At 61.8% G+C, this 95,423-nt stretch carries 80 protein-coding genes and 1 pseudogene; 21 read left to right on the top strand and 60 right to left on the bottom strand.

Annotated elements, in window-relative coordinates:
- The coding region (locus XH88_RS02160) for a sugar phosphate nucleotidyltransferase (protein ID WP_271613775.1) at positions 1–306 on the bottom strand (306 nt) is incomplete at its 3' end.
- Between the two features lie 303 nt (positions 307–609).
- On the opposite strand from XH88_RS02160, the gene XH88_RS02155 reads away from it, so the two are divergent.
- Together XH88_RS02155 and XH88_RS02150 are read left to right on the top strand one after the other, a co-directional pair.
- On the top strand, positions 610–1,569 hold the full coding sequence (locus XH88_RS02155) for a lysylphosphatidylglycerol synthase transmembrane domain-containing protein (RefSeq protein ID WP_271613774.1): 960 nt from the start codon (positions 610–612) through the stop codon (positions 1,567–1,569).
- On the top strand, positions 1,566–2,573 hold the full coding sequence (locus XH88_RS02150; RefSeq protein ID WP_271613773.1) for an MraY family glycosyltransferase: 1,008 nt from the start codon (positions 1,566–1,568) through the stop codon (positions 2,571–2,573). Before XH88_RS02155 ends, XH88_RS02150 begins: the two co-directional genes overlap by 4 nt.
- On the opposite strand, the gene XH88_RS02145 is transcribed toward XH88_RS02150, so the two are convergent.
- The 6 genes from XH88_RS02145 to rfaD all read right to left on the bottom strand — a co-directional run bounded on the left by XH88_RS02145 (position 2,561) and on the right by rfaD (position 10,525).
- Complete coding sequence (locus XH88_RS02145; protein ID WP_271613772.1) at positions 2,561–3,508, bottom strand: NAD-dependent epimerase/dehydratase family protein; 948 nt, start codon at positions 3,506–3,508, stop codon at positions 2,561–2,563. The genes XH88_RS02150 and XH88_RS02145 overlap by 13 nt on opposite strands.
- On the bottom strand, positions 3,505–4,737 hold the full coding sequence (locus tag XH88_RS02140) for a glycosyltransferase family 4 protein (protein ID WP_271613771.1): 1,233 nt from the start codon (positions 4,735–4,737) through the stop codon (positions 3,505–3,507). Before XH88_RS02140 ends, XH88_RS02145 begins: the two co-directional genes overlap by 4 nt.
- Before the next feature lie 2 nt (positions 4,738–4,739).
- A complete protein-coding gene (locus XH88_RS02135) occupies positions 4,740–6,653 on the bottom strand; it encodes an SDR family NAD(P)-dependent oxidoreductase (protein ID WP_271613770.1) in 1,914 nt (637 codons plus the stop codon).
- 114 nt (positions 6,654–6,767) lie between these two features.
- Positions 6,768–8,051 carry an O-antigen ligase family protein gene (locus XH88_RS02130; protein ID WP_271613769.1) on the bottom strand — a complete coding sequence of 428 codons (1,284 nt, stop codon included), beginning with the start codon at positions 8,049–8,051 and terminating at the stop codon, positions 6,768–6,770.
- The gene (gene rfaE1 / locus XH88_RS02125) at positions 8,048–9,532 is read right to left on the bottom strand and encodes a D-glycero-beta-D-manno-heptose-7-phosphate kinase (RefSeq protein WP_271613768.1); all 1,485 of its coding nucleotides are present in this window, start codon (positions 9,530–9,532) and stop codon (positions 8,048–8,050) included. Before rfaE1 ends, XH88_RS02130 begins: the two co-directional genes overlap by 4 nt.
- A 12-nt stretch (positions 9,533–9,544) precedes the next feature.
- On the bottom strand, positions 9,545–10,525 hold the full coding sequence (rfaD, locus tag XH88_RS02120; protein WP_271613767.1) for an ADP-glyceromanno-heptose 6-epimerase: 981 nt from the start codon (positions 10,523–10,525) through the stop codon (positions 9,545–9,547).
- A gap of 162 nt (positions 10,526–10,687) precedes the next feature.
- On the opposite strand from rfaD, the gene waaF reads away from it, so the two are divergent.
- Both waaF and XH88_RS02110 read left to right on the top strand, forming a co-directional pair.
- The gene (gene waaF, locus XH88_RS02115) at positions 10,688–11,752 is read left to right on the top strand and encodes a lipopolysaccharide heptosyltransferase II (RefSeq protein WP_271613766.1); all 1,065 of its coding nucleotides are present in this window, start codon (positions 10,688–10,690) and stop codon (positions 11,750–11,752) included.
- Positions 11,745–12,284, top strand: a complete 540-nt coding sequence (locus XH88_RS02110) for a D-glycero-alpha-D-manno-heptose-1,7-bisphosphate 7-phosphatase (RefSeq protein ID WP_271613765.1) — start codon at positions 11,745–11,747, stop codon at positions 12,282–12,284. The genes waaF and XH88_RS02110 overlap by 8 nt, the downstream gene beginning before the upstream one ends.
- A gap of 172 nt (positions 12,285–12,456) precedes the next feature.
- Here the strand turns inward: XH88_RS02110 and XH88_RS02105 are convergent, their stop codons facing one another.
- On the bottom strand, positions 12,457–13,494 hold the full coding sequence (locus tag XH88_RS02105; protein ID WP_271613764.1) for a glycosyltransferase family 4 protein: 1,038 nt from the start codon (positions 13,492–13,494) through the stop codon (positions 12,457–12,459).
- Positions 13,495–13,620: 126 nt separating this feature from the next.
- Here XH88_RS02105 and galE point away from each other — a divergent pair, with 126 nt between their 5' ends.
- The 3 genes from galE to XH88_RS02090 all read left to right on the top strand — a co-directional run bounded on the left by galE (position 13,621) and on the right by XH88_RS02090 (position 17,293).
- A complete protein-coding gene (galE, locus tag XH88_RS02100; protein ID WP_271613763.1) occupies positions 13,621–14,634 on the top strand; it encodes a UDP-glucose 4-epimerase GalE in 1,014 nt (337 codons plus the stop codon).
- A gap of 119 nt (positions 14,635–14,753) precedes the next feature.
- Positions 14,754–16,556 (top strand): ABC transporter ATP-binding protein, encoded by a 1,803-nt coding sequence (locus XH88_RS02095; RefSeq protein ID WP_271613762.1) that lies wholly within the window; start codon positions 14,754–14,756, stop codon positions 16,554–16,556.
- A gap of 35 nt (positions 16,557–16,591) precedes the next feature.
- Positions 16,592–17,293, top strand: a complete 702-nt coding sequence (locus XH88_RS02090) for a fumarylacetoacetate hydrolase family protein (protein ID WP_271613761.1) — start codon at positions 16,592–16,594, stop codon at positions 17,291–17,293.
- 63 nt (positions 17,294–17,356) lie between these two features.
- Here the strand turns inward: XH88_RS02090 and XH88_RS02085 are convergent, their stop codons facing one another.
- From XH88_RS02085 to XH88_RS02035, 12 genes are all read right to left on the bottom strand, one after another.
- The gene (locus XH88_RS02085; protein ID WP_271613760.1) at positions 17,357–18,697 is read right to left on the bottom strand and encodes an MFS transporter; all 1,341 of its coding nucleotides are present in this window, start codon (positions 18,695–18,697) and stop codon (positions 17,357–17,359) included.
- A 150-nt stretch (positions 18,698–18,847) separates the two neighbouring features.
- Positions 18,848–19,306, bottom strand: coding sequence for a YybH family protein (locus tag XH88_RS02080; protein ID WP_271613759.1), 459 nt, complete (start codon positions 19,304–19,306; stop codon positions 18,848–18,850).
- 31 nt (positions 19,307–19,337) lie between these two features.
- Positions 19,338–20,267 (bottom strand): aspartyl/asparaginyl beta-hydroxylase domain-containing protein, encoded by a 930-nt coding sequence (locus XH88_RS02075; protein ID WP_271613758.1) that lies wholly within the window; start codon positions 20,265–20,267, stop codon positions 19,338–19,340.
- 139 nt (positions 20,268–20,406) lie between these two features.
- Positions 20,407–20,562 (bottom strand): hypothetical protein, encoded by a 156-nt coding sequence (locus tag XH88_RS02070; protein WP_271613757.1) that lies wholly within the window; start codon positions 20,560–20,562, stop codon positions 20,407–20,409.
- Positions 20,563–20,713: 151 nt separating this feature from the next.
- Positions 20,714–20,860, bottom strand: a complete 147-nt coding sequence (locus XH88_RS39165; RefSeq protein ID WP_442868404.1) for a hypothetical protein — start codon at positions 20,858–20,860, stop codon at positions 20,714–20,716.
- On the bottom strand, positions 20,848–21,387 hold the full coding sequence (locus tag XH88_RS02065) for a hypothetical protein (RefSeq protein ID WP_271613756.1): 540 nt from the start codon (positions 21,385–21,387) through the stop codon (positions 20,848–20,850). The genes XH88_RS39165 and XH88_RS02065 overlap by 13 nt, the downstream gene beginning before the upstream one ends.
- On the bottom strand, positions 21,356–22,018 hold the full coding sequence (locus XH88_RS02060) for a ParA family protein (protein WP_271613755.1): 663 nt from the start codon (positions 22,016–22,018) through the stop codon (positions 21,356–21,358). Before XH88_RS02060 ends, XH88_RS02065 begins: the two co-directional genes overlap by 32 nt.
- Positions 22,019–22,153: 135 nt before the next feature.
- On the bottom strand, positions 22,154–23,626 hold the full coding sequence (locus tag XH88_RS02055; protein WP_271613754.1) for a flavin-containing monooxygenase: 1,473 nt from the start codon (positions 23,624–23,626) through the stop codon (positions 22,154–22,156).
- 45 nt (positions 23,627–23,671) lie between these two features.
- Positions 23,672–24,919, bottom strand: coding sequence for a glycosyltransferase family 87 protein (locus tag XH88_RS02050; protein WP_271613753.1), 1,248 nt, complete (start codon positions 24,917–24,919; stop codon positions 23,672–23,674).
- A 140-nt stretch (positions 24,920–25,059) separates the two neighbouring features.
- Positions 25,060–26,481, bottom strand: coding sequence for an adenosylhomocysteinase (ahcY, locus tag XH88_RS02045; RefSeq protein WP_271613752.1), 1,422 nt, complete (start codon positions 26,479–26,481; stop codon positions 25,060–25,062).
- Between the two features lie 120 nt (positions 26,482–26,601).
- A complete protein-coding gene (gene metK / locus XH88_RS02040; protein ID WP_271613777.1) occupies positions 26,602–27,798 on the bottom strand; it encodes a methionine adenosyltransferase in 1,197 nt (398 codons plus the stop codon).
- A gap of 59 nt (positions 27,799–27,857) precedes the next feature.
- Positions 27,858–29,213, bottom strand: a complete 1,356-nt coding sequence (locus tag XH88_RS02035; protein WP_271613751.1) for a hypothetical protein — start codon at positions 29,211–29,213, stop codon at positions 27,858–27,860.
- A gap of 162 nt (positions 29,214–29,375) precedes the next feature.
- On the opposite strand from XH88_RS02035, the gene XH88_RS02030 reads away from it, so the two are divergent.
- Positions 29,376–31,088: a caspase family protein gene (locus XH88_RS02030; RefSeq protein ID WP_271613750.1), complete on the top strand. Its 1,713-nt coding sequence runs from the start codon at positions 29,376–29,378 to the stop codon at positions 31,086–31,088.
- A gap of 104 nt (positions 31,089–31,192) precedes the next feature.
- Here XH88_RS02030 and XH88_RS02025 read toward each other — a convergent pair whose 3' ends face one another.
- The 6 genes from XH88_RS02025 to XH88_RS02000 all read right to left on the bottom strand — a co-directional run bounded on the left by XH88_RS02025 (position 31,193) and on the right by XH88_RS02000 (position 37,099).
- Complete coding sequence (locus XH88_RS02025; RefSeq protein ID WP_271613749.1) at positions 31,193–32,311, bottom strand: cobalamin-independent methionine synthase II family protein; 1,119 nt, start codon at positions 32,309–32,311, stop codon at positions 31,193–31,195.
- Positions 32,312–32,389: 78 nt separating this feature from the next.
- Complete coding sequence (locus XH88_RS02020) at positions 32,390–33,106, bottom strand: ABC transporter ATP-binding protein (protein ID WP_271613748.1); 717 nt, start codon at positions 33,104–33,106, stop codon at positions 32,390–32,392.
- Complete coding sequence (locus XH88_RS02015; protein WP_271613747.1) at positions 33,099–33,854, bottom strand: ABC transporter ATP-binding protein; 756 nt, start codon at positions 33,852–33,854, stop codon at positions 33,099–33,101. Before XH88_RS02015 ends, XH88_RS02020 begins: the two co-directional genes overlap by 8 nt.
- Positions 33,851–34,879 (bottom strand): branched-chain amino acid ABC transporter permease, encoded by a 1,029-nt coding sequence (locus XH88_RS02010; RefSeq protein WP_271613746.1) that lies wholly within the window; start codon positions 34,877–34,879, stop codon positions 33,851–33,853. The genes XH88_RS02015 and XH88_RS02010 overlap by 4 nt, the downstream gene beginning before the upstream one ends.
- Before the next feature lie 8 nt (positions 34,880–34,887).
- Positions 34,888–35,757 (bottom strand): branched-chain amino acid ABC transporter permease, encoded by an 870-nt coding sequence (locus XH88_RS02005; protein ID WP_271613745.1) that lies wholly within the window; start codon positions 35,755–35,757, stop codon positions 34,888–34,890.
- A gap of 163 nt (positions 35,758–35,920) precedes the next feature.
- On the bottom strand, positions 35,921–37,099 hold the full coding sequence (locus XH88_RS02000) for an ABC transporter substrate-binding protein (RefSeq protein ID WP_271613744.1): 1,179 nt from the start codon (positions 37,097–37,099) through the stop codon (positions 35,921–35,923).
- A 529-nt stretch (positions 37,100–37,628) separates the two neighbouring features.
- On the opposite strand from XH88_RS02000, the gene XH88_RS01995 reads away from it, so the two are divergent.
- Positions 37,629–37,913, top strand: a complete 285-nt coding sequence (locus XH88_RS01995) for a hypothetical protein (protein WP_271613743.1) — start codon at positions 37,629–37,631, stop codon at positions 37,911–37,913.
- Between the two features lie 115 nt (positions 37,914–38,028).
- Here the strand turns inward: XH88_RS01995 and purU are convergent, their stop codons facing one another.
- A complete protein-coding gene (gene purU, locus XH88_RS01990) occupies positions 38,029–38,892 on the bottom strand; it encodes a formyltetrahydrofolate deformylase (RefSeq protein WP_271613742.1) in 864 nt (287 codons plus the stop codon).
- Between the two features lie 161 nt (positions 38,893–39,053).
- On the opposite strand from purU, the gene XH88_RS01985 reads away from it, so the two are divergent.
- A complete protein-coding gene (locus XH88_RS01985; RefSeq protein ID WP_271613741.1) occupies positions 39,054–39,896 on the top strand; it encodes a uroporphyrinogen-III synthase in 843 nt (280 codons plus the stop codon).
- 124 nt (positions 39,897–40,020) lie between these two features.
- A complete protein-coding gene (locus XH88_RS01980; protein ID WP_271613740.1) occupies positions 40,021–41,277 on the top strand; it encodes an MFS transporter in 1,257 nt (418 codons plus the stop codon).
- A 100-nt stretch (positions 41,278–41,377) separates the two neighbouring features.
- Here XH88_RS01980 and XH88_RS01975 read toward each other — a convergent pair whose 3' ends face one another.
- On the bottom strand, positions 41,378–42,052 hold the full coding sequence (locus XH88_RS01975; protein WP_271613739.1) for a Crp/Fnr family transcriptional regulator: 675 nt from the start codon (positions 42,050–42,052) through the stop codon (positions 41,378–41,380).
- Positions 42,053–42,388: 336 nt separating this feature from the next.
- Between XH88_RS01975 and XH88_RS01970 the strand changes: the two genes are divergently transcribed.
- The 6 genes from XH88_RS01970 (at position 42,389) to XH88_RS01945 (ending at position 49,533) form a co-directional block, all read left to right on the top strand.
- On the top strand, positions 42,389–43,210 hold the full coding sequence (locus XH88_RS01970; RefSeq protein ID WP_271613738.1) for an ABC transporter ATP-binding protein: 822 nt from the start codon (positions 42,389–42,391) through the stop codon (positions 43,208–43,210).
- Entirely contained in the window at positions 43,207–45,138 is a 1,932-nt protein-coding gene (locus XH88_RS01965; protein WP_271613737.1) for a long-chain fatty acid--CoA ligase, read from the top strand. Before XH88_RS01970 ends, XH88_RS01965 begins: the two co-directional genes overlap by 4 nt.
- Positions 45,139–45,256: 118 nt before the next feature.
- Positions 45,257–46,150 (top strand): branched-chain amino acid ABC transporter permease, encoded by an 894-nt coding sequence (locus XH88_RS01960; RefSeq protein ID WP_271613736.1) that lies wholly within the window; start codon positions 45,257–45,259, stop codon positions 46,148–46,150.
- 3 nt (positions 46,151–46,153) lie between these two features.
- Positions 46,154–47,227, top strand: coding sequence for a branched-chain amino acid ABC transporter permease (locus tag XH88_RS01955; protein WP_271613735.1), 1,074 nt, complete (start codon positions 46,154–46,156; stop codon positions 47,225–47,227).
- Between the two features lie 43 nt (positions 47,228–47,270).
- Complete coding sequence (locus XH88_RS01950) at positions 47,271–48,554, top strand: ABC transporter substrate-binding protein (protein ID WP_271613734.1); 1,284 nt, start codon at positions 47,271–47,273, stop codon at positions 48,552–48,554.
- A gap of 139 nt (positions 48,555–48,693) precedes the next feature.
- Positions 48,694–49,533, top strand: a complete 840-nt coding sequence (locus XH88_RS01945; RefSeq protein ID WP_271613733.1) for an ABC transporter ATP-binding protein — start codon at positions 48,694–48,696, stop codon at positions 49,531–49,533.
- Positions 49,534–49,536: 3 nt separating this feature from the next.
- On the opposite strand, the gene XH88_RS01940 is transcribed toward XH88_RS01945, so the two are convergent.
- Positions 49,537–50,688, bottom strand: coding sequence for an AGE family epimerase/isomerase (locus XH88_RS01940; protein WP_271613732.1), 1,152 nt, complete (start codon positions 50,686–50,688; stop codon positions 49,537–49,539).
- A gap of 86 nt (positions 50,689–50,774) precedes the next feature.
- Here XH88_RS01940 and XH88_RS01935 point away from each other — a divergent pair, with 86 nt between their 5' ends.
- On the top strand, positions 50,775–51,998 hold the full coding sequence (locus XH88_RS01935; RefSeq protein ID WP_271613731.1) for a phenylacetate--CoA ligase family protein: 1,224 nt from the start codon (positions 50,775–50,777) through the stop codon (positions 51,996–51,998).
- A gap of 2 nt (positions 51,999–52,000) precedes the next feature.
- Here the strand turns inward: XH88_RS01935 and XH88_RS01930 are convergent, their stop codons facing one another.
- On the bottom strand, positions 52,001–53,638 hold the full coding sequence (locus tag XH88_RS01930) for a carbamoyltransferase family protein (protein ID WP_271613730.1): 1,638 nt from the start codon (positions 53,636–53,638) through the stop codon (positions 52,001–52,003).
- 408 nt (positions 53,639–54,046) lie between these two features.
- Here XH88_RS01930 and XH88_RS01925 point away from each other — a divergent pair, with 408 nt between their 5' ends.
- Positions 54,047–55,312 carry a hypothetical protein gene (locus XH88_RS01925; protein ID WP_271613729.1) on the top strand — a complete coding sequence of 422 codons (1,266 nt, stop codon included), beginning with the start codon at positions 54,047–54,049 and terminating at the stop codon, positions 55,310–55,312.
- Here XH88_RS01925 and XH88_RS01920 read toward each other — a convergent pair.
- The 29 genes from XH88_RS01920 to asnB (XH88_RS01780) form a co-directional block, all read right to left on the bottom strand.
- Complete coding sequence (locus XH88_RS01920; RefSeq protein WP_271613728.1) at positions 55,282–56,586, bottom strand: nucleotide sugar dehydrogenase; 1,305 nt, start codon at positions 56,584–56,586, stop codon at positions 55,282–55,284. The genes XH88_RS01925 and XH88_RS01920 overlap by 31 nt on opposite strands.
- A 179-nt stretch (positions 56,587–56,765) precedes the next feature.
- Positions 56,766–57,818, bottom strand: a complete 1,053-nt coding sequence (gene wecB, locus XH88_RS01915; RefSeq protein WP_271613727.1) for a non-hydrolyzing UDP-N-acetylglucosamine 2-epimerase — start codon at positions 57,816–57,818, stop codon at positions 56,766–56,768.
- A 21-nt stretch (positions 57,819–57,839) separates the two neighbouring features.
- Complete coding sequence (locus XH88_RS01910) at positions 57,840–58,724, bottom strand: NAD-dependent epimerase/dehydratase family protein (protein ID WP_271613726.1); 885 nt, start codon at positions 58,722–58,724, stop codon at positions 57,840–57,842.
- A gap of 7 nt (positions 58,725–58,731) precedes the next feature.
- The gene (locus XH88_RS01905; protein WP_271613725.1) at positions 58,732–59,805 is read right to left on the bottom strand and encodes a class I SAM-dependent methyltransferase; all 1,074 of its coding nucleotides are present in this window, start codon (positions 59,803–59,805) and stop codon (positions 58,732–58,734) included.
- A 75-nt stretch (positions 59,806–59,880) separates the two neighbouring features.
- Positions 59,881–61,743 carry an asparagine synthase (glutamine-hydrolyzing) gene (gene asnB, locus XH88_RS01900; protein ID WP_271613724.1) on the bottom strand — a complete coding sequence of 621 codons (1,863 nt, stop codon included), beginning with the start codon at positions 61,741–61,743 and terminating at the stop codon, positions 59,881–59,883.
- Between the two features lies 1 nt (position 61,744).
- Entirely contained in the window at positions 61,745–62,881 is a 1,137-nt protein-coding gene (locus XH88_RS01895) for a glycosyltransferase (RefSeq protein WP_271613723.1), read from the bottom strand.
- Positions 62,882–62,932: 51 nt separating this feature from the next.
- On the bottom strand, positions 62,933–64,528 hold the full coding sequence (locus XH88_RS01890; RefSeq protein ID WP_271613722.1) for a glycosyltransferase family 4 protein: 1,596 nt from the start codon (positions 64,526–64,528) through the stop codon (positions 62,933–62,935).
- Positions 64,525–65,727: a glycosyltransferase gene (locus XH88_RS01885; protein ID WP_271613721.1), complete on the bottom strand. Its 1,203-nt coding sequence runs from the start codon at positions 65,725–65,727 to the stop codon at positions 64,525–64,527. Before XH88_RS01885 ends, XH88_RS01890 begins: the two co-directional genes overlap by 4 nt.
- Positions 65,728–65,954: 227 nt before the next feature.
- A complete protein-coding gene (locus XH88_RS01880; protein WP_271613720.1) occupies positions 65,955–67,145 on the bottom strand; it encodes a glycosyltransferase in 1,191 nt (396 codons plus the stop codon).
- A gap of 255 nt (positions 67,146–67,400) precedes the next feature.
- Positions 67,401–69,593, bottom strand: a complete 2,193-nt coding sequence (locus XH88_RS01875; RefSeq protein ID WP_271613719.1) for a glycosyltransferase — start codon at positions 69,591–69,593, stop codon at positions 67,401–67,403.
- 20 nt (positions 69,594–69,613) lie between these two features.
- Positions 69,614–70,936 carry a glycosyltransferase gene (locus XH88_RS01870; protein WP_271613718.1) on the bottom strand — a complete coding sequence of 441 codons (1,323 nt, stop codon included), beginning with the start codon at positions 70,934–70,936 and terminating at the stop codon, positions 69,614–69,616.
- Between the two features lie 187 nt (positions 70,937–71,123).
- Positions 71,124–72,257, bottom strand: coding sequence for a DegT/DnrJ/EryC1/StrS family aminotransferase (locus XH88_RS01865; protein WP_271613717.1), 1,134 nt, complete (start codon positions 72,255–72,257; stop codon positions 71,124–71,126).
- A gap of 95 nt (positions 72,258–72,352) precedes the next feature.
- Positions 72,353–72,967: a hypothetical protein gene (locus XH88_RS01860; protein WP_271613716.1), complete on the bottom strand. Its 615-nt coding sequence runs from the start codon at positions 72,965–72,967 to the stop codon at positions 72,353–72,355.
- Positions 72,968–72,972: 5 nt separating this feature from the next.
- The gene (locus tag XH88_RS01855) at positions 72,973–74,379 is read right to left on the bottom strand and encodes a class I adenylate-forming enzyme family protein (protein ID WP_271613715.1); all 1,407 of its coding nucleotides are present in this window, start codon (positions 74,377–74,379) and stop codon (positions 72,973–72,975) included.
- Positions 74,364–74,804: a MaoC/PaaZ C-terminal domain-containing protein gene (locus XH88_RS01850; RefSeq protein ID WP_271613714.1), complete on the bottom strand. Its 441-nt coding sequence runs from the start codon at positions 74,802–74,804 to the stop codon at positions 74,364–74,366. The genes XH88_RS01855 and XH88_RS01850 overlap by 16 nt, the downstream gene beginning before the upstream one ends.
- A gap of 26 nt (positions 74,805–74,830) precedes the next feature.
- Positions 74,831–75,067 (bottom strand): acyl carrier protein, encoded by a 237-nt coding sequence (locus XH88_RS01845; protein ID WP_271613713.1) that lies wholly within the window; start codon positions 75,065–75,067, stop codon positions 74,831–74,833.
- A 103-nt stretch (positions 75,068–75,170) separates the two neighbouring features.
- The gene (locus XH88_RS01840) at positions 75,171–75,845 is read right to left on the bottom strand and encodes a hypothetical protein (protein WP_271613712.1); all 675 of its coding nucleotides are present in this window, start codon (positions 75,843–75,845) and stop codon (positions 75,171–75,173) included.
- Positions 75,846–75,949: 104 nt separating this feature from the next.
- The gene (locus XH88_RS01835; protein WP_271613711.1) at positions 75,950–78,550 is read right to left on the bottom strand and encodes a GNAT family N-acetyltransferase; all 2,601 of its coding nucleotides are present in this window, start codon (positions 78,548–78,550) and stop codon (positions 75,950–75,952) included.
- The gene (locus XH88_RS01830) at positions 78,547–79,386 is read right to left on the bottom strand and encodes a class I SAM-dependent methyltransferase (RefSeq protein ID WP_271613776.1); all 840 of its coding nucleotides are present in this window, start codon (positions 79,384–79,386) and stop codon (positions 78,547–78,549) included. Before XH88_RS01830 ends, XH88_RS01835 begins: the two co-directional genes overlap by 4 nt.
- A gap of 5 nt (positions 79,387–79,391) precedes the next feature.
- Complete coding sequence (locus XH88_RS01825; protein ID WP_271613710.1) at positions 79,392–80,714, bottom strand: ABC transporter ATP-binding protein; 1,323 nt, start codon at positions 80,712–80,714, stop codon at positions 79,392–79,394.
- On the bottom strand, positions 80,698–81,558 hold the full coding sequence (locus XH88_RS01820) for an ABC transporter permease (protein WP_271613709.1): 861 nt from the start codon (positions 81,556–81,558) through the stop codon (positions 80,698–80,700). The genes XH88_RS01825 and XH88_RS01820 overlap by 17 nt, the downstream gene beginning before the upstream one ends.
- 28 nt (positions 81,559–81,586) lie before the next feature.
- The gene (gene asnB, locus XH88_RS01815; RefSeq protein WP_271613708.1) at positions 81,587–83,458 is read right to left on the bottom strand and encodes an asparagine synthase (glutamine-hydrolyzing); all 1,872 of its coding nucleotides are present in this window, start codon (positions 83,456–83,458) and stop codon (positions 81,587–81,589) included.
- Between the two features lie 38 nt (positions 83,459–83,496).
- Complete coding sequence (locus tag XH88_RS01810; RefSeq protein WP_271613707.1) at positions 83,497–84,492, bottom strand: NAD-dependent epimerase/dehydratase family protein; 996 nt, start codon at positions 84,490–84,492, stop codon at positions 83,497–83,499.
- Positions 84,493–84,498: 6 nt separating this feature from the next.
- Positions 84,499–85,092 (bottom strand): acyltransferase, encoded by a 594-nt coding sequence (locus tag XH88_RS01805; protein ID WP_271613706.1) that lies wholly within the window; start codon positions 85,090–85,092, stop codon positions 84,499–84,501.
- On the bottom strand, positions 85,089–86,027 hold the full coding sequence (locus XH88_RS01800; protein WP_271613705.1) for a Gfo/Idh/MocA family oxidoreductase: 939 nt from the start codon (positions 86,025–86,027) through the stop codon (positions 85,089–85,091). Before XH88_RS01800 ends, XH88_RS01805 begins: the two co-directional genes overlap by 4 nt.
- A 112-nt stretch (positions 86,028–86,139) precedes the next feature.
- Entirely contained in the window at positions 86,140–86,652 is a 513-nt protein-coding gene (nusG, locus tag XH88_RS01795) for a transcription termination/antitermination protein NusG (RefSeq protein ID WP_271613704.1), read from the bottom strand.
- Positions 86,652–87,293 (bottom strand): winged helix-turn-helix transcriptional regulator, encoded by a 642-nt coding sequence (locus tag XH88_RS01790; protein ID WP_271613703.1) that lies wholly within the window; start codon positions 87,291–87,293, stop codon positions 86,652–86,654. The genes nusG and XH88_RS01790 overlap by 1 nt, the downstream gene beginning before the upstream one ends.
- Before the next feature lie 135 nt (positions 87,294–87,428).
- On the bottom strand, positions 87,429–88,646 hold the full coding sequence (locus XH88_RS01785; protein WP_271613702.1) for a glycosyltransferase family 4 protein: 1,218 nt from the start codon (positions 88,644–88,646) through the stop codon (positions 87,429–87,431).
- Between the two features lie 74 nt (positions 88,647–88,720).
- Positions 88,721–90,997, bottom strand: a complete 2,277-nt coding sequence (gene asnB / locus XH88_RS01780) for an asparagine synthase (glutamine-hydrolyzing) (RefSeq protein ID WP_271613701.1) — start codon at positions 90,995–90,997, stop codon at positions 88,721–88,723.
- A gap of 69 nt (positions 90,998–91,066) precedes the next feature.
- On the opposite strand from asnB (XH88_RS01780), the gene XH88_RS01775 reads away from it, so the two are divergent.
- Both XH88_RS01775 and XH88_RS01770 read left to right on the top strand, forming a co-directional pair.
- Positions 91,067–92,455, top strand: coding sequence for a glycosyltransferase (locus XH88_RS01775; RefSeq protein ID WP_271613700.1), 1,389 nt, complete (start codon positions 91,067–91,069; stop codon positions 92,453–92,455).
- Positions 92,452–93,570: a hypothetical protein gene (locus XH88_RS01770; RefSeq protein ID WP_271613699.1), complete on the top strand. Its 1,119-nt coding sequence runs from the start codon at positions 92,452–92,454 to the stop codon at positions 93,568–93,570. Before XH88_RS01775 ends, XH88_RS01770 begins: the two co-directional genes overlap by 4 nt.
- Positions 93,571–93,839: 269 nt before the next feature.
- Here the strand turns inward: XH88_RS01770 and XH88_RS01765 are convergent.
- A pseudogene (locus tag XH88_RS01765) lies at positions 93,840–95,423 on the bottom strand (hypothetical protein); the annotation flags it as partial.

The raw sequence follows: 95,423 nt of genomic DNA, 5'->3' as shown, positions 1-95,423 counted from the left end.
TTGCGCAAACGCCGCGCCGGCGGCGATCGCGGGGCCGGAGTCGCGCCGCATCGGCTCGAGGATCACGTCGGCCTCGATGCCGATCTCGGCGAGTTGCTCCAGCACCATGAAGCGGTAGGCCGCGTTGGTGATGACAACAGGGCGGTCGAACAGCGCAGCGTCGGAGACGCGCAGCAGCGTGTCCTGGAAGGTCGAGCGTGCGCCGAACAGCGGCAGGAATTGCTTCGGGCGCACCTCGCGCGAAGCCGGCCAAAGCCGTGTGCCGGCGCCGCCGCACATGATCAGGGGGATGATGCGCTTGTCCATCGTCATCTCAAACCTTGAAGTCGTCCCTATACCAGGTGACAAAATTGTGGACCCCGTGCGATCGGCTTGGATACTACACGGGCCGCGGCGTCAAGATGCGTGAAGTCGCCGGGCCTAAAGGCCTGTCTGCGGCCTCTCGGCCGGTATCGAGGGGCTTGCCATAGACCACGCCCCTTATGGCCCCTTCTGCCAACCCCTTCTGATAACCGCTATTGCAAGATCGGCGCCAAAACCATACCAAAGCGGCCGAATTCGGCGCCTCGCGTCGGGTCGCCTCCAATCTCAGCAAACCCCGCGGGCGAGATGCGCCGAATCCTGCTGTCGACAGCCAAAATCCTGATCTCCGCGGCGCTGCTCTATCTGGCGCTCCGCAAGGTCGATCTGACCGAGCTGTTGTCGCGCTTCACCGCGACCAGCCTGCTCTGGATCGGCATGGCGATCGCGGTCACGTTCCTGCAGATCTTTGTCGGCGTGCTGCGCTGGCGCGAGATCAGCGACGAATGCGGCGCGCCGCTCGAGCTCGGCCGCGCCATGCGCTACAACGTGATCGGCTCATTCTTCAACCAGACCCTGCCGTCCGCGATCGGCGGCGACGCGGTCCGGCTCTGGCTGGTCGCGCGCGCCGGCGCCGGATGGCGCGCGGCGACCTATTCCATCTTCGTCGACCGCGCCATCGGCCTTGTCGCGCTTGCGATCCTCATCGTCGCGAGCCTGCCCTGGAGCTATCGGCTGATCACCGATCCGAGCGGCCGCTCGGCGCTGCTGCTCGTCGACTTCGTAGCACTTGCCGGCGGCATCGGCTTTTTGATCTTCGGCGCGCTGAAATGGTCGTGGCTGAAGACGTGGTGGGCCACCCACCACATCCACGCCTGCGCCGTGATCGCCAACCGCGTCATCTTCAGCCGCCCGCGGGGACCGATCATTGCGGTCCTGTCGCTGCTGGTTCACGTCCTTGCCGTCGTCATCGCCTGGTGCGTGGTACAGTCGATCGCAGCCCCCGTCACGTTCGCCCAGGTCTTCCTGCTGGTGCCACCGGTGATGCTGATCACCTTGATGCCGATCTCGATTGCCGGCTGGGGCGTGCGCGAGGCGAGCATGGGGCTGGCCTTCGGCTTTGCCGGGCTCGCCGCCAATGAAGGCGTCAACATCTCGCTGCTGTTCGGTGCGGTCTTCTTCATCGTCGGCGCGTTCGGCGGCCTGGTCTGGATCCTCAGCGCGGAAAAAGCCGCGCAGGGCTCGGCGCAGCTCGGGGTCCCGGAGTGACCGCGCCTGTGATCGTGGCCGCGCTGCTTGCCGTTGCGATCGCCGCGCTGATCTCGGCGCTCGTCACCTGGACCAGCCGCCCCCTGCTCCAGCGCTACGCATTGGCTCGGCCGAATGCCCGCTCCTCGCATCGTGTCCCGACCCCGCAAGGCGCAGGCATCGCGGTGATATCGGCGACACTCGTCGTCGCGATGACATGGGCCGTCTGGACGAACGTTGCGATCCCGCCGGCGCTGGTGATTGCGACGGTCGTGATCGCGCTGGTCGGGTTCGCCGACGACATCGTCCCGCTGCCGGTGCTGGTGCGGCTCGTGCTGCAGGCCGGCTGCGTCGCTGCGGTCGTGTTCACCGCGCCCGATGATGCGCGTGTCCTACCGGCACTGCCGCTGGCGCTGGAGCGCGGCCTGATCGTGCTCGCCGGCATCTGGTTCGTGAACCTCGTCAACTTCATGGATGGGCTCGATCTGATGACGGTGGCCGAGATGGTGCCCGTCACCGCCGCGCTGCTGCTGTTCGGGCTGATCGGGGAATTGTCCTGGCCGGCGGTGTCGATCGCTACCGCCCTGTGCGGCGCGATGCTCGGCTTTGCGCCGTTCAACAAGCCGGTCGCAAAAGTCTTTCTGGGGGATGTCGGCAGCCTGCCGATCGGCCTTCTGCTCGGCTGGTGCCTGCTCGAGCTCGCCTGGCATGGACAGCCCGCCGCGGCGCTGCTGCTGCCGGCCTATTATCTTGCGGATGCCACCATCACGCTGTTCCGGCGCATCGCAAGGCGTGAACAGTTCTGGTCGGCGCACCGCTCGCATTTCTATCAGCGCGCCACAGACAACGGGTTTACGGTTCCGCGCGTCATCGGTGATGTGTTTGCACTCAACCTCGTGTTGGCCGCGCTTGCTATCCTCACCGTCCGTTCCGGCTCGATGACGGTCACGCCGCTCGCACTTGTCGCCGGCGCAGTCGCGGTCGGCTTCGTGCTGCGGCGGTTCTCCCGGCCTCAGGCGTCCTGAGCCGCCAGCGCCAGGCGCAGACCCTCGTCGAGCGACACTTTCGGCTGCCAGCCCGTCGCCATCGCCTTGGAGATGTCGAGCTCGAGCGAGCCGAGCAGGCTGTCACAAGTTTCTTGCCGGCCCGTGATGGTGAGAAAGGAGCGAAGCAATCCTGGCGGCATCCCAAAGAGCCTGGGACGCGTGCCGGATGCCCTGGCAAGCCGTGTGATGAATTCCGGGGTCGATATCTGCTCCTTGTCGGCGACCAGGAAAGTCTCGAAATTGCTGATGGGATCGGGGTGAGCCAGTCGATGAACAATGAACGAAGAAAGATTCTGTACGGCCACAAACGCACGTTGGTTATTGATCTCGGCTAACGGCAGTGGAAAGCCCAAGTTGACCGCACGTGTCAGCAGCGCAAAATTGCCTTTCGCTCCAGCGCCGTAGACCAGTGGCGGTCTGATCGTCGAGATCTTCATGTCGGTCTCGGAGGCCAATACCTTCAGGCCCGCCTCTGCCTCAGCCTTGGAGATGCCGTAAACGCCATGGGGCGTCAGGACGTCCTCCTCGCTGAACGGCGCGCGATCTCCATTGCTGCGGCCATGAACAAGAACTGTGCTGATGAAGATGAATTGGCGAACACCAGCCCTCGCCGCACTGCGGGCCAGCTGCAACGTGCCGGCACTATTTATCGTTCTATAAAGATCGGCCGCATGCTCCTCACGTTTGTGATGAACGCGTGCGGCAAGGTGGACGACGGCATCGACATCGGCAAGCGCCGTCCGCCAGTCCGTTTCAGGCCCGATCGATGGGATGACAAACTCCCCGTCGAGGCCGTCCGCCATGCGAACCGCACGGCGGACGGACCATCCCTCACGCGCCAGCATCGGAATGAGGTGGCGGCCGACGAAGCCGCTCGCTCCCGTCACCAGCACAACCGGCTTCCGCTCAATCATCGTTGCTCCGAAAGGTTAGGTTGGTGCAGCAATTCTCCGATCAGCGCCGCATAGGCATTCATCGCGGCGACGCGATCGAACCGTGACGCCACCGTCACTGCCCGCTTCGCGAGGTCGGCAGCGTCCGACCTGAAAGCGGTCCGGATGGCGCTTGCAAGCTGATCGGCGCGGCCGGGCGTTACAACCCAGCCGAGCCCGTGCTCCACCACGGTCAATGCGGCCTCGGCCTCGGACTCAGAGACCAGCACGACGGGCCGGCCGACCGCCAGCAGATTATAGAAGCGGCTCGGCACCGACACTCCCGCGACGTCCTTCCGGTACGGGATGATCCAGAGGTCGGCCGCGGTCAGCAGCGCCTCGAGCGCGGAATCCTCGACCCGCGCCACGAAGGAGATGTTGGCGAGATTCGCTTCGGCCTGCAACTTCTTCAGCCGCTCGAATCCGATGCCCCAGCCGGAGAGCAGGAAGTGGATCTCCGGCTCGTCCTTGAGCAGACGCGCCGCCTCGAACACGATCTCCGGATCATGGGTGAAACCGAGATTGCCTGACAGTCCGACGATGAAGCGTCCGGCGAGCCCCTTGCGGAATGGATTGTCTGGTGTCACCGGCCGCGCCGCAGGCACCAGCGTCGCCCAGTTCGGAATGAAACGGATCTTGTTCCGCGTCATGCCGGCATAGCTGAGCAGCGGCCGCTCGGCGTCGCGGCCGATGGTGATCACGGCATTGAGCGCGCGGAACATCAGGCTGTTGGCGGCGCGCATCGCGCCCGCCACGATCGAGCGCGGCTTCAGCAGGCCCGACATCACCAGCACGTCGGGGAAAAGGTCGTGCATGATCAGCGCCGAACGCGCACCCTTGACCCACGCGGCAGCCACGGCCGCGTAAGGCAGCACGAACGGCGCCGTGACGGTGAGCACGACGTCGCCGGGCCGCACGCGCCGCAACAGCGCGACGAAGATGCGCAGCGCGAACAGCAACTCGGAAAGGCCGCGCCGGACCAGCGCCGCCTTTCCCGCCAGCCGGTTCTTGACGGCGATCACGCGGGGCTTGTCCGCACCTGTCTGCGATGCCGGCAGCGCGCCTGGCGAGCCCGACAGCACCACAACCTCGTGCTCGGCAGCGAGACGGCAGGCGATCTCGGCCATGATCGCAGCGGTCGTGCTCGGATCAGGCGGATAATGCTGGCTCGCGACGACGATCTTGCCAGCGATCTTGTGTTGCGGCTGCATGGTCAGGCCGCGGTCGACCCGAATTCGGGGACCGCATCCTTCAGGATGCTCTTGATGGTCGCCCGATCGTCCCGCGCGATCGCCTGGTCGAGGGCGCTGATCCATTTGCGCAGGATCTGCATCGGCGGCTCGTTGGGCTGCGCCGCCATGATGCCGGCAAGACCGATCTCGCGGGTCGGCTCTTCGGAAGCGAACAGGATTTCATGCAGGCGCTCGCCTGGCCGCATCCCGGTGAACACGATCTCGATATCGTAGCCGGGCTGCAAGCCCGAGAGGCGGATCATGCGCTCGGCCAGATCGACGATCTTCACCGGCTGGCCCATGTTGAGCACGTAGACCGAAACGTCCGGACGCCTCGTTCCGAGCGCATGCGTCGCCGCCGTGATCACGAGGTCGCAGGCCTCGCGGATGGTCATGAAGTAGCGGACCATGTCCGGATGGGTCACCGTGACGGGGCCGCCGGCCTCGATCTGAGCCTTGAACTTCGGCACCACCGAGCCGTTCGAGGCCAGCACATTGCCGAACCGAACCGAGATCAGGCGCATCGGCGGCTTGGCGCCACCGCCGCCGGCCGCAAGATCATGGTCCAGCGCCTGGCAGTACATCTCGGCGAAACGCTTGGTCAGCCCGAGCATGGACACCGGCTCGATCGCCTTGTCGGTCGAGATCATCACCATGGCCTCGGCGCCGGCGGCGAGGGCCGCATCGGCGACGTTGATCGAGCCGAAGATGTTGGTCTTGACGCCTTCGCTCCAGTCGCGCTCCAGGATCGGCACGTGCTTGAGAGCGGCTGCGTGGAACACGATGTCAGGCTTGAACTCGGCCGTCAGGCGCATGATGCGCTCGCGGTCGCGGATGTCGGCGATCCGCCCCTCGATCGCGGCCCCCGTATCGTGCGCGGCCAGCGCCTCGGTGACGGCGTAGAGTGCCGGCTCGGAATTCTCGAGGATCAACAGCCGCGCGGCGCCGAAGGTGGCGACACGCTCGCAGATCTCCGAGCCGATCGAACCACCACCACCCGTGACGATCACCGCCTTGCCCCTAATCAAGGCCTCGAGGCGCGCATAGTCGATCTTTTCGCTCGGCCGCAGCAGCAGATCCTCGACTGCGACCGCGGTCAGGCGCGGCGTGTCGCCGCTCTCGAGCGAGGGCATGCGGTTGACGATCACGCCCAACCTGCGCGCGCGCATCAGGATCGATTCCGGATGCGCCTCCGGCTCGAACGCCGACGGCGTCATCACCACGCGAGCGATCGCCTTGTTGCGCCTGGCGAAGTCCGCAATGACGTCCTCGATGTCCTCGATGCCGCCCAGCACCGGCAGGTTGCGGATCAGCTGTCCATGATCCGAGCTCGACGGCGACAGCACGCCGACCGGCCAGATCCGCTTGATCGCCCCGCTCTCGATGCCGCGCAGCAGCACCTCGGCGTCCGCGGCGCGGCCAATCAGCAGCGTCGGCGCAGCGTCGTCGGTTCTCGCGTGACGCCGCACCCGCGTGTAGCGGAAATAGCGGTAGGCCATGCGCAAGGCGCTGAGGAAGGTAATCTCGAGGAACCAGTAGAGGACGATCGTCACCTTGCCGAGGAAGAAGGAGCCGCGGACGTTGGGGGCGACGAAGATATAGTCGAGCGCCAGCAGCGCCACCGTCAGCACGCTCGCGACGCGGATGATGTTCATCGCGTCCGGCAGCGAGATGAAGCGCCATTTCGCCGAAGACAGGTTGAAGACGAAGAACACCACCACGCTGAAGGCGAGGAAGTAGGGCAGAATCTGGAACAGCAGCGGCAGGCGGTCGTAGAAATAGTCGCCGCCCTCGAAGCGCAGATAGAAAGCCGCGAACAGCGCCGCCATGGTCGCCAGCAGATCGTGAAGCGCGATCAGAAAATTGCGCAAGGTGAGATGCGAAAGTCGCGTCATCCGCCGACCAATGAATATCCCAATAGGTACAACCTGACCGCGCTGATAGCCCATCTCGACAGGACTTACTAGCAACAAGACTTGCCAGTCAGATCTTGCCGGCCGCGTGACCGCTCAGGAACCGGCCTCCCCCAGCTTCGCCGCCTCCCGTTGCGCCCGGATCACCATGCCGCCGGCAACCCCGACGCCAAGGACATACATCCAGCCTTCGTGAAAATCGAACAGATGGGAGTTGAACAGCGAGGTAAAAATGTTCTGGACCACAACCAGGAGGCCAATCCAGTAGGCCAGCCCGTCGCCACGAAACAGCAGCAGATGCAGGCTCCAGATCGCGAAGAGAACGGCGATGCCGATGACGCCCCATTGCACGGCGATATTGAGCGTCTGGTTATGCGGATTGCCGATCACCTCGGCCGAGGCTTGATAGCCGCTTCCGGTCTTCGCCTGCTCGAACAGGCCGCGCGTCGAGCCGGTGCCGTGCCCCCTGATCGGCGCCTCCGCGAAGAACCCGAGCGACTTCCGCCAGAACTCGAGCCGCAACCCAAGCGAGGTCGGTTCGCCCTTCTCCTTGTAGCGGGTGTAATCGCTGACGAAGGAATCGGCGGTCTTGCGCAACTGCGGCGAGGCCTGCCAGGCAATCGCAGCGCCCGCGAGCAGGACGGCGGCGATGATCACGATGCTGCGCCATCTCAAGTGAAGCAGTGCGAACACGCCGAACATGATCGGAACCGTGACCAGCGCGGTGCGCGATACCACCACGAAGACCATGTTGACGAAGAAGCTCAGCGCCAGCACCGTCAACAGTCCGGCCAGCCAATAGCGCTTCTGGCGCAGCAGCAGCACGATCGGATAACCGAGCGCGACCGCGCAGAGCGCGAATTCCTGGCTCTGGTCGATGTAATTCTTGACGAAGATGCCGCGCTCGGCCTGATCGGGCTTGAGCGTCAGCTCGGGATGGAATGCGACCAGCCAGGACATCACCGACAGCAGCGCGCAGGACACCAGGAAGGCGATGAACATCCAGTGCCCCCGCGGCGAGCGCTCGAAATGGTAGAGCAGAACCGGCAGTACGAGCAGCTTGACAGTCGGACCGACGGCATAGAGGCGCGCGCCCCAGGCGGCATCCGACCACAGCGTTCCCACCAGTGCGAGCAGGAACAGCGCGATCGGTGCCGCACAGATCGGACGTGTCAGCGATTGCAGGAATGCCCTGGTGTCGAGGAACGGCACCATGCAGAGCAGGAAGGCGACGTTGAAGATCGCCGTGAGCGAGGTCGACCATGGCAGCGCAGCCACCGTGAGGATCGCGAACAGATCGACCGCCTCGGCCCAGGCCACCGGGCTGCGGAAACGCCGCCACAGCATCTGGGTGGTCGTCTCCTGCGCAAACGTCGTCACGTCGTTCCTCCGCGCGCGCGATGGACCAGCGCCGTGGTACTGAAGCCCTTGAGGATGTCGACCAGCACGACCACCCCGCCCGCGGCCTCGACGACCTCGTGGCCGACCACCTGCTCGCGGGTATAGTCGCCGCCCTTCACCAATACGCTCGGCGTGATGCGCGTGATCAGGTCGATCGGCGTATCCTCCTCGAAGATGACGACGAGATCGACGGCTTCGAGCGCCGCCAGCACTTCGGCGCGCGCGCGCTCGTCCTGCACCGGACGATCCGCGCCCTTCAACCGGCGTACCGAGGCATCGCTGTTGAGACCGACGATCAGGCGGTCGCAAGCGGCGCGCGCCGCGGTCAGCACCTTGACGTGGCCGGGATGCAGGATGTCGAAGCAGCCATTGGTGAAACCGACGCGCAGCCCCTCCTGTTTCCATTCGGCGAGCTTGGCATCGAGCACCTCGGGCGCGCTCACGACCTTCTCCTCGGCCGCGAGCGTCGCGTGCGGCAGGATCTTTCGGCGCAGCTCGGCGGCGCTCACGCTGGCGGTGCCCTGCTTGCCGACGGCGACAGCGGCCGCCGCGCTCGCGATGCGCAAGGCCGTGTCCCAGTCCGCGGCCGCGGCGCGCGACACTGCGAGCGCCGCAGCGACCGTGTCGCCGGCACCGGAGACGTCACGCACCTTCACCGGGAAAGCCGGCACATGGACGGCCTCGCCCTTGCGCGGCACCAGCGTCATGCCGTGCTCGCCCTGCGTGACCAGGATCGCCTCGCAATCGGCGAGCCGCATCACGTCCTCGCTGGCATCGACGATGCTTTGCGGCGTGTCGGCGCGGCTGCGCGTGGCTTCCGCAAATTCCTTGCGATTGGGCGTCAGCAGCGTCGCGCCGCGATAGATCGCCCAGTTCAGGCTCTTGGGATCGACGATCACGGGCTTGCGGGCCGCTCGTGCGGCATCGATGGTGTGGCGGATCACGCGCGCCGTCAGCACGCCCTTGGCATAGTCGGACAGCAGCACGATATCGGCGCGCGCGATCTGCGGCAGGATCGCCTCGATCAGCTTCGTCTCGACCTCCTCGGAGGCTGCGACCGCCTGCTCCCAATCCGCGCGCAGCATATGCGTGGAGAAATGCTCGGAGACGAAGCGTACCTTTCGCGTTGTGGGGCGCGACGGATCGCACACCAGCGCGCTCTCGATGCCGGCATATCCCGACAGCGCAGCCTTGAGCCGCGCTCCCGCATCGTCTTCGCCGACGAGACCGACAAAGATACAGCGTGCGCCCAGCGAGGCGATGTTGCGCGCGACGTTGCCCGCACCGCCGATATGGATCTCGCTGCGCTGGGCCGCGATAACAGGCGTCGGCGCTTCCGGCGAAATCCGCGACACCTCGCCATAGACGAACTCGTCCAGCATGATATCGCCGATGCAGAGCACCGTACGGTCGGATATCGTTTGCGCGAGGGCATCGAAATCGAGAATGGGCGTCGGCATTGGTGATGGGCCTCAGCGGAAACGGTCGGACCGGTCGAGATAATCCCCGACATAGGCCTTCACTGCGTCCTCGAGCGTCGTGAAGCCGCCGTTATAGCCGGCGCGGTGGAGACGATCGACCTTGCTCTCGGTGAAATATTGATAGCTGCCGCGGATCTGCTCGGGCATGTCGACATATTCGATGTTGGGGCGGGTGCCGAGCGCGGCATAGGCGGCCAGCATCAACTCGCGGAAGCTGCGCGCCTTGCCGGTGCCGACATTGAACAGGCCGGACACCGATGGAGTCGCCAGCAGCCACAGGATCACGCGCACGACGTCGTTGACATAGATGAAATCGCGCCGCTGGTCGCCGTCGGCGATGCCGTCGCGGTGCGACTTGAACAGCTGCACGACGCGGCCCGCCTTGACGTCGTCGAAGCGGCGCGCCAGCACGCTCATCATCGCGCCCTTGTGGTATTCGTTGGGCCCGAACACGTTGAAGAATTTCAGGCCGGCCCATTGCGGCGGGAGCGGGTCGCCGTTCGCGACGCGACCGGCGACGGCAAGATCGAACAGCTGCTTGCTCCAGCCGTAGAGATTCATCGGCCGCAGCCTCTTCAACGCCGGCAGCGAGGCGTCGTCGTCAAAACCTTCCGCGCCGTCGCCATAGGTCGCAGCCGAGGAGGCGTAGATCAGCGGCACGGCGCCCGCCGTGCACCAGTCGAGCAGGCGCATCGAGAAGCGGAAATTGGTCTCGATCACGAGGTCGCCATCGGTCGCCGTGGTCTCGGAGATCGCCCCGAGATGGATCACCGCATCGAGCTTGCGGCCCTTCAGCCAGTCCGTCAGCTCGGCCGGGGGCACGATATCCATAAGCTGCCGCTTGGCGACGTTGCGCCATTTGCCCTCGCTGCCGAGCGTGTCGCAGACCACGACATCGCTGCGGCCGGCCTCGTTGAGCGCGGCGACGACATTCGATCCGATAAAACCGGTCCCACCGGTCACCAGCAACATTCCAACGACCCTGCCTGAGTTTCTGTGGCCCGATCCCTGCCGTAGCGCATCGTCCGCCAAAGTGTAAGCATTTTGGGACCGCCGCCGCTGCCCGGCTTGTCCTGCCGCTCCGGAGCGGCTAACCGAACCGCCTCATCAGAGCGTTTGCGGCCCTATTAACGAATGAACCAAGATTCGCAATTTGGCGGGAGTGAGGACCGGAGCGACACACGCCCGATCCTGATCGTCCCCTATATGTGGATCGGGGATTTCGTCCGGAATCACACCGTCGTTCGGGTCCTGAAGCAGCGCTGGCCGAATCGGCCGGTCGATCTCCTGACCACGCCCCTCTGCGCCCCGCTGGTCGATTACATGCCCGGCGTGCGGGAGGGCATCGTCTGGGACCTGCCCCGCGGCCGCCTCGCCGTGGGCCGGCAGCTCGGCCTGGCGAAGCTGCTGCGGGAGCGGAACTACGGCACGGCCCTGGTGCTGCCTCGGACCTGGAAGGCGGCCATCGCGCCCGCGCTGGCCGGCATCCCTGAAAGGGTCGGCTTCGTCGGCGAGTTCCGGTTCGGCCTGCTCAATCGCTGGCGCTGGGGCGAGAAGAAACTGCCCCGTTTCATCGACAAGAACGCCGCCCTGGCCCAGCCTGACGGCGCCCCGCTGCCTCCGGAATGGCCTGTGCCGCAATTGCGCGTCCCCGCCGAGGAGATCGCCCGCTGGCGCGAGGCCAATGGCCTCGGCGCCCGCGCCGCCGTCGCGCTCGCGCCCGGATCCGTCGGGGTGTCGAAACGCTGGACCTATTACCCGGAGGCCGCTCGGCTGCTGGTCGAGCGCGGCCTCGATGTCTGGGTGGTCGGAGGGCCCGCCGAAAAGGGGCTCGCCCAGGAGATCGTTGCCGCCGGCGGCCCCGGAGTGCGGGATCTCACCGGCACCGACTTGCGCAACGGCGTCCTCGCCATGGCGGCGGCTGGCGTCGCCATCTCCAACGATTCAGGACTGATGCACATCGCAGCCGCGCTCGGCACCCCCACCATGGGCATCTTCGGCCCGACCAGCCCCTATCTCTGGGCGCCCCTCAACGGCCTCGCAGCGACCCTGGTCCAGACCAAGAGCGTGCTCGCCTGCCAGCCGTGCCAGAGCACGATCTGCAAGATCAACGACCATCGCTGCATGCGGGACATCGCGGCGCAGGACGTCGTCGAGATCGCAAGGGACGTGCTGACCAGGACGCAGGCCAATGTCTGACAGCCGCGCCGCCAAGCCCGCCGCCTTCCTCGATCGCGACGGCGTCATCAATCATGACGATGCCTATATCGGCACGAAAGACCGCATCCGCTGGATGCCCAACGTCGCCAAGGCCATTCGCCGTCTCAACGAGGCGGGCTATTGGGTGTTCGTATTCACCAACCAGTCCGGCGTGGCGCGCGGCTTGTTCACCGAAGACGATGTGAACAATCTGCACGGCTGGATGCGCGACGAGCTCGCCCGCGACGGCGCGCAGATCGACGACATCCGCTTCTGTCCGCATCATCCGCAAGGAACTGTCGCCGGCTACATCGGGGAGCACGATTGGCGCAAGCCTGCGCCCGGCATGCTGCGCGATCTCGTCCGGCACTGGCCGGTGCAACTCGACGGCAGCTTCGTGATCGGAGATCAGGCCCGCGACATCGAAGCGGGCAAGGCGCTCGGACTGCCGGGCTTTCTCTTTCCGGGCGGCGACCTCGATGCGTTCGTGAGCGGGGTGCTGGCGCAGATCAGGCCGAGGAATGTATCCTGATCGCATCTTCGGATGATGCCAATCTACCCCTGTTTTGCCCGACGAAGCAAACGAAATTCGCAAAATCAGCATCTGCATCGCACGCACCGGGCAATCCGTTGATTTTGTTGCGGCCGGCTACTGTGCATGGGGTTGTTTTCGGCTTTTTGTCTGTGGTCGTGACAAGGCCCGCTCAAAGTAGCGGCCGATAGACCTCGCCGATCCGGGCTGCTTCAGCATCGAGACTGAACTTCGCCAGCACCCGCGCCCGTCCCCGCTCGCCCATCGCCGTCGCGGCAGCCACATCGCGCATCAGCGGCTCGACGGCCGCCACCAGCGCATCGGCATTGTCGGTCGGGATCAGTACCCCGCTCACGCCGTCCTCGACCACGAGTTCGGCAGCTCCGGCGCGCGCGGCGACGAGCGCGCTGCCTGATGCCATCGCCTCGATCAGCGTGAGGCCAAAGCCTTCGTTGCGCGAGGTGAAGGCGTAGATCGTCAGCCGCTGATACCAGCGCTGCACCGCTTCGATCGGCAGCTCGCCGGTGATGACGATGCGCGATTGCAGGCCCGCTGCCTCGATGCGTTTCCTCAGCTCATTCGCAAAGGGCATCTGCTCGGCCGTGACCTGTCCGACGATCACGGCGGTGAAGTCAGGATAGCGCGGCAGCAGCCGGCACATCGCATCGACGAATATGTCGGTGCCCTTCTGCGCGCGCACGCGGCCGAAACAGCCGATGGCGTAGCGCCCCGGCAAGCCGCTCTCGGCGAACGCAGCGGCGCGATCGACCGGCGGCGCGTAGACGTCGGTGTCGACGCCGTGCGGGATCACCGTCGCTTTCACTTTCAGGAACGAGCCGGAAATCTCCGAGGTCGCGATGATCGCGTCCATCTGCCGGATCAGCCAGCGCGTGATCCAGCTGTGATGCCGCTGCGCCGCCGAGGTGAAGACCAGCTTGAGCGGCCAGTCGAGCGCGCGCAGCACGACACCCGCGATCATCTCGTTGTTGCGGCGCGCATGCCAGATCAGCGGCCGCTCGCGCCGCCATAGTTTCAAGAGGTCGGCGAGGCGGAGCCGTCCGATCCCCTCCGGCGCGTCCGAGCCGAGCCAGCCTGCGCGGTACAGCTTTGCCAGCCGCGGCGCCACCATCCGGTTGGTCGCGGTGACCCCGGAATAGCGCCTGTGCAGATTTGGCACGATCACTTGCAGATCGCCGGGGGAATCGACCACGTCATGCTCCGTTTGGTGTTCCCCCTATACGCAACATTAAGCATAGTGGCCAGTTCAGGACTGCCGATACCCCCTCTTCACCACGCAGACGCTAGCTTGGCGCGTTGATCGAAGACGGGTGAGATCATGACTGTGCTAGTCACCGGCGGCGCCGGCTATATCGGAAGTCACACGGTCCTCGCGCTGGCCGAAGCCGGCGAGGACGTCGTCGTGATCGACGATCTCTCCACCGGTTTCTCCGCCTATCTGCCCGAGGGCGTACCGCTGTTCATTGGCGATGCCGGCGACGAAAACCTGCTCGAAGGCGTGATCGCCCAGCACGACGTCGAGAGCATCATCCATTTCGCGGGCTCAGTGGTCGTGCCGGATTCGATGCGCGATCCGCTCGGCTACTACCGCAACAATTTCGGCACCGCGCGCAATTTGCTCAACGTCGCGGTGAAGCGTGGCATCGGCCGCTTCATCTTTTCCTCGACCGCCGCCGTCTACGGCAATCCGGACCAGGTGCCGGTGCCCGAGCATGCGCCGACGCGGCCGCTGTCGCCCTACGGCTCGTCGAAGCTGATGACCGAGATCATGCTGCACGACGTCGCCAGCGCCTACGGCATGCAGTACGTGACCTTGCGCTATTTCAACGTCGCCGGCGCCGATCCGCAGGCGCGCATCGGGCTTGCCACCGTCGGCGCCACCCATCTGCTCAAGATCGCGGTCGAGGCCGCGACCGGCCAGCGCGCCAAGATCGACGTGTTCGGCACCGACTATCCGACCCCGGACGGAAGCTGCATTCGCGACTTCATCCACGTCACCGACCTCTCGCAGGCGCATCGCTCCGCGCTTGCTTACCTGCGCAATGGCGGCGCCTCGACCACGCTGAACTGCGGCTATGGCCGCGGCTATTCGGTGCTCGAAACCATCGACGCGGTGCGCCGGGTTTCGGGCCGCAGCTTCGCCGTGCAATACGCCCCGCGCCGGCCCGGCGACATCATGACCATGGTCGCCGATACCAGCCGCATCCGCAGCCTGCTCGATTGGAGGCCCCAATACGAGGATCTCGAGACCATCGCGGCGCACGCCCTGGCCTGGGAGGACAAGCTGTTCCGCGAGCGCCACGGCGAGCTCCGCCACGCCGTCTCGGCCTAAAATCCGACCCGGCGCAAGCCCTTAATTGGGCTTGAAAAGCGCAGCTTTAGCGGGCACAGAGGCCCTTCGATCCCTGACGCGCGGGCAGGCTTTTCGCCTTGGCCGTCAATGGACACCGGATGGCCCAGTTTCCAAAGAAAATCACCGACGATCCCTATGCGGCGATGGTCCTCATTCGCCGCCTGGTCATGGAGCAGGGGGTCGTCTACTGGCGGCGCTACCTCGTTGCCTTTGCCCTGATGGCGGCTGCCGCGGGCGCCACCGCAGGCGCGACCTACGTGCTCGGCCAGGTCATCAACCAGGCCTATGTCGACAAGAACATCCCGGGCATCGCGATGTTCTCGGCCATCACGGTGGTCCTGCTCTTCATCAAGGGCGTGGCAACCTATGGCCACATGGTGATCCTGACCAAGATCAGTAACGCCATCCTCGCCACCAACCAGCGCCAGCTGTTCGCAAAACTGATGCGCGAGAGCGTCGGCTTCTTCTCCGAGCGGCATTCATCGGAATTCCTGGCGCGGCTCACAGCGGGCGCCAAATCGATCACCGACGTGCTCAACATGCTCGTCAACGCGATCGGGCGCGATCTGTTGATGCTGCTCGCCATGATCGGCGTAATGGTGTGGCAGGACCCGCTGATGTCATTCATCGGCCTCGTCGCGGTGCCGCCGGCGATGCTGGTGCTCCGCAAGCTAGTCAAGCGCATCAAGGGACTCGCCTACAACCAGTTCACCGGCACCGCCGACATCATGGAGACCATGCAGGAATCGCTGCAAGGCATCCGCACGGTCAAGGCGTTCACGCTCGAAGAGACCATGCAGAAGCGCATCGACGAGAACATCGCGATCGTCGAGCGCAACGCGAACAAGATGGCCCGCGTCGCAAACCGGTCCAATCCGCTGATGGAAATGCTCGGCGGCTTCGCCGTCGCCGGCTGCCTGATGTATGGCGGCTATGCCGTAGTCGCGCTCAACGCCACGCCGGGTGCGTTCTTCTCCTTCATGACCGCGTTCCTGATGGCGACCGAGCCTGCCAAGCGGCTGGCGCGGCTCAACATCGATTTGAACAGCCAGCTGGTCGGTGCCCGCATGCTGCTCGAGATCATCGACAGCCCGGCGAGCGAGCATTCCGATGATGACAAGCCGGCACTGAGGCTCACCGATGCCCGCATCGGGCTGCGCGATGTCAGCTTCTCCTATCGCGCCAATGAGACCGTGCTCAACCGGATGAGCTTCGTCGCCGAGCCCGGCAAGGTCACCGCGCTGGTCGGCCCCTCCGGCGGCGGCAAGTCGACCGTGCTGGCGCTCCTGCTGCGGTTCTACGAGGTGACGCAAGGCGACATCGTGATCGACGGCCAGTCGATCGGCGCGGTCTCGCGCAAGTCGCTGCGCGCGCAGACCGCCTATGTCGGCCAGGACGTCTATCTGTTCCGCGACACCATCCGCAACAACATCGCCTTCGGCAAGCCGGGCGCCAGCGAGAACGAGATCATCGAAGCCGCGAAGGCCGCCTGCGCGCATGATTTCATCATGGGCTTCCCGCTCGGCTACGACACGCCGGTCGGCGAACATGGTACCCAGCTCTCCGGCGGGCAGCGCCAGCGCATCGCGGTCGCCCGCGCGCTGATCAAGAACGCGCCGATCATCCTGTTGGACGAAGCCACCGCGGCGCTCGATTCCGAGTCCGAGCGGCAGGTGCAGGAGGCGATCGAGCATCTCTGCCAGAACCGCACCACCATCGTGATCGCGCATCGCTTGCACACTATCATGCACGCCGACAGCATCCTGGTGGTCGAGGGTGGCGAGATCGTCGAGCAGGGCCGCCACGACGAGCTGCTCCGCCGCGGTGGACGCTATGCCTCGTTCTTCCGTCTGCAACATCACGATGCCGGCGCTCTGGCGCCGATCAGCGCAACCGCATAGAGTTCGTTCCACCTCAAGAGCAGCGAGACCGCTTCATGAACGCCGCCTCCTACGTCATTCCGCTTCCGCCGCAGCCTTCGCTTCCAGTCGTCGGCGAGAACGGCCGCTATCCCGTGCGCCGCATCTGGTGCGTCGGCCGCAACTACCTCGAGCACATCCGCGAGATGGGCAATGACGAACGCGCTCCGCCGTTCTTCTTCGCCAAGCATGCCGACATGCTGGTGCCCGATGGCGCCACCATTCCCTATCCGCCCTTGACCAAGGATCTGCATCACGAGGTCGAACTGATCGTCGCGATGAAGAGCGGGGGGCTCAACATCCCCGCCGACAAGGCGCTCGATCATGTCTACGGCTACGCCGTCGGCATCGACCTCACCCGCCGCGACCTTCAGATCGCCTCGCGCAAGAAGGAGCGTCCCTGGGAGATCGGCAAGTCGTTCGACGGCTCCGCCCCCTGCTCCGCAATTCAGCCGGCTTCGAAGATCGGCCACCCCTCAAGGGGCAAGATCTGGCTCACGGTCAACGGCAAGGAAGCCCAGAAGGGTGACCTTGCCGAGCTGATCTGGAACGTGCCCGAGATCATCTGGCAGCTCTCGCAGCAGGTGAAGCTCGCCGCCGGCGACATCATCATGACCGGCACGCCGGCCGGCGTATCGCAACTCCAGGTGGGCGACAAGCTCGAATGCGGAGTCGACGGCGTCGGCACGCTGAAGGTGAGCATCGGCCAGCCGGAATAAGGCTGAACTCGAGTCACAGAAAAGCAAAGCCTCGGACGTCGCGTCCGGGGCTTTTTTGCGGTCTCAAACCCGCCGCGCGTGCGCACCCACCGCGTTGATGTCCTTGCCGGTGTAATCGGTCATCATGGCCGTCGCAACCAGCGTCATGACTGCGCAAATCGCGATGTAGAGCGCAATTGCGGTCGCAGAATGGAATGTGCCGAACAGCCAGGTGGCGATCAACGGCGCGGGACCGCCGGCAATCACGGATGCGAGCTGATATCCGAGCGAGGAGCCGCTGTAGCGCAGGCGTCCGGTGAAGCTCTCGGCGATCAAGGCCGCTTGTGGCCCATACTGCATGTCGTGCGGAATCAGCGACAGGATGATGGCCAGGAAGATGATGGTCGGCGATCCGGTATTGAGCATCGCGAAGTAGATAAAACCGAAGATGCCCGTCGCCGCAGCGCCAAGCATATACATGTTCTTGCGTCCGATCTGATCGGAGATGTGCCCGCACAATGGAATCGAGACAAACGACAGCACCGAGGCCGACAGCACCGCTGTGAGCAGGAAGTCGCGCGAAACGTGCAGAGTACCGATGCCATAGGAGAAGACGAAAGCGGTGAAGATGTAGAACGGCGCCTGCTCCGACATGCGCGCGAAGGCGGACAGCAGAATCTCCTTCGGATATTCCCGGATCACGGTCAGCATCGGCGTGCGGTCGACCTGACGCTCAGCCACAAGCTTCGAGAACACCGGCGTTTCAAGAATGCCGAGCCGGATATAGAGGCCGACAGCGACCAGGATGATGCTGAGCGCGAACGGAATGCGCCAGCCCCACGCCAGGAACTGATCGCCGGCCATCTGACTGAACGCCAGCACGGCAAGATTGGCGAGGAACAGGCCGCAAGGCACGCCGAATTGCGGCCAGGATGCGATCAGTCCTCGGGATTGGTCGTTGCGGGCCCACTCCATCGACATCAGAACCGAGCCGCCCCACTCGCCGCCGACGCCGACGCCCTGAACAAATCGCAGCACCGTGAGAATTACGGCGCCCCAGATTCCGATGCTCGCATAGGTCGGCACCACCGCCACCGCAGCGGTCGCCAACCCCATCAAGAGCAGCGTCGCGATCAGTGTGGATTTGCGTCCGATGCGGTCGCCAAAGTGGCCAAAGATCGCCGCGCCAATCGGGCGCGCGACAAAGCCGACCGCGTAGATCGCAAACGCCTCCAGCGTGCCGACCCAAGGATCGGAGTTCGGAAAGAACAGCTTCGCGAACACCAGACCCGTGACGGTGCTATAGAGAAAGAAGTCATACCATTCGATCGCTGTCCCGATCGTGGAGGCGATCACGGCGCGGCGAAGCTGCCGCTGGTGCTCGGATACAGTAAGTTGGGTGGAGTCGAGGCCAAGTGTTGCCATGGGAATACTCCCTCGGACAGGCCCCCCGCTCGCGGGTTTTCATCGGTTATCGTTGCGGAACAAACGGCGCTGGGTTCCAAGGGTTCCAGCTGGACCGGAACGAGACGCTAAAACTTTAGTCGGCTGACAAAGCCGGCCGTGGCTGGATTTCTACCAGGCCTTCACCGGCCGATTGGCATGGCTCGCCTGCGGCACACCGCGATTGAGCGACATGTGCGAATGCACGCAGAGCCAGCGATCGGCATTCCTGGCAAACACCATGGTCGCACGGCCCGGCCGTGAGAACGCGCTGCCATCAGGATGATAGCCCGTGCTCGTCCATGGCGCGATCACGGTCGCCATCGTGCCGTCAGACGATGCCAGGATCGAAGTCTGCTCAAGGACAAAGTGAAAATCAGTCGTCTTAGGCCAGACGTTGTCCCACTGGGTCGAGACCCATTGATCGAGGCCGGGAATGACGTCGTTGTGCGTACCGAAGGCGAGCACATCAGGATGAAAGAGCGGCCTTGCCGAAGCGTAATCGACCTCGCGGACATAGCCGGCAAAAGTCTCAAGCCACTGACGTAAAGATTGATCCGTCTCGCTATCAGCGGTCGGCAACGAGGTCATTGCCACTCCAGACACGTCGCAACTCCGCCAATCACTTCAGCGCCGAAAACACGATCAGACCGAGGATCAACGCCGTCAGCGAATATTTCAGCGTGTAGTAGACGTTGCGGTTCCACTCCTTGACCTTGCGGCTGCCGAGATGGACCTCGTAGAGCTTGCCGAACACCTTGTTGAGCACGCCGACATTCTCGCCATCGACGTTCTGGGTTGCCGACGCCTTGACGATGTGATGGCTGACCCAGCGGTTGATCGCGGTCATGAAGCCGAACTTCATCGGGCGCTCGACGTCGCAGAACAGGATGATGCGATTGACGTCGGTCGCATTCTCCGCGCTATGAATGAAGGTCTCGTCGAACATGAAAGCCTCGCCGTCGCGCCAGACGCATTCCACGCCGTCAACGAGGATGCGGCACTTGTTCGAATTCGGCGTGACCAGGCCGAGGTGGTAGCGCAGCGAGCCCGCGAAGGGATCGCGGTGGGCACCGAGCTTGCCGCCCGGCGGCAGCATTGCGAACATCGCGCCGTGCACTGACGGGATCGACTTGAGCAGCTCCACCGTCTTCGGGCAGAGCGTGTTCGCCGAGGGCAGGAAGTCGTCGTACCACTTCAGGTAAAAGCGCTTCCAGCCGCTCTTGAAGAACGAATAGAAGCCCCAGTCGTTGTTCTTGGCAGCCGCGCGGATAAAACCTTCGTCGAACAGGCGGACGGCCTCGTCGCGGATGGTTTCCCAGTTCTCGCTGAGCGGCTTCAGCTCCGGAAACTGCTCGACGGCGATGACCGGCTTATTCGGCACGGCCGAGCCCGCATACATCAGCACATTGTAGGGTGCGAGATAGGTCGAGTGGTCGCCGAGCTGGCGCGCGAAGCGCAGCCGCTGCTTGCCCCGAAAGTGAACGTAGATCGTCGATGCCGCAAGCACATACAAAATGACAAGTTGCGGCGCAAAAAGCTGTTTCAGCATTTCCCCAATCCCAAGTGACCCAGCCAGCTGTCGTGTAACCCGGCCTTAACCCAGCGGCAAGGTATTCACCGGCGGGTTGCAATCACGCTCGGGAGAGCCAACCAGGAATCGGGGGGCAAACTGGCCGAAACGAACCGGATTAGGTCCGCGACAGGACCTGAAGCCCCTTGAACGTCAGGCGCTTGGGATCGGTGACGCCAGCGAGATACAGCCGGCGGATAAAGGCCGTGACGGCGTCGCGGTCGCAATCGGTCAGCGCGACGACGGCGTCGACCGCAATCTTCTGGGCTTCCATTGGGCCACCTCGGCTTTGCGAGTAACCCCGGCCGTGACAGGCTAGGACCACGCAGTTAATTCGCCGTTAACTGTTCAGGCGACTTGGGCATGTGAGCACCGGCCTTGAACGGCTGAAGCGATATGAAGGTTCGGTGCTCCTGTCGCGCGAACTATTCGCGATGAGACCCGGCGATCTTCCGGGCAAGCGATGTCAGTACTTCGGTTTGCTTGACGACCAACTCGCTCTGCTTTCGCGCATGAGAGCCCGCCAGTTCGACGAATTCAGACAGGGTTTTCGCCTGGCCTACCTCCCGCACATAGGCAAGGGTTGCGCCCGCGTTGACCTCAGCTCGAGCACGACCGCGCGGCACTCGGCCGCAGATCCAAACGGATCCAGCTTGTCGCCGTCGGCCGCAGCTATGCCAGCCGCGCTCGCATCCTCGTCGGTTGGCCGCTGCATGCGCGCAAGGTTCTTCGCGTAATCCAAGGCGGCGTGCATGCCGATCTTCAGGTCTTCCAAAAGACGGGCCTGCATATCTTTGGCAATCTCTACCGACATGTCGACCGTGTTATCGAAATGTTGGAATTGCGCCGGCGGCGGCACCACTCTTTCAGCCTCCGCGCGCCCCTCCACCAATTCGGCTACGGCCGACACGCCGATCGAAGCCGGCGCCGCCGCTCGCTCGGCCTGCAGTCCATCGTTCCCGGGGCTCGCAACCGTGCTCACGGGCAGTCCCAGCAGGCGTTCCTCGGCACTCCGGCTTGCCGCCGCCGTCAGCTCCACGAGCGAACGCCGCTTGGCGCGCGCGTCGTTAACAGGCGATCTTGACGGCGGTTTGGTCATGATCCATCGGCTCCACGCCCAGATGCTGAGCGACCCAACTCCACAGGACGGCAATTTCGGCCGAAGCCTTTCCCGTCGGAGCGAACTCGCTCACGCCCAAGCCCGCCCCGAGCGCATCCTGATGATCATTGCGCTGCGCGATGAAGGGAAGCGCCAGCAGACCGAGCGAATTCAGCGAAGTTGCGGCCTCGCTCAATCGGCCACCACGCGGCGGCGTTTGATTGAGCACGAAAGCAAAACGACGATTCAGCTTGCGAATGGCAATCAGCGTCGGGATGGCAGCCTCGATATCCGCCGGGCTTGGACGCGCCGGGATCAGACATAGGTCGGCTCTAGCGATCGCCTGCATCGACAGGCTGTTGTTGGTGGCGGGGGTATCGATGATCGCAAGCCATGTCCCATCCGCTTCGAGGCGCGCGAGCACCGGCTCGATCCCGGTGGGATCGGCGACGCAATTGACGACCGGATAGCGACCTTCTCGCCGCTTTTTCCATTTCGAGACCGTTCCTTGCGCGTCCGCCTCGACGAGAGCGACCCGTTCGGCGTGCTTCATCGCGGCCACGGCAAGCCCCACGGCCAGCGTGCTCTTGCCGCTGCCACCCTTCTGCGTAACCAGAGCAAGGACGTACATGTCCTGCCCTCCCTCCATGCCAGCGAAGCGGAATTCGAATGCCGTCGGAATTAAGTTGCAAAGTGCGACAAAAGACTACCGCAAGTCGCGATTTGTCTCAAGGAAGCGGTAGGTTCCCCCGGCAAGACACGGAGATCAGGAATACCGCATCACGCCGTCGTCGATCCGGCCAAAGCGCAAGGAGACGATGTCGAGGGCATAGTTCTGGTAGAGTCGCCACGGCCGCTTCGAGCCCTGCTTCGGCATTTTTGCGACCGAGCGCTGCACATAGCCCGAGGTGAAATCGAGCGACGGCTGCGCGGTGATATCAGGGTCGTCATTGTGCGGCATGCACTGGCGGAAATTGTGCCGGTCCATGTAGTTGAGGAGCCGGCAGACATACTCGCATGTCAGGTCGCATTTGAGCGTCCAGGACGCGTTGGTGTAGCCGAAGGCCGACGCCATGTTCGGCACGTCGGCGTACATCATGCCCTTGTAGGTCAGTGTGTCGGCGAAATCGACGGCGCGGCCGTCGACGCTGACCTCGAGACCGCCGACGACCTGGAGCACCAAGCCCGTCGCCGTCACGATGATGTCAGCCGCAAGCTCGCTGCCGTCCTTCAAACGGATGCCGTCGTGGGTAAAGGTGTCGATCTCATTGGTGACGACGGCGGCCCGCTTTTCGCGGATGGCCCTAAACAGATCGCCGTCCGGCACGAGACAGAGCCGCTGGTCCCAGGGGTTGTAGCGTGGCGTGAAATGGGTGGCGATGTCGTAATCAGGCCCGAGTGCCATACGCACGCCGCCAAGGATGAGGTTCTTCACCTTGTCGGGCCGCCGCCGGCTCTGCTGGAAGAAGAACATCCCCCACATCACGTTGCGCCAGCGGATCAAATGATAGGCCAGCCGCGCCGGCAGATTGCGGCGCAATCTGTTGGCGACGGGATCCTGCGCCGGACGCGACACCACGTAGGTCGGCGAGCGTTGTAGCATGGTGACCTGCGCCGCTTTCCTGGCAAGCTCCGGCACCAGCGTCACCGCGGTCGCGCCCGAGCCGATCACGACGATGCGCTTGCCCGCGTAGTCGATGTCGTCGGTCCATTTCTGCGGATGCACGATCCGGCCGGAGAAATCCGCGACGCCCTTGAATTCCGGCGTGTAGCCCGCCTCGTATTTGTAATAGCCCGAGCACATGAACAGGAAATTGCAGGTGAAGCGCACGAGTTCCGTCATGCCCTCGCCGGTCGTGCGCTCGACCTCTACTGTCCAGCGCTCCTCAGGCGTCGACCACGCGGCGCGCTTGACGCGGTGGCGGAAGCGGATGTGCTTGTCGACGCCATTCTCGGCTGCCGTCTCGCGCACATAGTTCAGGATCTGCGGCCCGTCCGCGATCGCCTTCGGATCGGTCCACGGCTTGAAGGAATAGCCGAGCGTGAACATGTCGCTGTCGGAGCGGATACCGGGATAGCGGAACAGGTCCCAGGTGCCGCCGATACAGTCGCGCCCCTCCAGGATGACGTAGCTTTTGCCGCGGCACTTTGTCTGAAGATGATAGCCCGCGCCGATGCCTGATAGGCCGGCACCGACGATGAGCACGTCGAAATATTCCTCTTGAAGAACGCTCTTCATCGGATCTCCTCCCGAGCGGGATTGTCCGATCCTTGCAGCGGCCAGTCAACGGGCCACGCTGGAGGAATATGCTCGACGCTGCTCCATCGCCAGCGCGCCGAGCAATATGAACGGCGGGATGAAGAACAGCGGCCCGAAGGCCAACCCGCTCCATTTGGCAAGCGAGGCGGCCACTATGGGCAACAACAGAACCATTGCCGCGCCGGCATCGAACCAGTGGGCAGCGACCTGCGAGTGCGGCTGAGCGTTCTTGAGCCACACGACCGCAAATGCGCCAATCACGAGGTCGTAGTCCTGAAGATAGGGCGTGGCGAGACAGGTACCGACAACGACGAGAGCATTGCGAATGTGCACCGGATCATTACGCAACCAGCTCCAGCCAACGACCAATGCTGTCGCGAGCGCGAACAGCCCCTGCACTGCGTAGGACAATGCCACGCCTCCCCCCAGGCGCCGAACCGACACAAAGACCGAAACCATTCGGTGCCAGACGCCGGCGCCATCCTCGAGGATGACCGTGCGCAGCACCGAGACATTGTGCTGGTACTCGGCCCAGACGGCGGGACCGAAGACCACCACGCTGGCGGCGATGAGCAGGACCGCCGTGACGCCGGCTGCTATGACCACGCGCCAACGCCGGCCCGCGATCATCGCAACAGGAAGCATCAGTGCGAGGTGCGGCTTGTAGACCAGCAGCCCGAACAAAATTCCGGCAATCGTGGGCCGGCGATCGACCAGCAGCAGTCCCCCACCCATGACGGCCGCCGTCAGTGCACCATTTTGTCCGCCGATCGCATTGATGAACATTGCCGGCGCCGCGAGCGAGAGCAGCAACGCATTATCGGCGGCCGCCAGCTTCAAGGCACGATAGAAGCCATACCAGGTCGCCGCCAGCCAAGCGAAGAGCGCCGGGACATAAGGAACGAGCGCGAGCGGTGCCGTCAGCAGCAGAAGAACAGGTGGATAGGAATAGTGGTAAAAATCGATGTGCGGCCCGACCACCGAGGTCTCGAAGTCGTGAAAGGCGACGAAGTCGTAGACCTCGGCTGCACGGCCATGCAGGGCCAGATAAGCTCCTGACCAGTAGTTGATGAAGTCATCGCCAAACGGGCTGCGAATGCCATCCGTGAGATCGACGCGGGTTCGACCTAGCAGATTGATCACATAGCCGATCGCCGCGACCACGATCCAGCAACGCGCAACAAGACGCAGGCGGCTCGGATTGAACAGCTCCGTGCCAGTGGCCTGCGGCTGCGGCGCTCGAAATCTTTCCGGCTGATCTACAGATGTCATGGGATGGCGGGCCGCTCGCGGTGGTAACCGAGCATGCAACAAGGCCGTTAGGGCCTCGTTAACGACCGGCACCCCTTAAATGCCGGTCAAGGCCGTGCGACAGAAAGAAGGCCCCTGATCGCTCAGGGGCCTTTCCAATCTCAGTATCGATAGTGATCCGACTTGTACGGGCCTTCCTGTTTGACGCCGATATAGTCGGCCTGATCCTTGCGCAGCTCGGTGAGCTTGACGCCGATCTTGGCGAGGTGCAGGCGCGCAACCTTCTCGTCGAGCGTCTTCGGCAGCACGTAGACCTTCTTCTCGTACTTGCCGTCCTTGTTGTTGGCGAACAGCTCGATCTGCGCCAGCGTCTGGTTGGTGAAGGACGCCGACATCACGAAGGACGGATGACCCATCGCGTTGCCGAGGTTCACGAGACGGCCCTCCGACAGCATGATGATGCGGTGCTTGTCGGGGAATTCGATCTCGTCGACCTGCGGCTTGATGTTGGTCCACTTCAGATTGCGGAGCGCCGCGATCTGGATTTCGTTGTCAAAGTGGCCGATGTTGCAGACGATGGCGCGATCCTTCATCGCGCGCATGTGCTCGATCGTGATGATGTCCTTGTTGCCGGTCGCGGTGACGAAGATGTCGGCGCGGGGCGCGGCGTCTTCCATGGTCACGACCTCGTAGCCTTCCATCGCCGCCTGCAGCGCGCAGATCGGATCGACTTCCGACACCATCACGCGGCAGCCGGCCTGGCGCAGCGAGGCGGCCGAGCCCTTGCCGACGTCGCCGAAGCCCGCGACCATCGCCACCTTGCCCGAGAGCATGACGTCGGTGCCGCGACGGATGCCGTCGACCAGCGATTCACGGCAACCATAAAGGTTGTCGAACTTCGACTTGGTGACGCTGTCGTTGACGTTGATGGCAGGCCACAGCAGCGTGCCGGCCTTCTGCATGTCATAGAGACGATGCACGCCCGTGGTGGTCTCTTCGGAGACGCCCTTGATGCTCTCGGCGATCGCGGCGAAGTAGCCCTTCGGCTTCTCCTTGAGCTGCTTCTTCAGAAGCGCGAAGAAGACTTCCTCTTCTTCCGAGCCCGGCTTGTCCAGGAACGCGGTGTCGCCCTTCTCGGCGCGCAGTCCGAGATGGACGTACATGGTGGCATCACCACCGTCGTCGAGGATCATGTTCGGGTGACCGCCGCCGTGCCAGTCGAACAATTTGGCGGTGTAGTCCCAGTAATCCTTCAGCGTCTCGCCCTTGACGGCGAACACGGGAATGCCGGCGGCCGCGATCGCCGCGGCGGCGTGGTCCTGCGTCGAATAGATGTTGCAGGAGACCCAGCGGATGTCGGCGCCGAGTGCTGCCAGCGTCTCGATCAGCACGCCGGTCTGGATCGTCATGTGCAGGGAGCCGGCGATGCGCGCGCCCTTGAGCGGCTGCTTCGGGCCGAACTCCTCGCGGGTGGCCATCAGGCCGGGCATCTCGGTCTCGGCGAGCGAGAGCTCCTTGCGGCCGAAATCGGCGAGCGAAATGTCCTTGACGATGTAATCGGTGAAGCCGGGCTTCGCGTTCATTGGAGGTTCCTGTTTGTTTGGCTCGTCATTCCGGGGCGCTCTTGAAACGAGCGAGCCCGGAATCCGGAGGTTCGCGATTCCGGTGGGCCGCCGTCGGCGGCGCCCCGGAATGACGCAAGACTAGAGCGCGCGCTTGAGCGACTCGACGAGGTCGGTCTTCTCCCAGGAGAAACCGCCCTCATTGTCGGGCGTGCGGCCGAAATGGCCGTAGGCCGAGGTCCGCGCGTAGATCGGACGGTTGAGGTCGAGATGGCTGCGGATGCCGCGGGGCGTGAGGTCCATCGCCTGCGCCGCCGCCTTTTCGAGCTGATCCTCGGACACCTTACCGGTGCCATGGGTGTCGATGTAGATCGAGAGCGGCCGCGCCACGCCGATGGCGTAGGCGAGCTGCAAGGTGCAGCGATCGGCAAGACCGGCAGCCACGATGTTCTTGGCGACGTAGCGCGCAGCATAAGCCGCGGAGCGATCGACCTTGGTCGGATCCTTGCCGGAGAACGCGCCGCCGCCATGCGGAGCCGCTCCGCCGTAGGTATCGACGATGATCTTGCGGCCGGTCAGTCCAGTGTCGCCATCAGGACCGCCGATGAAGAACTTTCCGGTCGGATTGATGTGCCAGATCGTCTTCGGCGTGATCCAGTCCTTCGGCAGCGCCTCGCGGACGTAGGGCTCGACGATGTCGCGGATCTGCTTGGACGAGATATCCTCGACCAGATGTTGGTGCGACACCACGATCTCGCGCACGCCGACCGGCTTGCCGTTCTCGTACTGCACGGTGACCTGGCTCTTGGAGTCCGGACCCAGCACCTTCTCCTTGCCGGAGTGACGGGCCTCGGAGATGAGGCGAAGGATCTTGTGGGCGTAGAAGATCGGTGCCGGCATCAGGTCGGGCGTCTCGTTGGTGGCGTAGCCGAACATGATGCCCTGATCGCCCGCGCCTTCTTCCTTGACCTCGCCCGGCTGCAGCGCATCGACGCCCTGCGCGATGTCGGCCGACTGCGGGTGCAGGAGGATCTCGATGTCGGCCTTCTGCCAGTGGAAGCCTTCCTGCTCGTAGCCGATGTCCTTGATCGCTTCGCGCACGACGCTTTCGATCTGCTCGTTGGTCACCGATTTCGGACCGCGGGTCTCGCCGGCGATCACCACCTTGTTGGTGGTCGCCAGGGTCTCGCAGGCCGCGCGGATCTGCCACGGGTCGATGCCGGCTTTCGGCCCTTCGCGGTAGAACAGGTCGACGATTTCGTCGGAGATCCGGTCGCAGACCTTGTCCGGATGGCCTTCGGACACGGACTCGCTGGTGAAGAGATAGGACGCGCGCATCAAGAAACCCCTTTCCACCGCTACCGGCGGACGTTTGCGATGTTTACAGTTGGATTATGTCAATCACGCCGGCGCGAGATGACGTAGGATTCATCGAGAAACCAGAGCCCGTTGTACTTTCGCAGCACTTCCCTGGCGGCATCCAGAGTGCGGCCGTTTTGAGTCATATCTGTCAACCGGTCGTCCTCAATCTGAGCGACATACACCGCCGCATTCCACGCTGCAAAGGCTGTCGAGGTTCCGATCGTACCCGTCACCTCGTTGGGCAGCGCTTCCATATCATACCTGAAGATCGAACGGTTATCCGCGTAGGCATTAAAATTTAGGTCGCGGCCCAACGATCCGAGCTCGTACTTAACGGCTCGCAGTAGCTCATGACGGCTCACCGAGAAAGGATTTTCTCCGGGCCAGATCGCCTGGATCATTTCCATGCCGGGATCGTGACCATGGGAGTGAATACCGATCAGGCGACCGCCTGGCCGCAAAGCCCGCGCCAGGGGTGCAATGATCCGCTTGGCGCGGAAGTTGACCGAGGACAGGGCCCGGTATGGCTGGGAAGCGATAACGAGGTCGAAATTGGCCTCGGTCTGGCCCGGCCGCGGGATGGTCGAATCGAGCAGGAACCGGTGGTCCTCGCGGTAGAGCACCAGCACGACCGGCCGCTCGTACAGCGGCATGGCCGTACGCGGGCTGATCGCGGCACGCCAGTTCTGCTCCAGGAACGGCCGCAGCTCGGCGATCTGCTGCTCGAATTCACCCGATGAGGCGCCCCGCAGCGGGACCTCGTGCCAAACGGTGGCGGCGGCCGCGGCCGGCGATGCCGGCGTCAGCCACGGTGCCTCCGAGTAGAACATGTTGGTGAAGACGAAAACCGATGCCGGATGCTCGAAAATGCGGTCCGGCACCTTCTCCAGCGACAGGCGCAAGTCCTCAAGGCTGAGCTCCTTGCCGGCCACATAGAACGGCATGTGCGGATAGCGCTGATGCGTGGCGCGCAGCACACGCGCCAGCACCGTGCCGTCGCCGACGCCAGCGTCGAAAATGCGCAAAGCCGGAGGGCGCGGATGGATGGTGGAAAGCTCCAGCGCCACACGGTCGGCGATCACCCGCTTCTCGCTGCAGGTGTGGACGAACAGCAGATATTTCTGCCGGTTCTCGAAGAAGCGGAAATTGCCACGTGGGTCGCGCTTTTCTGGGGGCACCTGAAGCCCGCGCGGCGGCGGCAAGCCTCCACTCGTCGAGGCCGCGATATAGGCCTGGATCCGCTCCAGCGTATCGATGGTGATCCGCTTGCCCTCGCGCAGGCGGTGCACGAGCTTCCCATCATTCACCGCACGCCGGCCAAACGTCGATTCCGCCATGTCCGCCTTGCGGCAGAACTCCGTGATTTGGCTCAGGATTTCGTCGTTCTTCATATGTGGGACGGCGGTGGGCAGGAAAATTGGGACCTATCTCCTAACAAATTCTGCCCACCGATGGAATACCATTGCCTGCTTTACCCCACGCCTGATGCCGGGCGTGAACCCCAAGGTGCCACCAGGCAACCAACAAGCACTTCTCCTCAAGGAACCATCGCCATGCGCCGCCTGCTCGTCGCGCTCGCCCTGCTCGCCGCACCTCTGTGGTCGGCACCCGCATCAGCCCAATCGCGCAGTCAGCTCGGGCCGCTCTGCACGACCGAGACCACGCCGGCGGACCAGATGGTCGATGCCTGCACCAAGATCATCGCGTTGAAGGTGTTCAAGGGCGAGCAGCTCGCGACAGTCTATTTCTGGCGCGCGGTGGGCTGGAACAAGAAGGGCGATTACGCCAAGGTCATTACTGACGCTACCGAAGCGATCCGGTTGAAGCCGGGCCAGGCGGTCTACAATCTGAGGGGCTCGGCCTATTACGACAAGGGCGACTACGACATCGCGATCGCGGACTTCGACGATGCGCTGAAGCTCGGCGCGCCCAGCGGCATCATCTTCCACAACCGCGGCAACGCCTGGCGCAGCAAAGGCGACTACGCCAAGGCGATCGCCGACTACGACATGGCGATCAAGGCCGATCCGAGATCTGCGTTCTCGTTCCAGAACCGCGGCATCTCCAAGGAAGCGCTCGGCGATCTCGACGGCGCGCTCGCCGACCTCAACCAGGCGATCCGACTCGATCCGACACTGCCGCAGCCGCTGATCAACCGTACCGCGATCTGGCGCGCGAAGAACGATCTCGATCGCGCGATCGTCGACGGCAGCGAAGCGATCCGGCTCGCCAAGGACAAGCCGCCGGTCAACATCATGACGCCGCCGAACAGCGTGCTGATCTCCGCCTATACCCACCGCGCGCTGGCCTATGAGGCCAAGGGCGATTACGCGCATGCGCGCGACGACTATAAGGCGACGCTCGCGATCGTGGCGTCCGACGCCGGCAGCAAGGCCAATCAGGCCACCGCAAAGGTGCGGCTGTCACTGGTGACGGATGCGAATGCGCCAATCCCAGCCCCCTCGCCGACGGCGCAGCCCACAGCAGTTCCTGCCCCACCGCAGACGGGCACAGCATCCGTGCCTTCGCCTGCGCCGGCCGCTCGCAGCACCCGCATGGCGCTGGTGATCGGCAATGGCGCCTACCTGCATGTGAGGGCGCTGCCCAATCCGCCCAACGATGCGCGCGCTGTTGCCAAAAGCCTCCGCGACATCGGCTTCACGGTGTCGGAGGGCGTCGATCTCAACCGTGCCGCAATGCAGAAGATGACACGCGATTTTCTGCGCGAGGCAGCACGGGCGCAGGTGGCCCTGGTCTATTACGCCGGCCACGGCGTGCAGATCGACGGCCGCAACTATCTCATTCCCGTCGACGCCGAGCTGAAGGCAGGCAGCGGCATGACGGAAACGATGATCGACATGGACACCATCATGGCCGGCCTTGACGATCAGGTCCGTACCAATATTCTGATCTTCGATGCCTGCCGCAACAATCCGATGGCGCAGCAGGTCGCAAGCGCCGGCAGCAGCCGCGGCATCGAGGGTGCATCTGGCCTCGCCGCGCCGTCAAGCCTCGGATCCGGTGCAACGTTGGGAGCCGGCACGCTGATCGCCTTCGCGACAGCGCCAGGCCAGGTCGCGCTCGACGGCGAAGGCGCGAACTCGCCGTTCTCCGCCGCGCTGTCCCGCCACATCGGCACGCCGGGACTGGAAGTGCAGCAGATGCTGACGCGGGTGCGAGCCGAGGTGGTCTCAACCACGAAGAACAAGCAGGTGCCGTGGTCGAACTCGTCGCTGCTGGGCGAGGTCTATCTGGCGGAGAAGTGACGAAGCGCTTGCGCGTCGTCATCCCGGGATGGTGCGCAAGCACCAGACCCGGGATCTCGAGATTCCGGGTTCGCGCTAAGCGCACCCCGGAATGACACCCTATCTCAGTTGCCCCACACTTCCTTCGCGATCTCGACCGCAAGGCTGAGCTTGGCCCACTGCTCTTCCTCGGAGAGGATGTTGCCCTCTTCGGTCGAAGCAAAGCCGCATTGCGGCGACAGCGCGAGCTGCTCGAGCGGCGCGAACCTGGAGGCTTCCTCGAGACGACGCTTGATGTCGTCCTTTTTCTCGAGCTCGCCGAACTTCGAGGTGATGACGCCGACCACGACGACCTTGTTGCCCTTGGGCAGGAAGCGCAGTGGCTCGAACCCGCCGGCACGATCGCTGTCATACTCCAGGAAGTAGCCGTCGTAATTGGTCCCGGCGAGCATGGTCTCGGCCACGGGCTCGTAACCGCCCGAGGAAATCCAGGTCGAGCGGAAATTGCCGCGGCACACATGCGTCGTCACCACCATGTCGGCGGGCTTCTCGGCCAGCGCATAGTTGATGATGCGGGCGTAGATCTGTTGGAGACCGTCCGGATTATCCCCGCGCTCACGCGCCTTCTGTAATTCGTCCTGCGAGCAGAGATAGGCCCACACGGTGTCATCGAATTGGAGATAGCGGCAGCCGGCATCGTAGAACGCCTTCACCGCCTTGCGATAGGTCTTGCCGAGATCCTCGTAGAAGGCGTCGAGATCGGGGTAGACGTCCTTGGAGATCGACTTGCGGCCACCCCGGAAGTGCAGCACGGCCGGCGAGGGAATCGTCATCTTGGCGGTGACATGCGCCTGGTCGGCATACTTCTTCAGGAAGCGGAAGTGGTCCAGCATCGGATGGTTGTCGGGGAAGTCGAGCTTGTCGATCACCCGGACCGCGTCGTGGCGGGTCTGCACGCCAGCGAACTGGATGCCGGTGTCGGGATGGAACAGTTCGCAACCGGTAAGCTTGGCCAGGAAGTCGAAGTGCCACCAGGACCGGCGGAATTCGCCGTCGGTCGCGAGTTTCAGGCCGATCGAGGCCTGCTTGTGCACCACCTTTTCGATCTCCATGTCCTCGATCTTGCGCAGATCGTCGGCCGAGATCTCGCCCTTCTCGAGCTTTGCGCGGGCTTCCTTGATCTTGGCGGGACGCAGGAGGCTGCCGACTTCGTCGGCGCGGAAGGGGGCTCTGGTTCGCTGCATTCTTAACTCCCGTGTATTTTCTATAGCGTTGTCGAGCGAAGTAGGTACCGGCTCGTGTGAAGAAACGCGTTAGACAAGTCAGTGGGCCGCCGCCCCTGCGACCCCGAGATGTCGCTCCAGGACCGAGGGGTCGGCCTTCAGCGCTGCGCTCGGGGCATCGTGGACGATCGTTCCGCGCTCCAATATCACAACGCGGTCGGCGAGCCCCAGAATCTTTTGGGCATTCTGCTCGACGATGATCGAGCAGATGCCGCCGGCCCGGGTGATGGTGCCGATCGCCTTCAGCAGTTCCTCGACGATGATGGGGGCGAGGCCCTCGGTCGGCTCGTCCAGCAGCAAGACCTTCGGGTTGAGAGTGAGCGCGCGGCCGATCGCCAGCATCTGCTGCTCGCCGCCGGAGAGCTGGTTGCCGAAGTTGCTCCGCCGCTCCTTGAGCCGCGGGAACATCTCGTAGACTTTCCCGACCGTCCAGGGACCAGGCTGCGCCACCGCGGTCATATTCTCTTCCACCGTCAGCGAACGGAAGATGTTGCGCTCCTGCGGCACCCAGCCGATTCCGGCACGCGCCCGCTGGTCGGGTCGCATGGTCGTGACATCGGTGCCGGCAAGCCCGACAGTTCCGGAGAAGCGGCGGGTGACGCCGACGATGGAGTTGATCAGCGTGGTCTTGCCGGTGCCGTTGCGGCCCAGCAGCGCCAGCACCTGCCCTTCCGCCAGGCGCAGGGACATGTTGGGCAGGACCACCGCCTCGCCATAGCCGGCGCGCAGGGACTCGATCGCGAGCAGGTCAGACATTGACTGCCTCCTCGCCGAGATAGACTGCCTTCACTTGCGGATCGCGCGCGACTTGATCGGGGGGCCCCTCCGTGAGCAGCGCGCCGGAGACCAGCACCGAGATGCGGTCGGCGAACGAGAAAACGAGGTCCATGTCGTGCTCGATCAGCAGCACCGTGACGTCACGCGGCAGCGCGCCGACCACGGTGAGAATGTCGTGGCGCTCGCTCTCCGGCACGCCGGCGGCGGGCTCGTCGAGCAGCAGCACGCGCGGCTTGGCGGCGATCGCGACCGCAATCTCGAGCAGGCGTTGCTTGCCGTAAGGCAGCGTCACGGTCTGTTCGTTCATGACGTCGAGCAGATGGAAACGCGTCAGGAGATCGGCGATCTCGCCGTTCACGTCGCTCCGCGTGCCCATCCGCCGCCACCAGTCGCCGCCATGGCCGAGGCGTTCGGAGACGGCAAGGCCGATGGTTTCGAGCGGGGTCAGGTCGGGATAGAGCTGGTTGATCTGGAAGGTCCGCGACAGGCCGCGCAGCACGCGCTTGTGCACGGGCAGGTCGGTGATGTCCTGGCCTTCGAGTAAGATGCGGCCGGAGTTGGGCTTGAGCACGCCGGTAAGCTGGTTGATGACGGTGGTCTTGCCAGCGCCATTGGGCCCGATCAGCGCATGGCGGGCGCCCTGCTCGATTCTGAGCGACAGGTCGCGGGTGACGCGCAGGCCGCCGAACTGCTTTTCGAGGTTCTGGGTTTCGAGCGCGATGGTCATGCATCGCTCTCCGGCACGGCGACGACGGCTTTGCGTCCCATCACCTGCTTGATGATCAGGTTCGGCACGTAGAGCACCCAGCGATGCAGCCGCTGGCGGCCGACCAGCACGATGACGACCAGCACGAGGCCGATCCAGAACTGCCAGTACTGCGGGGTGATGGTCGAGAACACTTCCTGGAGCATCCGGAAGATCACAGCCCCGATCAGGCCGCCATAGAGATAGCCGGTGCCGCCGATGACGAGCACCAGCATCAGATCGGCGGATCGGTCGAAGGCGAACACGTCGAGCGAGGCGATCGCGGTGGTCTGGGTGAACAGCGCCCCCGCGATCCCGGCATAGAATGCGGCAATCGTGTAGATCGCGATAAGGCGGCGGTTCACGGGGATACCGATCGCTGCGGCACGCAGCGGATTGTTCTTGATCGCGCGCAGCGACAAGCCGAACGGCGAATGCACGATGCGGCGCGCAAGAAGGAACAGAATGAACAGCACGGCCAGCGAATAGAAGAAGCCGGCCTTGCCGAACATGTCGAACGTGATCGCGCCGAGGATCGGCTGCATCTCGATGCCTTGCAGGCCGTCGGTGCCGCCGGTGATGTTGGAGAAACGCTCGGCGAGCGCCTCCAGCAGCAGCGCGATACCGAGCGTCACCATCAACCTGGTCAAGTCGACGCCACGGATCACCAGGAAGCTGGTGGCGAAGCCGAGCACCATCGCGGCAAGCCCAGCGGCGATCAGCGCCAGCACCGGTTCGTTGATGATGCCGTGCAGAGCCAGCAAGCCCGCGGCATAGGCGCCGACGCCGAAGAAGGCGGCATGGCCGAGCGAGACGATGCCGGCGTAGCCGAGGATGAGGTCGAGCGACATCGCAAACAGGGCCAGCCGCAGGATGTCGGTCATGATCAGATAGCGCGACGGAAACAGAAAGCCGCAAGCAAGCACAACGAGCCAGAAGGCGGCCTCGCCATAGTGCCAGCGCGCCTGCCGCTGGGCGTGATAACCGACGTCGGACGAAGCGTTCATCGGCAGACTCAACGGGCGGCCGTCCGGCCGAACAGGCCGTTCGGGCGCCAGATCAGGATCACGATCATCATGGTGTAGATCACGAAGGGGCCCATCTTCGGCACGTAATACTTGCCGGCGACGTCGCCGATGCCGAGCAGGAGCGAGGCCAAAAATGGTCCTGTGATCGAGGACGAGCCGCCGACGGTGACCACGATCAAGAAGTAGATCATGAACTTCAGGGGAAAGTACGGATCGAGGCCAAGTATTTCGGCGCTCAGTGCACCGCCGAGGCCGGCGAGACCGCAACCAAAGGCAAAGGTGAAGGCGAACACCTGCGGCACATTGATGCCAAGGCCACTCGCAGCGCGGGGATCATCGACGGCAGCGCGCAACCGGCTCCCGAACCGCGTCTTGGCCAGCACCATCTGCAGACCGATGGTGAGCAGACCGCAGATCACGATGATCATGAGCCGGTAGCGGCCAATGCCGACGCCGAACAGGTCGAACTGGCCCTGCAGCGCGGCCGGCAGGTTGATGAACACCCGCGAGGAACCCTGAATGTAGTCGACCGCCGCGACCGACATAAAAGTCAGGCCGATGGTGAACAGCACCTGGTCGAGATGGCTGCGCGCATAGAGGTGTCGGTAGAGCACTCGCTCGAGCACAATGCCGATCACCGCGGACGAGACGAAGGCGAGCGGCAAGGCAGCGAAGAATGGCCAACCGTGCTGATTCACCAGCAGCATGCAGACATAGCCACCGGCCATGGCGAAGGCGCCATGGGCGAGGTTGACGAAGTTCATCAGGCCAAGCGTGACCGCAAGCCCGCAAGCGAGCACGAACAGCAGCATGCCATACGCAACGCCATCGAACAGGTTGGTGAGGATTGAGGTCATCGTCTCAGCTTGGAGTTGGTCGTCATGGCCGGCTCGTCCCGGCCATCCACGGTTTGTTTCGGCTCTCGCGTGGATGCCCGGGTCAAGCCGGGGCATGACGAGAGCGTTGGCGAGATCCCGGGTTCTCGCGAAGCGCGCCCCGGGGATGACGCGCTTTCGCGCGTCACTTCTTGGTCTTGCCGAGATCCTTGACGGCTTCGAAGGTCTGGAATTCGACGTTATAGAGTTCGCCGTCGACCTTCTCGACCTTGCGAATATAGACGTTCTGGATGATGTCGCGCGTCTCCGGATCGATCGAGATCGGACCGCGCGGGCTCTCCCACTTCTGACCCTTCATGGCTTCGACCAGCTTGGTCCCGTCGGTGTCGCCATTGGTCTTCTTGAGCGCCTCGTAGATCAGGTGAATGCCGTCATAGCCGCTCACGGCCATGAAGCCCGGACGGTTGCCGAAGGCTTTCTTGTAGGCCGCGACGAAGTCCTTGTTCATCTGCGAGGGATGCGCCGCCGAATAGATATGCGCGGTCACGGTGCCGAGCACGGCGTCGCCCATATTGTTGAGCAGGTCGTCGTCGGTGACGTCGCCGGGGCCGATTACCTTGATGCCGGCCTTGTCGAGGCCGCGCTCGGCATATTGCTTCATGAAGTTGCCACCCTGGCCCGCCGGCACGAACACGAAGATCGCGTCGGGCTTGGCATCCTTCATGCGCTGCAGAAACGGCGCGAAGTCAGGATTGGCAAGCGGCGTCTTGACCTCTTCGACCACCTGGCCACCACCGGCAGTGAAGTGCTCCTTGAAGAAGTTGAGCGCGTCATTGCCCGGCGCGTAGTCAGAGGTCAGCGTTGCCACCTTCTTGATGCCGTTCTTCACCGCCCAGTCACCGATGATGGTCGAGGACTGCGCGAGCGTGAAGCTGGTGCGCACGATGTAGGGCGAGCGCTCGGTGATGATGGAGGTGCCGGCTGCCATGACGACTTCCGGAATCTTCGCCTGCGTCGCCAGCGGCGCGGCCGCGAGCGCTGCCGGCGTGACGCCGAAGCCGCCGATGAAATTGACCTTGTCGTTGACGATCAGTTCCTGCGCGGCAGTCTTGGTCTTGTCCGGAATCGCCGCATCGTCCTTGACGATGATCTCGATCTTCTTGCCGGCGACGGTGTCGCCATTCTGCTGCATGTAGAGCTTGATCGCGTTCTCGATTTGCTTGCCGGTCGAAGCCTGGCCGCCGGTCATCGGCAGGATCATGCCTACCTTGACGGTGTCTTCCGCCTTGGCCGGTGCGAGGGCCGCAAGGCCGGCAATGGCGGCAAATGCGGCCGCCCGAGAAAACGTTTTGCGTTCGAACATCAGATGTCCCTCCCCTTCATTCCTAACCGCTTGTGCGCCAGACCGAGTGCCCGGTCCTTGCCTCACTTTAACCCACGCGCGAGCGATGTCGCACGTCACATGGCGTCTTTCGCGCCCTCATTGTCAATCGGACGTTTGGCGACCGTTCGGCACAAGCCGCACGTCCGATCACTAAGCGTGGAAAGCGATTGCGTGGTTACGTTAGGGTAACCCGACATCCACGATCTTGGGCCGCGTTCATTTGTACGAATGTACAAATAAAATGGACCTGTCAACGAAAAAGCCCGTTGCCGTGCAACTCGATGGCCGCGAGCCGAGGCTCGCAGTCTAGGAATCCGGCCGGTAGCGTGGATGGAGGATTTCGTCTTTCATTTGCATGATTCAGACATCGGTAGCCGGCGCGTGCGTAACGTTTGGTATTTTTATACCTATCTCGAATAAGCCAATTTTACCCTGTTGAAGGCTACCGTTCCGCTACGCCGATCGTTCGGCGTCCGGTCCCTCGTCCAGATTGCAGCGCGCCCGAAAAATGCCCAGACCTTTCCGCTCCATCGTGTCGCTGCTCGTACTCGCCGCAGGGCTGTCCGGCTGCGGCACGGTCAATGAAAAACTCTCGGCCGGCATGGGCGACTACCTTCCGCAATGGGCCGGCGGGCTGCCGGCAGACGCGCCGCCCCGGCCGGGCACCCCGCAATACGACGCCTACATGAAAGAGCGCGAGCGCAAGCGGCTTATGCCGGCGGCCGACCGCGAGAAGAATGAGCAGGCACAGAAGGGCGCGGCCGGATCGACCTCGGGCGAGGCGGTGCGTTGAAACGCAGGCTCTCATTCCGGGGCGCCTCGCAGAGGCGAACTATGGTGCGCAATTGCGCACCTGAGAATCTCGAGGTTCCGGATTCGCGCTTCGCGCGCTCCGGAACGACACGCCATCAGTCCACGAACACCACAGTCTTGCGTCCGTTGAGGATGACGCGGTCGTCGAGGTGATAGCGGATCGCACGTGCAAGCACGCGTCGCTCGATATCGCGACCCTTGCGGACGAGGTCCTCCGGCGTATCGCGATGGCTAATGCGCTCGACGTCCTGGTCGATGATCGGCCCCTCGTCGAGATCGCGCGTGACGTAGTGGGCGGTGGCGCCGATCAGCTTCACGCCACGCTCATGGGCCTGGTGATAGGGCTTTGCGCCCTTGAAACCCGGCAGGAACGAGTGATGGATGTTGATGCAGCGTCCCGACAGCTTTGCCGACAGATCGTCCGACAGGATCTGCATGTAGCGGGCGAGCACCACGAGATCGGTGCCGGTCGTGGCGACGAGATCAAGGATCTGCGCCTCCTGCTCGCTCTTGGTTTCCTTGGTGACGGGCAGATAGTGGAACGGGATCCCGCCGAAATCGAGCCCGGCATAGACCTCGCGCGGATGGTTGGAAACGATCGCGGCAAGGGTCATCGGCAATTCGCCCGTCCGCCAACGATAGAGGATGTCGACCAGGCAGTGATCGGACTTCGACACCAGCAGCATCACCTTGCGATGCGCGGCGCGGTCGCGCATCTGCCACTCCATGCCGAAGCGCTCCGCAATCGCGGCGAAGCTGGTCTGGAGCGCAGACAGTTCCACGGCGAGATCGGCCGCGGTGAACACCACGCGCATGAAGAATTTCCCGGTCTCGACGTCGTCGAACTGCTGGGCGTCGAGAATGTTCTGTCCGGAGTTCGCCAGGAAGGTCGACACCGCCGAAACGATGCCGGGACGATCAGGACAGGACAGGGTCAGAACATATTGATGATCGGGCATGACTGTTGAGGAAATGGCTCTTGATCAAGGTTTGTGCAGCGGTGCGCGGAACGACCCGCGATTTGCGCCCTGCTCTAGCACCGACGCGAGCCTTGCGCCAATCCCGACCACGGAGTCAGGATGAATGGACCATTGCGATCTTGACTGACCGGAGCACGCCCATGGCCGACCGTCTGAACGGCACTCGCATCCTGATCCTGGAAACCCGCGAGGAGGCGCAGTTCTCAAAGCTCCTCGCCGAGCAAGGCGCCGAAGTCGTGCAATGCCCGATGTTCACCATCGAGGATGCGCCGGATCCCGCCCCGGTCGAAGCCTGGATCCGCCGCGCCATCGACAAGCCGTTCGATGACCTCGTGCTGATGACCGGCGAAGGTCTGCGGCGGATCATGAAACTCGCGCGCGCTCGGGGGCTCGACCAGGCCCTGGTCACTGCGCTGGCCAAATCGCGAAAATTCACACGCGGACCGAAGCCCGGCAAGGCACTGCGCGAGATCGCTCTGGAGGCGCAGCAGACCACGGAGAAGCCGACCACCGAGGGCGTGATCGAGATGCTGGGCAAGCTCGATTTGAAGGGGCACCGCCTCGGCCTCCAGCTTTACCCGGACAAGGACCACAGCGCGCTCACTGGCGCGCTCACCGCGCAAGGCGCCGAGGTGGATTCGGTGCTGCCTTATGCCTATGACTCAAAGGCTGCGGATGCCAACATCGTTGCCGCCATCGACGACATGGCGGAAGGGAGAATCGATTCCATCGCGCTGACCAATCTCGGCCAGGTCCGCCGGCTGTTCGAGGCAGCCAAGGCGCATGGCAGCGAGGCAAAGCTGCGCGCGGGATTCGAACGGACACTGATCGCATCAGTTGGGCCGGCCGTTTCCGGCGAACTCGCCGCGCATGGCTTGCGTACCGACATCTCGCCTGCGGATGGGGCCTATTTCATGCGCCCGCTGATCTCGGCCATGGCCGCGACGCTCGCGGAACGGAAACGCGGAGCGGCGGTGAGATAGGAGCGGAGCGCAGGGGCGGCCCGCAACTGCTGCGATTGACACGCGGATCGTCAGAGCTACGTTGCCTGACGGTAAGAAGAAACAGCAAGGGCAAGGAAATCGCCGTGACACGCGTCATCGCGTCGTGAGCACAACCGCGCGGCGTTCGGCGCTCGCACCATTCCGCATCCGCAACTATCGTTTCCAGTGGCCGTCCGACCTGCTCACCTCCTGGGCGTTCGAGATCGAGACGCTGGTGCTCGGCTGGTACATCCTGGTCGAGACCGGCTCGGTGCTGCTGCTGACCATTCTGGCGTCGCTGCAATATCTGGGAACGCTGATTGCTCCAGTGCTCGGAATGGTCGGCGACCGCATCGGTCACCGCGACCTCCTGGTCATGCTGCGCCTCACTTACACGGTCCTCGCCTCGACCATCATGGTGCTGGCGCTGACCGGCCATCTGTCCCCGCTCAAGGTGATGATCATCGTGACGATCATGGGCCTGATCCGCTCCTCGGATCTCGGCCTTCGCAGCGCGCTTCTCGCCGACATCATGCCGGCCGAGCTGCTCGTGGGAGCGATCAGCCTGTCGCGCACGACCCAGGACAGCGCGCGCATCGCCGGAGCGCTGACGGGGGCCGGACTGTTTGCGATATTTGGCATCGGCAAGGTCTATATGGTGATTGCCTGCCTCTATGTCGTGGCCGCGATTCTCATGCTGAGCCTGACCCGACCGGCGAAGTCCGCCGAGCACCGCCCGGTGGAGAGCCATTCGGGCTCGCGGCTGCTGCGCGATCTCAAGGAAGGCATCGTGTATTCCTGGAACGGGCCGGCCATGCTGGCAGCGCTTTGCGTCGCATTCCTGACCAATCTCACCGCGTTTCCGCTGACGAATGGATTGCTGCCCTACATCGCGCGCGACATCTTTCATACCGACCAGACCGGCCTCGGTTACCTCTCGGCGAGTTTCGCCCTGGGCTCGCTGATCGGCTCCGTCACGCTCAGCCTGGTCAGCGGCCTGCGCATTGCCAGGCTCCTGATCGGCGCAACATTGGCCTGGTACACGCTGCTGCTGGTGTTCGTCGAGATCAGGACCATGCCGGTGGCCATGGCCTGCCTTGTGCTGGCCGGCACCGCCCAGAGCATGTCGATGATCTCAGCCGCCGTGATCCTGATGCGCACCGCCAGCGCGCACCTGCGCGGCCGCGTCATGGGGGTGCGCATGATGGTGATCTACGGCCTGCCGATCGGATTGCTCGCGGCCGGCAGCCTGATCGACATCATCGGCTATTCGGCAACGGGGTCGCTCTATGCCGCCGCGGGCTTCATCGCGATGCTGGCCATCGCCATCCGCTGGCGCGCCGACCTCTGGCCGGTGCATGCGCCCGCCAACGCGCACTAGAGCCTTTCCCGTTCCGATGAATCGGAAAGGGAAAAGCTCTAGATTGTTGTTTTAGACGCGTTTTCTTCGCGAACAGCTATCCACTTCGCTCGAAAACGCTCTAATCCCCGTATCCGCGCAGCCGCTCGACATCGAGGATGGTGACGCCGCCATACTCCAGCCGCAGCAGCCCCTCCTTCTCCAGCCGGTTCAAGGCGCGGTTGGCGTTCTGGCGCGACATGCCGGAGAGCGCTCCGATCTCCTCCTGGGTGATCTCCAGATGCGCGGTCGATTCCGGATAAAGGATGGGGTTGAAAAGCGAGGCAATGCTCCGGGCAAGGCGAGCGGTTGCATCGAGCGTACGGTTGACCTCGAGCATGCCGATGAACTGACCGAGCCGCTCGTTGAGCTGGCGTACCAGGAAGCGGTTGAAGCCGACGCTGTTCTCGAACAGCCACATGAAGGCCGAGCGCTCCATCAACGCGACGCGGCTGTCGCGCAGCGCGACCACATCGTAGCGGCGCAACTCGTTCTTGAGGACGCTGCCCTCTCCGAACCAGGCGCCGGCGGTGAGCCCGGCAAGGCTGGTCTCCTTGCCGTCGCGCGAGACCCCGCCCATCCGGGCGAGGCCACTCACCATGCCCGCCCAATAGTCGAATTTGTCGCCGCGCATGAACACGGTTTCGCCAGTGCCGTAGGACCGCTCGGTGATTCCCGTGCGGGCGACCTCGATCTCCGCTGGCGTGAGCTCGCGCGACCAGGCGGCGACGCGCCTCAGTTGATCCTCTGAAATCATGATCGAGAGGCCAGTCGCACCGTTTCGTCACTCCATCTTTCTGTTGCATTGCAACATGATCGCTCCAGCCACCATCCTACGAAAGAAGGAGACGCGGCCGCCGAAAAAACTTTGTCGCAGAATTGTCGGGCGGGAGACATTTTAAAATAGCGCTTTCCCCTATTGAGAACCACCTCGGGCGATGCGGCTTTTGATCCCCAGCAGGGACGAAAGATGAGCGGCTCCGGTCGGGACCATGTGCTGCATGGCCTCACCGGCACGACCGTACTAGGATCACCCGGGAGGAACCGACGAAGAGCGCCACTGAATGCGCCATCACCGGGAGGGATTTGTTTGGTGGCTACCAGTCTCGAAGTGCGCGGCGTGTCCTTGCGATTCGGCGGCGTTCGCGCGCTGACCGATGTCGGCTTCGCCATCAGGGAAGGCGAGCTGTTCTCGATCATCGGCCCCAACGGCGCCGGCAAGACCTCGATCGTGAACTGTATTTCCGGCCGCTATAAGCCGACCGAAGGCCAGCTGTTCTACCAGGGCCGCGACATCACGGGGCTGACGCCGAATGCACGGGCCTCGCTCGGCATCGGCCGCACCTTCCAGAACCTCGCCCTGTTTCACCATATGAGCGTGCTCGACAATATCATGGTCGGCCGTCATCACCTGCTGAAAAACAATTTCCTCACGGGCTCGCTGTACTGGCTCACCGGCGCGCGCAAGGAGGAACTCGATCACCGCCGCAAGGTGGAAGAGATCATCGATTTCCTCGACCTCCAATCGGTGCGGAAAGCGCAAGCCGGCACCCTCTCCTACGGCCTGCGCAAACGCGTCGAGCTCGCCCGCGCCATGGCGCTGGAGCCGCGTCTCATCCTCCTCGACGAACCGATGGCCGGCATGAACTTCGAGGAGAAGGAGGACATGGCCCGTTACATCGTCGACCTCAACGAGGAGTTCGGCATGACGGTGGTGATGATCGAGCACGACATGGGCGTGGTGATGGACATCTCCCACCGCGTCATGGTGCTGGATTTCGGCCGCAAGATCGCCGAGGGCGATCCTGCCGCCGTGCTCGCCGATCCCCACGTCAAACGCGCCTATCTCGGCGAGGAGGACGAGGTCCTGGTCGATCCCGATGATGCGCCGCCGGCTCAGGAGAGCGCGGCATGATGGATTACGCGGGGCGCGTCGCGCAGGCCGACACCTATCCGAAGATGCTCCGGCTCAACGCCAGGGAGCACGGCAACGAGATCGCGCTGCGCGAAAAGGATCTTGGCCTCTGGCGCCCGTTCACCTGGAGCGACTACCAGACCCGGGTGCGCGACTTCGCGCTCGGCCTGATCGAGCTCGGCCTTGGCCGCGGCGATGTCATCGGCATCATCGGCGACAACCGGCCGGACTGGGTTGCGGCGGAAGTCGCGACCCATGCGATCGGCGGATTAAGTCTGGGGCTCTATCGCGACGTGCTGGACGAAGAGGCTTCCTATCTCCTCAACTACGGCGAGGCCCAGCTCGTCTTCGCCGAGGACGAGGAGCAGGTCGACAAGCTGCTCACCCTTGCCGGGCGCGTGCCGAAGCTGAAGCACATCATCTATTCCGATCCGCGCGGCATGCGGAAATATGACGATCCACGCCTGATCTCGGCCGAGAAGTTCGCCGAGCTCGGCCGTGCCCGCGCCGTCCGCGAGCCGGAGCTCTATGACAAGCTGGTCGATGCGACCAAGGGGGAGGACGTCGCGATCCTCTGCACCACATCAGGCACGACCTCGCATCCGAAGCTCGCGATGCTCGCGGCCGGCCGCGTGCTCGGTCATTGCGCGACCTATCTCGCGTTCGATCCGAAAGGGCCGGACGACGAATACGTCTCGGTGCTGCCGCTGCCGTGGATCATGGAACAGGTCTATGTGCTCGGCAAAGGCCTGCTCTGCCGGATGAAGATCAACTTCGTCGAAGAGCCGGATACGATGATGAACGATCTGCGCGAGATCGCGCCGACATTCGTGCTCTTTGCCCCACGGGTCTGGGAATCGATCGCCGCCGACGTTCGCGCCAAGGTGATGGATGCAACGCCCTTCAAGCAGCGTCTGTTCGACATCGGCATGAAGTCGGGGCTCGCTGCGCTGGAACAGGGCAAGCGCTCGGGCTTTGCCGATGCGATACTGTTCCGCGCGCTGCGCGACCGCCTCGGCTTCACCCGGCTGCGCTCGGCGGCCACCGGCGGCGCGGCACTCGGGCCCGACACCTTCAAGTTCTTCCAGGCCATGGGCGTGCCGCTGCGCACGCTCTACGGCCAGACCGAATTGCTGGGCGCCTATACGCTACATCCGGAGGGCAAGGTCGATCCTGACACAACAGGCGTGCCGATGGCCGCCAACATCGAGATCCGCATCGACACCCCTGACGTCCACGGCGTCGGCGAGATCGTGGTGCGGCACCCCAATATGTTCCTCGGCTATTACAAGAACCCCGAGGCGAGCGTCGCCGACATCAAGGACGGTTGGATGCTGTCGGGCGATGCCGGCTATTTCAACGCCAACCGGCAGCTCGTTGTCATCGACCGCATCAAGGATCTCGCCGAGACCTCGCGCGGCGAGCGCTTCTCGCCGCAATTCATCGAGAACAAGCTTAAATTCTCGCCCTATATCGCGGAGGCCGTGGTGCTTGGCGCCGGCCGCGAGGCGCTCGCGGCGATGATCTGCATTCGCTACTCCATCATTTCGAAATGGGCCGAGAAGAACCGCCTCTCCTTCACGACTTACAGCGATCTGTCCTCGCGGCCCGAGGTCTATGCGCTGCTTCAGAAGGAGGTCGAGACCGTCAACGCCACGCTGCCGCCAGCCCAGCGCATCTTGCGCTTCCTCCTGCTCTACAAGGAGCTCGATGCCGACGACGGCGAGCTCACCCGCACAAGGAAAGTGCGCCGCGGCGTCATCAACGAAAAATACGAAGGCATCATCAACGCCATCTATCGCGGCGATACCGACATCCCGGTCGACACCGTGATCCGCTTCCAGGACGGCACCACGCAGCGCGTGCGCACGACGCTGCGCGTGGTGGACCTCGGCGGACACGGGCATATGGCGGAGGCCGCGGAGTGACACAGGTGATCGTCATGCGCGGACTTGACCCGCGCATCCATCTTCTTCCGAACAGGCGACTTCCCACATCGATGGATTGCCGGGTCAAGCCCGGCAATGACGAGCCGGATCAACACCCATGAACACCGCCTTCCTCATCCAGCTCCTGGTCAACGGTCTCGTGGTCGGCACGCTCTATGGCGTGGTCGCGATGTCGTTCGTGCTGATCTACAAGGCCACCCAGGTCGTCAATTTCGCGCAAGGTGAACTGCTGCTGGTCGGCGCCTGGGTGTGCTGGGCCCTGCTCGCGAAATATCAGGTGCCGTTCTGGATCGGCATGCCGTTGACGCTGGTGTTCATGTTCGTATTCGGCATCGCGGTCCAGGTCCTGATCCTGCGGCCGATGATCGGCGAGCCCATCATCTCCGTGATCATGGTGACCATCGGCCTCTCCACCGTATTGCAGGCAACGCTGAAATGGATGTTCGGCGTCAACCCGCAGCCGTTCCCGCGCGTGTTCGAGAGCCAGTCGATCAACCTGCTCGGCCTGCAGATCCAGACCGTCTATGTCATGAGCCTCGTGGTCTCGGTCGCGATGATGATCGGCATGGCCTGGTTCTTCCGCGCTTCGAAGTACGGCCTTGCGATGCGCGCCACCGCCTTCAACCAGCAGGTCGCGCAGTCGCTCGGCATTTCCGTGAAGAGCGTCTTTGCAATGGCCTGGGCAATCTCGGCGACGGTTTCGGCGGTTGCAGGCGTCGTTGTCGCCGTGGTGAACGGCGTGTCATCAGGACTCGCAGCCTACGGCATAAAAGTGTTTCCGGCGGCGATCCTCGGCGGGCTCGACTCCGTAGGCGGCGCCGTGCTCGGCGGCATCATCATCGGCCTGCTCGAGAACATCGCGCAGTACGTCGACAGCGAATACTTGCATTGGGGCAATCTCTACGAGATCGCGCCGTTCTACGTCCTCATCATCGTGCTGATGATCAAGCCCTACGGCCTGTTCGGCACCCATGACATCGAGCGGATCTGAACCATGGCCGGCCCTGCCCTCATCCCCGCTGGTGATTTCCGCACCTCTTACGCCGCGGACACCACGATCTTCCCGACCACCACCAGCCGCAACTTTGCGATTGCGGGCGTTGCGCTGCTGTGCCTGGCACCGCAGGTCTTCAGCGGCTACTGGCTCAGCATCCTGATCCAGATCGGCATCTTCTCGATCGCGGCGTTGGGGCTCAACATCCTGGTCGGCTTCACCGGCCAGATATCGATCGGGCACGCCGCCTTCTTCCTGCTCGGTGCCTTCTCCTCGGCCTACATCTCCAACAACGCGCCGGTCCCGGTGTTCTTCGCGATTCCGCTCGCAGGAATCGTCACCGCACTGGTCGGACTGATATTTGGCATTCCGGCGGCGCGGTTGAAGGGACTCTATCTCGTCATCGCGACGCTGGCCGCCCAATATATCCTGCTCGACTTCTTCTCCCGCGCCGAATGGTTCTCAGGCGGCTCCGTGCCGGCGAGCGCCGAGCCATTCTCGATCTTCGGCTATGCGCTGCTCGGCGACCGGCAATATTTCTATGTCGTGCTGGCCTATGTGCTGGCGAGCTACATCCTTGTGACCAACCTGATGCGCACGCGCGACGGCCGCGCGCTGGTGGCGATCCGCGACCATTATCTCTCCGCCGAGATCATGGGCATCAATCTCACCAAATACCGAACGCTGTCGTTCGGGCTCGCTGCCTTCTTCGCCGGCATCGCCGGCGCGCTCTATGCGCATTACCAGCTCGTGGTCTCGCAGGAAGGCTTCGGCATCGAACGCTCGATCCTGTTTCTCGCCATGATCATCATCGGCGGCACCGGCTCGATCATGGGCACACTGATGGGCACGGCCTTCGTCGTGCTGTTGCCGGAGTCGATGGAACTGCTCAGCCTGTACCTGAAGGGCGGTGCAATCGACAGGGCGCTGTCGCTCAACAACAACATCACCTTTCTGCGCGAGATCGCGATCGGGGTGATCATCATCGTATTCTTGATGTTCGAGCCCGACGGGCTCGCGCACCGGTGGCGGCAGATCAAGGCATACTGGAAACTCTACCCGTTCTCGCACTGAGCGCGGCAATCTCACTTAAACAATAAACCGGAGGAACCGACCCATGAAGATGACGTCCTTTTTGAGCACCGCATCGCTCGCGATCGCGGTCGCCGCATTCTCGGCGAGCGCGCAGGCGCAGATCGCGATCGGCCATCTCGCCGATTATTCGGGCGGCACCTCCGATGTCGGCACACCCTACGGCCAGGCCGTCGCCGACACTTTTGCCTGGGTCAACAAGAACGGCGGCGTCGGCGGCAAGCAAGTCAATGTCGACACCAACGACTACGGCTACCAGGTGCCCAAGGCGATCGCGCTCTACAAGAAATGGTCGGCGCCGGACAGCAAGGTGGCTGCGATCATGGGCTGGGGCACCGCAGATACCGAAGCCCTCACCGGCTTTCTCGCGCAGGACAAGATCCCCGATATGTCCGGCTCCTACGCCGCAGCCCTGACCGATCCCGAAGGCACGAGCGGCAAGGCCAAGCCCGCGCCCTACAATTTCTTCTACGGCCCGAGCTATTCGGACTCGCTGCGCGCAATGCTGATGTGGGCCGCCGAGGACTGGAAGGCCAAAGGCAAGCCCGGCAAGCCCAAGTTCGTCCATATGGGCGCCAACCATCCCTACCCGAACGCGCCGAAAGCCGCAGGGGAGGCGATGGCGCAGGAGCTCGGCTTCGAGGTGCTGCCGCCGCTGGTGTTCGCCCTCGCGCCGGGCGACTACAGCGCGCAGTGTCTGAGCCTGAAATCCTCCGGCGCCAACTACGCCTATCTCGGCAACACCGCCGCTTCCAACATCTCGGTGATGAAGGCCTGCAAGACTGCCGGCGTCGAGATCCAGTTCCTCGGCAATGTCTGGGGCATGGACGAGAACGCTGCCAAGACGGCAGGCGATGCCGCCAACGGCGTGATCTTCCCCTTGCGCACCGCGGTGAGCTGGGGTGGCGATGCGCCGGGCATGAAGACGGTGATGGAGATCTCCAAGATGTCCGACCCCACCGGCAAGGTCTATCGCCCCGTGCATTATGTCGCCGCGGTCTGCTCGGCCCTTTACATGAAGGAAGCGATCGAGTGGGCTAGCAAGAACGGCGGCGCCACTGGTGAGAACGTCGCCAAGGGCTTCTACCAGAAGAAGGACTGGGTGCCGGCTGGGATGGAGGGCGTCTGCAATCCCTCGACCTGGACCGACAAGGACCACCGCGGCACGCTGAAGGTCGACCTCTACCGGACCAAGATCTCGGGCCCGACCGACGGCGACCTCAACGACCTCATGGCCAAGGGCACGATCAAGCTCGAAAAGGTCAAGACCGTCGAGCTGCCGCGCAAGCCGGAACTGCTGGGCTGGTGAGCCCAGCTCCGACCACAACTGTCATCCCCCGCGAAGGCGGGGGATCCAGTACGCCGCGCCTTCTCGTGGAACGTCCGGCGTCTCTGGAATACTGGGTCGCCCGGTCGAGCCGGGCGACGACAGCGGAGATTGATCAAGCATGACCGACACCCTCGAAGTATCTCGCCCCACGCCGACCGTTGTCGCAGCCCCGCCCCTCCTCGCCGTACGCAACATCGAGGTCGTCTATGATGACGTCATCCTGGTGCTGCGCGGCCTCAGCCTGGACGTGCCCAAGGGCGCGATCGTGGCGCTGCTGGGTGCCAACGGCGCCGGCAAGTCGACGACCCTGAAGGCGATCTCGGGTCTGCTCAAGACTGAGGACGGCGAGGTCACGCGCGGCGAGATCCTGTTTGAGGGCGAGCCGATCGCCGGCATCGATCCCGACAAGATCGTCCGCCGTGGCATCTTCCAGGTCATGGAAGGCCGGCGCATCGTCGCCGACATGACCTCGCTGGAGAACCTCAAGCTCGGCGCCTTCACCCGCCGGGATCGCGAAGTCGACGCCGATCTCGACAGGGTCTTCGACTATTTCCCGCGCCTGAAGGAACGCACCGGATTGGCCGGCTATCTCTCCGGCGGTGAGCAGCAGATGCTCGCGATCGGCCGTGCGCTTATGGCGCGCCCGAAGATGATCTTGATGGATGAGCCGTCGATGGGCCTGTCGCCGCTGCTGGTGAAAGAGGTGTTCTCCATCATCCAGAAGATCAACCGTGACCTCGGCGTCACCATCCTCCTGGTCGAGCAGAACGCGCGCGCCGCGCTGTCGGTTGCGAGCCACGGCTATATCATGGAGCAAGGCAAGGTCGTGCTCGACGGCACCGCCGACGAACTGCGCGACAACGAGGACGTCAAGGAATTCTACCTCGGCGGCGCCGGCGACCAGCGCAAGAGTTTCAAAAACCTCAAGAGCTTCAAGCGCCGCAAACGGTGGCTTTGAAACTCAACCCAGCACCTGCTCCGCTTCCGTGACCGCGCAGAGAACATGATAGAACGACGACGCAGGAATGGTGTCGATCAGCGATTTGCCGTCGCAGTCGAACTGGTCGTACCAGCCGCCCCGCACGGGATGGCTGAGGTAAAGCCTTTCGAGCCGCACCAGCGCCGCGCGCGCTTCGTCCGCAGCGCCCGCCTCACCGGACTCGGCCTGCGCAATCCAGGCCTTTGCGATCTCGGTCTGCGGCCACAGCCGGCGCGTGCTGCGGCGGATGTTGCCGGCATCATCTCCCTCGTCGACGAGGCAGCCGGTCGCCGCGTCGCAATAGCGGAGCGCGGTCGCGAGCAACTCGCCGCGCCGCTGTCCGGTCGGACAGCCCGTAATGCGCTCAAATCCCTTCAGCAGCCAGACCCATTCCGCCTGGTGGCCAGGCTCGACGCTGACGGGCTCGATCTTCGACCAATCCTCCTCAAAGTACTCCGTCAGGATGCACTTCCGCTTGTCGTAGAGATTGGCCAGGAACAGCGCGAAGAACTCGCCGGCGCGATTCTGGAACGACAGATCGAGGGTCGCATCGAAACACGCGATCATCGCCTCGAACAGATGCATCTGCGGGTTCTGCCGGCGCGGCAGCCACACCGGCAGGCCTTCGTGCACGCCGCCATTCGGCGAGCGCAGATGGCCGTCGAGGAAAGCAAGCAGCGCATCGATCTCCGCGCGGATCTGGGCGTCCTGGTCGAGCGCATAGACCGTCGCAAGTGCAAACAGGATGAAGGCGTGGTCGTAGGCGTCGCGTCGGCCATCCAGCACCGTACCCTCCGGCGTCAGCTGGTGCACATAGCCGGGCTTGCCGTCGGGCGCCTTCGCCTTCGCCAGGAGATGCTCCAGCCCCTTCAGCGCGATGGCGCGGCCTTGCGGATACCAGCCCATCTGCGCCGCCTTGGCGAAGCAATAGATCTGACGCGCCTGCACGAACACGCGCCGCGGTGCGGCCGTATCCGGGGTGCCGTCACGGTGCAACCGGTCGATGAAGCCGCCCGTTTCATGGTCCCAGCCGGCGGTCGACCACAGCGGTATCGCGTCCTCGATCATGCGGCGCTTGAGGCGCGCGACGACGCCGGCCGTCTCGTCCGCCGGAATGATGCTCTCGCCCGCCATCACGTCCTCTCCACGCCCCGCCAATGGCCGTCTGATACCCATGCGATCGGCCGCGCGCAACGGATGCCAATCCGGAAAGACCTGCCATGACCGCCCATTACGATGCCCTCGAGACGCGTGAGCCGGCGGCGCGCGAGGCCGAGCTGTTCGCCCGCGTGCCGGGCGTGCTGCGTAGCGCCATGGCCGCCCCGGCCCATGCCGAGCGGCTGAAGGGCATCGATCCCGCCTCGGTGACCTCCAGAACGGCGCTGGCGGGCCTGCCGGTGCTGCGTAAGTCGGATCTGCCGGCCCTGCACAAGGCTCGGCGGCCCTTCGGCGGCTTCGTGGCAGCGGCCCCGGGGTCGTTCGCCCGCCTGTTCACCTCCCCGGGCCCGATCTTCGAGCCGGAAGGACGGCAGGCCGACCCCTGGCGCGGCGCGCGAGCGCTGTTCGCGGCCGGGTTCCGGCCCGGCGACATCGTACTCAATACCTTCAGCTACCATCTCACCCCCGGCGGCTTCATCTTTGACTCCTCGGCACGTGCGCTCGGCTGCGCTGTGATACCGGCCGGCCCGGGTAACACCGAGCAGCAATTCGAGCTGATCGAGGCATATCGTCCGGTCGGCTACAGTGGCACACCTGATTTCCTGAAGATCCTGCTCGATGCCGCGGCGACCGCGGGCCGGGACGTCTCCTCGATCAAGCGCGCGCTGGTCTCGGGCGCCGCCTTCCCGCCCTCGCTCCAGGCAGAGATCAAGGCGCGCGGCGTCGACGCCTACCAGGCCTTCGGCACCGCCGATCTCGGCCTGATCGCGTTCGAGACCGAGGCTCGTGAGGGTATGATCGTGAATGAGGATCTGATCATGGAGATCGTCAGGCCCGGCACCGGCGATCCCGTCTCCCCCGGCGATGTCGGCGAGATCGTGGTGACCTCGCTCGATCCGCATCATCCCTGGATTCGTCTCGCGCTGGGCGACCTCACCGCGGCGCTCCCGGGACCCAGCAAGTGCGGCCGCACCAACATGCGCATCAAAGGCTGGATGGGCCGCGCCGACCAGACCACCAAGGTCAAAGGCATGTTCGTCCGCCCCGAGCAGGTCGCCGAGATCGGCAAGCGCCATCCAGCGCTCGGAAGGCTGCGCCTTGTGGTCACGCGCCAGGGCGAGGCTGATGCGATGACGCTGAAAGCGGAATGCGCTGGGGCGAGCGATGCGCTGCGGGAGCAGATCGTGAGCAGCCTGCGGGCCGTCACGAAACTCGGCGGCGATGTCGAGCTGGTAAACCCGGGCGCGCTACCGAACGACGGCAAGGTGATCGCCGACGAGCGGTGAGCTCAGCCCGCTTTCGAGAGCCTGTAGTTGCCGAGATAGAGCACATCGAGCCCCGAGCAAAAGTAAGTGTGCAGCGCCTCCAGCGGCGCGTTCACGGTCGGCTGCTCGTTGATATTGAGGCTCGTGTTGATCAGCACGGGCAATGAGGTCGCTTTTGCGAACTCACCGATCAGGCGACTGTAGAGCGGATTGCTGTCCGCGTGGACACTCTGGATGCGCGCAGTGTTGTCGACATGGACCACAGCCGGCATAGTGTTAGCGACCTTCTCGTTGACCGGAAACGTCACCACCATGAAGGGCGCGTCGAACGTATCTTCAAAGTACTCGGCTTGACGTTCGTACAGAACCGACGGGCAGAAGGGGCGGAACTCCTCGCGATATTTGATCGTAAGATTGATGCGATCCTTCATACCGGCCTGACGCGGATCGGCGAGGATCGAGCGATTGCCGAGCGCGCGAGGGCCGTACTCCATCCGTCCCTGGAACCAGCCGATCGTCTTCTGCTCGGCGAGATCGGTGACGCAGTGCGCTACGGGATCGTCGAGCAATTCGAAGCGTGCCCCGATCTTGTCGAGCGTCTCGCGGATCGTGTCGTTGGAGTACTCTGGCCCCCAATAGGCGTGGGACAGCGGCGATATTGCATGGCCCGCCTCGGCACACTTCATCATCGCGGCGCCCAGGGCCACACCTGCATCGTGCGGCACCGGCGGGACATAGAGACGCTTCACAGCGGGCTCGGCCGCGATCTCCATGTTCATCTTGCAGTTCAGCCCGACGCCGCCGGCGATGCAGACATCGCCGCAGCCGGTTTCGGCGATCGCAGAGCGGATCACCTCGGTCGTGACGATCTCGAGCTGCTTCTGGCCGCTTGCGGCGATGTTGGTCAGCCGCTGGTCAAGCGGCGCGCCGCGAAGGCGGCGCGGTCCGAGGACCTCCTCCATCTTCTCGGTGAAGATGCGCTCCTGCCGCGTCGAGAAATCGCTGGTGAAAATGTCCGCATCGCGTCGGCGCTTGTCAAGCCCCGGATCGAGCTCGTAATTGATGCCGGCCGGGCGCAGCAGCTTGGCGAACTTGTCGAGATATTCGGGGCTGCCATAAGACGACAGACCCATGACCTTGTACTCATCGTTGGTCATCTGATAGCCGAGATACTGGGTCAGCATCCCGTAATAGAGACCAAGGCTATTGTGGCGGCCGAACCGCGTCAGCACGCGGAAATCATTGCCGCGCGCATGCGCGACGAGACCGGAGCTGGAGTCACCCGAGAAGTCGAAGCAGGCGACGGTCGCCTCGGAGAAACCGGATCCATAGAACGAGCTCGCGGCGTGACAGAGGTGGTGATCGTAGAGCTCGATCTTCGGGCTGTGCCCGAACTGGTAGCTGAAATATTCCGTAAGGCGCTGCGCGTAATTCGTGTAGGTCTTCAGCGGCGAGCAGATCCAGTCAACCTCACGCATGGTGATGCCGGCCTGCTTCAGGCAAAATCCGATCGCTCCGCGCGGAAGCTCGCCGCGCGCATGCTTGGCCAGCGTGAAACGCTCCTCCTCGGCGGCTGCGATCAACTCGCCGTCGCGCAACAGCACCGCCGCACCATCGTGGTGGCCGTGCTTGATGCCAGAGCTGATTCCGATCACATACATCCGTCGCACCCTCGAAAATCGCCTTCTACAACAATCGGAGGCAAAGTAAATCACGCCCGGCGCAAGCGCCCTGGCGGCATCTGGCTTGATGCCGAGGCTACCTCGCCTTCGTTGTCACCTACAGGCAGGATTGCCCGGGTCCTATGAAGGGCATCTGCGAGGCCCACGATTGGGCGCCAGCGAACTGGCCGAGATCGGTGCGCGCCCCGAGCCCCGAAGGCGATGGTCCGGGGCGCTCGGCTACCCGTTGTCGATGTCCATCCGATAGCCTATACACGACCTCTAGCCCCGGGATACCAAGACGCGATGAACAGTCTTGCCTTATCATCAAGATTGGCCCCACGCAGGCTCACGCTGATCTTGCTGCTCCTGATCTTTACGGCGGCGCTCTGCGTATCCACGACGTGCGTGAGCGACACATTCCCCGGCGCCGTCGAGTTCGATCGGTCGCATATCGTCGCTGCGATACTGAACGTCTCGATCTTCGCGCCGGTCGTTCTCCTCTTCGCCTATGCCGGTTTCAGCTTCGGATACATCGTCTCGTTCAACTTCTTCACCATGATCGCCGGCTATCTTTGGCTGATCCCGTTTTCCGTGCTCACCTACGACCACCGGCTGGCCTACGTCTCGATCATCATATCCGGACTCTTGTTCATTCTTCCCAGCCTGTTCATCACCTCGCCGGGCCGGCGCCATCCTCCCCTGTCGGCCCGCGCGTTCGATCACCTTCTTTCCGTCATGTTGCTGGTCGGAGCGACCGTCGCGGCCGTAGGCGCGCTCTATAATTTCACTCCAGTTGGCCTCTCCGAGATCTACAGATATCGCGCTGAACTGAATTTTCCGGCGCCGCTTCGATATGCGCTGGGCACAACGTCGAACGTCCTGCTCCCGTTCGCCTTTGCAGGATTCCTGGAGCGCAAGCTGTTTGGGCGCGCCGGACTAGCCCTTCTGCTTCTCTTGCTACTCTATCCGGTCACATTGACCAAGCTGACGCTCTTTGCGCCGTTCTGGCTGGTGTTTCTCACCTTGTTATCGACATGGGCGCCGCCGCGAGCCGCGACCATCCTGTCTCTGCTACTGCCGATGCTGGCCGGCATCGTGTTGTTTTTCGCGATGAGAGCGGGCCTTTTTCCGCTCGGGATAGGTTCGCTTTACGTCGGGACGGTCAACAGCCGCATGATCGCAATGCCTTCGGCTGCACTGGAAGTCTACAACAACTTCTTTTCCGAACATCCGCTGACGCACTTCTGTCAGATCAACTTGTTGAAGCCCTTCATCAGCTGCCCTTATGACGAGCCGCTATCCGTGGTCATGTCGAAGGCCTATCAGCTCGGCGCATTCAATGCTTCGCTGTTTGCGACCGAGGGGATCGCCTCTGTCGGTCCATTGTTCGCACCGCTTTCCGCGCTCGGCTGCGGGCTGATCATCGCCATAGCCAATCGCCTCTCGTCCGGCCTGTCGCCGCGGCTTATCCTGGTTTCGTCGGGACTGATCCTGCAGGCGCTCGTCAATGTCCCGCTTTCGACCAATCTCCTGTCGAACGGGGCCGCCCTGTTGTTCGTGTTGTGGTACGTGTCGCCTCGCGCGGCGGCGACGACAACGGGAAAGCCCCTGAACAGGGCGAAGGACGAGCAGCAGCCCGCTCAAGCGCGCACGATGTTGTCCGCCGGCTGAAGGAACTTTCCGCGACAATCGACGAGCAGCGACGCTTCCTTGCAGATCAGCTCATAATCGAACTTGTCGTGATCGGTCGCAAGCAGGACGCAGTCGAACTGTTTGAGATTGTCCGAAGTCAGCGGCACGCTGGCCAGATCGAAGGAGTGCGCCCGCATCTTGGGGAACGAAGCCACGTGCGGATCGCTATACGAAATGCGCGCGCCGAGATCTCGAAGACGCTCCATGAGGAGCACCGAGGGCGATTCACGAACGTCGTCGACATTCTTCTTGTAGGCGATGCCGAGCACCAGAATGGAGCTGCCATTGATCGACTTGTTGCGCTGATTGAGCGCGAGCGAAATTTTCGAGACCACGTAGTCCGGCATCGAGGAGTTGATCTCGCCGGCAAGCTCGATGAAACGCGTGTGCATGCCATACTCACGCGCCTTCCAGGTCAAGTAGAACGGATCGATCGGGATGCAGTGGCCGCCGATGCCCGGGCCGGGATAATAGGGCACGAAGCCGAAGGGCTTGGTCGCCGCGGCCCGGATCACCTCGTGAATATCGATCCCCATCCTGTCGGCGACCATCTTCATCTCGTTGGCGAGGCCGATGTTCACCGATCGATGGATGTTCTCGAGCAGCTTCGTCAGCTCGGCCGCCTGGGTCGAACTCACCGGGACGACCTTGTCGATCACCTGACGATAGAGCGCGATGCCCGCCTCCAGACACGCCGGCGTGCAGCCGCCGCAGACCTTCGGGATCGAGCGGGTCGTGAAATGCTGGTTGCCTGGGTCCTCGCGTTCGGGCGAAAACACCAGGAAGATATCGGTGCCGACCTTGAACCCTCGACTCTCGATCCGTGGCTTCAGCTCCTCCTCCGTGGTGCCGGGATAGGTCGTGCTTTCAAGCGACAACACCATTCCTTTGTGCAAGTGAGGCACCAGCGATTCGGTCGTGTTGAGCACGAAGCTGAGATCAGGCTCGCGATATTTGTTAAGCGGCGTCGGAACGCACAGGATGAGAGCGTCGACCTCCTTGGCGCGGGAAAAGTCGGTGGTAGGCTCGAAGCCGAGTTCGGTCGCGCGCCTGATGCTGCCGCTCGATATGTGCTCGATGTAGGAATTGCCCGCCTTGAGCGAGTCAACCTTGGACTGGTCGATATCGAAGCCGATGACCTTGTAGCCGACCTCGCAATATCGAAGCATGAGGGGCAAGCCGACATAGCCCAGGCCCACGATGCCGATGCGGGCGGTCTTGCTGTCCAGCTTGTCGATCAGTTCAACTTTCATCTCGGAGCCCCTGGTTCACCAAGAATGAGATCCACGATGGGGAAATCACTCGTTAGATTCTGACTTGATTTCACGCGCCGTGCGACAACGATGCGGCCGCTGCATAAACCCGTTGGGTCGGATCCACAAGCGCCCAGACGGCTGGCGCGGCCCTAAGAGGCCACCGTCCCGCCTCGACGCTAGCGGGCCACTGCTGCGCCTCGAAGCAAATCGACCACCTTGAAAGCCGCCCGGCCCTGCCCGTATTCATCAATGTCCTTCCGATCCAGAAAATCCGCCCCTCGCCAGAGCCGGTTCCAGCCATGCTCGACCGTCTCCGTCCACTCGGTTTCGTCCCGCAGCGTGACGCAGGGCACGCGGTGGAAATAGGCCTCCTTCTGAAGTCCTCCGGAATCGGTATACAGCTCCACGGCGTGATGCAGCAGCTTTGCCATGTCGACGTAGCCGAGAGGCCTGATGACTTGAAGGCCATTCAGATCCACTCCCATTCGGGTTGCCGCCAAACGCGTTCGAGGGTGGAGCGGTATCACCACCGGCAGCCTGCGCGATTTTTCCCGGAGAAACTCTACAACCGCACGCAACTGCCGTGGATCGTCGGTATTCTCTGCACGATGGACCGTCGCGAGTGCATACGCGTCGGGTTTGAGACCCAGCTTCGAGAGGATCGTTGAACTCCGTTCGGCCTTGCCGATCGCGAACAAGGTCGCATCGTACATCACATCTCCGATGTGATGTACGCCCTTGGTGACCCCCTCGGCTGCAAGATTCGCAACCGCGGTAGTCGTGGGACAGAGGTGCAGTATCGACAGATGGTCCGTAACAAGCCGGTTGATTTCTTCCGGCATGCGACGGTTGAACGAGCGCAGGCCCGCCTCGACGTGAGCGACGGGAATGTGCAACTTGGCCGCCGCCAATGATCCGGCCAAGGTCGAATTGGTGTCGCCGTAGACGACAACCCAGTCGGGCTTCTCCGACTGAAGGATCGGCTCGATCGCCATCAGCATCCGCCCGGTCATTTCGCCATGGCCGCCGCCGTTGATATCGAGGTGGTACTGCGGCTTCGGAATCCCCAACTCCTCGAAGAATACGTCAGACATGTCGGCGTCGAAATGCTGCCCGGTATGAACCATGATTTCGGACAGCCCGCTCGTCTCCCGGATGGCGCGGCTGACCGTCGCCGCCTTGATGAACTGCGGCCGCGCGCCGACGATGGTGAGGACTTTAAGGGCCATGGGCTCGGCTCAAACGGTTTGTCACGACAGTCCGGCAGAATGCGTTTCTTCCGAAGCCAATATCTTCCGCAAACCTTCCTCAAAGGAGGTAAACCTCTTCAATTCGTATCGCGAAGCGAGACGGCTCAGGTCGGGAACGATATCCGCTGCTGGAACATCTACGATCTCAAACTTCGGTTCGACCTGCAAATGCTGGCCGATGGCATCGGCAATCTGTCGAATCGAGAGGGTCTCCGGCGTGGCTACATTCAGTGTTTCTGTCCAAGACGAAGCGACACTCGCAAGAATAACGTCTACGATATCGTCGATGAACGTGGGCGCGAGGCGAATGCCGTCTTCGTTTCCCGCGAGCCGAACGGCCTTGCCGCATCGAACACGGCGGATCAAATCCGGTATGAGCCGATCGCGTTGTCCGGGACCGTAAGGAAAGAACAACCGCAGGACAGTCGTGGCGAACAAGCTGGAGAACGGCTTCGCGAGAATTTCAGGCGCGAGCTTGCTTGCACCGAGGAAACCGCTCGGAGCCAGTGCGGCATCCTCCCGCAATGCAGCCGCGAACGGTTCATATACCGCACCGGAGGACAGCAGGCAGAATTGCTTGACGGAAGCTCGAGCCGCCCATTCCAGCAACAGCATCGTCATTCCGACGTTGACAAGAAACATCTCTCGACAATCCGCGGGGAACTGACGGTAGTTGCGCGACTGCGCCGCGTGGATCACCGCGTCGACGGTTTTTGGAAACGTGTCAGGCTCGATCGCCTTCGTGCCGTCCCAGGCGATCTTCGTGCCGAAGCCAACCGACGTTCCCGGCCGGCATACGCAGAACAGCTCATGACCTTCGGCCACCAACCGCGCGCCGAGGGCGGAGCCGACAAAGCCGGTGCTGCCGGTCAACAAGATCCGCATGCTCGTATCAGGCCGCTGGCTTGGTCAGCAGAACGGAGATGCCGTTTGGGTTCGCATCGTTGAAGGCATACGTCTTCACTCCTAGCTCTTTCAACCAACCCTCGACCTCATCGTTCGTGTGCTGCCAAGCATTGTGCGGATGGTACCAATCGAAATTGACCATGTTGTTCGTTTCGTAGTCGAAGGCTTCGTTCCAGAAGCACTTCAGGAAATTGTAGTAAAACAATCGCTGAACGTTGTGCGTTCCAGCGGGAATTCCGAGCACCGGAATCGGCTTCTCGAGGGTGATCGTTGCGTTAAGTCGAGACAATTCCCGGCCGAGATCCGTGATCCCCTCACACGCCGCGTAGCACTCCTCGGGCGAGAGCGGCATGAAGTTTTGGCGCACGTAGTCATCGCTGAACACGCGCACGGCGCCCATCTTCCGATAAACGTAGAAAAAGAACTGCCCGCCCGGCCGCACCTTCCGGTAAAGGGCCTCAACGGCCGATCTGGTGTTCGGGGTGTGATGCAGCACGCCATCGGCAATGATGAAGTCGAACGTGTTGTCCTCGAACGGGGCCTCCATGAGATCGGCTTGCACGACAGAACAATTGTTCAAGTCCCGTGTGTTCTCAAACGTCGTCAGCGCTGCATCCGATACGTCAAGGGCGAACACCTCCCCAGGGCAATTCTCCGCGATGAACCTGGTGTTGAAGCCAGAGCCAGGTCCGACTTCCAGGACGCGCCTTTTGCTACCATAGAATTCCTTGAGCGCGGCCAAATCCGGCACGCCCAACTTCTTGCAGTACCAGCCGAACAGGAACTCCTTGTGCTCCGGTTGCAGCCCGTACTGCTTGAAACGGCGCCATTTGTCCGAGAAAGTCTGGTTGGTTTTGGCTTGCTCGCGTGCTTCGGGCCGGCTTGGCGGCGCCGCTGGCTTCTGCAAGCCGTGGCGCGCGCAAAACTCCGTCAGATCGGGCTGCATAGGTCCGCTCAGGAAACACGGCACGCCCTGGAAGATCGGATACCACAGGGAGCGATCAGGCGTCCGAAGGATGCCTTCGATCACATGGCCTTCCTGCTCGGTGAAGACTTCCAACTGAAGCTCTTTTCCGCTCGGACGGAGAAGGTGCTGGCTAACCGTTCGCATGAGTAGAATTTCCCGAAATTGCAATTAGTGGAGCGCGCCACCATAGGCGTTGTATTGCTTGCACCACGACTCGAAGCTGAGAAGGCACCAGATCAGGGCAACATGGTTCGCCTTCCCCTCGAAATGCTCGTTCAATATCCCCCGCACGTAGCCGTACTGGAGTATGCCTCGCCGCTCAATTCGAGATTCGGACAGTTGGTCCTCGATCCAGGAACGAAGAGCTCCCCTGTACCAAGAAGCGTCCGGAGGACCAAATCCCATCTTCGGCTTCCGATAGATCATATCGGGAACGAGGGGCCGGACGGCCTCACGAAACAAGATCTTGCCCGTGATGCCGTCCGACAACAGCTTCCAATCGACGTCGAACAGGTAATCGACAAGCTCATTGTCAAGGAGCGGAACTCTCGCCTCGAGAGAGTGCGCCATGGACAACTTGTCTTCCAGGGACAATAGACCCGGAAGGTAGGTCGTCAAATCGACATGCATGACGACGTCCCAGGGATCTTTCGACGGAGCGCCCTCTATGGCTCGCCCGATTGCAGTGAGCGGATCAAAGCCATCTGCCGCCCGCAAGAACTCGGGCGTGAAGGCCTCCTTGATCCGAGCAGCTACGATCGGAACATTCAGGGACGACCGATAGAGTGCCAAACCATCTTTTGGCGATTGGCCTCGTCCCAGCGCTGATCTCACACATTGGAGAATGCGATGCGCTATCGACGGCGGCGGGCGCCTCGGCACGATCGCGTATCTGCCGACATATCCGCCGGTCACTTCGTCACCACCAGTCCCCGAAAGGACAACCTTGGCATCTTGGGCGACCCGCTGTGCGATCAGATAATTGACATACGCCATCCCCATGCGGGGATATTCGAGCGCTGCAATGGTAGCGTCCAGGGTGGTGGCCAATGCATTCTGCGGGACGACGAATTCGGTACGCTCGATATTCAGCTTCTCTGCTATCGCGCGCGAGAATTCGCGTTCGTCAACAAAGCTGTCTTCTCCTACGTTCTCAAGATCAAAAATGCAGGAGTAAGCGCGGACGATCGGATCGATCTTATGAGCGCCCGACGTGACGGCCGAGCTATCGATGCCGCCGGACAGATACGCCATGACAGGCACGTCGGCGGCCAGTTGCCGCCTGAGCGCGCTCTGCAGAATATCCGCGAATTCGGTTGATGCCTGCGCGAGGCTTGGCGAACGCGTTCGTTTGTAGACGGGGGACCAGTAGGTACCACCGGAGCGCCGTCCGACCGTGAACCGTTCGAACGTTCCGGGCTTGAGGAGACGAACACCGCGGAAAGGCGTGCGTCCTTCCCAGTTATTCATCAGCGTGAAGTATTCAAGCGTTGCCGAGGGCTCAACCTCGTTGCGGATCAATCCGCTCGCAAGCAGTGCCCGTACCTCCGATCCGAAGAGGATGCCTTGGCTCGGCAGATTGGCGAGATAGACGGGCTTGATTCCGTATCGATCGCGGGCAATCACCAGTTCACGCTGGCTCTCGTCCCAAATGGCACACGCGAACATGCCATTGAGCCGCCCGAACAAACTTTCTTGCCATTGCTCCCAGCCGTGAACCAGCACTTCGGTGTCGGAGTGGTCGGTCTTGAAGACATGTCCGGCGGCCTGCAGTTCCCGTCTCAATTCACGATGATTGTAGATCTCACCGTTAAAGACCACCCAGACCCGCCCGTCCTCGTTCGGCATCGGCTGATTACCGGTGGCAATATCAACGATTGCGAGCCGACGAAAGCCCAGCGCCACGTCCGAAGACAAATGGTAGCCGCAGTCGTCGGGACCGCGGTGCACGATGCTCGCGGTCATGCGCTGTATGCGACTGTCCGCGTCGACGCACGAGCCGAAATGCAAAATGCCGGCGATGCCGCACATATCAATTACCCGGTTCGAGGGCGTCCGCCGTCAGCACAAATGCGCTGTCCGGGCGGCGGTACGCCGCGATCATAGCGGCTGCAATTTTATCAGGATCGTGCCAACGCTCCACGTAGCGCCGCGCGCGCTTTCCGAATTCCGTCCACTCGCTCCGCTGCTCGAGAATTCTCGCAAGATTATCCTCGAGCCGACCAGGATCGAGATTCAAGATCGCAAGGTCATCCCGCATGGCCTTAGGAACGAATTTCAAATCGTCTTCCCGGATGTAGCAGGCCACCGGCTTTCCCATAGCCATCATCTCAACCGCGAAGCCGCCGTACCAGCCTGCAAGCACCTGGTCAATGGCGAGATCTGCCGAACGATAGATGGCCATCGCCTCTTCGTGCGTCTTCTTCTCGACAAGGATCAGCTCAAAATCGAACCGCGATTTCAAACGCTCCAGCGCATCCAGAATCATGCTGGTGCCCTTGATGCTCGCATCACTTGGCGCATGAACTATCCTGGGCCTGCCCTGCGATGAAGGATAATCCGGCGCAAAGGCGGCTATCTCGACATTGGCGTAGGGTAGAAACTGCCCGTCGCGCACGAAATGTCCCAGCTCGGGATTTAGATAAAACACACGATCGAACAGCGGCAGGATATGCTCTACGAGATAGCCTCGGCGGGCATCAAGAATGTTGACGCAGGTCTCATAGGCCGAACAACGGCCGCTGGCGCACATCGTCCATTGATTGCGCAGATTGCCGTTCGCCGCCATCCTGACGTCGCAGCCTTGCAATGTCATGAAGATCTTCTTGCGTAGCAGCTTGGCGAACCTGAGGTCGGTCGTGAGCAAGCGTCTAAACAAGCGCGCACGGTAGCCCTCATCCGAAAGCGAATATCCGGGATAGAGGAACGTTGCGCCGAAGTAGTAATGCAGCACGTCGTATCGCAAGAGGCTCCACAATCCGAACATCGCGCTGCGCATCGATTTCTTGAAGCTGCTGTCGGCGTCGTCGCTCAGAATTCGGTCCGCGGGATAGCGAAGCCAGGTTCCGCTTCGTACCACAAGATCGCTGGCGCTGCCCCGACGCCGCTCGGCCCGCGAGAGCGACCAGGGTTGATTGCCGATGTTGAAGGGGCCGTGAAGGACTCTCATGAATTCCGACGAGCAATCTGCGCGCAATTGCCAGCAGGGCAAATTGCGAGTTTATAGCTCTTCCCTCGACGTCGAAGGCTCAATGGGCTGCGAACCTGCGAGGTACTGCCGGTAGGCACGTAGTTGCAGTTCGACAATCCGTTTCGCGGAGTGAAGGCGCTGGATCCACGTGGCGCCAGCCTCCCCGAGCTGTTGCATGTCGCCGGGATCCGATGCGATTCTGCGGAGCGCCACGGCGATTTCGTTGTCGCTGGAAGCCTGCAGGACCGGAGGTGACTGGGAAAAGAACTCCGCGGCAGAACCGGAATCTATATGGGTGATCACAGGTCTTCCGAGCGCCAAGGCTTCGAAGGTTATGCCCCCGAAGGATGGAAGAACGAACTGATCCAACACGGCGTGACTCGACAGGTACGCTTGCCAAAGTTGGGGTTTACGCATCGGGTCCATCCACTGCACCCTGCCTTCCAGACCCAGGCTGCGCACCAGTTCGCGAGATGCCTGGAGATCGCGGCCCCACGCGATCATCGCCAGTCGCAATCGGCTGTCTTCGCGGGCGACGGTAGCGAAGGCCCGGATCAGCCTGTCATTGCCCTTCACCAGGCTGGGGTCAGCGTCCAGCCAGTCATGCCTGGCTGGATGAAAGAACAAGATGCGGTCGTCGGGAGGACGAATTGCCGGGTTTGCCTTCTTGAACTCCACGAGCTTCTTGTCGTCGAATGCGTGCGGAAGAGGTGTAATGCGGCTGCTTGGGATTCCGAGCCGCCTCGCGGCCGACAGACAATCGATGTTGGTGACCAGGACGTGTTGGGCTCCGAGAAACACCGTCCTCGCCAAGCGTCCGAGGCTGTCATCCTGGAACGGGATCGCCCTGAGGGTTCCATGCTCATACGCGAGATAGGGATGATGGGCCAGCAACGGCCAAGCGCCGTCAGTCGAATATGCCTGGATAACATCGAAATGGTCGAACAACCGGATCAGAGGCGCCAACCGAGCTCGATAGCTGGCAAGATCGCTTTCGCGCAGCGGCGATAGCTGGACGGGGGCTTGTTCCGAAATCACCGCGAGCCGCGCCAGCTCTACCTTCTGGTCCCCGCCCGAAAAGGCCCGCAATGCCCCAAGCGCGGAACGTCGAGCAAAACGTTTTGCTCTCTGGCCGTAGCGTACCGCGCGCGCGTACGCCGTTTGCGAAGACACTCTCCGACGCGCACGGTCAAGGGAATGACGCAGTTGCTCCGCCAGCACTTCTTGTCCCGTGACCTCCGCCTCGATCATTGCACAGCAAAGCTCGAGCGGACCAGAAGCAAACCAGCCAGGACGCAAATAACCTTTGAGATCCAGGCTTGACCAATTCGGAAAAAAGGGATCGCCAAGATCACCGTCGAAGTTCGCCTCCTCCCACTCGGGACAGGCCATGATGTGATAGTTCTCATAAGCCAGGACGTAAGCATCAATCCCGTGCTGGCGTTGGATCCGGGCATTGTTGAATGCGTTATTCGCGATATTGCCCACGTGCAGCACGCGCAAGGGCCGGCCGTGCCGCCCCCTGAACGAGCTGTACCAATCAAAACCGTCATCCTGTGGTGCGGAGGAGATCCCGTCGATCGCGGTCCCCATGGCCGTCGGCCCCTTTTCCTGCAACCTGGTCATGAACTGCCAGCCGGCACGCGACCGGACTTGTACGGGAGAAGCTCCCCGCCGACCCGGAATGGATGTTGCCAATCGTTGACCTGCGAAATGGAGCTCCGCCGGGCCGCCTCTTGCTCTTGCGCTCGCCGGATGCGATCGACGACGGGACGAGGGAAATCCGCGGTCTCACAATAGAGCCGGCCAAGTCGCGCCGCGACTGCCGAAATTGAGTGCCATCGCTCGACATACCGCCTACCCTGCTCGCCGATCGCGCGAAGGCGATCTCGATTGCAGATGGTCCAGCGCAGGACCTCATCGAGCTGGTCCGGAGTTGTATTGATTATCGGGCATTCTTCAGGAGCCTCGACGAGGTCCGCACTTCTGACGAAGCTCAGCACGGGCTTGCCGAGTGCCATTGCTTCGAGTGCAGTATAGCCATAGGCACCGCCGATAAATTGATCGGCAACGATGTCGCTCGCTGCAAATAGCGCCATCACTTCGGTGTTGGGAACCCCCTGGATTTTTCGATATTCAATCTGGTGCCCCTGAGCCCGCAGTCTCTCGACAGCCTCTTCAAGATATTTCGATCCCTTGAAATGGGTGTGGTTTGGCGCGTGCGCGATTCGCAGCGGCCCCACGTCCGAAACGGATTCGGCTGGTTTGATCTGCTCTACCGCCAGAGGCCAGTAATTGACGTGCTTTGCGCCCGGGAGGTAGGCAAGCATGTCGCCAAGCGACACCAAAGCCGTCGCGTACTTTCTCAGCTCCGAAACGAATTCTTGCATCTTGGCGTCATCACAAACGCAATATTTCGACGCCTCGCTGCAATCAATGCAGAAATTCCATCTGCCGAGCGCTAGGGTGGCGTTGCGGGTCCGAACGTCTGCACCATACGTGTAGATGTAGATGCGCTTTCCTGCGTCGCGCAACGCCCTTAGTTCTTCGAAGCTGATCTGGAACCGGACGCCGGAGTCGAGCAGACCGCGGTCGGCAAAAAAGTGAAAGACGTCAAATCGCAGCAAGGCCCAGGCAAGAACCAAGCGCTGGTATGAGGCGCTTTGCCCCCACCGCAGAGCTCTCGTAAACGGCCGTTCAAGATTGATATCGAATGCGGAGGTTATCACGTAAGTGCCATAGACAAGAGAGCTCGAGCAAAAGCCGAGCACCCGGTCCGCCCTCGCTTTCAGCGGAAGCGTCAGAATCGGGGTTGTTCCCCACAATGTGCGAACTTCCCCGCGTCGCAGCCGCCGTGACGCAAGTTTCGGCCCCAGGACGACAGCGATCCTCACTGCTATCCTCGATAGGGCCGTCCCCATCCAAGTAGCGAGCCGGCGCAAGCTTCTGCCTGGCCACCTCATAACGCCATGCAGTGCATAAACGTAGGGAGAAAGCTTCCGTCGAACGCGCTGCGGAACAATCAGCCGCGCGCGCGATTGGAGCAGCCACATCATTTCGAGGGTCCACGCCTTGCACCGAGCGCGTCCGACAATCCGCCGTACAACGAGACCAGCTTGCGCCATTCGGATGCAGCATCCAAACGGCCAAGAGCGCTCTTGGCGTTAGCAGCGAAGCTCAGCCGCAATTCCTGTTCCCGCACGAGGCGATTTAGCGCGAGCGCAATCGAATTCGGATCATAAGGATCGAACGTCAAACCAACATTGTGCTCCTCCACGAGGCGTTTGGCTTCTGGATAATTGGCAACGAGCACCGGAAGATCGGCAGCCAGATATTCAAAGATCTTGTTGGGCAGCGCGAAAGTGAAGTTTCGGCACAATGCCGGGAGCGTCCAAATGCCCGCGTCCGCGCCCCTGGCAGCCGCCACGACGTCGCTTGACGGAACCGCCGGTACGAGCTTGAGCCTGTCTTCGGCGCCGACCCGTCGGGCCAACGACAGATAGTCGGTCCCAAAGAGATCCAAAGACGGACCACGAATGACGAAAATGCATTCGGGCACCTGGGCCAGCGCTTCGATGATAGGCTCGATCAGGCGCGTCGGACCAGTGCCTCCCTGCCACAACAAGACGAAGCTCGATTCAGGCAGCCCAAGTTGCTGCTTGAGAGGAGGGTAGTCGCGCGACGGGGTTCTCGAAATATCCGGAATGTTTCTTATGACGACGGGGCGCGCACCGCCGAGTTCGGTGTGCATCGCATCAGCGATCGAGTCGCACACGGTAACCGTGGCCGACGCCTCCGCGAGGCACCGACGTTCCAATTCCTGAAGCTCGCGCTTCCAGTCGTCCCGATAAGGAACCCAGGCCGACGCAGCGACATCCCAATGGACATTCTCGGAAAACCATTCGTGAAAATCGACCACGAGGTGCGCGCCCCGATACCTCGCAGCCGCCATCGCCGCATAAGCGGTCGATAGATCATGGGCGTGAAACGCAAACGGTTTGGTCCTGACGGCCGCCGCATAGAGGAGATCGGCACGGAAACCCGGCTGTTCCGACATGAATGAAGCCGCCGTCCAGTCGATGTGTTGTATGGATACCCCCGGCCCCCAGTCCAACACCGTTGCAGCACTGGAGCCCTGGTAGAGTTCGGGACAAATGACCGTCACTCCAAATCCGGCGGACGCCAGCGCCCTCGCCTCTCGCTCGACCCGAGGATCGACCCTGAGATCCGAGACGACCAGCATGGTGACATCACGTCCCGCCGCCTTGCGCCCAATCCTCCCCGCCAACGCGTGTCCCTCCGCTGCCGCTTGCATCTTGGGATATCGCGCATTCGCGAGCCACCGGCCAAACCCTGCAGGAGCGCTCCGCAGGCGAACGAAGCACGAATAGACCGGAAGCAATGCGCGGTGGAGCGGTGGGTACCGTTTGACGACCGATTTGAGTGGGCCGAGCATGCTCTTACTTTGTGTTTGCATAACCACTCGCAGCGAACGTTATTACCATTGACCAGAAAGCAGCTTGCGGTAGGCCGTGCATTGCAAAGCAACAATTCGTTCTGCCGAATGATAAGTTGTCATCCAGTGTGATGCGGCGGGACCGCGGCCTTTGCTGTCGAGCGGGTCGTCCAAAACTTCCCGCAGCCGAACTGCGCATTCCGCAACCGAGCGAGCCGTAAGACAAGGCGGCGATTGGCCGAAAAACAACGCGGTCTGCGCAACATCAATCGCGGAAATGAGCCGGACACCGAGCGCCATAGTTTCGAATCCAACGCCACCAAGGGCCGGAACGATGAACTGATCGACCACGGCGTGTGAGGCGCAATAGCGCCGCCACAGCTCACGTTTCGACATCGTCGGAACCCACTCCACCATCCCCGAAAGCCCAAGCTGTTCAATCAGAGCCTTGCTTTCGGCCACCTCCTGTCCCCATTCGACGAATACGAGCCTGAAATCCCTTTGTTCTCGTGCAAGCTCCGCAGCCGCCCGAATGACGACGTCATTGCCCTTCAGCCAGGACGTATTGCCGTTTCTCCAATGGTGGCGCGTGGGACTGAAGAAGATCACCGGTCCACTCTTCGGCGGCGCAAGCTCGGGATGCGCCGCTCGGAAGTCGCGCAACTTTCGGTCATCGAACGCATGCGGCAAGTAAAACACCCGCTCCGGCTTCAACTTCAGCCGCTCCACCGACGGGAGCACATCGGAATTCGTGACAAATACCGCAGGAGCACGCTGGAAAGTGAAGCGACAGATCAGACCGGTGAGATTGCTCTCGAACGGAATCTCGCGAAGCGTTCCGTGCTCGTAGCAACAGAAATTCCTGACGCCGTTTACCAAAGGTATCAGCCCATCGATAGAATATCCCTGAATGACATCGTAATGGGAAAGGATACTTTCGAACGTTCTTGGATGGTGAGTGATATACTCGTCGCGATAACTGAGCGAATCTCCGTCGAGTTCGACCGGATCGTTTCTGATTTCCTCGAGCAGCGAGTCGATCTCTTTGGCCCGCGTTGCGGGATCCGGCCTGGATTGCTCGATGCAGCCTGGCTGCGCGGGGGCAAGCAGCCTGACTAACATCCGTTCCACAACCAATGTGCGCGCGATCAATGCACGCACCAACCAAGGTGCCCACACGGACCAGCGCGCCTGCAGTTTCCTGACATTCGACCGGTGTAGCGCGAGGCCGGCCCGATCCTGCAGATCGACCTGCCGCTCCCTCACCGACAAGGGCAGCTGCCGCCTTAACCAGCGCGATCGCAGGTTCCTGACGCCATCCCGATGCGCCGCGAGCGCAACGCGATCCTGCATGTCGACTTCGCGGCGGCCCCTCAATCTGAGCCATGCCGCGACCGACATCCGATCGAGCCAGCTCGGCTCCGAGCCCTCGCTGCGACCAAGGACGCCATTCGCCACCGCCAATCCGAGCCAAATCCTGTACACTGTCAAGCGCTTCGCATGTTGGACCTGGTCCTGCGCGCCGACGTGCCGCCCTCTCCGCATCTTCAACCATGTGACAGCCGACATACGATCGAACCACGTCGGCTCCGCGCCATCACTGCGACCGATGATTCCATTCGCCACCGATGTTCCGAGCCAGATCTTGTAGGGCGTGAGGGACCCTTCTTTCAGCAAGGCGGATTGGAGCGTACGCTCAGCGGTCCTGAGCCAGAGCAAGAACTGCAATCGTGCCGGGATAAATTTCGTAATTGGAGGTTTGGAACCAGCGCTTCGCGCGTCCTCGAGCGCTGCCAACTCGAGTTCCAACCACTTCAGGTAAGTCGCGAGTCTCCGCCCAGCATTCCTATGATGCAGATATTCCGAGCACAGAACCGACGGCCCTTGAGCGAACCAAGCCGGCCGCTTCCACCCCCTCAGGCTCGTTGCCCACCAGTCCGGCCGAAAGTGATCTTGCTCAATGGCGGAAGCGCCCTCGCGAATCGCCGCGTCTTCCCACTCCGGGCACCCCATGATGTGATAGTAGTTGTAGCACAGCACGTCCGCTTCGATACCGAACTTTCGCTGGATGCATGCATTGTTGTACGCGTTGTTCGCTATGTTGCCGATATGGAGCACGCGCAGCGGCCGTCCCATCTTCGCGGCGAAACGATTGATCAACGCGAGCGCATCAGCGTTTTCACGCGCGATCCTCTGGCTGGCGTCGTTGAGTTCGCCTTCGTCCGCAGGTCGCATTTGAGCATCCGGCATCGGCGCTAGCGATTCCCGGGCGCTGGCTGCGCGGGATCCCGCAGCTGGGTGCGCGCTGCGATCCTCGCCTCCATCCGATTGGGCAGGTCGGCGGAGCCAACGTAGAGGTCGGCCAGATGCCGGCTGAGAGCATCTATCGAATAGTTCTGTTTGACATATCCAGGGCCAGCGCTTGCCGCGGCAGAAAGCTGGGCACGGTCCGTCACAACTCCTTTGAGGACATCCTTGATGGTTTCCGGGTTCGCCTCAATGATCGGACATGCGCGACGATTTGCGATCGCGACATCGTCGTGCAGATAGCAGATCACGGGACAGCCCATCGCCATCGCCTCGACAGCAGTCAAACCGAAGGCACCGCTGACGAGTTGATCGACCAGAACGTCGACCTCGCACATGGCGCGGAGAATCTCCTCATGCGGCTTTCCGCTCAAATACAGGAGATTGATTGAAAATCCCTCTGCCTTCAAAGCGTCGATCGCCTGCTCGAGGTACTTGGTGCCCTTGAAATAGCCGTGGTTCGGAAAATGCCCCACGATGAGCGTGTCGGCTCCGCGATCGGAAGGCTTGCGCGTGGGAAGCCTGTTCATGTCCACGGTGAGGTAAGGTATATTGATGGCGCCGGGAATAAGCTTCATCGCCAGGCCGTGCGCAATCACAGCGGTGGAGTGCTCTCTTATCACCTTGAGCATGTTCGCTGCTCCGGCGTCGTCACAAACGCAAAACGCCCCCACATCCGGGCAATCGGAACAAAAGCTCCACCGTCCCAGGGCTAGCGTGTTGTTACGCGTCCGGTGGTCCGCTCCGTAGGCGTAGGTATACAGGCGTTTTCCGGCGCTGCGATAAATTTCCATCTCTCTCATCGCAATACCGAAACGGGGGCTTCCGTAGCCCCCCGCCGGCTCGATGATGCCTCGGTCGTTGTAAAGATGAAATACATCAAAGTTGACGAGAGCCCAGATCAGCACGAGCCAGCGAAACAAGATCCAATCTTCGCCGCGCTCTGCAACGAGGCGGTTTTGCAATTCCGCGAACACGAAGTCGAAACGCGAGGAGGTATGATACGTCGTGAATACGATCGAGCAGGAGTTCAGACCTAGGGCGCGGTCCGCGGCAACGCCGGCAGTCAAATTAACGATCGGCGTGACGCCCCAAACAGATCTCAACTCTCCCTTATGGATTCTGCGCTGAGAGATGGCACGGCTGTCCGCGATTAGGGCCTCCCAGAACAAACGCGCCTCGGAAGATTGGTCGGGATTGAGAAATGGCCGCAGGGCATCCAGCAGGCAGATGAGGAGGCCGTAATCTCGCTCCGAGGCGACCCTATCCATCTTTTCGAAGATCGTATCCTCGATCCTTCCTATCCCTCCTGCCGGAGAGAGCGACCGAAGCGCCTCTCGAAGCCTAGGGTTCCTCCTGGCAACCCGGGATAGCCTCGAGAAGCTCGTCGGCTCCCGCCCGAACAGACGGCGGGCTGATTGGACTAGCTTCGAAAACACGATACACGCCTACGCGGCTTCAGGCGCTGACTCGATTGATGCATTCAACGACACGCTGCTGATCCGCTTCCGTCATATTCGGAAAAATGGGCAATGTAATCGTCGTGTCCTCGGCAAGCGCGGCGTTCGGAAACGCCTCAGGGAGCAGGCCGTACTTGTTTCTGTAGTAACCCAGCCGATGCACGGCGTGCGTTCCCGGCCGCGTTTGAATTCCTCCAGCGGCCAGGGCCGTCATCACCGCATTGCGGTGCGCCCGACTGCCTTCAAGCACCCGGATGACGTAGGATTGAAACGTGTGTCCATTGACGTCTCCTCCGAGGGGCCGGGCGATCGAGTTGTTGCCTGCCAGCAGTTCGGAATAGCGATGCCCCAGACGTCGGCGCTCCGCCAGCAGCCGTTCGAGCTTACCCATCTGCGCCACGCCCACGGCCGCTTGAATGTCCGATAGGCGCAGGTTGAAGCCGAGGTTTTCAAAGGTCGCCATCGTCCAGGGACCGTGGGGCTCGACCGATGGATCGGGCGCGCCGGTCGCACCATGATTGCGCTGCGAGCGCACGCGCTCGGCGAGATCGTCACGGCTGGTCGTCACCGCTCCTCCCTCGCCGGTCGTAACCGCCTTGCGAGGGTGGAACGAAAAGCAACCGATATCGCCGAGGCCGCCGACCGGCCGGCCCTTGTAGGTCGTACCGATTGCGCATGCAGCGTCCTCGATGATCGCGATGCCCCGGGGCTCGGCGACGGCTCTTATTTCATCCATGGGAGCGGCGAGCCCAAACAGGTGAACCGCGACGATCGCCTTCGTCCGCGGCGTGATCGCCGCCTTCAGAGCTTCGGGATCGATGTTGTACGTCGCCAAGTCGACGTCGACGAAAACGGGCCTGGCGCCGACATATTCCGCCGAGTGAGCGCTCGTCACCCAGGTGAAGGCCGGGACGATGACTTCGTCGCCCGGTCCAAGCTTCAGCGCCAAGGTCGCGAGATGCAGCGCCGCAGTACACGACGTGCAGGCAAGAGCGTGCTTGACGCCTTGCTTCTCGGCGATCAGCCGCTCGAAGCGTTCCGTGAACGGACCCTGCGTGACCCATTTCGAGTTGAGACACTCGCGCAACAGCGCGATTTCGGCCTCATCAAAGCTCGGTTCTGTGATGTTCATCTGATCGTCCCACTAACTGTCGCATCTCCGTGCCCAGAGATCCGATCATTTCCCGGCGACAGGGCAATACGCCTATTTCCGAGTGCCGCGCCTTGTTACGTACTGGGCCCAAGAATGAAGTCGATCGTTCCGATCGCACTCGTGCTTATTTCAATTGCGCAGCGAGTCAGCCCCAAGCCGGTCTTCTTCGCTAGCGTGATCCGGATCTTCTGCGCATCCTCTTCCACCAGCAGTCTTTGCAGCTGAACCCGGCCCAAGAACCACTTGCGACCGGGTGGAATGGAAAGGAGCGCATTGTGCAGCTGCAATGTCAAAGACGTCACTACCTCGAATGGACTGGCATTTACCTTGCCGTCCAAGCGGATCGTTTGCCCCTCGACGATTGCGTTCTTGCGGATCGACTCCTCATCGTAAACCTCGCTGCGCGTGACCCGTTCACTGCGCTCGGAAACGAGGCAGTGCCAAGGCGTCTCGCCCACATAAAAGGAAACGACAGCAGGCTCTTCGTAGTTCGCGCCTAGCGGCCCCTCGCAAAAACAAAGGCTAGGTTGCTTTCGTATCAAGCGATTTACTCGCATATCCAAGGGCCCCCGGATTTGCAGGCCCAGGCTTGTTGCAGCTCGAATCAACTGCTCATATAGCGTCGTGGAATGCACATAAGTGCGCGATCCGCGTAAGGCAACCTGGGGCGAGAAGATCAAGTGGTCCAAGACGCCTACCCGCGGTGTTTGTCTGTGCGAAGGTCATCCACGCGCTCGACGATCCGCTGTTTCTTTGTCCGGGGAGTGATCTGCGCTTCGATTGGAAGAACCTCGAATTTCAATGGCACCTTGAACTTCGCCATTCGATCCCGGCAGAACTCCTTCAGCCTCTCATTGACCGCAGCCTCATCTTCCGGCTCGGATAGCGAAACACGAGCTCGTACCGCTTGACCCAAGAGTGGGTGTTTGGCGCCATAAACCGTGGCATCCACGACGCGGTCGGCCTGAAGAAGAATCGTCTCCACCTCAGTGGGGAAGACTTTCTGGCCGCCGACGTTGATGACCTCCGATGCTCGGCCTCGAAATCGGATAAGGTCCCCCTGCTGATCTACGAGATCACCCGTATTCATCCAGCCTTCAGCGTCAATCGGACTGGGAGCATTGAGATATCCGACCATGCTGGAATTCGAGCGGATGTGCAGCACTCCGTCGACGACACGGGTTTCGAATCCCCTTCCGCCGATTTTCAGCCAGAGCGACTTTGGATCGGGAGATTTCGAGTGAAGTACCCCCAGCTCGGACAAGCCATAAGTCTGCTTGAGTTCGACGCCAGGAAAGACCTCGCTCAAGCGCGCGAGTGTCGATTCCGGCATCGGCTCCGTCCCGTAGGTGATAAGTCGAACCGAGCTGATGCCATGGTCGCGCCACACTCCGCTGGCGATCAGCATCTTGAGAAATGTCGGCGTGGTCGGCAGGAGTTCGGCGCGTCCTTTGGAAATTGCCCTGCAAACAGCATCGGGCGTTCGATCGGAGATGCATATCGCAACTCCTCCGTACGCCAAGGTCGACAGCAGCGTATTCACACCACCGAAGTGATCCATCATCAGGAAAAGAACGGTGCGGCGGCCTCGCCGCAGCTCTGCGAACTTGTCGAGAACCTTTTCGAGGTCGTGCAAAATCGCTTTCGGCTGCCCCGTCGAGCCAGATGTAAAGACCACAAGTCCAGCATGCTCCGTCGCCCGGAAGTCGTCGAGCAGGGGGCTGGAACCATGAGAAAACGCAGCCGAAAAGGTCGCATGCCCCTCGTCGTCAAATCTAATGACCCGCTCAAGCCCGCCGATTTGCGCCAGCCTCGGCAATTCGTGTTCGACCGCAGGGGTGAGCGGCGCCGCTATGGCCCCCACCCTCATCAACGAAATAAACAGAGAGATCGTCTGAGGCGAATATTCCCCGACATAACCACAAACCGTTCCTTGGCCGACTCCTTCGCCGCGCAAACGCTCCAGCCAAATCTCACTGTCGGCAAGCAGTTCTCGAAAGCTTACTGTCCGCTTCTCGGAAACTATCGCAGGAGACTCGCCAAACGACGCGAGTCTCGAAACCAGCCGATCGACGGCCGAATTGCTCAAATGATCTGACATTGGCATTGCCCAGTGACACGATCAATTCCGTCGGCCGTCACAGCAACGGCCAAAAGAACGACGCGGAGCGGCTTGACGATTCTTTTCACCTCACAACTATAAAGGAGCTCCTTGTCGGCATAGACAGGCTGATGAAACTTGAATTCCGTTCGCTGAAGCACAGCGTGCTCGCCCGGAAGATACATTCCCATAAGTCGGGAAAATCGGCTGACGACCGCGAGCCCTTGAATGATGGGGGCGTCGAATCCTCGTCGGCGGGCAAAATCGACGTCATCGTGAACGGGTGCACTGTCTCGCGCCAAACATGCGAACGCTTTGTGCTTCTCGGTATCGAAAACGACTTTTTGCACTACGCGATCGCCGACGGAAAGATCGTCGATGAGAAGGGCACGTGGCGGCGTTTCGTCCGTGACTTCAAGGTGCATCGGCAAAATTCCCGTCTGAGCGGAAGTCACGACTTGGCGTGAACTTGGACGAAGTCAACGATCTCCTTTAGCGAGCGGAGTCGCTCCATATCCTGTTCACCAATCTGGACCTTATACTTTTCCTCGATCTCCATGATGGCCGTCGCATAGTCGAGCGAGTCGAGGCCAAGCTTGAGCAAGGGAACACTATCGTCACTGAGATCGGGAACCCTCGGCTTGCTGGCCTGCTTGATGATCTCGACGATCTCGTTTCGGATGGTCATTACTTCTTTCTCCCACGACTGGACAATTTGATTGCGGAGCTTCCGGCAGCACTACGGCGCCGAGCCGTAGCATGGAAGCCGGAAATGTTGGAACGGTTCGCTATCATGGTTTCGATTGAGGTCGCTTGACCCACCCCACGCGACGGGCTGGGTTTCCAAAAACAACCCAGTATTCGGGCACATCCTTCGTAACTGCGGCAGCGATCCCTGCGAGGGAAAACTGACTCATCACACGGCCATCCATCAGAACGGCACCCGGACCGAGATAGGCCCCTCTTTCCAGAACACTGCGGCCACACATAGTTGCGTTCGGGCCGACGTACGTGTGATCGCCTATCTCGCAATGATGTCCCAGCATGGCCCCGGCGCGAACGCCCGCAAACCTGCCGATCCGCGCAGCCGGCTGCACCGTCGCACACGACAGCACGAATGACCCGCACCCGATTTCGACGTCAGATGAGACGACGGCCGCGGGGTGAACAAACGTACCCCAACGGTCATCCGGAATCCGAAGGTCCTCGATGCGGCGCGCGCGTTGTGGCATGTCACCCACTTTCTGGATGGCCGGAATGAACTGGACATCGGAATCGACCTCCCGCCAGTCGTTCAACGCTCCCAAAACTGGTACGCTGTGCAAAATCTCCCCTCGCGGCAGAACGTCATTCAGAAAGCCTACCAACTTAACGTCTCTTCCCGCCCTTTCCGCGAACTGAATGGCTTCGGCCAAGGAAAAACCGTCTCCTGGGCCGCCCAGCACCACAATTTTTTTCGTGCTCATGCGAGCAAATCCCACCATCTAACGCCTTGCCGGCCCGGTGAGTGCGGGCGAATCGATACATCACACTCCATCCCCTGCCCCCTCTTCAGACCGGCGAGACACATCTAGTCGAAACGACCTCTGTCTCGACGAAGCCTGGCACCTAAGCTGCGTACCATTTTCGCCGCCGACGATGCACCGAAGCCGCGCTTCCGATCATTGACCGCAATCGAGTTTTCAAACCGGCCGGACAGCCCTCTCGTCGCAAACCATTCAAGGCATTCTCTCAAGGTCCAGGTAACGAACCCTTCGTCGGCCAGACGTCGCGCCGCTTGGTGCATGCCGATCGTCTTTTCAATATTCTCCGGATGCAGGTTCAAGACAATCACGCCCGGCACACCACTCGATCGTATGCGCTCCGCGAGATTGTAAACGCATTCGGCAGCCTGCACGTCATTCCAGTCATTGATAAAGACAACACCGTCGCCAATGGCGGTCAAGATGCTCCAGTGGTCCGTCAATTTGCCGTCGAGCAGGAGGCGTCCCGGAAGCAAGGAGCCATTCAGCACCTGCCCGTTGAAGCCGGGCACATTCGAGCTTCCGAAAACGCCTTTGGCAACCCAGGAAGCAGCGTGGCCCCAATAGCCGTCATTCAGAAACCCATGGTTTCGAACTGTGAATCGTTCCTCGCCAGTAAGTGTTGTGAACCAGTTGGCCTGTTCCACGAATACCTTCGCGTATTGCTCCGGACGATCGAGAGCATCGGGATGGAGGCCAAGCTCAATGTCTCGTCCGGACTTCAGTTCGTCGAGCGAACTCCTGGTGTGCTTCGTAAGTGGATGCAGAAAATACGTGACGGGCAGGTCTCCCAATAGGTCCCTCTGTTGCGCATAGCGCGCGAGTGGAGCTTGGTCGTCGTCCCCCGTTATCACGATGGCGCCCGGCGCCCCATTCGGCAGGATTGGCGCCCTGGACAGACCGCATAGTCGGTACACGGAATCCGCCAGTGCTTCGCACCACCAGTCGGCTGGCCGCTGATCGAGCTCTTCGCCAGCGAGCTGTTGTTCGAACAAGTAGTTGGGCCGCTCGCCGGCAAAGCCCCAGATCGCCTTCGTAGGCCGATTGTTCGCAGCCGCAGGATCCCCTTGCCGATAGCGGACGAGATCGGAAGCGAGGTCCGTACCGACTAAGATGATCGAACCGCCGTTCCCGGCGCGCCGACGCAACCAAATCGCTTCCTGCTGGTGATCCAGAACGATCGTGGTGGCATCGCCCTGCGCCCGAAGCCGCATGTAGGAATGCAAGGTCCTCAGGCGCGACCAGGGCCTCGATCCGGCGAACCGCGCCTGGACCACCTCAGGTGAGATCGTTGTTCTGACTTCCGTCTCAACGCCGAACGCTTTTCCAAACCGCACGCTGGGAAGGACGGCGATCACGCAAGCGCCTCGTGCAAGAGCGCTATTCACCAAGGGTAGGTCGCCTTCCCCGGGGTGGTAAAGCACCACGGGCTCCCCATCGCTCGTCGTGGAAGCGCTTCCGAATCCGAACATCTGGAGATGATCTACTATGAACGAAGCGCCAGCTTGTTTGGAAATGACGGGTTGCACCGTTCGCTTCCCGACCTCGCTCAGCGAGTTCAAACAGCTCGCCAAACTCGACGTATACAGTTCGGGTCGACGGAACAAGCTTCCCTGGATAATCGGAAGACTCCTTGATCCGAATTTGGTTTTGAAAAGAGAAACCTTCGAGATGGGCCACTCGCGCGGCACCTCTGGAAACCAGGGCCCAAAGCGGTAAACCTCGTAGCCCATGCGTTTGGCCCATAGGATCGCATTCCAGTGCATGAAATTGTTTGGCCGAAACTTCATGAATTCGGGCAGCGAAACGCCGGCGAGAAAATTCACAGCCTTCTTGTCGGTCAACAGGAGGAGACCGGCTATCGGCCTCGTATCCTGCCTCACAAATGCGACGTGCACTCCACCTTCGGCTGCAAACGAAGTAAAGATGCTTCTATAGTACTCAACGGAAGGTAGTACTTCGCCGGTCCTCGTAGCTGACGCACGCGCGATGTCCATGTATCTTTCAAGGTTCGAGGCGTCGCTCGATATCTCGAACTGCAAATTTGATTTTTCGGCCTTCCGGATCGCCGTGCGGCACGGCCCGTCCAACCTCGCAAACAACTCCTCAGTGGCTGGGGCAAGGTCGATGAGCTGATCGGCATTGAGAGTTGAGAGACCGGGACAGGGCATCATTCCGGATGGTCCGAACGCAATGCCGAGCTGGAATCCGAACTCGGTAACCCAGAACGGAACGGCTTCCCTTGCCGAATGACGGTTCGCGGGGGCGAGATTGTGGCAGTTCAGCTGGATGCGATCGGCGCCGTATAGATCGGCTGCGGCGAATATCTCCTGCATTGCAGCCTGGCGGGCCGCCCTCGCAAGGCCGGGATCAATATCAACGTCAAGCGCAAGGCCGGTATGCCGATGAATACCTGAGTGAAGCAACCGCTCGCCGAACACCATGTCGGCGCCTTCATTCAGGAACAAAGGCTGGATTCCGACGAGTTGCGAGCTTTCTTCCAGCCCAAAAGAAAGGTTCGCAGATGCGAAGAACTGCTCCTCAATTTCGATCCAGGACGACCGATGTGTGAGCCAGGCTTCAGGCGATCGCAGCGCCAACTGATCCCAAGCGCCACGATCCAGTTCTCGAAACCGTACGACCTTCATCGCGATTCAAAGACTGCGTTGAACCGCGTGCCAAAATAGGGGTTCAGCGGATGGATATCGACGATTCTTGTTTCGACCCCCAGGCGACGGCCCAGTGCCAAAAAGTCCGTCCGATCGAAGTAGTAGGAAACAATCTCGGGCTTGACTTCCACGGACGAATTAGCCTGTCGGCTGCCCAGTCCAAAGAGTCTGGCGATCTTGGACCCATGACCCGAGATAGTGCGCTCTTTCCGAAGTGTTTCCAGCGGCGCCCTCTCGACTTCTGGCCCGAACAGCCGCTCGAACTCCGTCGCAAGAGTCTTTGCTACGGCTTGAAGTTCTTCCTGCTTCTCGCGATCAGGGATGGAGCCGATCAGAACGCGACCGCCCTGCTTCACCACCCGGAGCATTTCAACAATGATAGGCTCGCCAGCCGCGAACGAAGGGAAGTTCGAGAAGACATCATAACAAAGAGCTGCATCGAACTGCCGATCGGCAAAAGACAGGTGCTCGCCTTGGGATCGATGAAACTCGGCATTCGGTATGCCAAGGCGCCTTGCAACGGCAAGAGGTGCTTCAGCAAGATCGACGCCCACGTACCTTCGTACACTGAGGGCCAGATTCTTCGCCAAGAAGCCTGCGGCACAGCCAACCTCGAGAACCGAAGAGTTCCGATCGATCTTCATCAAGTCGAGCATGTTCTGCCGCAGATCATTCAGCAGCTTCTGGTCCGCCCAAAGGCGAGGACTACGCCCGGCTATGTAGCAGAGATCTTCAAGTGTCGGCTGATCCGGTATCTGTCTCGCCCGAAGCTCGAAGAAGGCTTCGAGTTTCTCCTGCCAATCAGGCTCTCTCATCGCCGTCACTCAGCGCTCTCTATCTTGCACGTGAACTTCGGATCATAGATGTAGGTGAAGTGCCACAAGGAGTTCCGCGAAACCGAAAACTGGGCGGCCTTCTCGACGTAGTGAAGAATGGCGTCAGCGCCCTTCGGCAGCATGTGTCGACAAAGTCCCGCCGACACGAAGTATTGGCCTTCGCCAAGAGCGAGTTCAGGTATTTCGTAGACAACGCTGCCGCGCGACGGCAACGCTCCGTCAGCATCCAGAAACACGCCGCCGTCATATCCCTCGATCCCCGCGACGGCCTGCAGCCGGCCGCTGTCGATCCGTAGGCTGGCGTAGATCTGATTGTGCTCGGTCGTCCCCGCCCACGAGATCCGTATCCGAAGCGGCTGCCCGTTCTTTACAACGCCCAAAGCGTTGCCATCGGCATCGATCACCTCCACTGAGGTAATCCGCAGTCCATTGCCGCCGAGCTCGTATTTTCCGGTTTCGGCCGTAGCCTCAATCGCCAGACTCAGCTTCTTCGTTTCCCTGAGGTTCCGCGCTTCCTCTTGATCCCAGACGCTCTGCTCATAGGCCTTCCCGACCCGTTGGGCATTCCCGTGCATGAGCACCCGCCCTTTGTCGATCCAGATCGCCTCATCGCACAGCTCGCTGATCAAGCCGCTCGAGTGCGAAACGAACAGCACAGTAGCTCCGCTTTCGCAGATCTGGCGGACGCGCTTCATGCATTTGTTGACAAACGCAGCATCGCCCGCAGCCAGCGCCTCGTCGACGATGAATATCTCGGGATCGACACTGATTGCCGTAGCAAAGGTCAGTCTCGCCTGCATGCCGCTCGAGTACGTACGAAAAGGTTGGTCTATGACCTCGGCAAGCTCACTGAATTCGATGATCCAGGGGACCTTGGCCTCGATTTCCGCCCTGGTCATCCCGAGGCACATCCCGCCCAGAACGATATTCTCCCGACCCGACACGTCCGGGTGGAATCCGGTGCCCAGCTCCAAAATTGCGGACAGCCGTCCCGCCACCTCGACCCGCCCGGTCGTCGCGTCCAGCAAACCAGCGACGATCTTCAGAAGCGTGCTCTTTCCCGCACCATTCGGGCCAATCACGCCGACGACGCGTCCGCGCGGCACTTCAAAGGACACATTCTGCAGCGCCCAATGCTCGGAATGGAACGGCTTTCCCGTAATCACTTCCTTGAGGAAGTCCAAGGGCTGACGATAGAGACGGTAAGCCTTGCCAAGCCCAGTGACGCGAATGGCCATGCTGCTCTGCGCCGTTCCACCAAGCGGCAGTGACGCTATCATGCCCTGGTCTTCAGAGAGCGTTTCCATAGTATGGCTTCAATTTTTCGAACGTGCGATATCCGAGACCCAGGCTAAGAAGGGCGAACAGCACCGTGGCGATCCAAGCATATGGATGCCTGAACTCCCCGAAGAAGAGCACGTCCTGATAGACCCAGATGAAGTAGCTGAAGGGATTAGAATAGATTATCGGCTGAAGCACCTTCGGCATCCAATCCGGAAGATAGACCGTCGGCATCAAGTACATCGCGATCGAGGTAAAGACAGTTACCAATTCCCGCAGGTCACGAAAGAACGGCGTGATCGCCGAAAAGGCAAAACACAAGCCGACTGCCAAGGTCGCATGGATCGCGAACACCACCGGAAGGAGCAGCAGCATCCAGCTCACGCCGCCCACGACTGCCTTATAGAATATGACCAGCAGCAGTGCCGGAATGTGAGGAATGCTAGCGGCAATTGCCGCAGCGATTGGCAACACCTCGATGGGAAACACCACCTGTTTAACCAGATTTGCACTGGAAATAAGCGCTCCGGGCCCACGAACCAGCGCCGCCTGCAGCATCAGCCACGGAGCCAGACCAGCGAGAATGTAGGAAGGGAAATTTCCCTCAAACCCGGCCACCGAAAGCTTGCTGCCCAACACGAAGCCAAAGATCAGCAGATAGGTTCCGACAACCACCAGCGGATGGATAAAGATCCAAAACGCACCGAGGCCGTGCATGGCGTGCGACGCGCTGAGCTCGCGCTCAACAATTTCGCTCAACAATTCGCGGTAGCGAAACACCTGCTTGCAGGTGACCCAGAAGGCCTGCGAATTGCGGTACGGCGAGAGCCCCACCCGGATCCATCTGACAGCCGGCAACAAACGGTTCATTGTCTGCATCAACGCTGGGCGGAGGTTCTCAGAGATAGCTTTCCATGATCTGCTCGAGACTGAGCAGCGACCAGATCAGCAATCGCCTGTTTTCGCGGCCGGCGAGATGGTCATCGACCAATTCACGAACCGTTTTCGGGTCCAAAAGGCTGTAGATGCCCGCATTGTTGTTGAACAACCTGCGCTTCACATATTCGATGCTCTCGCCCTTGAACCAGCTGGCATCTGGGGCGGAAAAGCCCTGCTTTTCGCGATCGGCGATTTCCGCCGGGATGTGACGGCCCATCATCTTGCGCAGAATCAGCTTTCCGTCCTTTGTCCGCTCGTAATAGCGCTGCGCCTTACCGCCGGGCTCGTTCTCGTTGAGCCTCACGACGTCTGTCAGATTTCCGAGCTTCATCTTTGCGGGCAGCTGCATCGAGAAATCGACGAGATCATTGTCGAGGAACGGAACTCTGCTCTCCAGGCCATGCGCCATGGCGAGCTTGTCCTCGACCACCAGCAAGCCGTTCAGGAACGTCTTGGCCTCGAAATAGAGCGAGTGATTGACGTAATCCTCCGGTCTTCTGAATTCGGAGGCGTGCTCCTTGAAAACCCCCCGGAACACGTCGAGGGGCGCCGTCTGCTTTGCTTCATCCCAAACCGGAGCCAGCAGCTTCGGCATCACGGCAGTCGGAACCATCCGTTGCCAGAAGCCGAAATACTTGTCGATGTAGTGATCGAAATCGTCGTTCACGACTGCGCGGTAGTATCGCCACGGATATCCGCCGAACAGTTCGTCCCCCCCGGTCCCGGTGAGCACGACTTTCCCGAACTTGGATGCGAGCTTCGCGGCGTAGAAGTTCGGGTATGACTGTCCGACCCGCGGCTCCTCCAGATGCCAGGCGAGTTGCGGCAGGGCGCGCTCCATGTCGCCCGCCTTGAGGACCATTTCATAATGTTCGGTCCTGAAGAGATACGACATGTGCTCGGCTTTCGACCTCTCGTCGTACCCAAGCTCCACGCCCGAAGCGGAGTTGAGATCAAAGCCCACGGTGAACGTTCTCATGAACGGGAGCTGATTCGACGCAAGCGCCGCGATCGAGCCCGAGTCCATGCCGCCTGAAAGGTAGCACCCAATCTCGACATCGCTGATGAGCTGCCGATTGACTGCCTGGCAAAACAGCCTGTCGAGCTCCTCGATTGCCTCCCGCTCGTCGAGAGCGTGCTCGGGCTCATGAAAATGAAAGTCCCAGTATTGAGCCGGCTGAACGACGTCGCTCCCTGCGGCGAGCTGAACGTAGCTGCCTGCGGGCAGCAGCTTCACCCCCGTGAACAAAGTGCGCTCGGCGAAGAAATTCTGGAACGTCAGATACTCCGAGAGGCCGGCCACGTCGATCCGCGTCACATATTCCGGGATCGCGCGGAACGCCTTGTGTTCCGAAGCAAATACGAACGTTTGCCCCAACTGCGCATAGTAGAGCGGTTTCACGCCAAACCGGTCTCGCGCCAAGGTGAGCGTGCGTTCCTTGTTATCCCAGATCGCAAACGCGAACATCCCGTTCAACTTCAGGAGCGCATCCAGTCCCCATTCGGCAAAGGCATGCAGCAGCACTTCGCTGTCACCAGTCGAATTGAACCTGTGCCCACGCGCCGAAAGCTGTACTTTCAACTCCTTGAAATTGTAGATCTCTCCATTGTAGGTGAGGACATATCGGCCATCCTGCGTCTCCATCGGCTGACGCGCCGCGTCCGTCAGGTCGATGATGGACAAACGCCGATGACCGAGCCCCACCGGGCCGTTGCAGTAGTGTCCTTCGCCGTCCGGCCCCCGATGAGCAATCATATCGGTCATGGCCGTCAGCGTCGTGATCGAGGCCGGACGACCGTCGCGGTGGAAGATGCCGGCTATACCGCACATACCGAAATGTCCTCGTCCTGATCGCTTTCGAATTGGACCTAGATCTGCGCCTTGGCGCGACGCTGCTCGACCTGGTCGATGTGCTCACGGCGCCACTCGATAAGCCGCCGCAATCCTTCGTCGAGATCGATCGCCGCCGAGAAGCCGATCTCCTCTTGCGCGCGCTTCGGTGATCCGATGCGGTTGCGAACCAGCGTAGCTTGGCTGCGGGGAGCATAATTGATGGGCTGGTTTGAGCCCGTGAGGTTCAGCAGCTTTTCCGCGATCTCCTTCAACGAAGTGCGCTTGCCGGTGCCGACATTGTAGAAGCGATCCGTGGCATCCGCCGTCATCGCGCACAGATTGGCGCGCGCACAATCCTCAACCGCGACGAAATCGAAGGCTTCCGATCCGTCACCGAGGATGGTCGGCCCTTGTCCCTTGTCGATTGCGTCCAGCATTTTCATGATGACCGCGATGTATGCGCCCCGATAATCCTGGCGAGGACCGTACACGTTCATGTAGCGGAGGCCGACATAATCGAGTCCGTAGCGGAAGTGATAGGCGCGCGCCATCGCCTCGCCGCAAATCTTGGTGGCGCCGTAGAAGTTCTTGTTGTTGAAAGGATGATCTTCCGTCATCGGCTCCTCAACAGCATCGCCGTACACCGACGCAGATGACGACCAGACGAGCCGTTTGACGCCGTTCCGCACGCAGCCGTCCAGGACGTTGAACATTCCTTTCACGTTCACATCGAACGCGGTTCGCGGAAATTCGTGACACTGCAAGAGCCAGAGCGCGGCGAATTGGAAGACGCCGTCAGCTCCCTTCAACGCAGCATCGAGAATATCCGTTTGCGTGATGTCGCCGCCAGCCTCGAAGATCTTGACCCTCGGGTCGCGCAATGCGCTGGCAAGATTCTCATACGTACCGCGCACGAAGTTGTCGTAGATGACGATTTCGCCGACATCGGTTTTCGTCAATTGATCGACTGCGTGTGAACCGATGAGCCCCGCCCCACCGATGACGACGAATTTCTTCCCGCGAATATCCATGTTTGTTCAGCCTTCGATTTCCATAAGCGTTTCGTTGCGAAGCTCATAACGGCGATGGCTTCGCGGGCAAACGAGGTCCGATCCCAGCCGTTCGCCAGCCCGGCTCATCCAGCCGATCCTCCGCGCTGGATTTCCAGCCATCAAAGCGAACTTGGGGACGTCTTTGGTGATCACCGCGCCGGCACCAATGAAGCAATATTCGCCAAGCGAGTGCCCGCACACGATGGTCGCGTTTGCGCCGATGCTCGCCCCGCGCCCGATCGGCGTCCTACGAAACTCGTCCTTGCGCGAAACATCCGCGCGCGGGTTGTTGACGTTCGTGAAGACGCAGCTCGGGCCGCAAAACACGTCGTCTGCAAGCTCGACCCCGTCATAAATCGAGACGTTGTTCTGGACCTTGCAGCCGTTCCCGATCCTCACGTTGGGCCCGATCATCACGTTCTGGCCGATGGAGCAGTTCTCGCCAATCACGGTACGCGACAGAATATGGCAGAAGTGCCAGATCTTGGTTCCGCGCCCGACGATTGCACCCTCGTCGACATAGCTCGACTGGTGGATCAATACGCCCGGAAACCGCGGGTCTTCGCGCATTTCGCTCATTTGTGCATCGCTCGCTGAGCGAAGGCGTGGACGCCGTTGCTCCTGACGATCGGCGCGCTGCGGAATGTCGAGACGATGTCGATCGACGGACGAACCTCGTCCAGGCCGAAACCGCGGCCGGCAACGATCTCTTCATAGCTACGCGTGTGCAGATCAGTGAAGCCCTCGGAAAATTCGACCTCCTCGCCGTCCACGGTGATGGAGCGATACGTCGTCTTCTTGCCCTTGACGCTCTCAGGCAGGTCATTGCGATCCAGCGACAGGAACCAGCTGACATCGGCGCGGTCGCACTCGAGCGAGCCCGCCGCCCTCTCCGCTTCGCGCAGATGCGCCTCGCTGCGGCTGGCGGGCCCGAACACGAAGCTGAGCATGTCGAAGAAATGCACGCCGATATTGGTGGCCACGCCACCCGATTTCTGCTCCGCACCTTTCCAGGAAGCATGATACCAGCGCCCGCGCGACGTGATGTAGGTCAGCTCGACCTTGTGACGCTTATTGGTATTGGCGAAGCGCTCCCGCAGCGCAATGATGGCGGGGTGCAAGCGCAGCTGGAGGATGGTGGAGATACGCCGTCCGGTCTCACGCTCGATGGCAGCCAGATCATCGATATCACCCGGATTGAGGACCAGCGGCTTCTCGCAGATGGCATCGACGCCCGAGCGGAGAGCAAACCGACAATGCGCATCGTGAAGATAGTTCGGCGAACAAATGCTCATGTAGTCGAGCTTGCGGTCACCTCGTCGCAGCGCATCGACGTGCCGGTCGAACAGTTCGAACTCGGTGAAGAATTCCGCATCGGGAAAATGGCTGTCCATGATGCCCACGGAATCGTTGGGATCATAGGCGACGGACAGCCTGCCGCCCGTCTCGGCCATCGCCCGCATATGCCGTGGCGCGATATAGCCGGCCGCGCCGATCAACGCATAGGTCGTCATGGATCTCTCTTTCAAGCTTCGCGCTCGCTTCGGGCAAGCTACCGCACTCGGGGTGAAACGACCTTCACCCCGAGCCAAACCTTTAACGACGTCTGCCGAGCGGCAGACGGACTTACGCGGCGGCGATCAGTTCCGCCCCAACAAACACGCGCACCTTGCGGCCGAGCAAGTTCAGAAGTACGGCGACACGATGGTGATCGCTCACATCTTCCACAAGCGCAAGACTGTCGACGAATGCACCATCGACGATCCGCACCTTGTCGCCGGCGGAGAAGGCCGGCCGAGCCGCGAGCTTGATGAATCCCGCATCGTCTTCGCGCGCCCTCAGCGCACTAACAACACCGTCCGCAACTTGAGCCGGCCGGTCTCCGACGCAGACGAGATGCGAGACGCCAAGCGTGGACTGAATTGAGCGCCATCGCTGTGCCGCAAGATCGATGGCAACAAAGACGTAACGAGGAAATAGCGGGCGCGCCACGGTCTCGATCTTTCTGGCATGGCTGCGACGCTTCAGGTATCGCGGTAGATAGATCGAGAAGCCCTGGCGCTCGAGATTGGCAGCCGCCTTTGCCTCGGAATTGACGTGCGTCTGCGCGACGTACCAACTGGCGCGATCCGTTGTCATCAGACCATTCCCTGCTGCTGCTTGGGACGCACGCTCAGCAGATCGGGCACGAGCACCCTGTCTGCCCCGAACTGCCCCACCGCCTCGTCAAACACCTTCCGCGCCGCCGTCAGGTGGGTCACGACCACCGCGTCGAACGGCTCGTCGACCGACGCGTAGGAGGACACGACCTTGACGCCGATGAAGCGACCAGCCGCGACCTCGGAATCGATGATGGCAACGATCGAAACCGGCCCATCGACCGCGCTCAAGATCGCGATTTCGCACAGGTCCGAGTACCCGGCAAGCACGATGCGCTTGAAACCGAGAGCCTGGGCGCGGTCAAGGATTCTCGCGTATTCCTCCTTCGCCTTGCGGAAGAGCGAAAACGAATCCGAAAGGAACTGAACGGTTAGCCGCGATTTCTCGGAGAAGCCCTGGGGCGTAAGGTAATAAGCATATCGCCGCGTCGGCGCCTGGCTGATCTTGACGAAGCCCTTCTTGACTGCGCGTTTAAGATAGGCGTTGACCAGGCCTAACGCGACGCCAAGTTCGGCCGCGATCCGCCGCTGGGATCTGGCACCATCCGCTTCAACGGAGTTAAGCAGACCGAGCACGAGCCGGTCGCTGTCCTTTTCGTCGGTTGGTAGCGTACCCGCCATCTTCCCCCCTGCTGGAGAGGGAGCTAGCGCGTTCAGACGGTGAACGTCAAGCGAATTCGTTCACGCCATGAACAATACAAGACACTGATAAATCTTACGTTTTCTAAATTGGCCGTGTTACCCAAACCACACATTTCAACTGGAAGTGAGTGTTTCCTCGAGATAGCGCGTCGCGAGCCGCGAATAGCTGTACTTCCGCGCGACCGCCACCCGATCGCCCAGCGGGCGCTCCGGATCCTTGAGCGCCGAGACCAAACCCGCCGCCAGCGCCGCAGGATCATCCGGCGCGCATCGCAAGGTCACCAGATCTTCAAGCCCGGCGAGCGCCCGGTCTTCGCAGGCAATGACGATGCGGGGCGCGAAGAGGCAATAGTCGAACAGTTTGTTCGGGCTGATGCCATGATGATAAAGCGCGTTTCGATGGAAGGAGACGACCGCGCAGTCAGATGCATTGAGCATGCCGTGCACGACTGCCCGCTCAACTTCATCGTGGAATTCCACGTTGGCGAGGCCCGCAGCCCGCTGCTTCAGTTCGGCCAGCGACGTGCCCGAGCCGATCAGGACGAAATGGATTTCGGGATTTGATTTCGCGAGCGCAGCTGCCGCGTCGATGATGACCTCCACCGCATTGGGCGGTCCCATACCGCCCGCGTAAAGGACGACCCGTCGGCCCTCTCGCTTCATCTGCGTGATACGATCGATCAGGGAATGGTCGAGGCCATCTATTCTCAGCGCGCTCTGGATTTCGCTCTCTGAAACGCCATTGGGAATCCAGGTGAACCGGCCGGCCGGCAGTCCGCGCGAGCGCATGTGGGGTTCCGCGCCGGCCAGCAGGCAAATGACGCGCTCGGCCGAACGATAGGCGGAGCGCTCCTTCCAGCCGAGCACCTTCATCAGCGGGTGCCATGCAGGGGTCAACCCGAGTGCCATGATGCTCTCCGGCCAGAGATCGCGAATCTCGACCCAGAACTTTGCACCGAACCGCCGCGCGATTGCATGCGCAGCCGCGACAAAGAACAAGTGCGGGCTCGATGCGATGACGATATCCGGCGGACCGAACTGCCTTGCAATCGGTCCTGAGCTCGATTTCAGCCTCGTCCCGAAACTCAAATTGTTCCAGAGACGGCCGAGACTACTTTTACTGTAACGCGGCGTGTCCAGGAACCAGAAATCGACGCCCTCGATGCGCTGAGGGCCCGGCACGCGGGGCTCTCGGTGCAGGTGATGAAAGCCCGCGCTCACCACCACGACGGAATGGCCCATCCTACCCCAGGCGTCCGCAAGCCAGAACGGCCGCCAATGTCGGCCGAGACCCGGTCCACCCGCAAACGGATGCAGCAACCAGATGTTCATCCCTCAATCCAGACCGCTAGGGGTGACGCGGCTGCCATCGTCAACCGCGCGGCCCCTTCCGACAAACAAGAACATCATGGAGCTTGGACCCGGAAACGCTCGCCCCAGAGCGCCACGCAGTAGAGTCGCCAGCGCATCCCAAGGTCGAGCCGATGAAATCTCTTCTTGAGTGCCGGCATGTCGACATAGCGGAGAAGAAGGGAACTAGCGACCACCTTGTCGTACATCGTGGCCGAATGACGCGTTAGCCACAGTTGATCGGGAGCCGCAAAGCCGATCTTGTCCTTCCGCCAACAAATGCCGTCCGGGAGTATGTCGGTAACCGCCGCGCGCAATGGCCACTTCGTCCAACCGTGATTCAGCTTTATCCGCGTCGGCAGCCGCAGCGCAAACTCGACAAAACGGTAGTCGAGAAACGGCAGGCGCGTTTCGATCCCGAACCGCATCGAATTCTTGTCTTCGAAACGCAGCAACATCGGCAAGTTCGTCTCGGTGATCTCCAAAACCTGCATGGCTTGCGCGTCTCTCGTGGTACGCGCGAACCGGCGCAGCGCCTCAGGGAGATCCGGATTTCTCAGGAAGGAATAGCGCCAGCGATAGAACATCGCGCGCAGGCTCGCAGAGCTCGCTCCGAACAGGTACATCAGCAAACGCCGGACCGGAATTCCGGCCTCGATTGCGGCCTTGAACGCGCGGACAAATCCGCGCACTCCATCCTGACGATAATGCTCGAGCAGCCACGCGGCGTAGTAACGATGATAGCCCAGCAAGGTCTCATCACCACCCTGGCCGTCCAGGAGCACGGTCACCCCGTTCGCGCGCGCGGTCTTCATGACCTCGTACTGCATGACGATCGAGGGACCTGCGAAGGGTTCTTCCTGCACGTCCAGCATCGCCTCCGCCGAAGCTGCAAAGTCTTCATAGCTCGGCTTGGTGCGCAACCAATTCAGTTCGGAGCCGCGCGCAACCTCGGCCGCATACGCTTCCTCATTGTTGCTGGCCTGTTCGCTGATGGCTGTGATCGCGAAGAAACGTTCATTGGAACTCGCCGCATGACGTCGTGCGGCCAGCGTCGCGACGCTCGAACTATCCAGCCCGCCTGACAAGCAGGTTCCGACCCGGACGTCAGAGCGCAGACGCAAACGGGTGGCGTCGTCGAGCAGGTCCCTCAATTGCCGGACGGCGTCATCCGCGCCGCCCGCTGTCGAGCCGGGCGCGAGGGAATAGTATCGCGCGATCTCGAATTGACCTGTCGACACGTCGACGCGCATCTGGTGTCCGGGAGGCAGCTTCTCGATTCCCTTGAAGAAAGTTCGAGCGGTATGGTCGGTCAAACCACACACGAGAAATTCGCCGACCAGATCGTCGTCTGCGACCGCCCCTTCGATCAGCGGAAGCAGTTGGCGGATCTCCGAGCCGAATGCGAACTGCGCTGGGGTATTGACATAGTAGAACGGCTTTACGCCAAAGCGATCGCGGGCGCAAAACAGTGAATTGTCACGTTCGTCGTGGATCGCGAATGCCCACATGCCATTGAACCGCTCAAGGCAATTCGTGCCCCAGCGGACATAGGCCGCCAGGAGGACTTCGGTATCGGACGCGGTATGGAAGACGTGCCCGAGCGCTTCTAGCTCCGCCCGGAGTTCAAGATAATTATAGATTTCGCCGTTATATGTAATCCAGATCGGGAGAGAGGTGTCGCGCATCGGCTGCGCGCCGTCATCGCTCAGATCGATGATGGCCAGCCGCCGGTGCCCCAGGCCGACATTGCCATTCACTCTCACTCCTCGTCCGTCGGGCCCGCGGTGGGCAACCATATCGGTGAGCCGCTCCACCTGCTTCGCATCAACCGGTCCGGTCCTGCTAAGAAGGCCGAAGATCCCGCACACGCGCTCACCTATCTCGTTGACGACTGCGGGCCCATGTTCACAAAAAAGAAGGACCGTCGAACCCTTCAAACCAAACGCTGGCGGGGCCCAACGCAAAATCGTTGGGGACCCTAGCGCGTTCACGCGATGAACGTCAACATGGTTGGCGCGCGGGATGTGCCGGCCCCAAAGATTCGCATCGCAGGAGTAAAGTCGCGTGTGCGGGGAAAGACCGACGATGGACGCATGTGCTGCCTTAGCGGCCGGGTCATTGTGCTTTCCTTTCCGGGTGAGACGCCGGCAAGGCGTTGCGCATGGTCCATCAAGGACTTGCAATTGCGGTGGATATGACGGATCAACGGCTGCATGGAACAGGTTGTCCGGTGATCTCTTGAACGTACCCGATCCCCGCAACTGATCGCGCTTTGTCCGAGGCAACTCGGCGTAGCTTTCGCTGTCGAGGGATGCGGGATGATTTTCCATCTCGCGTAAACGCGGAGTAGCGCCTCCTCAGGTCTCCACGGCTGCAACTGGCGCCCGATGATCTTTGATATGACCACAGCACCGATTGAGAAGGACAGGCAGCGCGTAACGCCTTCGGACGAACCGCAGCGCTCGAGCCAGGGCGTTCGGGAACCATCAAAGCCCGGCTTCCGGCCTGCTATGGTCGAGCACTACCGCGTTGCGAAAACGGCCGCCACTCGCAGGCTGACTGACGCTCTGGTCAAGAAGGCCCGGAGCGCCACGCAGAGACGGCTCGCGCGCGGAACAGTCCGCACGCTCTGGGCCTCTACTCCCATCCTGACCCTTCCGCTCCTCGCCCGATGTGACCGCCTGCTCGGATTCCGCTCGTCGTCGCTCGTCTTCAACACCTACTACGTCACGAGATCGTTCGACCTAAACCTCATTCTTTTCGAGGGCGCCCTCAGGTTGACGCGAAGCAGACCAAGCCTCGCGCTGTTCCGCTGGCTGGTGTTCGCATGGGCTTTGCTGCGCTTCGACGTATTCAACTACTTTTACGATCGGGGCCTTCTTCTGAGCGACCAACGGTACGGGATCAATCCGGATGAGCTCGACCTGCTTTCCAGGTCGGGCAAGCGCCTTTACACCTATGCTTACGGCGCGGACGTAAGGAGCCGGGAGCTGACGTTAGCCCTGGGTACTCCAAACCTGTGTCAGGAATGTCCGCAGCCTGGAAGATTTTGTGTTTGCACCACCGAAATGCTCGACTCCTCACTGAAGCGGCTTGCCGGGCGAGCCACTGCGCAGATCGCCATGGGCGACATGACGGCCTATGTGCCTGGCTGCCGCGACATTCACTATTGGCCGCTCGACACGACCAAATTCATCGCGAATCCACCGACTTTTCGCCTTGGCGAGACCTTGAGGATCGCTCATGCGCCGAACCACAGTCATTTCAAGGGGACGGGTCATCTATTGCAGGCAATTGATCGCTTGATCGCAGAAGGTGAGAAGATCGAGCTCGTGTCGATCCAGGGCGTCTCGAACAAGAGGGTCTTGGAGCTGTTCAGCACCTGCCATCTGGTCGCCGATCAATTCGTAGCCGGCTTTCACGGCTATACCGCCCTTGAGGCAATGGCGATGTCGAGGCCCGTGCTCTGTTATCTGCGCGACGATCACATGATGATCGATCCGACGACGTGCCCCATTATCAGGACATCTCCCGACGAGATTTACGGCACGCTCAGAAATTGCTTGCACGGCACGATTGACCTCGAAGCCATTGGCCGAAGCGGACGCCGGTACGTTGAACGGTACTATAGCATCGAAGCTGTGGCCGCCCGCCTCGGAAGACTCTATCTCGAAACCGCCAACTTTCCCGGCGAGCTCAATGCGAGGCTTGCAAAGCGGATCGACACGCTTGTGAACGAGCATCATGTCTTGCAGGGCTGCTCCAAGCCGCCGGTCGGCTCGCCATGAAAATCCTTCATGGTCCGGTCAACGTGGGGAACCAACCCTGGGTGCTCTCGCGCGCGGAGCGCCGGCTTGGCGCCGCTAGCGACCTGGTCGTCCGCAACGACACATGGTTGAAGTATCCCGCCGACACCGTGCTTGCAGGGGAGAAAGCGGGTTTCGCGGAAGTCGCGATGCGAAGCGTTGCCTATGGCATGCTCAGGGAATGGAGCTACGACGTACTTCACTTCTATTTCGGGCAGACCTTCCTTCTGCCCGGATTTCCGCTGTCTGGTAACGCGACGATGAACGGGATCATCAGCCGATTGACGAGCGCCGACCTTCGCCTCTGTCGCGCGCTGGGCAAGAAGCTGTTCATGACGCTGCAAGGGTGCGACATTCGGCTGGCGCAGGAAGGCAACCGAAGAAACGACTGGACGATGTGCGCGAACGACCACTGCGAGCTGTTTCAGCGATGCGTCGACGTGCTGGATCAACAGCGGCGCCTTCTCGCAGCCAACGTCCTGCCGCTGTTCGATCGCGTATTCTATCTCAATCCGGAGCTCGGCCACATCGCGACCACTGCGCAATTTCTGCCGTACGCGAATGTGGAAGTCGGCAACTACGCGGTCACGCCTCCTTCGCCACGCGGCAAGCCGAGGATTGTCCATGCGCCGAGCGTTGGGCGGATCAAGGGGACGCCGCTCATCCTCGATGCGCTGAAAAAGCTGGAATCCAGCTACGACTTCGAATTCGTCCTTGTTGAGAAGAAGACACACGAGGAAGCGCTTGAGCTCTATCGTTCTGCCGATATTGCGATCGATCAGGTCCTGGCCGGCTGGTACGGCGGCTTTGCGGTTGAAATGATGGCAATGGGGAAACCGGTCGGCTGCTACATCCGGGAGAGCGACTTGAAATTCGTCCCAGAGGCCATGAGGAGGGAGCTCCCGCTGTTCAACCTGGATCCCGGCAATCTTGCAGAAAGCATCGCCGCGATGCTCGACCGCCGCTCTGAGTGGGAATGGCGTGGACGGCAGGCGCGCAGATACGTCGAACGGTGGCACAATCCCGACGTGATCGCGAAGGCCATGCTGCGGGCCTACGACCGAGCCGACAGCCTGTTCGAGCTTGAAATCTCCTGAGCGGCAACAATCGCGGGAGCGACAACGCCCTTACGGCGTGCAACGGGCGGTGCTCAGATGGGAAAGCCAACCAGTTCGGAGTGCGCCGCGCTTGAGCGGCTCTTCCGCCGATAATGCTGCAGCCGAACGCGAATAGTCTGTGTCCGCCGAGTCCCTATCCACGCAAACCGCGAGCAGCGCCGGCGCCGCACGATCTCGGCCCTCTGCATGCGGGGTGGCGAGGTGCCACCTGCCGCGTTTTCCGGATCAACGTACTCGCTTTCGTAGCATCAGGCGTGCTGCGGCTGCGCCAGAATGTTGGATTGGGCGAGCGGCGGATCAACGACGCTGGTGCCGCCGTGACCATCACTCGACGCGGTAAATGTCGACGCCATGTAGTTACCTAGGAGAGTAATGTTCGCCGTGTGCGTACCGTCCGTGACATGGAGCGTTCCACCGGATGTGGTCCCCGTGTAGGTCGGCGTCTGGATCGTGGCGAAATTCATGTCGACGAAGTCGATCGCGTCCGATCCAGCCATTCCGGCCACCGTGCCGGAGAACGTCCCGGAGTTGTCGAGCTTCAGCGTCCCCGTGCTGGACTGGAACGTGATTGCCGCAGAGGAAGCCGAGGAAAGCTCCAGGACATCGCCCCCCGCGATCGGTGCGTTCGCCGCATTCTCGCCGGTAGCGTTGAATGATTGCCACGCACTCCATTGCATTCCGTCGTTGGCTCTCACCCACAACTGATCGGTACCTGATCCGGCACGATAGACAGTCTGCGCTAGCTGGGATGCCGTCAGATCTATTTCGGTGTTCGCGGATTGAACCACCCCATTGACGATCCAGCTCCCATTTGAGTTCGAGTCCCACAGGGCATAGCTGACGATGGAATTCCCGTCTGCGTCTGCCACACTGAAGAGATTCGAGGCGGCGAAGCTCTGACCGGCGACGGTCGTCAGATTGGGCGCTGACACCACTGGCGCGACATCCGGCGCCGGCGTCGCCGTGAACGACGTCCACGCGCTCCACAGGCTGCCGTCATTCGCCCGCACATAAAGCGTATCCGGCGTTGATCCCGTAGGACCGAACACATAGCTCACCTGTGCGAGGTTCGCCGCTGCGACGTCGATCTCGGTGCTGGCCGCCTGTGCCACGCCGTTGACCACCCAGTGGCCGTTGCCGCCGGTGTCCCAGAATGCGTATTGCGCGACAGTGTCGCCAGCGTCCGCATCGCTGACCGAGAACAAGCTCGATGCCGCGATCGACGTCTGGCCGTGCGTTGCCGTCACGTTGTTGGCCGACACCACCGGCGCGACATCCGGACCCGGCGTTGCCGTGAACGACTTCCATGCGCTCCACAGGCTGCCGTCGTTCGCCCGCACATAAAGCGTATCAGGGGCCGACCCACTTGGACCGAACACATAGCTCACCTGGCCGAGGTTCGCCGCCGCGACATCGATCTCGGTGCTGGCCGCCTGCGCCACGCCGTTGACCACCCAGTGGCCATTGCCGCCGGTGTCCCAGAACGCGTATTGCGCGACGGTATCGCCGGCGTCGGCATCGCTGACCGAGAACAAGCTCGATGCCGCGATCGAGGTCTGACCATGCGTTGCCGTCACGTTGTTGGCAGACACCACTGGCGCGACATCCGGTCCCGGCGTCGCCGTGAACGACTTCCACGCACTCCACAGGCTGCCGTCGTTCGCCCGCACGTAGAGAGTATCCGGAGCCGACCCACTTGGACCGAACACATAGCTCACCTGTGCGAGGTTCGCCGCCGCGACATCGATCTCGGTGCTGGCCGCCTGCGCCACCCCGTTCACCACCCAGTGGCCGTTGCCGCCGGTGTCCCAGAACGCGTATTGCGCGACGGT

Origin of the sequence: Bradyrhizobium sp. CCBAU 51627, assembly GCF_028128765.1 — a bacterium.
Taxonomy (GTDB): Bacteria; Pseudomonadota; Alphaproteobacteria; order Rhizobiales; family Xanthobacteraceae; genus Bradyrhizobium.
The sequence above is the reverse complement of the archived record's forward strand: the minus strand, read 5'-3'. Positions and strand labels throughout refer to the sequence as shown.

Coding starts and splice junctions, on each gene's coding strand:
- XH88_RS02155 (WP_271613774.1), top strand. CDS start 610: ATGCGCCGAATCCTGCTGTCGACAGCCAAAATCCTGATCTCCGCGGCG.
- XH88_RS02145 (WP_271613772.1), bottom strand. CDS start 3,508: ATGATTGAGCGGAAGCCGGTTGTGCTGGTGACGGGAGCGAGCGGCTTC.
- XH88_RS02140 (WP_271613771.1), bottom strand. CDS start 4,737: ATGCAGCCGCAACACAAGATCGCTGGCAAGATCGTCGTCGCGAGCCAG.
- XH88_RS02135 (WP_271613770.1), bottom strand. CDS start 6,653: ATGACGCGACTTTCGCATCTCACCTTGCGCAATTTTCTGATCGCGCTT.
- rfaE1 (WP_271613768.1), bottom strand. CDS start 9,532: ATGCCGACGCCCATTCTCGATTTCGATGCCCTCGCGCAAACGATATCC.
- rfaD (WP_271613767.1), bottom strand. CDS start 10,525: ATGTTGCTGGTGACCGGTGGGACCGGTTTTATCGGATCGAATGTCGTC.
- waaF (WP_271613766.1), top strand. CDS start 10,688: ATGAACCAAGATTCGCAATTTGGCGGGAGTGAGGACCGGAGCGACACA.
- XH88_RS02110 (WP_271613765.1), top strand. CDS start 11,745: ATGTCTGACAGCCGCGCCGCCAAGCCCGCCGCCTTCCTCGATCGCGAC.
- galE (WP_271613763.1), top strand. CDS start 13,621: ATGACTGTGCTAGTCACCGGCGGCGCCGGCTATATCGGAAGTCACACG.
- XH88_RS02095 (WP_271613762.1), top strand. CDS start 14,754: ATGGCCCAGTTTCCAAAGAAAATCACCGACGATCCCTATGCGGCGATG.
- XH88_RS02090 (WP_271613761.1), top strand. CDS start 16,592: ATGAACGCCGCCTCCTACGTCATTCCGCTTCCGCCGCAGCCTTCGCTT.
- XH88_RS02085 (WP_271613760.1), bottom strand. CDS start 18,697: ATGGCAACACTTGGCCTCGACTCCACCCAACTTACTGTATCCGAGCAC.
- XH88_RS02080 (WP_271613759.1), bottom strand. CDS start 19,306: ATGACCTCGTTGCCGACCGCTGATAGCGAGACGGATCAATCTTTACGT.
- XH88_RS02075 (WP_271613758.1), bottom strand. CDS start 20,267: ATGCTGAAACAGCTTTTTGCGCCGCAACTTGTCATTTTGTATGTGCTT.
- XH88_RS02070 (WP_271613757.1), bottom strand. CDS start 20,562: ATGGAAGCCCAGAAGATTGCGGTCGACGCCGTCGTCGCGCTGACCGAT.
- XH88_RS02065 (WP_271613756.1), bottom strand. CDS start 21,387: ATGACCAAACCGCCGTCAAGATCGCCTGTTAACGACGCGCGCGCCAAG.
- XH88_RS02060 (WP_271613755.1), bottom strand. CDS start 22,018: ATGTACGTCCTTGCTCTGGTTACGCAGAAGGGTGGCAGCGGCAAGAGC.
- XH88_RS02055 (WP_271613754.1), bottom strand. CDS start 23,626: ATGAAGAGCGTTCTTCAAGAGGAATATTTCGACGTGCTCATCGTCGGT.
- XH88_RS02050 (WP_271613753.1), bottom strand. CDS start 24,919: ATGACATCTGTAGATCAGCCGGAAAGATTTCGAGCGCCGCAGCCGCAG.
- ahcY (WP_271613752.1), bottom strand. CDS start 26,481: ATGAACGCGAAGCCCGGCTTCACCGATTACATCGTCAAGGACATTTCG.
- metK (WP_271613777.1), bottom strand. CDS start 27,798: ATGCGCGCGTCCTATCTCTTCACCAGCGAGTCCGTGTCCGAAGGCCAT.
- XH88_RS02035 (WP_271613751.1), bottom strand. CDS start 29,213: ATGAAGAACGACGAAATCCTGAGCCAAATCACGGAGTTCTGCCGCAAG.
- XH88_RS02030 (WP_271613750.1), top strand. CDS start 29,376: ATGCGCCGCCTGCTCGTCGCGCTCGCCCTGCTCGCCGCACCTCTGTGG.
- XH88_RS02025 (WP_271613749.1), bottom strand. CDS start 32,311: ATGCAGCGAACCAGAGCCCCCTTCCGCGCCGACGAAGTCGGCAGCCTC.
- XH88_RS02020 (WP_271613748.1), bottom strand. CDS start 33,106: ATGTCTGACCTGCTCGCGATCGAGTCCCTGCGCGCCGGCTATGGCGAG.
- XH88_RS02015 (WP_271613747.1), bottom strand. CDS start 33,854: ATGACCATCGCGCTCGAAACCCAGAACCTCGAAAAGCAGTTCGGCGGC.
- XH88_RS02010 (WP_271613746.1), bottom strand. CDS start 34,879: ATGAACGCTTCGTCCGACGTCGGTTATCACGCCCAGCGGCAGGCGCGC.
- XH88_RS02005 (WP_271613745.1), bottom strand. CDS start 35,757: ATGACCTCAATCCTCACCAACCTGTTCGATGGCGTTGCGTATGGCATG.
- XH88_RS02000 (WP_271613744.1), bottom strand. CDS start 37,099: ATGTTCGAACGCAAAACGTTTTCTCGGGCGGCCGCATTTGCCGCCATT.
- XH88_RS01995 (WP_271613743.1), top strand. CDS start 37,629: ATGCCCAGACCTTTCCGCTCCATCGTGTCGCTGCTCGTACTCGCCGCA.
- purU (WP_271613742.1), bottom strand. CDS start 38,892: ATGCCCGATCATCAATATGTTCTGACCCTGTCCTGTCCTGATCGTCCC.
- XH88_RS01985 (WP_271613741.1), top strand. CDS start 39,054: ATGGCCGACCGTCTGAACGGCACTCGCATCCTGATCCTGGAAACCCGC.
- XH88_RS01975 (WP_271613739.1), bottom strand. CDS start 42,052: ATGATTTCAGAGGATCAACTGAGGCGCGTCGCCGCCTGGTCGCGCGAG.
- XH88_RS01965 (WP_271613737.1), top strand. CDS start 43,207: ATGATGGATTACGCGGGGCGCGTCGCGCAGGCCGACACCTATCCGAAG.
- XH88_RS01960 (WP_271613736.1), top strand. CDS start 45,257: ATGAACACCGCCTTCCTCATCCAGCTCCTGGTCAACGGTCTCGTGGTC.
- XH88_RS01955 (WP_271613735.1), top strand. CDS start 46,154: ATGGCCGGCCCTGCCCTCATCCCCGCTGGTGATTTCCGCACCTCTTAC.
- XH88_RS01950 (WP_271613734.1), top strand. CDS start 47,271: ATGAAGATGACGTCCTTTTTGAGCACCGCATCGCTCGCGATCGCGGTC.
- XH88_RS01945 (WP_271613733.1), top strand. CDS start 48,694: ATGACCGACACCCTCGAAGTATCTCGCCCCACGCCGACCGTTGTCGCA.
- XH88_RS01940 (WP_271613732.1), bottom strand. CDS start 50,688: ATGGCGGGCGAGAGCATCATTCCGGCGGACGAGACGGCCGGCGTCGTC.
- XH88_RS01935 (WP_271613731.1), top strand. CDS start 50,775: ATGACCGCCCATTACGATGCCCTCGAGACGCGTGAGCCGGCGGCGCGC.
- XH88_RS01930 (WP_271613730.1), bottom strand. CDS start 53,638: ATGTATGTGATCGGAATCAGCTCTGGCATCAAGCACGGCCACCACGAT.
- XH88_RS01920 (WP_271613728.1), bottom strand. CDS start 56,586: ATGAAAGTTGAACTGATCGACAAGCTGGACAGCAAGACCGCCCGCATC.
- wecB (WP_271613727.1), bottom strand. CDS start 57,818: ATGGCCCTTAAAGTCCTCACCATCGTCGGCGCGCGGCCGCAGTTCATC.
- XH88_RS01910 (WP_271613726.1), bottom strand. CDS start 58,724: ATGCGGATCTTGTTGACCGGCAGCACCGGCTTTGTCGGCTCCGCCCTC.
- asnB (WP_271613724.1), bottom strand. CDS start 61,743: ATGTGCGGCATCGCCGGCATTTTGCATTTCGGCTCGTGCGTCGACGCG.
- XH88_RS01895 (WP_271613723.1), bottom strand. CDS start 62,881: ATGAGAGTCCTTCACGGCCCCTTCAACATCGGCAATCAACCCTGGTCG.
- XH88_RS01890 (WP_271613722.1), bottom strand. CDS start 64,528: ATGACCAGGTTGCAGGAAAAGGGGCCGACGGCCATGGGGACCGCGATC.
- XH88_RS01880 (WP_271613720.1), bottom strand. CDS start 67,145: ATGCTGGTCGTCTCGGATCTCAGGGTCGATCCTCGGGTCGAGCGAGAG.
- XH88_RS01875 (WP_271613719.1), bottom strand. CDS start 69,593: ATGCGACCTGCGGACGAAGGCGAACTCAACGACGCCAGCCAGAGGATC.
- XH88_RS01870 (WP_271613718.1), bottom strand. CDS start 70,936: ATGGATAGGGTCGCCTCGGAGCGAGATTACGGCCTCCTCATCTGCCTG.
- XH88_RS01865 (WP_271613717.1), bottom strand. CDS start 72,257: ATGAACATCACAGAACCGAGCTTTGATGAGGCCGAAATCGCGCTGTTG.
- XH88_RS01855 (WP_271613715.1), bottom strand. CDS start 74,379: ATGTCAGATCATTTGAGCAATTCGGCCGTCGATCGGCTGGTTTCGAGA.
- XH88_RS01850 (WP_271613714.1), bottom strand. CDS start 74,804: ATGCACCTTGAAGTCACGGACGAAACGCCGCCACGTGCCCTTCTCATC.
- XH88_RS01845 (WP_271613713.1), bottom strand. CDS start 75,067: ATGACCATCCGAAACGAGATCGTCGAGATCATCAAGCAGGCCAGCAAG.
- XH88_RS01840 (WP_271613712.1), bottom strand. CDS start 75,845: ATGAGCACGAAAAAAATTGTGGTGCTGGGCGGCCCAGGAGACGGTTTT.
- XH88_RS01835 (WP_271613711.1), bottom strand. CDS start 78,550: ATGAAGGTCGTACGGTTTCGAGAACTGGATCGTGGCGCTTGGGATCAG.
- XH88_RS01830 (WP_271613776.1), bottom strand. CDS start 79,386: ATGAGAGAGCCTGATTGGCAGGAGAAACTCGAAGCCTTCTTCGAGCTT.
- XH88_RS01825 (WP_271613710.1), bottom strand. CDS start 80,714: ATGGAAACGCTCTCTGAAGACCAGGGCATGATAGCGTCACTGCCGCTT.
- XH88_RS01820 (WP_271613709.1), bottom strand. CDS start 81,558: ATGAACCGTTTGTTGCCGGCTGTCAGATGGATCCGGGTGGGGCTCTCG.
- asnB (WP_271613708.1), bottom strand. CDS start 83,458: ATGTGCGGTATAGCCGGCATCTTCCACCGCGACGGTCGTCCGGCCTCG.
- XH88_RS01810 (WP_271613707.1), bottom strand. CDS start 84,492: ATGGATATTCGCGGGAAGAAATTCGTCGTCATCGGTGGGGCGGGGCTC.
- XH88_RS01805 (WP_271613706.1), bottom strand. CDS start 85,092: ATGAGCGAAATGCGCGAAGACCCGCGGTTTCCGGGCGTATTGATCCAC.
- XH88_RS01800 (WP_271613705.1), bottom strand. CDS start 86,027: ATGACGACCTATGCGTTGATCGGCGCGGCCGGCTATATCGCGCCACGG.
- nusG (WP_271613704.1), bottom strand. CDS start 86,652: ATGACAACGGATCGCGCCAGTTGGTACGTCGCGCAGACGCACGTCAAT.
- XH88_RS01790 (WP_271613703.1), bottom strand. CDS start 87,293: ATGGCGGGTACGCTACCAACCGACGAAAAGGACAGCGACCGGCTCGTG.
- XH88_RS01785 (WP_271613702.1), bottom strand. CDS start 88,646: ATGAACATCTGGTTGCTGCATCCGTTTGCGGGTGGACCGGGTCTCGGC.
- asnB (WP_271613701.1), bottom strand. CDS start 90,997: ATGGAAAATCATCCCGCATCCCTCGACAGCGAAAGCTACGCCGAGTTG.
- XH88_RS01775 (WP_271613700.1), top strand. CDS start 91,067: ATGACCACAGCACCGATTGAGAAGGACAGGCAGCGCGTAACGCCTTCG.
- XH88_RS01770 (WP_271613699.1), top strand. CDS start 92,452: ATGAAAATCCTTCATGGTCCGGTCAACGTGGGGAACCAACCCTGGGTG.